Below are 112,304 nucleotides of genomic sequence, written 5' to 3'. Positions count from 1 at the left end.
GAAGGGTGCCGCCGTCCGCTTCGCCCTCGGCGAGGACATCTACGGCAGGGCGTTCCCGGCGGCGCTGCTGACGCCGCCCGCCGAACTGGAGGACCGCCGGGTGGACGCCGGCCGGGCCTGGAGCTACACGGGGGAGTTCACCCTGGCCGCCGACGAGGAGTGGACCCTGCTCGTCCACTACTCCGGCGAGCGGCCGTCCGTACGCCTCGACGGGGAGGAGCTGTTCCCCGTCCGGCTGGGCGTGGCCGAACGCTTCGCGGGCGGGCTCCTCGCCGCCGCCCCCGACGGGCTGAGCGTGCGGCGCCGTACGCTCACGCTCAAGGCGGGCCCACACCGGCTCGCCGTCTTCGCCGAGGGCGGGGACAAGGGCCGGCGCTTCCGGCTGCGGCACACCACCCGCGCGAGCCGGGCCGCCGACGTCGCCGAGGCCGTCAAGGCCGCCAAGGCGGCGACCAGCGTCGTGCTGTTCGCCTACGAGGACGCCACCGAGGGCCGCGACCGCGGCTCGCTGGCGCTCCCCGGCGGGCAGGCGGCGCTGATCGAGGCGGTCGCCGCCGCCAACCCCCGCACCACGGTGGTGCTCAACACCTCCTCCAGTACGACCATGCCCTGGCTCGCCCGTACGGGGGCGGTCCTCCAGATGTACTACCCGGGCCAGGAAGGAGCGGGCGCGACCGCCGACGTCCTCTTCGGCGACGTGGACCCGGGGGGCCGGCTCACCCAGACCTTCCCGGCCGACGAGCGCGCGACCCCGGTCGGCGGGGACCTGCTGCGCTACCCCGGGGTGGGCGGGCGCCAGGAGTACACCGAGGGCGTCCACGTCGGACACCGCTGGTACGACGACCAGCGGGTGACCCCGCTGTTCCCCTTCGGGCACGGGCTCTCGTACACGACGTGGGCCTACGAGCAGCTGAGCGTCCGGCCCGAGCGGGGCGGGCTGCGCGTGGAGTTCACCGTCCGCAACACCGGCCGCCGCAAGGGCACCGACGTCGCGCAGGTCTACGTCGGCCCGTCCCCGGACCTGAAGGCCGACCAGCCCGTGCGGGCGCTGGCCGGCTACCGGCGGCTGACCCTGGCGCCGGGGGAGGCCCGGCGGGTCACCGTGGACATCGACGCGCGGGCACTGTCGTCCTGGGACGCGGAGCGGCGGGCCTGGGTGCCGGGGACCGGCCGCCGGGAGGTGTTCGTCGGCCGGTCCTCACGCGAACTGTCACTGCGGGCGAAGGCTGTCGTGGCGAGCGGATAGGCTGCCCGTTCGCGTGCCACGGAGGCGCGCGGTGACGACTCGGGAGGACGTACCGGTGCACATCCAGGAATGGCTGGAGACGATTCCGGCTGTCGCCGTCTATGTCCTGGTGGGGCTGGTCATCGGGCTGGAAAGCCTGGGCATCCCGCTTCCGGGTGAGATCATCCTGGTCAGCTCGGCCCTGCTGGCCTCGCAGCACGGGGACGTCGACCCGGTGATCCTGGGTCTGTGCGCGATCGCCGGGGCGATCATCGGCGACTCGATCGGGTACGCGATCGGCCGCCGGGGCGGCAAGCCGCTGCTGGAGAAGCTGGGGCGGCGCTTCCCGAAGCACTTCGGGCCGGAGCACGTGGCGCTGGCCGAACGCTCCTTCGAGAAGTGGGGCATGTGGGCCGTCTTCTTCGGGCGGTTCGTGGCACTGCTGCGGATCTTCGCCGGGCCGCTGGCGGGTGTGCTGCACATGCCGTACTGGAAGTTCCTGATCGCCAACGTCTTCGGCGGGATCCTCTGGGCGGGCGGCACCACCGCCGTCATCTACTCGGTCGGGATCGTCGCCGAGCCGTGGCTGAAGCGGTTCTCCTGGCTGGCGCTGGTGCTGGCGGTGCTGATCGGGCTCACGGTGACGCTCGTGCTGCGCGGCCGGATGAAGAAGGCGGCGGCCACTGCCCGCGAGACGGCGCCGGAGTCGGCGCCGGCCCCGGAGCCGGTCCCGGCGGGCGTCGCGGACTGACCTCGGCCGACCTGGCCGGGCCGTCTTCCTGGGACGGCCCGGCGGCCTGTTCTCTCAGGCGTCGGGGGTGACGGCGGCGCGGTGCTGCTTCGCCAGCTCCGTGTACATCGCCGCGTTGACCTTGATCCCCTCGCGCTCCTCGTCGGTGAGCTGCCGCCGCACCTTGGCCGGCACACCCGCGACGAGGGAGCCGGGCGGGACGACCATGCCCTGCGGGACCAGGGCCTGGGCGGCCACCAGCGAACCGGCGCCGATCACGGCGCCGTTCAGCACGGTCGCGCCCATCCCGATGAGGCAGTCGTCCTCCACCGTGCAGCCGTGCACGACGGCGTTGTGGCCGATGGAGACGCGCTCGCCGATGGACACCGGGAAGCCGGGGTCCACGTGGAGGGTGCAGTTGTCCTGGACATTGCTGTCCGCGCCGAGCGTGATCGGGCCGCAGTCGGCGCGCAGCACCGCCGAGTACCAGACGCTCGCGCCGGCGGCCAGGGTCACGTCCCCGACCACCACGGAGGTGGGGGCCGTGAAGGCCGCCGGGTCGACGTCCGGCAGCTTGCCGCCGACGCCCGCGACGAGCGCCCGGGCCTGGCCCTGCGCCGGGGTCCCCTGATACGTCATGGTCACTTCCTCCGTTCCCGGCGTCCGCTCTTTCCGGATGCCGCGCTACCGGCACGGTAGGGCACACGTCACATTGCCCCGGCGATGGGGTGAAGATCACAGGATCGCGGCCCGGACGTCCGGCGCCGGGCGCACTACCGTGGCCGGGTGCCGAAGAACCAGAACACGTTCTCATCCCTGACGGCCCTGCGCCGCCGGGTCGCCGGCCGCGTGGTGCACGCCGGCTGGCGCTGGATGCAGCGGGCGGGGGCGGTCACCGCGCAGACCCCCGGCCGGCTGCGCTTCGGCGCGATCGGCGACGGCACCCGCCTCGCCTTCCCCCAGGGCACCGTCTTCGGCGAGCCCTGGATCCGGCTCGGCGAGCACTGCATCATCGCCGAGCAGGTCACCCTGACCGCCGGGATGATGCCGGGCCTCGACCTCGGCCCCGATCCGGTGCTGGTGCTGGGCAACGGCGTGGTCCTCGGCCGCGGCAGCCACGTCATCGCCGACACCCGGATCACCATCGGGAACGACACCTTCTGCGGACCGGGGGTCTACATCACCTCCACCAACCACAGCTACGACGACCCGCACGAGCCCGTCGGCAAGCAGTGGCCCCGCAGCGCCCCCGTGGAGATCGGCCCGGGCTGCTGGCTGGGCACGGGCGCGGTGATCCTGCCCGGGGCGCGGCTCGGCCGCAACGTGGTGGTGGCCGCGGGGGCCGTCGTACGGGGCGAGGTGCCCGACCACGCGGTGGTGGCGGGGGCACCGGCCCGGATCGTCCGGCGGTGGGAGCCGGAGACCGGCTGGCAGCCGCCCCTGCGTACTCCGGCGCCGGTGCCGATCGCCGAGGGGATCACGCCGGAGCAACTGCGCGGGCTGGCGGAACTGGCGGAACTGGCCGGGGCCGGACCGGCCGACGCCGAGCAGCGCACGCCGTAGGAGGACTGGGCCGGCGACCCGCCAGTGCTGTGACCGGAAAGGTTCACCGGGTCGCGGCCCCCGGCACGGCACCTCGCGGCGTTGTCGGACCGCGCAAGTACGTCCAGTACGAGTCGCGGCCCTCAGCCTTGCGATGCACCACACCGGACGCCGCGACCCGGCAAACCTTTCCGGCCACAGCACTAGAGGAGGGGGATCTCGATCGCCGGGCAGCGGTTCATGACCATGTCCGGCCCCGCCTCACGCGTCCGCGCGAAGGCCTCCTCGTCGATCACCCCGAGCTGGAACCAGACGGCCTTCGCGCCCACGGCCACCGCCTGGTCGGCGATCGGGCCCGCCAGCCGGCTGTTCACGAAGACGTCCACCACGTCCACCGGGAAGGGGATCGCCTCCAGCGAGGGGTAGCCCTGCTCGCCGTCCACCGTCTCGGCCTTCGGGTGTACGGGGATCACGCGCTTGCCGAAGCGCCGGAGCACACGGGCCACGCCGTGGGCCGCCCGTTCCTCGTTGTTGGACAGGCCCACCACGGCCCAGGTGTCGCCGAGTTCGGTGAGGATCTTGCGGATGGTCTCCGGGTCGCCGTACACGGGTGCCGCCTCCTGCTGCTCTGGTGCGCCGCTTGGCCGCTGCGGTCGCCGCTGTGGTCGCCGCTCTGGTCCGAATCAACCGAAAGGACACCTGTCCGATTCCCCGTAGGGTGGAGCGGTGAAGGCAGACCAGTACGTGACGGTGGCCCGCGAGGGCATGCACGAGAGCGAGATCAACCGCTCCCGCTTCCTGTGCTCGCTCGCGCCCGCCGCGACCGAGCGCGAGGCGCAGGATTTCGTCGCGCGCATCCGCAAGGAGCACCCGACCGCCACGCACAACTGCTTCGCGTACGTGATCGGCGCCGACGCCGCCGTCCAGAAGGCCAGCGACGACGGTGAGCCCGGCGGCACCGCCGGGGTCCCCATGCTGCAGATGCTCATGCGGCGCGACATCCGTTACGCGGCCGCCGTGGTCACCCGGTACTACGGCGGTGTGAAGCTTGGCGCCGGCGGCCTGATCCGCGCCTACGGCGGAGTCGTCGGCGAGGCCCTCGACACCCTCGGCACCGTCACCCGACGCCGCTACCGGCTGGCCACCGTCACCGTCGACCACCAGCGGGCCGGCAAGACCCAGAACGACCTGCGTTCCACCGGCCGGACCGTGGTGGACCTGCGGTACGGGGCCGAGGTGGAGATCGAGGTCGCCCTGCCGGAAGCCGACCTCCCCGCCTTCGAGGCCTGGCTCGCCGACAGCACGGCGGGCAGCGCCACCCTCACGCTGGGCGGCGAGACGTACGCGCCCTGAGGGCCCGGGCGACGGGTTAGCGTAGAGGCGGGCACGGAGCCGGAAGACGACCAGGGGGAGACGCTATGCGCGGCGGGGCCGGCGAGTGAAGTTCCTGCACACCTCGGACTGGCACCTCGGCCGGTCCTTCCACCGCGTGAACATGCTCGGCGCACAGGCCGCCTTCATCGACCACCTCGTCGAGGCCGTCCAGGAGCACGAGGTCGACGCCGTCCTCGTCGCCGGGGACGTCTACGACCGGGCCGTGCCCCCGCTGCCCGCCGTCGAGCTGTACGACCAGGCCCTGCACCGGCTGGCCGCGCTCGGCGTGCCGACCGTGATGATCTCCGGCAACCACGACTCCGCCCGCCGGCTCGGGGTGGGAGCCGGGCTGATCGGCCGGGCCGGGATCCACCTCAGGACCGACCCGGCGGGCTGCGCCGACCCCGTGGTGCTGGCCGACGCGGCGGGTGAGGTGGCCCTGTACGGGCTGCCGTACCTCGAACCGGCCCTGGTCAAGGACGAGTTCGCGGCGGGCAAGGTCAGCCACGAGGCAGTGCTGGGCGCCGCCATGGACCGGATCCGGGCCGACCTGGCGGGCCGGGCCCCCGGCACCCGCTCCATCGTGCTCGCCCATGCCTTCGTCACCGGCGGGCAGGCCAGCGACAGCGAACGCGACATCACCGTCGGCGGGGTCGAGGCCGTGCCCGCCTCCGTCTTCGACGGGGTCGACTACGCCGCCCTCGGCCACCTCCACGGCTGCCAGACGATCAACGAACGGGTCCGGTACTCCGGTTCCCCGCTCGCCTACTCCTTCTCCGAAGCCGACCACCGCAAGTCGATGTGGCTGATCGAACTGGCCGCGGACGGTGCCGTCGCCGGCGCCGAGCGGATCGACACCCCCGTGCCCCGCGCACTCGCCCGGGTACGGGGGCGGCTGGAGGAGCTGCTGGACGATCCCGCGCTCGCCGGGTACGAGGACCGCTGGGTCGAGGCGACGCTCACCGACCCGGTCCGGCCCGAGGACCCGATGGCCCGGCTCGCCGCCCGGTTCCCGCACACGCTCAGCCTCGCCTTCGACCCCGAGGGTCGCGAGGAGGACGGCGGAGCCTCGTACGCCCAGCGCCTCAAGGGGCGCAGCGACCAGGAGATCGCCGAGGACTTCGTCGCCCACGTACGCGGCGGCGGCTCGGTCGACGAGGACGAACGGGCCGTGCTGCGGGGCGCCTTCGACGGCGTACGCGTCCAGGAGGGGCGGGAGGAAGGTCTCCGGGCAAACCCGCGGGAAAGCCGTCAGGACAGCCTTCAGAGCAGCCTTCAGGAGAGCGCCCGATGAGGCTGCACCGGCTCAAGGTCACCGCCTTCGGGCCCTTCGCCGAGCCCCAGGAGATCGACTTCGACGCCCTCTCCGGCGCCGGGATCTTCCTGCTGCACGGCCCCACCGGCGCGGGCAAGACCTCCGTCCTCGACGCCGTCTGCTACGCCCTGTACGGGTCCGTGCCCGGTTCCCGGCAGAGCGCCGGAACCAGCCTGCGCAGCGACCACGCCTCGCCGGACACCCCGACCGAGGTCACCCTCGAACTCACCGCGGGCGGACGCCGCCTGGAGATCACCCGGCGCCCCGAACAGGAGCGCCCCAAGAAGCGCGGCTCGGGGACGACCAGGGACAAGGCGCAGAGCTGGCTGCGCGAGCACACCGGTGAGGGATGGGCCGCGCTGAGCCGGTCCCATCAGGAGATCGGCGAGGAGATCAGCCAGCTCCTCGGCATGAGCTGTGATCAGTTCTGCCAGGTGGTGCTGTTGCCGCAGGGGGAGTTCGCCCAGTTCCTGCGCGCGAACGCCGAAACCCGCGGCAAGCTCCTCGGGCGGCTCTTCGACACCCGCCGCTTCGCCGCCGTCGAGACCCTGCTCGCCGAGCGCCGCCGGGCCGCCGAGGCCAAGGTGCGGGCCGGAGACGAGAAGGTGCTCGCCGCCGCCCAGCGGCTCGCCCAGGCCGCCGGTGACAGCGCCGACCTGCGGTCCTGGCCGCTGCCCCGCCACCAGCCGGGCGACCCCGGACTCGCCGAGGCCGTCCGGGCCTGGGCAGCCGTCGCCCGCTGCTCCGCCCGGGAGCGGCTCACCGTCGCCGAGTACGCGCTGGCCGCCGTCGAGGGCCGGCACGCCGCCGCCCGGCGGGCCGCCGAGGACGCGCGGGAGCTCGACCGGCTGCAACGCCGCCACGCCGAAACCGCCCGGCGGGCAGCCCTGCTGGCCGAGGCCGCGCCCGAGCGAGCGCGCGTACGGGACCTCCTGGACCGGGCCCGCCGGGGCGCCCTCGTGGCCCCCGCCCTGGAACTGCGCGGGGCCGCGGCCGCCGCCCACCTGACCGCCGCGCACGCCGAGACGGTCGCCCGCGCCGAACTCCCGCCGCCCCTCGCCGAGGCGGGCACCGAACAGCTGGCCGCCGTCGAGCAGCGGCTGCGCGAGGAACTGGGCGCGGTCGGCGCCGCCCAGCGCGCGGAGCAGCGCAGCGCCGAGATCGGCCGCGAACGCGCCACCCTGGAACGGGAATCCCGCGACGCCGACGAGCAGCATCAGGAATCCGCCGACTGGCTCGCCCGCTGGGAGACCACCCGGGCCGCGCTCCAGGAGAGCGTGGACGCCGCCCAGCAGGCCGTCACCCTGGCCGAGCACATCGCGGGCCGGCTCGAACCGGCCCGGATGCAGCTCACCGCGGCCAGGCGGCGCGACGCGCTGGCCGCCGAGGCCGAGGCCGCCTCGGGCGAACTGCTCTCCGTACGTGAGGAGTCGTCCGCCTCCCGGGAGCGCTGGCTCGAGCTGAAGGAGGCCCGGCTGCTCGGTATCGCCGCCGAACTCGCCGAGGCGCTGACGGCGGGCGAGCCCTGCGCGGTGTGCGGGTCGGCGGAGCACCCCGCCCCGGCCCGCCCGGCCGCCGGGCACGTGGACCGGGCCGCCGAGGACGCCGCCCATGCCCGCTTCGAACAGGCCGAGGAGCGCAGGGCCGCCGTCGAGAGCCGGCTGGCCGCCGTCCGCGAGGCCGAGGGGGAGGCCGCGGCGGCCGCCGGAGAGGCCACCACCGCCGAACTCCTCGCCCTCACCGGCGACCTCAGCTCCCGCCACGCCGCCGCCCACGCGGCCGCCGCCGGACTGCACACCGCCCGCGAGCGCCTCGCCCGCGCCGAGCGCGAACACGCCGCGCGCAGCGCCGACCGGCTCGACGCCGAGCGCCGGGCCGCCGCCCGGGCATCCCGGCGCGAGGCCCTCGACCGTGAACAGGCCTCGCTGGAGGCCGAGCTGGTCCTCGTACGGGGCGACGCGCCCAGTGTCGCGGCCCGCGCCCGCGTCCTGGAGGACCGGATCCGGATGGTCACCGCGGCCGCCACCTCGCTGCGCCGGGCCGAAGTCACCGCCGCCCGGCTGAAGGAGGCCGACGACCAGCTCGCCGACGCCGCCTTCAGGGCCGGCTTCGACACCACCGAGGCCGCCGCCGACGCCGTACTGCCCGAGTACGAACGCACCGCCCTCCAGCGCCAGATGGACTCCTGGCAGGCGGAGGAGGCCATGCTGGCCGACCGGCACGCCGAGCACGACACCGCCGAGGCGGCGGCCCTGCCCCCGGCGGACCCGCGTACGGCCGAGGTCCACGAGGAACGCGCCGCGGCCCGGCTGCGTACCGCGGGCTCGGCCGTCGACGCGGCGCGGGTGCGCTGCGCCGAGCTCGACCGGCTCTCCCGGCAGGCGGAGCAGGAGCTGCGCGCCCTGGGCCCGCTGCGCGCGGCGTACGAGCGCGTGGCCCGGCTGGCGGGACTCACCGCGGGCACGTCCGCGGACAACGAGCGCAAGATGCGGCTGGAGGCGTACGTCCTGGCCGCGCGGCTGGAGCAGGTCGCCGCGGCCGCGACCGTGCGGCTGCTGCGCATGTCCGGGGGCCGCTACACCCTCGTCCACTCCGACGCCCGCGCGAGCGGACGGGGGCGTTCCGGCCTCGGGTTGCACGTGGTGGACGCCTGGACCGGCAGCGAGCGGGACACCGCCACGCTGTCCGGCGGCGAGACCTTCTTCGCCTCGCTCGCGCTGGCCCTGGGGCTGGCCGACGTGGTCACCGACGAGGCGGGCGGCATGCGCCTGGACACCCTCTTCATCGACGAGGGCTTCGGCAGCCTCGACGACCAGGCCCTGGACGAGGTGCTCGACGTACTGGACTCGCTGCGCGAGCGCGACCGCAGCGTCGGCATCGTGAGCCACGTCGGAGATCTGCGGACGCGGGTCCAGGCCCAGTTGGAGATCGTCAAGCAGCGCGGTGGCTCCGTGGTGCGCCACCGCACGGCGGCGCTCACGGACTGACGCTCACCGACTGAGGCTCACCGACTGAGGCTCACGAATGGCGGCTCACGGACTGAGCGGCCGGCGGGGGAGGGGCGAGGAGTAGACGATGCTCGTCGTCACCGAGCCGAGTCCCGAGATGCGGCCGGTGATCTCCTCCAGGTGCCCCATCGTGCGTGCGGTGACCTTGAGCACGAAACAGTCGTCGCCGGTGACGTGATGGGCCTCCAGGATCTCGGGCGTGGCGTCCAGGAATTCATGGAACGGCTTGTAGTTGCCGTGCGGATAGCGCAGCCGGACCAGCGCCAGGATCGACTTGCCGAGCTTCTCCGGGTCCACCACCGCCGTGTAGCCGGTGATGATGCCGACCTCCTCCAAGCGGCGGACCCGCTCGGTGACGGCGCTCGCGGACATCGACACGGAGCGGGCGAGTTCGGTGAAACTGGCGCGCCCGTCCCGCTGGAGGGCTTCGAGGATGCGCCAGTCGGTGGCGTCAGGGGAATAGTCGGTCATGGTGCAGGTCTAGCAGGGGTTTCCCCGGCCGGACAAGAAAAAGGCCGGGGAAACTCACTTCCGGGGAAGGCCGGGGAATCGTAGATTTTTAGCCATGACGACGACACCGAACACCGCGCCCCTCACCGACAACCCCGTGCTCCGGGTGCCGCCCGCCGCTCCGGCCGCGGCCGCCGCCTACTTCGCGGCCAGCCTCGCTTTCCACGCGGACGTGTCCGATGTCGCCACGGCCTTCAAGGCCCACCGCGAGCAGGGCGCCGACCTCGGCTTCCAGGTGATCGACTCCCGCTCCACGCCGTCCTGGGACCAGGCGCACATCCCCGGCGCGATCCACCTGCCCACCGCGCTCATCCCCGAGCAGGCCGAGAAGCTCCTCGACAAGAACGTCCCCGTGGTGACGTACTGCTGGGGCCCCGGCTGCAACGGCGCCACCCGCGCCGCCCTGGCCCTCGCCCAACTCGGCTTCCAGGTCAAGGAGATGCTCGGCGGCATGGAGTACTGGATCCGCGAGGGCTTCGAGGTCGAGACCTGGCAGGGCCTGCGGCAGCGCACCGAGGCCGACCCGCTGACGGCCCCCACCGACTCGGACGACTGCGGCTGCTGAAGCGCCGCGCGTACGGACGGGCCGCCCGCTCCTCACGGGGAGCGGGCGGCCCGTCGTCGTCCATTCGCACTGTCGTGCCGTCAGACCGTCGTACGCGTCAGAGCTTCGACAGCTCGTCCACCAGGTCGTCCAGCCCCAGCGACCCCTGCGAGAGCGCCGCCATGTGCCACGCCTTCAGGTCGAACGAGTCACCGTGCGCGGCGCGGGCGTTGTCCCGGCCCAGCAGCCAGGCGCGCTCGCCCAGCTTGTAGCCGATGGCCTGTCCGGGCATCGACAGGTAGCGGGTCAGCTCGCTCTCGATGAAATCGGCCGGACGGCCGCTGTGCAGGCCGAAGAACTCCTGCGCCAGGTCGACCGTCCAGCGCTCGCCCGGGTGGAACGGCGAGTCCGCCGGGATCCCCAGGCCCAGGTGCATGCCGATGTCCACGATCACGCGCGCGGCGCGCATCATCTGGCAGTCCAGGTAACCGAGGCGCTGCTCGGCGTCCTTGAGGTAGCCCAGCTCGTCCATCAGGCGTTCCGCGTACAGGGCCCAGCCCTCGGCGTTCGCGCTGACCAGGCCGACGCTCGCCTGGTACCGGGAGAGCTGGTCCGCCACGTGCGCCCACTGGGCGAGCTGGAGGTGGTGGCCCGGAACGCCCTCGTGGTACCAGGTGGAGACCAGGTCGTACACGGGGAAACGGGTCTGGCCCATCGTGGGCAGCCAGGTGCGGCCCGGGCGGGAGAAGTCCTCCGAGGGGTTGGTGTAGTACGGCGCCGCCGCCCCACCCGACGGGGCGATCATGGACTCCACCCGCTTGACCCGCTCGGCGAGTTCGAAGTGGGTGCCGTCGAGGTTCTCGATGGCCTCGTCCATCAGGCCCTGCAGCCACGCCTGGACCTCGTCGACGCCCTCGATGTGGGTGCCGTGCTCGTCCAGGTGACGCAGCGCGTCCCACGGGTCGGCGCCGGGCAGGATCTTCGCCGCCTCGGCCTTCATCTCGGCGAGGAGCCGGTGGTACTCCGCCCAGCCGTAGGCGTAGGCCTCGTCCAGGTCCAGGTCGGTCCCGTTGAAATAGCGAGACCAGCGGGCGTAGCGCTCGCGGCCCACCGGGTCCGGCGCACCCGCGACCGCCGGGGCGTACACGTCGCGCATCCAGTCGCGCAGCCCGACCACGGCCGCGGTGGCGGCGGAGGCGGCTTCGTCGAGCTCGCCGCGCAGCGACTCGGGGCCGGCGGCGGCGAACTCGCCGAAGAAGTCCCGGGCGCCGTCGCCGTCCTGGCCGGCCCAGGTGGTGAGCTGCTCGACGAAGGTGGTGGTCGGGCGCGGGCTGCCGTGGAGCCCCCGCTCGAGGCCGAGGGCGAGGCTCTCGCGGTAGCCGGCGAAGCAGGCCGGTACGGCGCGCAGTCGCTCGGCGATCGCCGCCCAGTCCTCGTCGGTGTCGGCCGGGGTGAGGGTGAAGACCTCGCGGACCGCGTGCGCCGGGGAGTGGATGTTGCTGACGGCGCGCAGGTCCTCGTCGGCCTCGTGGACGGCGAGTTCGGCGTTGAGTCGCTCGCGCAGCAGGCGGGCGCAGCGGCGCTCGGCGTCGCTGTCGGCGCCGGGCAGCCGCTCGGCGGCGTCCAGCCGGGCGAGGGTGGTGCGCGACAGCTCGGCGGCGGCCGCGCGGCCGGCGGGCGAATAGTCGGGAAGCCTGCCGGAGCTGGCGGCGACACCGAGGTAGGTGCCCGTGATCGGGTCGATGGCGATGAGATCGTCGACGTACGCGTCGGCGACCTGGCGGGGCAGACGGGCTGCGCTGTCGCTGGGGAGGGTCTCTGACATGCGGCTATCTTCGTATGTGAGACGGCCCCGCGTCATCACCAATTGTGCCCCGGGCTCCTGACGGGGGGACGGTGGGGGGCGACGCGGGTGCGCTGCCCCCCACCGGCGGCCGGGCCCGGCCGCTCAGCGCTGGTGCCGGGGAACCTGCTGCTCGCGCGGGAGTTCGTACGGCAGGCGCGAGGCGACTGGGGTCGCGTCCAGCCGGGCCGTGATCACCAGCGTGCCCTCCTCGATCTGATAGTCGAGCGGGCGGCCCAGGCCGCGCATCGCCGCGACCATGCCGGTGTTGGAGGCCTGGGTGACCGCGTACACGCTGTCGCATCCGGCTTCGACGGCCATCGCGAGCAGGCGCCGCAGCAGCTCCGAGCCGATGCCGCGGCGCTGCCAGTCGTCCTCGATGAGCAGTGCGACCTCGGTCTCGTCGCCGTCCCACAGCAGGTGGCCGAGGGCGACGAGCTTGCCGGAGGCGGTGGTGGCGGCGAGGGTGCGGCCGAAGCGGGGGCTCAGCAGGTGGCCGAGGTAGCGGTCGGCGTCCGCGACCGGGCCGTGGTAGCGCAGGCCGAGCGTGCGCTCGGAGCAGCGGTCGTGCATGGCGCGGGCGGCCGCCAGGTCGGAGCCGTCGGCGCGGCGCACGGTGATCTCGTTGCCCTCGGGCAGCGTCAGCACGTCCTGGCTGCGCGGGACGCGGGGCCCGAGGCGGGCGTCGAGCTCGACCAGGGCCCGGGCGCGGGCGAACTCGGTCGGGGTGAAGGGCAGGTACGGCCGCTCGACGGTGATCGCGCCGCCCGAGGGATCACGCAGCCGCATCACCGTGGACTCCAGTACACCCTCGACGGGGGCGTCGGCGCCGGCGTTGGGGCGGCCGGAGAGGGTGGTGGCCGGGATGGAGTGCATGGTGCAGCGGCCGAGGAGCTGGCGCAGGGCGAGAGGGAGTTCGGCGGCGTCCAGGGCGGTGCGGGTGGCCAGGCCGAGGACCCGCGTGGGGGTGTCGACGAGGTCGTGCGCGTCGGCGCGCTCGATCCAGGTGCTGTGGCCGCCGGCCTGCGCGACGGCCCGGATGAGGGCGGCCGAGGGCACCTCCTGAGGAGCGCGCAGCAGGAACTCGTCGACCGTGCCGCCCTCGGGGAGGGGGTGGGTCTGGAGGGTCAGGATGTCCACGCTGTTACGGGCGAGCGCGGTGCAGAGCGCGGCCAGGCTGCCGGGCTCGTCCCGTACGGTCGTCCGCATCCGCCAGAGCGCCGTGGTGGCGGTGGTGGCGCTCGGGCCCGCGGACGCCGTGTCGGCGGGCGCCGCCGGGCCCGCCGGAGGCGGCGGCGCATGGCTGTGGCGACGTGCCCACCAGGTGTGGAAGGCCGCCGTGACCAGGAGCGCGACGGCCGAGGCGACCAGCAGGATCGGGCCCCTGGGGCCGTGCACGACGAGATTGGCGATGCCGTCGGCGACCGCCACGGCGCAGAAGAGGGCGGCGAGTTCGACGACGTCACGGCGCCAGTGGTGGCGGTGCGGACGCTGGGCGTGGGCCGGGTTACGGTCAGTCATGCACACCACTGTGGCGCAGGGGTGTTGCGTGATCACGAACGCCCTGTGACCGACTGGTTAAGTGTCGATCTGGCCGGTTTCTACCAGTTTTCCCGCTGATTTCCGCTGTCATCGCAGTCGGCGCGTCAGGCGCGTCCGTCCTGTCCGTCCCGCCCGTCCCGCCCGTCACATCTGTCCCACACGGCCGGGCTGGAGGATCTGTGTGAAGAGTACGCCGCCTCCTTGGCGGCGCAGCCGGACGGTGAGTTCACCGCTGCCGCCGTCGATCTCGACCTCGCCGTAGTACGGGGGGTTCTCGGCCGGCGACATGTTGGCGACCGGCGCCGACTGGACGTACGCCCGCCGTGGGCCGAAGGTCGCGTCGAGCGGCCCGGCCGGGAACCCGCCCGCGCCGACGGGACCGGAGACGAACTCCCAGAAGGGCGCGAAGTCCGTGAAGGCCGCGCGCTCGGGAGCGTAGTGGTGGGCGGCGGTGTAGTGGACGTCGGCGGTGAGCCAGAGCGTGCCCGTGACGTGCTGGTGCTTGATGTGCCGCAGTAGTTCCGCGATCTGGAGCTCGCGGCCGAGCGGGGCCCCGGGGTCGCCCTGGGCGACGGCCTCGAAGTTCACGGCGCCGTCGGGGATGACGACGCCCAGCGGCATGTCTGCGGCGATGACCTTCCAAGTGGCGCGGGAGCGGGTGAGTTCCCGCTTCAGCCAGGCCAGTTGTTCGGGGCCGAGGATGCCGACCGGGTCCTCGGTCTGGCGGTCGGGGGAGTTGGCGTTGCGGTAGGTCCGCATGTCGAGGACGAACACGTCGAGCAGCGGGCCGTGCCGCAGCACCCGGTACATCCGCCCCTCGGCGCGGCCGCCCCGCAGGTCGGTGACCGGGAAGTACTCGCCGAAGGCCTGGCGGGCGCGGGCGGCGAGGGTGTCCGCTTCCCTGACGGTGTAGCGCGGATCGTCGATCAGCTGGCCCGGGTACCAGTTGTTGCGCACCTCGTGGTCGTCCCACTGGGCGAGGACGGGGACCTGACCGTAGAAGTCCCTGAGATGGCGATCGAGCAGGTTGTAGCGGAAGTTCCCGCGGAACTCGGCGAGTGTTTCGGCGACCTTCGCCTTCTCCTCGGTGGTGATGTTGCGCCAGACGCGGCCGTCGGGCAGCGGTACGGAGGCCTGGATGGGGCCGTCGGCGTAGATCGTGTCGCCGCTGAAGAGGAAGAAGTCGGGGTCACGCAGCCGCATCTCCTCGAAGACGCGGTAGCCGCCGAGCTCGGGATTGATGCCCCAGCCCTGGCCGGCGAGGTCTCCCGACCACAGGAAGCGGACGTCGTGGCGACGGGAGACAGGGGTCGTACGGAAGGTGCCGCGCACCGGCTCGCCCGTGCGGCGCGGGTCGTCGGGGTCGGCGAGCACGATCCGGTAGTGGATCTGCCGGCCCGGCGGCAGATCGCGCAGCGTGGCGGTGCCGGTGAAGTCGGTGGCGGGGCCGAGGAAGGGACCGCCGTGGCGGCGTACGCCGTAGCGGAACGATTCGCTCGGGGAGGTTTCGACGTGCATCCGCGCGGGACGGTCGGAGCGCGTCCAGACGGTGGCCGAGTGGGCGGTGATCTCGCCGGACTGGGTGCCCCACAGGGCGGCCGGGCGGCCGGAGCGGACGAAGGCCGGGGCGCCTGCGGAGGCTGCTAGGGCGGGCGCGGCGAGGGCGGTGGACAGGGCGAGGCCCAGCGGCACGGCGAGTGAACCGCCGAGCAGGGACCGTCGGGTGTGCGGCATCGGTGCCATCGGTGCGTCTCCAGGGGCCGGCGGGGACGGGCCGGAACAGTGTGCCGCCGCACACCGGCCCGGCCGCGTCGCCCACGCGAACCGTGGATGAACAGCCGTAAGTCGGTTGTCGTCAGGGGTGGTTCGCGGTCGCCGGGGTGGCGGTACGGACGGTGCCGCGCGCCGCGTCCCCCGCCCTGCCGCCTGCCGCGTCGCCCGAGGCGGCGCGCGCCGTGTCGAGGATCACGCGGGCCACCAGGGCCGGATCGTCGTTCATCGGCACGTGGCCGCAGCCCGGGAGCCGGACCAGCCGCGCCCCGGGGACGGCGAGCTTGGCACGCACGCCCTGACGGCGCAGCAGCAACCGGTCGCGGGTGCCCCAGGCGATCGTGACCGGCAGACCGGGCACGTCATGGGTGAACCGTACGGAGCCGCCCGCGGCCAGCGTCTCCTCGAAGCCGGTGGCGTCCCGCAGCGCGAGGGTCTCGGCGACCACGGCCTCGGGGGCGCGGCGGGCGGGGCGGGCGTAGATGGCCCCGGTGAGCGCGGCCCGGCCGGGGCCGCTGCGGGAGAGCCGTTCCAGGGCGGGACGGGGCAGTGCCCGGGCGCCGGCGCGCAACGCGCGGAGCGCGGTGAAGGCGTAGCGGCGCTCGGCCTCGGACCAGAACCCGGCGGGGGAGAGGGCGGTGACCGAGCGGGCGAGGTCGCTCCGCCCCATCTCCAGGGCGAGCAGACCGCCGAGCGAGTTGCCCGCGACGTGCGGGCGCTCGACGCCGAGCGCGGCGCACAGTGCTCCGAGCGCTGGGGTGACGGTGCCCAGGTCGTACGGAACGCCCGCGGGCAGCGGCCCGGAGGAGCCGAAGCCCGGCAGGTCGACGGCGATGACGTCGTGCTCGGCGGCCAGGATGTCGGTCACCGGGTGCCAGGCCTGGAAGTGGTGGCCGATGCCGTGCAGCAGGAGCAGCGGTTCGCCCGCGCCCTGGCGTTCGTAGGCGACGGTGGCGGTGCGGGGTCCGAGCGGCGAATCGATCGTGAACGAGACCGTGGCGGTCATGCTGCTCCTCGTCGGGTGGACGCGTGTGAGACAGGCCGTCAGTAACGACTGTCACCATGATTACCGCCCGGTAGCCCGCCGGACAGCCTCGGAGCGCGAACCGTCCCGGTGAAGAGGGGAGAAGAGCGAGAACATCCTGTGAACGGCTTGTGGCAAATGCCTGATCTGCCCGACAAAGCGGCGAGGATTGGTCTTGACCAAGGGGGTACGCCGTCCTATCGTCGCAGGGATAGTGCAAGAACCTTTAATAAACAAAGGCACGGAACTACGCTTCGGAACCGCGGCGTGGAACTGCCGCTGGGACAAGGCGATTGCGGCGATGGCAGAAGGAGTCAGGGTGGGGACCACGCAGCTCGAATCGGTGCCGGAGCCGAAGTACTGGCACCTCAAGACCGTGCTCAGCGAGGCGCTCGACCAGGACTTCGCCGTGGGCGAGGTCCTGCCGAACGAGCGCGAGCTCGCCGCACGCTTCGGAGTCGCCCGCGCCACCCTGCGCCAAGCCCTGGAACAGCTCGAACTCGAAGGCCGCCTGCAGCGCCGCCGCGGAGTCGGCACCACCGTCGCCCCGCCGCGCGTCGGTGTCGCCGTCGGCGGCAGTGCGCAGCACAGCTGGCCGGGCGAGAGCGCCGAGGGCTGGGAGGCCGTGGACGCCGCCGAAGGCATCCCCGCCGCCGCGGTCGCGAAGCTCCTCGGCACCGCCGCAGACCAGTCGGTGCACACCGTGCGCCGGACCCGTGTCACCCAGGGCCAGGCCGTCGCCGCCGAGCTGCTGTACGTACCCGCCGCGTCCGTGCCCGGGCTCTCCGCCATCGATGCCCCCGCCGGACCTGCCCGGGCGCGCGCCGTCCTGCGGGAGCTCCGGCGGCTCGCGCTCGACGGGCAGGACCGGTCGGTGGAGCTGGGCTCCGCCCGCGCCGACGACGCCAAGGAACTCGACCGGCTGCCCGGCGCTCCTGTGCTCCTGGTGACCACCCGCTACTTCACCACCGAGGGCACGGCCGCGGTCTCGGTGGCCACGTACCGCGCCGACACCTGCCGCCTCACCTTCGGCGACTCGGGCGTCGAAATCACCGAAACCCGCGCGGCGTCCTGACCTGACGGCGCGCCACATATGTACGGGGATGCCCCGGGCCACACAGGTCCGGGGCATCGCTGTACCCACGGCTGCCGATCCGGGCGGGCGCGGGCGGCGCTTCCTGACGCCACACCCCACGGGGCTGCCTGTCGCAGCGCACCGACCGGCGGGGACGACCCAAGCGCGCTCCATTCTGCGGCAGTTGCGGGAACTCAGGCCCGGTGGTCGTGACCGGGTCGGCGAAGCGCCGGCCTGGGCCGATGCCGCCCGGCGGATGCAGGCCCCTCCAGCTTTCCGGCGCGGGGCGGGGTCGGGGCGGGGCACGGGGTGGACCTCGCTCGCCCACCCGCGTGCCCAGCGACCAAGCGTGGCCGCCCTGCGCAGGCACCGCTGCGTCCGCGATTTATCGACCGGAGTGGCCCACCCGCAGCGAACAGGCCCGGCTCAACTGACGGAGTCACCGGCGGACAGGCCCGGCTCGACCGACGGGGTCACCGGTGGACAGGCCCGGCTCGACCGACGGAGTCACCGACGGGCGGCCCACCATCCCCCTCCACCGACGGAGTCACCGACGGGCGGTGACCGTCTTTTCCACCGCGAACAGTTCTTCCTCCACGTGGTCCAGCGCGAGCCGCAACGCCCCGGTGGCCACCGCGGCCTCGCCGAGCAGCGAGAGTGCCACCCTCGGCGGGCGCAGGCAGTACCGCTCCAGCTCGTGGCGCAGTGGGTCGAGGACCCCGTCCAGGCGGGCCGCCCAGCCGCCGACGACCACCAGTTCCGGATCCATCGCCAGCACCAGCGCGGCCACGTCGTGCACCAGCCGCTGGAGGAACCGTTCCACGGCGGCCACCGCACGCTCGTCGCCCCGCTTGGCCATCGCGAACACCTCTGCGACCGCCGGCTCGTCCAACGGGTGCAGCGGTTCGCCCGTCGTCGACAGCAGCCGCTCCGGCGTGACCTCGCGCCCCAGGAGGTGCAGCGCGCCGATCTCGCCTGCCGCACCGCCGAAGCCCCGGTGCAGTCGGCCACCGATCAGTGAACCCGCCCCCGGGCTGAGCCCCGCCATCACGAACACCATGTCATCGGTGTCCCGGGCGGCTCCCTTCCAGTGCTCGGCGACCGCCGCCGCGTTGGCGTCGTTCTCCACCTGGACCGGGCAGCGGAACGAACGCCGCAGCCGCTCCCCGAGCGGCAGCCCCGTCCAGCCGGGCAGCGCCGTCCCGAGGCGGACCGTACCGTCCGCCTCCACGATTCCCGGGCTGCCGACGCCGACCGCCCTCAGGGAGTCGCGGGGTACGCCGGCCCGTCGCAGCAGATCGGCGACCGCCGCCCTGACGCGCTCCAGCCGTTCGTCGGCCGACGCGTTCTCGGCGACGTCCTTGGTTCCGGCTCCGATCACCCGGCCGTCCAGCCCGGACAGCAACACCGCGATCCGGTGCGAGCCGATCTCGATGCCCAGCAGATGTCCCGCCTCGGCCCGGAACCGGAATCTCCTGGCCGGCCGCCCCTGACGCCGCGCCCCTTCCTCCGCATCGGCCTCGACCACGAGCCCGGTGCCGATGAGGCCCTCCACGACGCCCTCGACCGTCGGCCGGGAGAGCCCGGTCAGGCGGGTGAGGTCGGTGAGGGTCGGCGATTCGGCCGCGCGCAGTGCCCGAAGCACCACGGCCGAATTGATGCGCCGGAGCAGAGAGGGATCCCCGCCGGTCAGCTGCCCCAACGTGTGTCCTCCCAGCTAGCGGCCTTGTCACGCGGATCGTACTGCGCACGGGGCACGGCGGCGAGAGCAGCCCCCCTTGCCAGGAATCAGCCCTTCCTCTCAGGCCGGGGCTACGAATCCGGACTCGTACGCGGTGATCACCGCCTGCGTCCGGTCACGCGCCCCCAGCTTTCCCAGAATCGCGCTGACGTGTGACTTGACCGTCTCCGTGCCGACGATCAGCTGTCCGGCGATCTCCACGTTGGTCAGCCCGCGTGCCATCAGACGCAGCACAGCCTCCTCGCGCTCCGTCAGCGCCGCCCGCTCCAGTACCGTGCGCGCCTGCCGGTTCCCGTACTCCGCTGCGAGGGCCCGTACGGCCGCGGGGAACAGGAGCGTCTCACCCTCCGCCACGAGCCGCACCGCGTGCACGATCTCGGAAGGCTTGGCCCGCTTCAACAGGAAGCCGTCCGCCCCCGCGCGCAGCGCCTGATAGACGTACTCGTCGTTCTCGAAGGTGGTGACGACAAGGATCTTCGGCGGGTTGTCCACCGACCGCAGGACCGCCCGGGTCGCCTCGATCCCGTCGAGCAACGGCATCCGCACATCCATCGCCACCACGTCCGGCCGCAACCGGCGCACGAGCGGGATGACGGAGGCCCCGTCGGCGGCCTCCCCCACCACCTCGATGTCGGGCTGGGCGTCCAGGACGGCGCGCAGACCCGCGCGCACCAGGGGCTCGTCGTCGACGAGCAGTACGGTTACCGGCATCCGGTCAGCGTATTCGCTCCAGCGGAAGCCGGGCGCGCACCCGCCAACTGCCCTCGTACGGTCCCGTCTCGGCCTCGCCGCCGAGCAGCGCGGCCCGCTCCCGCATCCCGCGCAGCCCGCTTCCCGTGCCCGTCATGAGCGTGGGCTGTTCCGGCATGGGGTTCGTCACCTCCAGATCCAGTCGGCCCACGGCCATCTCGATCCGCACCCGTACGGGGACCGGACCGCAATGCCGCAGCACATTGGTGAGAGCCTCCTGAAGGATCCGGTACCCCTCCCGGGTGACGGGGCCGGGCAACTTCTCCAGCGGCCCCGTCAGCTGCGCGTCCACCGCCGCACCCGACGCCCGGGCCGACTCCAGCAGTCTGTCGGCCTCCACCAGTGTCGGTCGCTGCGACGGCGGTTGAGCCGATTCACGCAGGACCAGCAGCACCCGCTCCAGATCCTCCAGCGCGGCCCGGCCCGTCTCCTCGATCGCGTTCAGCGCGCGGTCGGTGAACGCCGGGTCGCCGGCCGCCCGCGCGGCTCCCGCCTGGACGACTGCCACGGTCAGCGCGTGCCCGATGGAGTCGTGCAGCTCCCGTGCGATGCGGGTCCGCTCCAAGAGCTGCTCCGTGCGCGCCTCCAGCGCGGTCAGGCGCTCGGCCGCCGACGGCCCGAGCAACTGCCGGGCCATCGCGGTGATCAGCTCGCCGAGCAGGACCACGACGACGAGGAGCACGACCAGCGGTACCGGCGCGAGCAGGGCGGCGACCCAGCGTGACGGGGAGAAGGGCAGGGCCGGGTCGGCGGTGAGGGGATGCCCCAGCGCGGTCGCGATGAGCTCCACCGACATCACCGGGAGCCACACCGTCGCGAACATGGCGCCACCGGCCACGACCAGCCGTATCTCCAGCCACAGCAGCGTCCGCCACCGGTCACTCCAGCGCTGCGAGGCGGCGGCAGTGATGCCGCTGTCCTCGGCGCCCCGGTCCTGCGGGGTCAGCAGGAACTGGGCCTGGAGCCCCTCGGCCAGCCGCACCCACGGTACGAAGCCGAAGGGTATGACGATCAGCAGGGGCACCCACGGGCTCGTGGGCATGATGAACATCCACAGGGCAAGCAGCAGCAGCGGGACGCACAAGTGCAGCCAGCGCGAGTACGTCACCGGCCTGAACGGGGCACGGAGCAGTTGGTACATGCCCTCATCCTGGCAGGGGCCGCCTCGGCGGCGTCTCCCCCATGTGGGGGAGACGCCACCCTCGCATGGGGGAGGAAGGGGGAGGGGCGCGACGGCGAACCTTGAGCCATGAACCGCATCGAGATCCGCGAACTGACCAAGGACCACGGCGCCCAACGGGTCCTGGACCACCTCACCTTCGACGTCCTGCCCGGGAAGGTCACCGGATTCCTGGGACCCAACGGGGCCGGCAAGTCCACCACCCTGCGCCTGCTGCTGGGCCTGGACCGGCCGACCGCGGGCACCGCCACCATCGGCGGACGCAGGTTCACCGACCTGCGGAACCCGCTGTACGAGGTGGGGGCGCTGCTCGACCCCCAGGCGGCCCACGGCGGACGCCGGGCCCGCGACCACCTCCTCGCACTCGCCGCGGCCAACGGCATCCCGGCCTCCCGGGTGGACGCGGTCCTGGAACAGGCCGGTATAGCGGCCGTGGCCCGCCGCAGGGTCGGTGCCTTCTCGCTCGGCATGCGCCAGCGTCTCGGCATAGCCGCCGCGCTGCTCGGTGATCCCGGTGTCCTGTTGCTGGACGAGCCGACCAACGGCCTCGACGCGGAGGGCATCATCTGGATCCGTGAACTGATGCGCGGCCTTGCCGCCGAAGGGCGCACGGTGTTCGTCTCCAGCCACCTGATGGCCGAGTCCGCCTCGTTCGTCGACCACCTCGTCGTACTGGGGCAGGGCAGGCTGCTCGCCGACACGTCGATGGAGGAGTTCATCGGCGCCCGCAGTGCGCCGAAGGTGCGGCTGCGGACTTCGGACCCGGTCCGGCTGCGGGCAGCACTGGCCCACGAGGGCTACGAGATGGCCGCCGCCGGGGAAGGGCGCTGGACCGTCGACGGCATACAGGCCGAGCGGATCGGCGCCCTCGCGGCCCGTGAGGGCATCGCGGTGCTGGAGCTCTCCGACGAGCGGGCCTCACTGGAGCAGGCCTATCTCGACCTCACCGCCGACCGCACCCCCTTCTCCGCCACCGCCTGACAACCCGATGGGAGCCATTGCCATGACCGCCGCCGCCCTTCCCACCGTCCCCGTGCTGTACTCGGAGTGGATCAAGATACGGTCAGCCCGTTCGGTCCTCGGATCGCTGATAGCCGTCTTCGTCGCCACCGCCGGCGTCACGGCGCTCACCGCCGCGGCGATCGGTACGGCGGAGCCGGGTGCCCTGGGGGACGACCGTCTGCTCGGCGCCTTCTACGGTGTCAACTTCGGCCAGATAGCGGCCATCGCCTTCGGCGCCACCGCCTTCGCCGGAGAATTCCGCAACGGAGCCCTGCGGGTCTCGCTCACCGCTGTACCCAACCGGACCCGTCTGTACCTGTCCAAGGCCGCCGTGGTGGCGGGTCTCGCCTTTGTGGTCGGGCAGATCACCGGCCTCGTCACCTTCGTCGCCGGGCAGGCCTTCATGGGGCAGTACGCCCTCGCCCTGGGCGACCCCGGGGTGCCGCGGGCCGTCTTCGGCAGCGGCGTCTACCTGACGCTGATCGCCCTGCTCTCGGCCGGCCTGACCGCGCTGGTGCGCAGTGGCACGCTGGTGATGAGCCTGCTCATACCGTTCGTCCTCATCGTGCCCTTCGTGGTCGGCCAGGTGGCCGGTGGGGCCGGGCAGTTCATGCCTGACCGGGCGGGCCAGATGGTGATGCGCCTGGAGGCACAGGGATCCCTCGGCCCCTGGACCGGGCTCGCGGTGGCCGCGCTGTGGGCGCTCGTGGCCCTGGCCGCCGGCTGGTTCGCGGTGAGGCGCCGGGACGCGTGACGCAGGGCCAGTTGTCAGTGGGCGTCGGGATACTGACGGTATGACCACGGTAGAGCATCTCGACACGATCGACCGGCTCCGCGGGCGGGAGTTCCCGAGCGAGCCGGTCCGGTCCGGCGGGCGGAGCAGCGGTCCGGGTTACCACCTGGTCCAGGTGGGCCGCACGGCGGACTTCTGGGAGGACGACGGTTCCGGGCGGATCGAGGCCACCGATCAGATCAACGCCGAATACGGGGCGCTCACCCAGGCCCTGGCCGACCGGTGGGGGCGGGCGCAGATCTTCAGTGTGAGATCGCTGGGCGAGCGCAGGCTGGAGGGGGAGGAGATACCGGAGCCGTGGCAGGAAGTGGGGGACAGCACCGACCATGTGCACCTGTGGCGGGCCGAGGACCACTGGCTCGTGGCCTACGTGGCCCAGTGGGGCGGCGGTGACCCGTACCTGCTGATGGCAGGGGTCACGGTGATCGACCCGCCCTAGACGCCGCCGGAGGACTCGGCCGCCGCGCGGAGGCGGGCGTACTCCTGGGCCATGGATTCGGCGGTCCAGTGGGCGTTGAGTCCGCTGGGGTTGGGCAGGGCCCAGACGCGGGTGGAGCCGATGGTCCGCTCCTGGGGGCCGATCATGGCCTTCCGTTCGCCAAAAGCCGTGCGGTAGGCGGTCACGCCGACCACGGCCAGCCACTGGGGGCGCAGGCGTTCCACCTTGGCCGTCAGGATACGGCCGCCCTCGCGGAACTCTTCGGCGGACAGTTCGTCCGCGCGGGCGGTGGCCCGGGCGACGACGTTGGTGATGCCCAGGCGGTAGGTCAGCAGCTCGTCCTGCTCGGCGGGGGCAAGCCGGCGCGGGGTGAAGCCCGAAAGGTGCAGCACAGGCCAGAAGCGGTTGCCGGGGCGGGCGAAGTGGTGGCCCGTCGCGGCGGAGAGGAGACCCGGATTGATGCCGCAGAACAGGACACGCAGACCGCCCGCGACCACGTCCGGGAGGACACGGTCACGGGCGGCGTCGAGCTGGTCGGGGGTCAGAGGATCGACCCCGGCGCGTACCCGGCGGCCTCCGGGTGCTGCTTGGCGATGGCCTCGACGCGGGAGACCACGGCCGCGACCTGGTCACCCGCGGCGCCCGTGAAGGACAGCTTGTCGGCCATGAGGGCGTCCAGCTGCGCGCGGTCCAGCGGCATCCGCTCGTCGGCGGCCAGCTTCTCCAGCAGCTCGTTGCGTTCGGCGCCCTGCTCGCGCATGGCGAGCGCGGAGGCCACCGCGTGTTCCTTGATGACCTCGTGGGCGGCCTCGCGGCCCACTCCGGCCCGCACCGCGCCCATCAGGACCTTGGTGGTGGCCAGGAAGGGCAGGTAGCGGTCCAGCTCACGGGCGACGACGGCGGGGAAGGCGCCGAACTCGTCGAGGACCGTCAGGAAGGTCTCCAGCAGGCCGTCGAAGGCGAAGAACGCGTCGGGCAGGGCCACCCGGCGGACGACGGAGCAGGAGACGTCGCCCTCGTTCCACTGGTCGCCGGCCAGCTCGCCGGTCATCGAGGCGTAGCCGCGCAGGATCACCATCAGACCGTTCACGCGCTCGCAGGAGCGGGTGTTCATCTTGTGGGGCATCGCCGAGGAGCCGACCTGGCCGGGCTTGAAGCCCTCGGTGACCAGCTCGTGGCCGGCCATGAGGCGGATCGTCTTGGCGATCGAGGACGGCGCGGCGGCCAGCTGCACCAGGGCGGTGACCACGTCGTAGTCGAGCGATCGCGGGTAGACCTGGCCGACGGAGGTGAAGGCCTGGGCGAAGCCGAGGTGGCCGGCGATCCGCTGCTCCAGGTCCGCGAGCTTGGCGGCGTCGCCGCCCAGCAGGTCGAGCATGTCCTGGGCGGTGCCCACCGGGCCCTTGATCCCGCGCAGCGGGTAGCGCTCCAGCAGGTCCTCGAGGCGGGCGTAGGCGACCAGCAGCTCGTCGGCGGCGGTCGCGAAGCGCTTGCCGAGGGTGGTGGCCTGCGCGGCGACGTTGTGGGAGCGGCCGGCCATGACCAGCTCGGCGTGCTCACCGGCCAGCTTGCCGAGGCGGGCGAGGACGGCGACCGTGCGGTCCCGGGCCAGTTCGAGCGAGAGCCGGATCTGCAGCTGCTCGACGTTCTCGGTGAGGTCGCGGGAGGTCATGCCCTTGTGGACGTGCTCGTGGCCGGCGAGGGCGTTGAACTCCTCGATCCGGGCCTTGACGTCGTGCCGGGTGACCTTCTCGCGCTCGGCGATGGAGGCGAGGTCGACCGTCTCCAGGACGCGCTCGTAGTCGGCGAGGGCGGCGTCCGGGACCTCGATGCCGAGGTCCTTCTGGGCGCGCAGCACGGCGAGCCACAGCCGCCGCTCCAGCGTCACCTTGTACTCGGGGGACCACAGGACGGCGAGCTCCGCGGAGGCGTAGCGGCCGGCCAGGACATTGGGGATGCGGGGCTTGGCTGTCACGTGTAGGGATTCTACTTGCGCCGCGGCTGTGCGTTTACGCAGGTAGGGGACGCGGCGCCGATTGTGTCTTACTACGAGACGTAGGGCAGCAGCTCCGGACGCTTCGCCGGGCGGCCGTCCCCCGACGAGCGGCCCGTCAGGCGGCGGCCGATCCAGGGCAGCAGGTGGCCGCGGGCGAAGCGCAGGTCCTCGACGCGGCGTACCGGCCAGCCGGGGGCGGCGGCGGGCGGCAGTTCGGCCCGCCAGTCGTCCTCGGCCGGGAGGCCCAGACTCTGCCAGACGGCCTCCGCCACCCTGCGGTGGCCCTCGGGCGTCAGGTGCAGCCGGTCGACGTCCCACATGCGCTGATCCGCGAGGACGGGAGCCCCGTAGAGGTCCACCAGCAGGGCGCCGTGCCGTTCGGCGAGCTCCTCCAGGATGCCGAAGAGCTCCTCCATGCGCGGGCGGAAGCGCTCCATCACCGGCCCGTTACGGCCGGGCGAACGCATCAGGACCAGGTGCTTGCAGGAGGGCGCCAGGAGCTCGACGGCCGATTCCAGGTCAGCGCGGACCCGGCCCATGTCGACCTTGGGGCGCAGGGTGTCGTTCAGGCCGCCGACGAGGGTCACCACGTCGGCGCCCATGGCGGCGGCCACCGGCGCCTGGTCAGTGGCGATCTGCCCGATCAGCTTGCCGCGGACCGCGAGGTTGGCGTAGCGGAAGCCCGGCTCACGCGCCGCGAGCCGCGCCGCGAGCAGGTCGGCCCAGCCCCGGTAGGAGCCGTCCGGGAGCAGGTCGGACATGCCCTCGGTGAAGGAGTCGCCGACCGCGACGAAACTGGTGTAAGAGGCATTCATCTCCATGGCGGGGTGAATGTTACCGCGCGGTACGGCGGCCCCGCACGGCTGCTGACCGTACGGGACCGCGACCAGGACCAGGACCGGGCCAGGAGCGGGTCAGGAGCGGGTCAGGCGGAGGGCGACCGGCCGAACAGCTCGCGCAGGACGTCCTCCATCGTGACCAGACCGGTCATGGCGCCGTCCTCCCCGAGGACCGCCGCCAGGTGAGTACGGCTGCGCCGCATGGCGGTCAGGACGTCGTCCAGCGGTGTCTCGGCCCGCACCTGTGCGATCGGGCGCAGCGCCGACACAGGGAACGGCTCATCGCGCTCCGCCACGTCGAGAGCGTCCTTGACGTGCAGATAGCCGAGGATCTTGTGCTGAGCGTCGATCACGGGGAAACGGGAGTACCCCGACCGCGCCGACAGCCGCTCCAGCCCGGCGGGCGTGATGCCCTCCCGGGCCGGAACCACGCGGTCCGCGGGCAGCACCACATCGGTGACCGGCCGCCGGCCCAGTCCCAGCGCGTCGTGCAGCCGCTCGCTCGCCCGGTCGTCGATGAGCCCCGCGTCACTGGAGTCCTTGACCATCCGCGCCAGCTCGTCGTTCGAGAAGGTCGCGGTCACCTCGCCCTTCACCTCCACCCGCAGCAGTCGCAGCAGGGCGTTGGCGAAGGCGTTGATCGCGAAGATCGCCGGCCGCAGCGCCCGGGTCAGCGCCACCAGCGGCGGCCCCAGCAGCAGCGCGGTCCGCACCGGCTCGGCCAGCGCCACGTTCTTCGGCACCATCTCGCCGAACAGCATGTGCAGGTAGGTCGCCAGCGCCAGCGCGACCACGAAGGAGACCCCGTGCGCCAGCCCGGACGGCACCCCGAAGAGGTCGAACACGGGAGTCAGCAGATGCGCGATGGCCGGCTCGGCCACCACGCCCAGCACCAGCGTGCACAGCGTGATGCCCAGCTGCGCGGCCGCCATCAGCGCCGACAGGTGCTCCAGGCCCCACAGCACCGCGCGGCCACGCCGGTCGTCCTGGTCGGCGTACGGCTCGATCTGGCTGCGCCGGACCGAGATCATCGCGAACTCCGCGCCGACGAAGAAAGCGTTGACGACCAGCGTCGCGAAGCCGATCAGCAACTGGATCGCGGTCATCGGGCCTCCTCCGTACCTTCGTCGCCGGCGGCTCCGTCCGGCATGCACAGCAGTACGCGCGCGGCCCGCCGCCCACTGGCGTCCACGACGTCCAAGCGCCATCCGCCCAGTTCCAGACTGTCGCCGACGGCCGGGATCCGGCCCAGCTCGGTCGCTATCAGCCCGGCCAGGGTCTCGTACGGCCCGTCCGGCACCCGCAGTCCGATGTGCCGGAGCTGATCGATGCGCGCGGCGCCGTCGGCGGAGTACAAGGTCCGTCCGCGGTCGTCCGTACCGGCCGGGGCCAGGTCGGAGGTCTCGTGCGGGTCGTGCTCGTCGCGCACCTCGCCGACGACCTCCTCGACGATGTCCTCGAGCGTGGCCACTCCGGCCGTGCCGCCGTACTCGTCGATGACCACGGCCATCGTCTGCTTCCCGGACAGCCGGTCCAGCAGCCGGTCCACGGTCAGCGACTCGGGTACGAGCAGCGGCTCGCGCAGGAGCTGTGAGACCGGGTAGCGGCGGCGTTCCTCGGCGGGCAGCGCCAGTACGTCCTTGATGTGGACCGTGCCGACGACGGTGTCGAGGCTGCCCCGGTAGACCGGGAAGCGTGACAGGCCCGTGGCCCTGGTCGCGTTGGCCACGTCCTCGGCGGTGGTCTGCACGTCGAGGGCGGTGACCTGTACGCGCGGGGTCATGACGTTCTCCGCGGTCAGGTCGGCCAGGTTCAGGGTCCGGACGAACAGCTCGGCGGTGTCCTCCTCCAGCGCGCCCGCCTTCGCGGAGTGCCGGGCCAGCGCCATGAGCTCCTGGGGCGTACGGGCGGAGGCCAGCTCCTCGGCGGGCTCCAGGCCGAGGCGCCGGACCAGGTGGTTCGCTGTGGTGTTCAGGTGGCTGATCAGGGGCTTGAAGGCCCGGCTGAACACCCGCTGCATGGTCGCGACCCGCTTGGCGATGGCCAGCGGGGAGGAGATCGCCCAGTTCTTCGGCACCAGCTCGCCGACGACCATCAGGACGACGGTCGACACCACGGTGCCGAGCGCCAGGGCGGCGGAGGAGGCTGCTGCCGAGGACATGCCCATGGCCCGGAACGGGCCCTGGAGCAGGGCGGCGATCGAGGGCTCGGAGATCATGCCGATGACCAGGCCGGTCACGGTGATGCCGAGCTGCGCACCGGAGAGCTGGAACGTGAGACTGCGGACGGCGGTGAGGGCGCTGTCGGCGCCGCGCTCACCGCGCTCGACGGCGCGTTCGAGCCCGCTGCGCTCGACGGTCGTCAGCGAGAACTCGGCCGCCACGAAGACTCCGCAGGCAACACAGAGCAGTAGCGCCACGGCGAGCAGGAGTACTTCGGTCATCGCTCGTTCACCTCCGTCCCATGATCAGTCAGGAGGAGGGGGACCGCGCGATGTCGCGTACGGGGATGTCGGGGACTGGGAGGCTCGCCCATGGGCGGACGCTCACACCTTTCGTTCAAGAGGAACCGTTGCCCCATGGTAAAGGAAAGGCAAAGGTGCTGGATCATTCTTTCGGCGGAGCGTGCGCGGTGATGGGATCCCGCAATGAACGATCTCCACATCGCTCCCGCCGCGGCGGCCGACCTGACCGCCGTCCTGGAGTTCTGGAAGGAAGCGGCCAAGGGCACGAGTTCAGTGACGACCTGCCCGGCGTCACGCGGCTCCACGACCGGGACCCGCAGGCGCTGCTGCTCGCCCGGCGCGACGGAGAACTCGTCGGCACCGTCATCGCCGGATTCGACGGCTGGCGCTGCCACCTCTACCGGCTGGCCGTCCACCCCGGACACCGCAGGCAGGGCATCGGCTCGGCGCTGCTCGCGGCGGCCGAGGAACGGTTCGCGGCGCTGGGCGGGCGGCGGGCGGACGCGATGGTGCGGGGCGGCAACGCGCGGGCGCACGGGGCGTGGGACGCGGCCGGCTATCAGCCCGAGGACACCTGGACGCGCTGGGTCAAACCGCTCAAGGGTTGAGCCCGCACCCGGCCGGACGGCCCCGGCCCGCGCCGGACACCCCTGGGTCGTGTCGTCAAAGTCCCTCCTGGCCGGTGGGGCCCCCTTCGGGCGGCCGGAGCTACTTTGACGACACTCCCTAGTCGCGGGAGCGGCGGGCCGAGCCGATGACGCAGTACGAGGTGGGCAGGGCCGGGCCGCGCTCAGGCATGCGGAAGGCGCGCTGCGACACGATCCGGAAGCCGGCCGCCTCGATCGAGGCGAGCGGGTCGCGCGCGGTGTGGCAGCCCCCGAACAGGCGTGGCCAGATCGTCCGGTCGAGGGCGCGCTGGACGGCGGCCATGCCGGGGCCGGGCGCGAGGCCGTGTTCGAGGAAACGCAGCTCGGCGTCCGGGCGCAGCACCCGGTGGAGTTCGGCCAGGGCGCGGGGAAGGCTTCGCACGGTGCACAGCACGAGGGAGGCGACGGCGACGTCGAAGGCCTCGCTCTTGACCGGAAGCGCCTCCGCCACACCCGGTACGAGGTCCACCGGGACCTCGGCGCGCAGCGCGGCGGACGACGCCAGCCGGCGCAGGCTCCGCTCCGGTTCGACGGCGACCACTTCGGAGACGGCGCGGGGGTAGTGCGCGAAGTTCAGCCCGTTGCCCGCGCCGATCTCGATGACGCGGCCGGACACGCCGTGCAGCAGCTCGCGGCGCAGCTCGGCCATACCGGCGCGGGTCTCGGCGGCGGTGCTGACGCGGGCGTAGAACCGGGCGAAGAGCGGGTGGTGGACCGTATCGGGGGGAGGTGCGGGCATGGCAGGCCTCCGGGCGGCGGATCGGGGCTGGTTCGAGTGCGGTGCGGGTGCCCTGCCGGGCTGTTCCCCGCCCGTACGCGCCCCGAAACCCGCCCTGCCCGCCCGGCCGCTACGCCGGGACCGCGCCGAGGGGCTCGGGTGCCCAGGCGGTCAGGAACGATTCCGCCGACCAGGTGCCGTGCAGGGCCGGCGACAGCCAGCCTGGGGCGGCCGCGCGGAAGCGGGCCGGGTCCAGGCGGCCGGAGCCCTGCGGCACGGCCCCCAGCAGCGGGATCCCGGAGACCTCGGGGAGGTCGGCCAGGTTGCAGCGGGAGGCCAGGTCCGGCGCGGCCGGCCAGCTGCCGACGACCACACCCAGCGGGGTCAGGGCCCGGGCGCGCAGGGCCTCGGCGGTCAGCGCCGTGGAGTTCAGCGTGCCGAGCCCCGCCGGGGCCACCACCAGGACCGGCGCCGACAGCAGCCGGGCCGCGTCGGCCAGGGTGTGGCCGGCCCCGTCGAAGCGTACGAGCAGCCCGCCCGCGCCTTCGACCAGTACGAGGTCGTGCGAGGCGGCCAGCCGCGCCGCCGCTTCCGCGATGTCGGCGGGAGCGAGCGACGGCAGGCCGGACCGCCGGGCAGCCGTGTCCGGGGCCAGGGGCTCGGGGTAGCGGGCCAGTTCCAGCGCGGTCACTGACGGGCCGGCGAGGCGGACGGCCTCGGCCGCGTCCCCGGGCTCGTCCGGGCCGACTCCGGTCTGCGCGGGCTTGAGGACCGCCACCGACCGGCCGGCGGCGACGGCGGCCGCCGCGATCGCCGAGGTGACCACCGTCTTGCCGATTTCCGTGCCCGTACCGGACACGACGAGTACGGACATCTCAGCCTTCCCGGGCCGCCGCGACCACCGCGCGGCCGATGCGGGCCACGTCGTCGTCGCCGGTGATGAACGGGGGCATCGTGTAGATGAGGTCGCGGAACGGGCGCAGCCAGACGCCTTCGCGCACCGCCGCCCGGGTGGCCGCCGCCACGTCGACCTCGTGGGTCAGCTGGACCACGCCGATGGCGCCCAGGACGCGCACGTCCCGGACACCGGGGAGGCCGGTGGCAGGCGCCAGGCCTTCCCGCAGCCCCGCTTCGATGCGCTTGACCTCGCGCGGCCAGTCCTGGCCGAGCAGCAGGTCGATCGAGGCCAGCGCGACCGCCGTGGCGAGCGGGTTGCCCATGAAGGTCGGCCCGTGCGCGAGCACCGGTACGTCGCCCCGCGAGATCCCGTCGGCCACCCGCGCGGTGCACAGCGTCGCCGCCAGCGTGAGGTAGCCGCCGGTCAGCGACTTGCCCAGGCACATCACGTCCGGGGTGATCCCCGCGTGGTCCGCCGCGAAGAGCGCGCCCGTACGGCCGAAGCCGGTCGCGATCTCGTCCAGGATCAGCAGGACCCCGTACTCGTCGCACAGCTCGCGCAGCACCCGCAGATGGTCCGGGTGGTGGAAGCGCATGCCGCCCGCGCCCTGCACCACGGGCTCGACGATCACGGCGGCCAGCTCGTCCGCGTGCGCGGCGATCAGGGTGCGCAGGTGGTCGGCGTACGCCGGGTCCACGGGCGTGTCGAAGCCGCCGGGCGGCGCGTCCGCGAACACCTGCCGCGGCAGATGGCCCTGCCACAGCTCGTGCATCCCGCCCTGGGGGTCGCAGACGGCCATGGGCTGCCAGGTGTCGCCGTGGTAGCCGCCGCGCCAGGTCAGCAGCCGGGTCTTGCCGGACCGCCCCAGGGAGCGCCAGTACTGCAGGCACATCTTGACGGCGACCTCGACGGAGACCGAGCCCGAGTCGGACAGGAAGACGTGTTCCAGGCCGGCCGGGGTGATCTCGACGAGCTTCGCGGCCAGCCGGACGGCGGGCTCATGGGTGAGCCCGCCGAACATCACGTGCGACATCCGGCCGAGCTGGTCGGTCGCGGCCTCGTTCAGCACCGGGTGGTTGTAGCCGTGGATGGCCGACCACCAGGAGGACATGCCGTCGACCAGCTCCTCCTGGCCCTCGGCGGGCGCGGCGAGCCGCAGCCGGACTCCCGAGGCGGAGGCGACGACCAGCGGCTCCTGCCGGCCGGGCATCGGGCCGTACGGGTGCCAGACGTGCTGCCGGTCCAGCGCGAGCAGTTCGGCGGCCGACAGCACGTCGGGCTGGTGGTGCGGGTGGTACTGGTCAGGCATTGGGCGCGAGCTCCGTACCCGCACCGCGGCGGCGTACCGCCACCAGGTCCGGACGTACTTCGCCGGCCTCGGCCTGAGCGGGGGCCGGAGCGGCGGCGGCCGCCGGCTCCGCGTGCCCCGAGCAGCCGCCGCACGCCGAACCGCAGCCCGCCTCGGCCGCGCCGGAGCCCGATCCGCACGGCCCACCCGCATGGGCCGAGGCTGAGGCCGCGGCCGCGACGTCGGAGCGGTGCGCGGGAAGGGTCGTCGTACCGGCGCCCTCCACCTCGAAACCGGCGTCCGCGATCATGTCGAGGTCGGCCTGGCCGGCCTGTCCCTCGCTCGTGAGGTAGTCGCCCAGGAAGATGGAGTTCACCAGGTGCAGGGCCAGCGGCTGCATGGTGCGCAGGTGCACCTCGCGTCCGCCCGCGAGCCGGACCTCGACGTCGGGGCAGACGAACCGCACCATCGCCAGGATGCGCAGGGCGCGCTGCGGGGTGAGGTTCCACTCCTTGGCCAGGGGCGTGCCCTCGAAGGGGATGAGGAAGTTGACCGGGACCGAGTCCGGGTCGAGATCGCGCAGCGAGTAGACGACGTCGACCAGGTCCTCGTCGCTCTCGCCCATGCCCGCGATCAGGCCCGAGCAGGCCGACAGGCCCGCCGCGTGCGCCTTCTGCACGGTGTCGACCCGGTCCGCGTAGGTGTGGGTCTTGGTGATCTGCCCGTACGTGGCCTCGGAGGTGTTGAGGTTGTGGTTGTAGGCATCCGCACCCGCGTCGCGCAGCCGCTCGGCCTGGCCGTCGGAGAGCAGGCCCAGGCAGGCGCAGACCTCGACGCCCTCGTTCTGTTCCTTGATGGCCGCGATCGTCTTGCCGACGCGGTCGACGTCACGGTCCGTCGGACCGCGTCCGCTCGCCACCAGACAGACTCGCTTGGCGCCGCCCGCGACGCCGGCCGCGGCGGCCTCGGAGGCCTCCTCCGGCTTCAGCCACGTGTACTTGAGGATCTCGGCCTTCGATCCCAGACGCTGTGAGCAGTACGAGCAGTCCTCGGGGCAGAGCCCCGACTTGAGGTTGACCAGGTAGTTCAGCTTGACGCGGCGCCCGAACCACTGGCGGCGCACCTTGCCGGCCGCGGCCACCACGTCGAGCAGTTCGTCGTCAGAGGTCGCCAGCACGGCGAGTGCCTCTTCACGGGTCGGCAGCTCGCGCCGCAGTCCCTTTTCCACCAGGGTGTTCAGCAGGTCCATGGGCCCGATCCTGTCCCACACGACCACTCCCGGCCAAGGAGAGAACGGACAACATGGCCGGAACGGAGTGTGTGGATCGCCACATCTGTCCCTCGAGCCACGGCGGCTAGGGTCGAGCAGATCTGTCGACTGCCGACAAAACGCGAGGACCGCCGATGACCCAGCCCACCCCGGAACCCGAGGACGTCTTCGCCTGGATCGACGGCGCGGAGCAGGCCCGTGAGCAGGCAGGACTGGTACGGACCCTGCGCCCGCGGCCGTCGTCCTCGCCGCTCCTGGACCTGGCCAGCAACGACTATCTGGGCCTCTCCCGGCATCCCGAGACCGTACGCGGGGCGCGCGAGGCGGCCGAGCGGTGGGGTGCCGGGGCCACCGGATCGCGCCTCGTCACGGGCACGACCGAGCTTCATGCCGAACTCGAGCGGGAGCTGGCCGCCTTCTGCGGTTTCGAGGCAGCGCTGGTCCTTTCCTCCGGATATGCCGCGAATCTGGCCGCCGTGACCGCGCTGAGCGACCGGGGCACGCTCGTTGTCTCCGACGCCGGGAACCACGCCTCGATCGTCGACGGCTGCCGGCTCTCGCGCGCCGAGATCGCGGTCACCCCGCACGGCGACCCGGACCCGGCCCGCAAGACGCTCGCCGCCCACGAGGGCCGGGCCCTGTTGGTGAGCGACTCGGTCTTCTCCGTGGACGGGGACGCGGCCCCGCTCGCCGCGTACGCCGCCGCCTGCCGGGCCGAGGGCGCGGCCCTGGTCGTGGACGACGCGCACGGACTCGGGGTGCTGGGCGAGGGAGGCCGGGGTGCCCTGCACGCGGCCGGGCTGGCGGGCGCGCCCGGGGTGGTCGCGACGATGACCCTCTCGAAGTCCCTGGGCAGCCAGGGCGGCGTGGTGCTGGGACCGGCCAAGGTCATCCGGCACCTGATCAACACCGCCCGCACCTTCATCTTCGACACCGGACTGGCCCCGGCCGCCGCGGGCGCGGCGCTGGCGAGCCTGCGCCTGCTCCAGCGCGAACCGGAACGCGCCGCCCGCGCCCGCGAGGTGGCCGCCCAGCTGTACGGGCGGCTCACCGCGTCCGGCCTGACCGCGGCCAGGCCGGACGCGGCCGTGGTGTCGGTACGGGCCCCGTCGGCCACGGCGGCACTGCGCTGGGCCGCCGACTGCCGCGAGGCAGGTCTGTCCGTGGGGTGCTTCCGTCCGCCGTCGGTGCCGGACGGCATCTCCCGGCTCCGCTTGACCGCCCGGGCCGATCTCACGGGGGAGGAGATCGAACGGGCCGTCGAAACGATCCTGTGGACCGCTCCGGCGGGAGCCACGGACCGGTAGGCGGCGCTACGGGAGCACGTCCGCCCGTACGGAGGCGAGGAAGCCGTCCCAGACCGGCCCGGTGAAGAGCACGGCCGGGCCGTCCGTCCGCTTGGAGTCGCGGACGGCCAGCAGACCGCCGGTGAGGGCGGCCGCTTCCACACAGTTGTTCATTCCGGTACTGCGGCTGCTCCGCCGCCACCGCGCGCTGTTCAGAAGTCCGCTGGTGGATAAGGGGGTTGCGGACACGGGGGTGCCTCCTTACGCGTCGTCAGCGATTGAGCTGATGAGATCCGACGAGTCCTGGGGCGGGAGGGCATGCGCCTGGATGGTGCGGAACGCGGCGCCGTAAGCCTCTAGGTCTTCCTTCCGCTCCAGATAGAGGCTACTCGTCAAATGGTCGAGTACCACCACATCCAGATCGGCGATGTCCGGAAATGAGAAGATGACGAACGGTCCGGTGAGGCCGAGATGTCCCCCCACACTGAACGGCAGTATCTGGAGCCGCACTTGGGGCAGCCGCGACACCTCCACCAGATGCCTCAGTTGCTCCTCCATCACCCCCGGCCCGCCGATCTGGCGGCGCAGCACCGCCTCGTCCAGTACGGCGCTCAGCTCCAGCGGCGGATCCGCCCGCAGCACCGACTGCCGTGCCAGCCGCACGTCGACCAGCGCGTCCACCTTCGGCTCCGGCAGCCCGCCCAGCGCGGCCCGGGTCACGGCCCGCGCGTAGTCGGTGGTCTGCAACAGGCCGGGCACCACGGACAGTTCGACGGTCCGGGCCGAGCGGGCCCCGGCCTCCAGGCTGATGAAGTCGCGGTACCCCTGGGGCAGCAGACCCCGGTAGTCGTGCCACCACTGGCGGCCCCGCGCCGTGTCGAGGTCCGTGCCGGGACCGGCCGCCGAGGCCCCCAGGGCCTCCAGGAGAGCCCGCTGCTGGGCGCTCACGACATCCCCGTAGGCATCGAGGAGCAGGCGGATGTCCTCCGCCCTGACGCCGCTGCGGCCCGTCTCGATGCGGCTGATTTTCGACTGGTGCCACCCCACGATCCGGGCCACCTCACCGCTGGTGAGCCCGGTACGGTCGCGGAGGGCACGCAGTTCCTCGCCGAGCTTGCGCCGACGCACCGCGGGACCGTGCTGCATACCCGCTCTCCTTCCACCGGCACAGCTCGCACCAGTCTGCCGTCCAAATACGCTCTTCCGTAGCAGAGTTCACCGCATTGGGGGACAGGCATATGCATATCTTGGGGGAACGGCGGAAACGGCGGCACGATGGGTGACACTCTGGCGCTCAGCGTAGATCCGGGACGGTTCCGCCCCGGTGGGAAAGGGACGTCGCCATGGCAGATCAGCAGGAAGCATCCGTCACTCTGCCGAGCGAGCCGGTCTCGGTCGCCGCCGCCCGCCGGTACGTCGCCCAGGTACTGGGCTCATGGGGATTGTCCGAGGACACCGACACCGCCGACAGCGTCCGGCTGATCGTCTCCGAACTCGCCACCAACTCGGTGCAGCACACGTTCGGCAAGTCGCCCACCTTCACCGTCGACGTCCGGCTGGAACGCGAGGAGTGGCTGCGCATCGGGGTGACCGACAGTCACCCCCGCTGGCCCAGGAGGCTCCCCGCCGCCGTGCAGCAGGACAACGGCCGGGGGATGGTCATCATCCGCTGGCTGGCGGCGGAGGCGGGTGGCCGGCTCTCGGTCAGCCCGACCGAGGACGGCGGCAAGACCGTGTGGATCGCGCTGCCCTGGCCGGCCGGCGCTCCCGCCCAGACCGCCCGGGGCTGCTGACCCGGCGCCCCGGGCCCCGCCGCCGGCCCGTTACGCGATGCCGCGCTCCACCGCGCTGCGCTCGATGCACAGCTCGTTGCCCTCCGGGTCGGCGAGGACGACCCACCCCATCACCCCGTCCTCGGCGCGCCGGTCGTCCACGACCCGCGCCCCCAGCCCGACCAGCCGCTCGACGGTCTCGTCCCGGGTTCCCGCGGGCGGCTGGATGTCCAGGTGGACGCGGTTCTTCACGGTCTTGGCGTCCGGCACGCGGATGAACAGGATCCCGGGCACGCCCGGCTGTCCGGACTCCAGCAGGATCTCGTCGTCGCCCTCCACGTCGTCCGGGTGGATCGGGTAGCCGGTCACGGCCGACCAGAACTCGGCGATCTTGTAGGGGTCGAGAGCGTCGAAGGTGATGTGCTGGACAGGATTGAGAAACATGCGTCTCCTCATGAGGGGCCCGTATGCGGATCCGTATACGGAACCACGCGCGCGGGGCCCCGGAGTCGAACCGAGTGACTCCACGAAACGTGGGTTAACTCAACGGAAAAACACGGGCCCTAGCGTGGCGGCCGTGTTCGTCCGCCAATGATCACCCATGATCCGGTAGAGCGGCCCGGCGCGAAGTTGATCCTGTCCCGGAAGCTTGGTGATACGTGTGCAACTGACTCCGCACGAACAAGAGAGACTCCTGATCCATGTGGCCGCCGACGTGGCCGAGCGGCGACGGGCGCGCGGGCTGCGGCTCAACCACCCCGAGGCCATCGCCCTGATCACCTCGCACCTCCTCGAAGGGGCCCGCGACGGGCGCAGCGTGGCCGAACTGATGGCGTCCGGCCGCGCCGTCCTCGGCCGTGACGAGGTCATGGAGGGCATCCCCGAAATGATCCACGACGTCCAGGTCGAGGCGACCTTCCCGGACGGCACCAAGCTCGTCACCGTCCACGACCCGATCGTCTGAGGGGAGTACCCGCGTGATCCCCGGCGAAATCGCCTACGGGGACGGCCCGGTGCGCCTCAACGAGGGCCGTCCCGTCACCCGCCTGACCGTGCTCAACGCCGCCGACCGGCCCGTCCAGGTCGGCTCCCACTACCACTTCGCCGAGGTCAACCCCGGTCTCGACTTCGACCGCCCGGCCGCGCGCGGGCTCCGGCTCAACATCGCCGCCGGCACCGCCGTCCGCTTCGAGCCGGGCATCCCGGTCGCCGTGGAACTCGTACCGCTGGGCGGGCTGCGCACCGTACCGGGACTGCGCGGGGAGACCGGAGGGCCGCTCGATGGCTGAACTCTCCCGCGAGGTGTACGCCGACCTCTTCGGGCCGACGACCGGTGACCGGATCCGGCTGGCCGACACCGACCTCTTCGTCGAGATCGAGCAGGACCTCGGCGGCGGTCCAGGACGCTCGGGCGACGAGGCCGTTTTCGGCGGCGGCAAGGTCATCCGCGAGTCCATGGGCCAGGCGCGCACCACCCGGGCCGAGGGCGCCCCCGACACGGTGATCACCGGGGTCGTGATCCTGGACCACTGGGGCATCGTCAAGGCCGACGTCGGCATCCGCGACGGCAGGATCAGCGCCATCGGCAAGGCGGGCAACCCCGACACGATGGACGGGGTGGACCCCGCACTCGTCATCGGGCCCGAGACGGAGATCATCGCGGGCAACGGGAAGATCGTCACGGCCGGCGCCGTCGACGCCCATGTGCACTTCATCTCCCCGACGATCATCGACGAGGCCCTGGCCTCCGGAATCACCACCCTCGTCGGAGGCGGCACCGGGCCCGCCGAGGGCACCAAGGCCACCACCGTCACGCCCGGACCCTGGCACCTGGCCCGCATGTTCGCGGCGTTGGAGGCCTACCCCGTCAACATCGGCCTGCTCGGCAAGGGCAACACGATGTCCCGCGAGGCCATGCACTCCCAACTGCGCGGCGGAGCACTCGGCTTCAAGATCCATGAGGACTGGGGTGCCACTCCCGCCGTCATCGACGCCTGCCTGAACGTCTGCGACCGGACCGGCGCGCAGCTCGCCATCCACACCGACACCCTCAACGAGGCCGGATTCGTCGGCGACACCCTCGCCGCCATCGCCGGACGGACCATCCACGCCTACCACACCGAGGGCGCGGGCGGCGGGCACGCACCCGACATCATCACCGTGGTCTCCGAGCCCAACGTCCTGCCCAGCTCCACCAACCCCACCCGCCCGCACACCGTCAACACCGTCGAGGAACACCTCGACATGCTGATGGTCTGCCACCACCTCAACCCGGCCGTCCCCGAGGACCTCGCCTTCGCCGAATCCCGGATCAGGCCCTCCACCATCGCCGCCGAGGACATCCTCCACGACCTCGGAGCCATCTCGATCATCTCCTCCGACTCCCAGGCCATGGGCCGCGTCGGCGAGGTCGTCCTGCGCACCTGGCAGACCGCCCACGTGATGAAGAAGCGGCGCGGCTTCCTGCCCGGCGACGGACCCGCCGACAACCACCGGGCCCGCCGCTACGTCGCCAAGTACACGATCAACCCCGCCGTGGCCCAGGGTCTCGCCCGCGACATCGGCTCCGTCGAGCCCGGCAAGCTCGCCGACCTGGTGCTCTGGAGTCCGGCGTTCTTCGGAGTCAAACCCGCTCTGGTCATCAAGGGCGGCCAGATCGCCTACGCGCAGATGGGCGACGCCAACGCCTCCATCCCCACCCCGCAGCCGGTCCTGCCCCGGCCGATGTTCGGCAGCCACGGGCGCGCGCCCGCCCTGAACTCGCTCAACTTCACCGCGCAGGCCGCGCTCGACGACGGGCTGCCCGAAAGGCTCGGTCTCGGCAAGCGGTTCACGGCCATCGAGAGCACCCGCGAGATCAGCAAGACGGACATGAAGAACAACGACGCCATGCCGAGGGTCGAGGTCGACGCCGACACCTTCACCGTCACGATCGACGGCGAGGCCGTGGAACCGGCGCCCGCGGCGGAACTGCCCATGGCACAGAGATACTTCTTGTTTTGAAAGGGCCTCTTCTGATGGACGCGGCCCGATGAGCCTCGCCGCGCTGCTCGTCCTCGCGGACGGCCGCTTCCCCGCCGGGGGCCATGCCCACTCCGGCGGGGCGGAAGCCGCCTGCAAGGCCGGCCGCGTCCACGACGCCGCCACCCTCGCGGACTTCTGCCGGGGACGGCTGCACACCAGCGGGCTCACCGCCGCCGGGCTCGCCGCGGCCGCCGCCCTCGGGATCGACCCGGCGGAACTCGACACCGCCGCCGACGCCCGCACCGCCTCGCCCGCGCTGCGCGCCGCCGGGCGGCGCCTCGGCCGGCAGCTGCTGCGGGCCGCCCGGGCCACCTGGCCCGCCGCCGAACTCGACGCGCTGGCCGCCGCCTTCCCGCGCGGGGCCCACCAGCCCGTGGTGCTCGGGATCACCGCCAGGGCGGCCGGGCTCGGAGCGCTCGACGCCGCGCACGTGGCGGCGTACGAGAGCGTCAGCGGGCCGGCCACCGCGACGGTGCGGCTGCTGGGCCTGGACCCCTTCGAGGCGAGCGGGGTACTGGCCCGGCTGGCCCCCGAACTCGACGCCGTGGCCGCCGGGGCGGCCGCAGCCGCGCTTCGGGCCCGCGCGGAAGGCCTCGACGCCCTGCCCGCCGCTTCCTCACCCCTGCTGGACATCGCCGCCCAGGCCCATGCCGACTGGCCGGTACGCCTCTTCGCCTCCTGAGCGCCCCCGCCGGCCTCCGAACCACCCAAGGAGAACCCCATGCACCTCGACCCCGGCGTCACCTACCCGCAGCGGCACACGCACAGCGCCGACGCCGTACGCGCCGACGGCACGCGCCGCGCCCTGCGGATCGGGCTCGGCGGACCCGTCGGCTCCGGCAAGACGGCCACCGTCGCCGCCCTGTGCCGGGCCCTGCGCGCCGAACTGTCCATGGCCGTGGTCACCAACGACATCTACACCCGGGAGGACGCCGAGTTCCTGCTCCGCGAGGCCGTCCTGCCTCCCGAGCGGATCACGGCCGTCGAGACCGGCGCCTGCCCGCACACCGCCATCCGCGACGACATCTCCGCCAACCTGGAGGCCGTCGAGGAGCTCGAGGAGGCCTTCCAGCAGAGCAGCCCGCTCGACCTGATCCTCGTCGAGTCCGGCGGCGACAACCTGACCGCCACCTTCTCCAGGGGCCTGGTCGACGCCCAGATCTTCGTCATCGACGTGGCCGGCGGCGACGACATCCCGCGCAAGGGCGGCCCCGGTGTCACCACCTCGGACCTGCTCGTCGTCAACAAGACCGACCTCGCCCCCCACGTCGGCTCCGACCTGGACCGGATGGCCCGCGACGCCGCCGAACAGCGCGGTGTGCTGCCCGTCGCCTTCCAGTCCCTGCGCGGCGCCGAGGGCGTGGCCCCGGTGGCCGCGTGGGTGCGCGAGCGGATCGCCGCCTGGGCCACCCGGTGAGTGCCGCGGTGACCAGCGCGCCTCCCGTCACCCCCTCGGCGGCGGGCCTGCGGGCCACCGCCCGGATCGGGGCCGTCGCCGACGGCCGCGGCGGCACCGCCCTGCCGCTGCTGGCCGGGGACGGGCCGCTCGCGCTGCGCCGCACCCGGGGCGAGGGTTCGGAGGCGGGGGTCATGCTGGTCGGCGCGATGAGCGCCCCCCTCGGCGGCGACCACCTCACGGTCGAGGCGAGCGCGGGACCGGGCGCGCGCTTCGCCCTGCGCTCGGCGGCGGCCACCCTGGCCCTGCCCGGCCGGAGCGGCGAGGCCGCGCGGTACGACGTACGGCTGTCCCTGGCCGAGGACGCGGCGGTGCGGTGGCTGCCGGAGCCGCTGGTCTCCGTACGCGGCAGCGACCTGCGGGTGCGCACCCGCGCCGAACTGGCCCCCACCGCACGGCTGCTGCTGCGCGAGGAGCAGGTGCTGGGCCGCACCGGCGAGGTACCCGGCCTGCTGCGAAGCCGCCTCACCGTCACCCGGGGCGGGCGGGCGCTGCTGGACCAGGAGCTGGCCTGCGGCCCCGGCGCACCCGGAGGCTGGGACGGTCCGGCGGGGCTGGCCGGACACCGGGCGCTCGGTCAACTCCTGATCGTCGACCCGGCGTTCGAGGAGGCTCCGCCCGCGGCCGGGGTGCTGGGGGAGTTCGCCGTGCTCACGCCGCTGGCCGGTCCGGCCGTGCTCGTCACCGCCCTGGCCCCGGACGCCCTGCGGCTGCGCGAACTGCTCGACACGGCCTTGAGCGCCTACGGCTGGTGAGCCCCCTCGGGCAGGGGGACGAAGCGGGTACCGCTGAGCGGTACACATCTTCCCGATTATCGGATTGGCAAAGAACACGACCATGCCCTGTAGCCGTCGCTATTCTGCCGATCGTGAGTCAAGGCACCTTGGTCAAGCGGCAGTTCGGACACCGTGCCCGGCTTGCGCTGTCGCCTGCCCAGGTGTTGAAGACCGATGGCCAGGCGCACGCGGCCCGCACGATGTGGAATCTTCTCCACGCGTGGTGGCGGATGATGCCGAAAGAGAAGCGGACTCTTGCGAACGCGGACGCCGCGATCCGTCAGGCCCGCGAGGACATCGACTTCCTGGCCGTCCTTCCCGCGCAGGCGGCGCAAGCGGTGCTCAAGACGTATTTCCAGGCGTGGAAGAACTGCTGGGACGGCCGCGCCGACGCTCCGAACTTCAAGGGCCGGTTCCGCACGGTGATGTCGGTGGACGTCCCACAGGGCCGCGACTTGAACATCACCCGCGTGCATCGCCGCTGGGGCATGGTCAACATTCCCAAGGTGGGCAGGATCCGCTTCCGGTGGACGAAGGACCTGCCCGTGGGCAGGCATGCCAACGCGGAGAACCGGATCACCGGTGCGCGGCTGATCGAGGATGCACTCGGCTGGCACATCGCCTTCCGTGTCCAGACCTTGGAGGCCGAGCCGGAACCCCACCAGGGCCGGGGGTCGGCATCGACGTGGGTGTCACCGTGCCCATCGCTCTCTCGGACGGCGAGACGTACGGGCACGGGGCGTGGCTGACCGATCGGGAGAAGGCGAAGCTCCTGCGTCTGGAGCAGCGCGCCGCGCAGCGCAAGGCACACCGCAGGCCCGGCGAGCGCACCAGCCGCCGACTGCACCGCACCTACGACCAGATCGCTGGACTCCGCGCGAAAGCCAAGCGCCGGGCCCTGGACTGGCAGCATCAGACGACCACCACGATCGCCCGCACGTACGGCACCGTCGTGGTCGAAGCACTCACCATCACGAACATAGTCACCTCGGCCAGGGGGACCATCGAAGAGCCGGGGAGGAACGTCGCCCAGAAGGCTGGGCTGAACCGCTCCATCAGCGGGGAGGCATGGGGGCGGACGGTCGCCATGCTGACGTACAAGACCGCCCAGCATGGTGGCACCCTGCACAAGGTCCCGGCCCCGAACACTTCCCGGCGGTGCTCCGAGTGCGGCTTCATCACGCCCGGCAGTCGGGAGTCCCAGGCCGTGTTCGTGTGCAAGAACCCGGACTGCGGATGGTCAGGCAACGCCGACCACAACGCGGCCCGCAACGTCTTGCACCTGTACCGGATGGGCCTCGCGCTCATCCCGGCTGCCGGGAGGGCAGTCGTCAGGCGCGCACGCCGCGTCAAGCCCGCTGCCGCAAGGTAAGCAGGAATCTCCCGGCTTCAGCCAGGAGAGCACTTCAAGCGACCCTGTTCCCGACCCACGTGCGCCGCATGGTCGCCGACAGCGTGATCGACCCGGACCAGGACAACCTGGTCCAACGCCTGGATGAACCTGCCCTGCGCGACCTGGAAGTCGAAGCAGAGCAGGCCGATCGAGGTCGGTGCCCAGCGCGGTCTGGCGCCGGTGCTCATCGTCCAGTCCGAGCGGGACGCGGCCACGCCGTACGAGGGGGCGCTCTCACTGCACCGCCGCCTCGCCGGCTCGCGCCTGATCACCGAGAAGAACGCGGGCTCGCACGGGGTCACCGGCGTGGTGAACCCCTGCGTCAACACGCGGGTGGACACCTACCTGCTGACCGGCAAGGTCGACGCCCAGGACGTGACGTGCGCCCCGCACGCCACTCCGGTGCCGCCCGCCCCGGCCACCGCGAAGTCGTCGGCCCAGACCCAGGGCGCCGACGCGGGCGCCGGTCTCCCGGCCGCCGTCTTCCCGGCGCAGGAGGAGCTTCCGACCGTCCGTTAAGGGCACGGAGCACGTGGGGGAGGGGGCTCAGCGCATTCCGCGCCGGGCCCTCTTCCGCTTCTTCTCCTCTTCCTCGGCCTTCACCTCGCCCGCGTACCGGTCGACGTACTCCTGGCCGGAGAGGTTGAGGATCGCGTACATGATCTCGTCGGTGACGGCCCGCAGGACCGCCCGCTCGCCCTCCATGCCGGCGTACCGGGAGAAATCCAGCGGCGCCCCGAAGCGGATCGTGACCCGGCGGATCTTGGGGAGCTTCTGGCCGGGCGGCTGGATCTCGAAGGTGCCGACCATCGCGCAGGGCACGACCGGCACCCCCGCGCCGAGGGCCATCGCCGCGACTCCGACCTTGCCCTTGTAGAGCCGCCCGTCGTGCGAGCGCGTGCCCTCCGGGTAGATGCCGAGCAGCTCGTCCTTGGCCAGTACGGCGAGGCCCTCGCGCAGCGCCGCCTGGCCGGCGTCCTTGCCGGAGCGGTCCACCGGGATCTGCCCGGCGCTGCGGAAGAACGCGGCGGTCAGCCGGCCCTTGAGCCCCGGGCCGGTGAAGTACTCGGCCTTCGCCAGGAAGGTGATCCGCCGCTTCAGGATCGCGGGCATCAGGAAGTGGTCGGAGAAGGACAGATGATTGCCCGCGACGATCGCGGCCCCGTGTGCCGGGATGTTCTCCAGCCCCTCGATCCGCGGCCGGAACAGCAGCCGCAGCAGCGGGCCGAGCAACACGTGCTTGAGCAAGTGGTAGAACACCAGGCCGCTCCCGTCGATGCCCCGTTGTCACCGCCATCCTACGGACAGTGAGACGTCCGACAGGAGGGGCGGGGGCAGGCGAAGCCCGACTCCCCGCCGGGGAGTGGCTCAGAGGCTGCGGGAGGCGGCCAGCCCGACGGTCAGCAGCCCCAGCACCACCCAGCCGAACCACAGCCAGCCGTTGCTGCCGATGGCCACGGAGTACGTGGCTACGGCCACCAGGGCGGCGAAGGTCATGACGGCCATCGCCTTAACGGATCCGGTCATGCCCCATGGTGACGCGCGAAGGCGGTCCCGCGCTACTGGCCACGCGCTTGGAGCGAGGCGAGATAGGCGTTGTACGCCGCGAGCTCCTGGTCGCCGTTGCGGTCCTCGGCCCGGTCGGAGCGCTTCGCCGCCCGCTGCTCCGAGTGGTACCACTGGTAGACCAGCGCGATCAGCACCAGGACCGAGGGGATCTCGCTGAAGGCCCAGGCGATGCCGCCGCCCCACTGCTGGTCGAGCAGCGCGTCGATGCCCAGCGAGGCCGGCGGGTTCGCGTACGTCTTGATCATCGGCTCGCTCGCCATCATCAGCGCGATGCCGAAGAAGGCGTGGAAGGGCATGCCCGCGAACAGTTCCAGCATCCGCATCACATAACCGGGACGGTGCGGGCCCGGGTCCACGCCCATGATCGGCCAGAAGAAGACCAGGCCGACGGCGAGGAAGTGGAGCATCATCGCGATGTGCCCGGTCCGGCTGCCCATCAGGAAGTCGAAGACCGGGGTGAAGTACAGCGCGTAGAGGCTGGCGATGAACATGGGGATCGTGAAGGCCGGGTGGGTGATGATCCGCATGTACCGGCTGTGCAGCAGCATCAGCAGCACCTCGCGCGGGCCCTTGTGGCCGCGGGCGGCGGGCGGCACGGCGCGCAGGACCAGCGTCACCGGCGCCCCGAGGAGCAGAAGGATCGGGGTGATCATGCTGATCACCATGTGCTGCACCATGTGCACGCTGAACATGACCATGCCGTAGTCGTTCAGCTTGGTGCACATCACCAGGATCACGGTCAGCACGCCGAGCGTGAAGGCGACGGTCCGGCCCAGGGGCCAGGAGTCCCCGCGCCGGCGCAGCCGCAGCACGCCCCACCCGTAGAGGGCGAGGGCCAGCAGCGAGCCGAACAGGAAGAAGGAGTCGAAGGAGAACTCCAGCCCGCGCCCGAGAGTGAACGGCGGCAGGTCCATCTCCATGTCCATGCCGTGCCCGCTGTGATCCATCTGTTCACTCCCTTGACCGTGGTGCCCCACCACAGTAGTGCGGCCCCCGGACGCGATCGTGTCCGGGGGCCGCACTCAGAAGGGGGGAAACATCACAGAACGTTCTGCGCCTCGCTGTAGCGCGCGTTCGGAACCGTCTTGAGGGTCGAGGTCGCCTCGGCGAGCGGGACCATCACGATGTCCGTGCCGCGCAGCGCCGTCAGCATGCCGAACTCGCGCCGGTGCGCGGCCTCCACCGCGTGCCAGCCGAAGCGGGTGGCGAGGACCCGGTCGTACGCGGTGGGCGTGCCGCCGCGCTGGACGTGGCCCAGGATGACCGGACGGGCCTCCTTGCCGAGGCGCTGCTCCAGCTCGACGGCGAGCCGGTTGCCGATGCCGGCGAACCGCTCGTGGCCGTACACGTCCGTGCCGCCGTCCTCGAAGGCCATCGAACCCTCGGCCGGCTTGGCGCCCTCGGCGACCACGACGATCGCGAACCGCTTGCCCGCCGAGAACCGCTCGCCGACGATCGCCGTCAGCTCGTCGATGTCGAAGGGGCGTTCCGGCACGACGATCGCGTGCGCGCCGGCCGCCATGCCCGAGTGCAGGGCGATCCACCCGGTGTGGCGGCCCATGACCTCGACGACCATCACGCGCTGGTGCGACTCGGCGGTGGTCTTCAGCCGGTCCAGGGCCTCGGTGGCCACGCCGACGGCCGTGTCGAAACCGAAGGTCACATCGGTCGACGCGATGTCGTTGTCGATGGTCTTCGGCACGCCGACGATCGGCAGCCCGCCCTGCGAGAGCAGGTTGGCGGCCTTCAGGGTGCCCTCGCCGCCGATCGGGATGATCGCGTCCAGACCGAGGTCCGCCACATGTCCGCGCGCCCGCTCCACGCCGTCGCGCAGATGCGCGGGCTGGACGCGGGAGGAACCGAGGATCGTGCCGCCGCGCGCCAGGATGCCGCTCACGTCGTCGAGGTCGAGCTTGCGGTAGTCGCACTCCAGCAGGCCCCGCCAGCCGTCGTGGAAGCCGATGACCTCGTCACCGTGGTCGACGACGGCGCGGTGCACGACGGAGCGGATGACGGCATTGAGGCCGGGGCAGTCGCCTCCGGAAGTGAGCACACCAATGCGCATGGCAGGAAGAACCTTTGCAACGTGGGCCGACGACCGGACCACGTCGTCCGGTTGGAACTGGACGTCAGCCTACAAGCGGATCCGCAGTGGACTGAACCATCCTCCACATGCTGGTCATGTCAATCGTACGAAGACACCTCGACGGCGCCGGCCCGGACTCCCCGAGGGGAATCCGGGCCGGAAGGCCGTGCGGCGCGGCGGGGAAGCGCGCGTTACGCGGGCTGCGTGGCCGCGGCGATGCGCTCCGCGCGCAGCGCCTCGTACCAGCGGTCGTCTATGGCCGGCAGCGCGTTCACGTCGAGGGCCAGCTTGAGCAGCAGGTCCGCGATCAGCGGGTTGCGGGCCATGACCGGGCCGTGCATGTACGTACCGAAGACCGTGTCGTTGTACGCGCCTTCGGTGCCGTCACCGGTGCCGTTGCCGCGGCCGAGCCGGGTGCGGGCGAACGGCTTGGCCGTGGGGCCGAGGTGGGTGACGCCCTGGTGGTTCTCGAAGCCCGTCAGGGGCGGCAGGCCCAGGCGCGGGTCGATGTCGGCCAGTACGTCGCCGACGCACCGCTCGCCCTCACCGCGCACGGTGACGACGTCCAGCAGGCCGAGGCCCTGCTGGCGCTCGCCCACGTCGTTGACGAACTCCTGGCCGAGGATCTGGTAGCCGGCGCAGACGGAGAAGACGATCGCCCCGTTCGAGACGGCCCGCTCCAGACCACCGTCGCGCAGCAGGCGTTCGGCGGCCAGCCGCTGCGGCCGGTCCTCACCGCCACCGATCAGGTAGATGTCGCCGGAGGTGGGGATCGGCTGGTCGCTGCGCACGTCCACGCGCTGCACGTCCAGGCCGCGCTGGCGCGCCCGGCGTTCCACCACGAGGGCGTTGCCCTGGTCTCCGTACGTGCTGAGCAGGTCGGGGTAGACCCACACCAGACGCAGGCTGTTGTCGCTCATGCTCTTGTCCTTTATGGGTACTAGTTGCCGACGCGGCGGCGCACGTCCTGGAAGGCGGTGTAGTTGGCGATCAGCTCGATCTGTCCGGGCGGCGCGAGCTGCACGGCCTCGTCGAGGGTCTCGCACACCCGGAAGTCCAGGCCCGCGACCTCGAGGCGGACCGCGAGGTCCAGCTTGCGGTCACCGATCACGAAGATCGGGTGGCCCGCCAGGCGCGGGTAGTCCACGTCCCACAGCCAGGAGGTGTCGGTGCCGTCGGCACCGCGCGCGTTCACCGAGAGGATCACCGGCGTCGGCGGCGGATCGATCAGGGAAAACGTTTCGAGCCAGCCCGCCGGGTTCTTGGCGAGCAGCAGCCGCAGCTCGCGGCCCTGGAAGCTCACCACGTCGTAGCGGCCGGCGACGGCCTGCACCTGGTACATGCGCTCCAGCGCGACCTGCGGCGGCACGCCGAACACGGCGGCCACGGCGGCCGAGGTGGCGGCGTTCGCCTTGTTGGCGCGGCCCGGCAGCTGGAGGTGGATCGGCCACGCCGAACCGTGCGGGTCCAGCACGTGGTCGCCGGAGAGCACCCAGCTCGGGGCGGGGCGGCGGAAACCGCACTCGCCGCAGAACCAGTCGTCGCCCGGGCGCTGCATGACGCCACCGCAGGAGGGGCACGACCAGGCGTCGTCCTTCCACTCCTGGCCGGCGGCGACCCACACGACGTTCTGCGAGGACGACGCCGACCACACGATCAGCGGGTCGTCGCAGTTCGCGATGATGACGGCCTTTGAGCCCGAGAGGCCCTCGCGCCACTTCTCCGCGAGCATGCGGGTCTCGGCGGCGCGGTCCAGCTGGTCCCGGGAGAGGTTCAGCAGGGCGATCACCTTGGGGGTGACGTCCCGGGCCACTCCGGCCAGGTACTTCTCGTCGACCTCGATGACGCCGTACTTGGCGTCCGAGCCTCCGGCGAGAGCGGAGGTGATGCCCGCGGGCATGTTCGCGCCCAGCGCGTTGGAGACGACCGGACCGCTGGCCCGCAGGGCCTCCGCGATCAGGCGGGTCGTCGTGGTCTTGCCGTTCGTCGCGGAGACGAGGACGACATCGAGATGCTGCGCCAGCGCGCCGAGAAGATCGGGGTCCAGCCTGAGTGCGACCTTGCCACCGATCACCGATCCGCTTCCGCGTCCCGCGGCCCGCGACACCGCCGCCGCGGCCTTGCCCGCCGTCACGGCCAGCTTGGCCCGCGGCGAAAGCGGCTCCGTGTTGCCTGCCATCGTCCCTTGTCCTCCTTGCGTCGGTCGGCCCCAGCCTATCCAGTACCGGCCGGGGCCTTGACCGCGGCGCCCCAGGTCCGCCGCGGATCTCCTCATATGTTCGCCCGTCGTACTCTTACGGCCATGCGACAGCGCCCCATCCCCGGGACCACCGGACTCGTCCGCACCATGAGCCTGTTGGGTGATCCGGTGCTCCACTCGCCCTGCGCGGAGGTCACCGCCTTCGGCCCGGACCTCGACCGGCTCGTCGAGGACATGTTCGCGACGATGTACGCCGCCGAGGGCGTCGGCCTCGCGGCGAACCAGGTCGGCGTCGGGCAGCGGGTCTTCGTCTACGACTGCCCCGACGACGAGGACGTCCGCCACGTCGGGCACATCGTCAACCCGCGTCTGGTGGCGGCCGACGGGGACGAGTTCCGCGGCCCCGAGGGCTGTCTGTCACTGCCCGGCCTGGAGGCGGGCACCGTCCGCTTCGACCGGGCGGTCGTCGAAGGGGTCACCTCCGACGGGGCGCCGGTACGGATCGAGGGCACCGGGTTCTTCGCCCGCTGCCTCCAGCACGAGTGCGACCACCTCGACGGCACGGTCTACGCGGACCGGGTGACGGGGCTGCGCGCGCGCCGGCTGCGGCGGGCGATCCGCCGGGCGCCCTGGAGCGCGTAACCGCGGCTGGCGCGGTGTCAGAAACCGGGCCCGTCCGCCCGGTTGCCCGCGGTGCCCAGCCGGCCCCAGAGCAGATCGGTGAGGCCCGCGACCAGCTCGGCGCGCTCGCACGGACGCTCGCCGAGCCACCAGTCCCCGGCGGCGTGCATCATGCCGACGATGCCGTGTCCCCAGATCCGGGCGAGGCGTTCGCCGCCCGGTCCCAGGTCGACGCGTTCGCCGACCACCTGGGCCAGTTCCTCGCCGAGCCGGCGCAGCAGCGGGGCCGAGTGCAGGCCGACGTCGAAGCCGCGCTCGGTGCTGTGCGAGTCCTCGGCGGGGTGCATGAGGAAGCGGTACACCTGCGGGCGGGCCTCGATGGCGGCCAGGTAGGTGTCGAGGGTGGCCTCCACCCGGCGGCGGCGCTCCGCCGGGGCGTCGAGCGCGGCCCGCAGCGAGTCGAGCAGGGCGTCGGTGTGGCGTACGGCGAGTGCCTGGTAGAGGCCCGCCTTGTCGCCGAAATGGCGGTAGAGGATGGGCTTCGTGATGCCCGCCTCGGCCGCGATGGCGTTCATGGAAGCCTTGGGGCCGTCCCGGAGCACGACGCGGTCGGCCGCCTCGAGCAGTTCCCGCCGGCGGCGTTCGGCCGCTCCCGGCTCGCCGGCCTGCTGAGTGGTCTGCATGACGTGTTTCTCTCCCCGCCCTTGCGATGTGCGTGACGCCCACGCAACGTAACACCCCGCACACCCCCGGGATCGAATCGGCGGAGCTTGACAGTGCTTACCGGCCGGTAACAGACTGTGGCCCTTGTTCATGTTACCGGCAGTAACCGGCACAGTGGTTATTGCCGAGTCGCCACGTGAGACAGCTGGAGGGGACATGGCGGAGTTCACCATGGAGCTCAACGACGACCAGAAGCAGGTGCGCGACTGGATCCACGGCTTCGCCGCCGACGTGATCCGGCCCGCGGCCGCGGAATGGGACGAGCGCGAAGAGACTCCGTGGCCCGTCATCCAGGAGGCCGCGAAGGTCGGCATCTACTCCCTGGACTTCTACGCCCAGCAGTTCTTCGACCCGACCGGCCTCGGCGTCCCCATGGCGATGGAGGAACTCTTCTGGGGCGACGCCGGCATCGGGCTGTCCATCGTCGGCACCGGCCTCGCGGCCATCGGGGTCCTCTCCAACGGCACCGAGGAGCAGATCGGCACCTGGACCCCGCAGATGTACGGCGACCCGACCGACGTCAAGGTCGCCGCCTTCTGCTCCTCCGAGCCGGACGCCGGATCGGACGTCGGCGCGATGCGCACCCGGGCCGTCTACGACCAGGCGAAGGACGAATGGGTCCTCAACGGCACCAAGACCTGGGTGACCAACGGCGGCATCGCCAACGTCCACGTCGTCGTCGCCGTGGTCGACCCGGAGCTCGAAACGAAGGGGCACGCCTCGTTCATCGTGCCGCCGAACACGCCGGGGCTGTCGCAGGGCCAGAAGTTCAAGAAGCACGGCATCCGGGCCTCGCACACCGCCGAGGTGGTCCTGGAGGACTGCCGGATCCCCGGCTCCTGCCTGCTGGGCGGCAAGGAGAAGCTCGACGAGCGGCTCGCGCGGGCCAGGGAGCGGGCCCGCGGCGGCGGTGGCGGCGAGAGGGTCAAGAACGCCGCCATGGCCACCTTCGAGGCGTCGCGGCCGGCCGTCGGCGCGATGGCCGTCGGCACGGCGCGGGCGGCGTACGAGGTGGCCCTCGACTACGCCAAGACCCGGACCCAGTTCGGCCGCCCCATCATCGACAACCAGGGCGTGGCCTTCCAGCTCGCCGACATGCGGACTCAGATCGACGCGGCCCGGCTGCTCGTGTGGCGGGCGTCCTGGATGGCGGTCGCCGGCAGGCCGTTCACCTCGGCGGAGGGGTCGATGTCCAAGCTCTTCGCGAGCGAGACGGCCAAGAAGGTCACCGCCCAGGCGGTGCAGATCCTCGGCGGGAACGGCTTCACGCGGGAGTACCCGGTGGAGCGGATGCACCGGGACAGCGCGATCTACACGATCTTCGAGGGGACGAGCGAGATCCAGCGCTTGGTGATCGCACGCACGCTCTCCGGCATGCCGATCCGCTAGCCGCGGTTTTCCCCGGGCCGGGGCCTGCGCCCCGGCTCCCCGCCGCCCGGCTCCGGGCCTGCGGCCCGTGCGGGACCCGCTCCGGTGTGCGGCCGTCGGGTCGGACGGCTCCGGGCCTGTAGCCCCGTGCCGCACCGGTCCGGGCGTGGGCCGGGATCAGCGGCTCGGGGCCTGCGGCCCGTGCCGGGCCGATTCGGTCTGGGCCTGTCGGCCCGCGCTCCGGGCCGCGGCCCAAGGCGACCCGGTTCGCGGCTGCGGGCTGTGCCCAGGCCTACGGCCCATGGCCCGTCTCGGGCGGCTCCGGGGTGCGGCCCGTGCCGGTCTGGGCCTGTCGGCCCGTGCTCCGCGGCCCAAGGCGACCCGGTTCGCGGCTGCGGGCTGTGGTCTGGGCCTATGGCCCCGGCCCGTGCCGGCCGGGTCGGGCTGGGCCTGGTGGGCCGTTCTCCGGGCCGGGGGCCAAGGCGAGCCGGTTCGGGGCTGTGGTCCGGGTCTACGGCCCCGGGCGTGCTGGGCCGGGTTTGGGTCCGTGGGTCGCGCTTCGGGGGTGGTGCGGTCCGGGACGGGGCGCTTCGGGCCGGGCGGACGCCCCGGGGGCCGTGGCCGCGCCGGGCCCTGCCGTCCCCGGGTCGGGTGGGGTCGGTGTGTTCCTGCTCTCGTTCGGGGTGGGCTTCGTGGGGCCGCGCCCCCGTGGGCCAGGGGCTCTCCGGGGGAGAATGATCCGGATCGCGGGCATGAGCGGATCGTAACCGGGCATACACACGGTGAACTGGACCGCGGATATGGGTTCCGTCCGGGGGTGGCGATCAGCAATACTCACCGCCATCGTGGATCGCGGATTCGACCGGGTGACCACCGGCCCTCCCGCCCCACTCTGCGAGGAGGTGCGCCATGTGCTCTCACCAGCCCCCCTGCCCGACCGCCGACAGCGCCGATCACGACGCCGCCCGCACCGTGGCCTTCCGCCCCGAACAGGGCTGGAGCCTGCTGTGCAACGGGGCCGTGGTCTTCGACGACACCGGTGAACTGCTCCCCGACGGCCGCACGGTGGAACCTCGCCGCCTGGCCCAGGTCTGAGCGAGGAGGCAGCATGCGCCAGCAGCTGATCCGCAAGCCCGTCCCCAAGCCCGCGCCCCGAGACCTGGACCTGCGCACCCCGTCGGGCAGACCACTGCCGTACTGACGGGACGTGCCCCACCGGCCCGGAATCAGCCGGTGGGCGCCGCCGCGCCGCCCAGGAACGCCGTCTCGTACGCCTCGTCCCCGATCGCCGCCCGGGCCTGCCGTTCGCCCCGGTCCCGCAGGGCCGTGAGGGAGGGCGCGCCGCCCATCTGCGGTCTGCCCACCGTGCGCCACCACGCGTGCCCGGCGCCGAGCAGCCGCGCGGCCAGTTCCCCGTCGCCCAGCGCAGCCACCGCCGCCGCGAGCAGGTCCAGGCCGAGCGCGATGCCGAAGCGGTCGCCCAGCAGTCGCTTGCCGGACAGCATGGCCCGTACGTGCCGGGCGGCCTCGCCGTGCTGGCCGAGCCCGAGCGCGGCGACGGCCAGGATGTAGTCCGCGTAGGCCCGCAGCCAGCGCTCGCCCAGTTCCGCGCACGCCTCGCGCAGCCCGCGCGCCTCCTCCGTCGCCTCCTCGAAGCGCCCGAGATCGCACAGCGCGTATCCGCTGGCCAGCCGGCACAGCAGCCAGCCGGCGCCGCTGGTCCGGCCCCCGTGGCCCGCCCGCCCCCGGGGCCCCGCCAGCGCGAGCGCCGCCGTGGCGTTCCCCGGCATCAGGACCGAGACCGCCAGCAGGTAGGCCGCGCGCAGCTCCCCTTCCGGATCGGCGAGGCCGGCCGTGGCCCGCGTGCACCGCTCGCCGAGTTCCCGGGCGGTGTCCATGTCGCCCTGGAGCAGCGCCGTCAGTCCCAGCGCCCACAGGGCCCGGGCGTGGGCGGCCCCGGTGTGCGGGGCCTCGAGCAGGGCCCGCTCGAGGAAGCCCCGTCCCTCGTGGACGTGACCGCACGAGAACCAGAAGAACCACAGCGCCCCGGCCATCTCCAGCGCCGCCGTGGGGTCCGAGCCGAGCAGGTGCTCCAGGGCCGTGCGCACCTGCGGGTGCTCCCCGGTCATCCTGCGGTACCAGTCCACCTGCCCGGGGCCCAGCCAGCCCTGCTCGGCGGCCTCGCAGAGCGCCGCGTACCAGTGCGCGTGCCGGTCCGCGACCGTCGGCGTCTCGCCGAGCTCCGCCAGCCAGTCGTGGCCGAACTCGCGGATCGTGTCCAGCATCACGTAGCGGGCTCCCGCCCCCCGTTCCTCGGAGCGGCGTACGACGGACTTCGCGACCAGGCCCTCGAGCACCCGCTCCACCCGGGAGGCGGGTAGCGGGCCGCCGGAACACACAGCCCGGGCGGCGGCCACGTCGAAGTCCCCGGTGAACACCGACAGCCGGGCCCACAGCAGCCGTTCCACGGGCTCGCACAGCTCGTGGCTCCAGCCGATCGTGGTGCGCATCGTCCGGTGCCGGGGTGGCAGCGCGGCGCGGCTGTCGGACAGGCGGGTGTCGGTCAGGCGGGTGTCGGTCAGTACGGCGAACCGCGCGCTCAGCTTCTGCGCCATCTCTTCCAGCGTCCACAGCCGCATCCGCGCGCCGGCGAGCTCCAGGGCGAGCGGGATGCCGTCCAGGCGGCGGCACACCTCGGCCGCGAGCTCGGCGTGCCCGGGATCCGTGAACGCCTCGGCGGCCTCGGGCTTCGCGGCGAGGGCGCGGGCGCGGAAGAGGACGAGGGCGTCGCTGTCGGGTCCCTCGACGGGCAGTGGGCGGACTTCGAGGACCGTCTCGCCGGGGGAGCCGAGCCGTTCCCGGGAGGTGACCAGTACCGTCAGGCGGGGGGCGGACTGCAGGAGTTCGCCCAGCAGGTGCCGGACCTCGGCGACGAGGTGCTCGCAGGTGTCGAGGACGAGCAGGAGTTCCTTGTCGGCCATCCACGCGCACAGTTCCTCGTCGAGGGGGTGCACGGAGTGATCGGCGAGGCCGACCGCGTGGGCGACGGTCGTGGTGAGCAGTTCCGGATCGCGCAGCGGTGAGAGTTCCACCCACCAGACCCCGTCGGGCCGGGCCTGGCGAGGGTCGGCGGCGGCCCGCAGGGCGAGGCGGGACTTGCCGACACCGCCCACCCCGGTCAGGGTGACCAGCCTGCGTTCCCGCAACAGGTCGTCGAGCGAGGCGAGTTCACTCGCGCGGCCGACGAAGCTCGTGGCGGCGGCCGGCGGTAGGTTTCCGCGCACGGCGCGAGCGTCCGGCGTGGGTTCGCCGCACGCGGAGTCTGTCTGATTGTCGTTGACCGAGTACTCACCGAACACGGATGTATTGTGCGCGATCTTCCTCCGCGACAGTGCCGTTCGGGCAAGTTCGGGCAAGTTCCAGCCAGTTCGGCCGTCGGCCCGCCGCCTCAGCCGGGCAGTACGAGGCGCTGCTCGGCGCAGAACGCGCCCCAGTTGCCGTCCGGCAGCCGGGCACGCAGCTTCAGGGTCCAGGCGGTACCGGCCGGTTCGGTCGCGGTGAGCCGGTACCCGACCCGCCCCCGCGGTACCGCGCCCGCGCCGAACTGGATCACGGTGACCGGCTGTCCATTGACGTAGAGCTGGTACTCGGTGGTCGCGCGGCCGGTGTCCGGGGCGCTCCAGGACAGCTCGACCGCGCCGGGAGAGGCCGTTGCCGTGAACGCGCCGGGCGCGGTCCCCGGGCCCCGGCCGGGGTCGGGCGGGGTGGTCACGACCACCGCCGGGCCGTCGGGGGAGGAGTTGTCGGAACCGTCCCGGGCCCGGACGGTGAAGGTGTAGGCGGTGCCCGGCTGGAGTCCGGTGAGGGTGGTGCCGGTCTCATCGGGACCGGCCGTGTGGATCCGGACGCCGCCCTGGTGGACGTCGTACGCCGTCACGCCCACGTCGTCCGTCGCCGGGGCCCAGCTCAGCCGGACCGCGTGGGGTCCCTCCGCCCGGCCCGTGGTGGCCGGCGGAGCGGCGGGTGCCTGGCGGTCCTCGGCCCGGGCGGCCGGGGTGGTGGCGCGGGCTTCCGCGCTGAGGGGGGAGCGGTTCCCGGCGGCGTCCTCGGCGCGGACGGTGAAGGCGTAGGCCGTCCGCGGGGCGAGGCCGGTGATGTCCACCATCGTCTTGTCGGCCGCCAGGTCCCGGACGAGCTGCCCGTTCTGGAACACCTGGTACCCGGTGACTCCGTCGGCGGTCGCGGCCGCCTCCCACATCACGTGCACGGAACTGGCGCTGCCCGCCCGGGCGGTGAGCCCGGCCGGGGCGTGCGGGGGCTCGGTGTCGGCCGCCGCGCAGGCCGCCAGGGCCGTGAGGGCCAGGCAGAGGGCGAGCACCCTCGGCAGGGGGCGTGGCGGAGCGGTGCGTCGCACGGGCCTTCCCTCCGCCCCCTCGTAAAGCGCGTAAAGGTCTAGACATTTATGGCACGGGCGCCGGAGGCCCGGCAAGGCCCGTGCGGACCGGGTTCGCCGGCTTCCGATCATATCTGGCATTATTGCGACCTCTTTGCAATAACGGATGATCGCGAACAGGGATGTGCAGAGCATGACGGCCCGGACAGCACGGGGAGTGGCCGCTACGACGCTGGCCGCCGCCCTCATCACGGGCGTGGCGGCCTGTTCCCAGCCGGCGGGAGCCGGGGGCGGAGCGGGGGACGCCGGGTACTCGGCGGTCGTCGGCATCGCGACCGAACCGGAAAGCCTGAGCCCGCTCCTGGGCTACGGCAAGGACGGCAACTCCAAGATCTTCGACGGGCTGCTCACCCACGACGCCGACATGCGGCTGCGGCCCGCGCTGGCCGAGGCCCTGCCGGAGGTCTCCGCGGACGGGCGCACGTACACGTACAAGCTGCGCCAGGGCGTGAAGTTCAGCGACGGAGCGCCCTTCTCCGCCAAGGACGTCGTCTTCACGTACGCGACGATCCTCGACGCGAGGACGAACAACGCGTCGAAGACCGAGCTGGACGCGATCGAGAGCGTCGTGGCGCAGGGGGAGGACCGGGTCGTCTTCACGCTGAAGTACCCCTACGCGCCCTTCGCGGAGCGCACCGTGCTGCCGATCGCCCCCGAGCACGTCGCGGGGAAGCAGGACGTCAACAGCGGCGACTTCACGACCCGGCCCGTCGGCACAGGCCCCTACCTGCTCACCGGCTGGTCCAAGGGCGAGAAGCTCAGCTTCAAGGCCAACCCTTCGTACTGGGGCGGCGAGCCCGCGGTGAAGAAGTTCACCATGGCCGTCATCAAGGACGACGACGTGCGCGCCACCCGCCTGCGCTCCGGTGAGCTGGACGCGGCGATCCTGCCCCCGAACCTCGCCAGGGGCTTCAAGGAGGACAAGGCGCGCAGGATCTACGCCGCCAAGACCTTCGACTACCGCACGGTGACTCTGCCGACACATAACAAGGTCACCGGTGACATTGCAGTGCGACAGGCGCTGGACATCGCCGTGAACCGCGGCGCCATGGTCGACCAGCTCCTGGACGGCGCGGGCAAGGCCGCGCACGGCCCGGTCCCCACCGACAGCCCGTGGTTCACGGCCGGCACGGAGCGCCCGTACGACCTCGACAAGGCGAAAAAGATCCTCGACGACGCCGGCTGGAAGGCCGGCGAGGACGGCGTCCGTGCCAAGGACGGGGTCCGTGCCTCCTTCCCGCTCTGGTACACCTCCGGCGACAAGATCCGCCAGGACCACGCGCTGGCCTTCGCCTCCGACGCCAAGAAGGCGGGCATCGAGATCAAGACCGAGGCCGGGACCTGGGAGGTCATCGAGCCGCGGATGAAGACGGACGCCGTCCTCGCGGGCGGCGGCTCCCCCGCCGACCCGGACTTCGACCAGTACCTGCTGCTGACCTCCTCACTCGCGGGCGACGGCTTCAACAACATGGCCTGGTACGACAACCCGGTCGTCGACCGGGCCCTGGCCGACGGCCGCCAGAGCGCCGACCCGGCCGCCCGCAAGGCCGCCTACGACACCGTGCAGCGTGAGCTCGTGAAGAACCCGGGCTACGTCTTCCTCACCCACATCGACCACCTCTACGTCGTGGGAGACCGGTGGGACGGCCCCAGCACCCAGGTCGAGCCGCACGACCACGGCCTCGGCTCCGGCCCGTGGTGGAACGTCGAGAACTGGAAGCCGAAGCAGAAGTGAGCCGGAACCAGTGACCCACCGCTCCGCCCGCCTCCCCTGGGGGTCGATGGCGCGCATGGCCGGACGGCGGACCCTGTTCGCCGCCCCGGTCCTGCTCGTCGTCACCTTCGGGGTCTTCGCCGTCGCCGCACTGTCCCCCTTCGACCCCGTCAAGGCATACGCCGGCGCCGCGGGCCTCACCGCCTCGCAGGCCGAACTCGACCAGCTCCGGGCCAACCTCGCGGTGGACGAGCCGCTGGTGGCGCGCTGGTGGGAGTGGCTCACCTCGGCGCTCACCGGCGACCTCGGGACCTCCTCCGTCATGCGCCAGCCCGTGGCCGACGTCATCGCCGGACGCCTGGGATGGTCGGCGCTGCTCGCGCTCTGCGCCTTCGCGGTGGCCGTACTGCTGGGCACCGGGCTCGGAGTGCTCGCCGCGCGGCGCCAGGGCGGGCCGCTGGACCGGGCCGTGTCCGGCCTCGCGTACACCCTGGAGGCCGCTCCCGCCTTCTGGCTGGGCCTGCTGGCCATCTGGTTCTTCTCCGTCCGCCTGGGCGTACTGCCCTCCGGCGGGCTGACCGACGCCGCCAGCGACACGGTCACCTTCGGCCAGGTCGCCTCCCACCTCGTGCTGCCCGCGCTGGTCCTGGGCGTCTCCCAACTGCCCTGGTTCTTCCTCTACGTGCGACAGGGCGTGGCCGACGCGCTGGAGGAGGACCCCGTACGGGGAGCGCGCGCCCGGGGCGTGGCCGAGCGGAGGGTCCTGCTGGGCCACGCGCTGCGCTCCGGCATGCTCCCGATGCTGACGCTCATCGGCTCCCGGGTGCCGGAGCTGATCACCGGCGCGCTCCTGGTGGAGACCGTGTTCAGCTGGCCGGGCATCGCGGCGGCCACCGTCCAGGCGGCCACCTCGGTGGACTTCCCGCTGCTGGCGGCGCTGACGGTACTGGCCACGGCGGCGGTGCTGGCCGGGAACCTGCTGTCCGACCTGCTCTACGGGCTGGCGGACCCCAGGGTGGGCTTCGATGGCTGACGCCCGTGACTCCCGTGACGCCCTGAGGACGGCGCACACCGCGGTCACCTGGACCTCCCGCGGCCCGGCCCGGCGGCGCTCGACGCGGACCCTGCGCGTACGCACCTGCGCGGCCGTCGTCCTCGTGATCGCCCTGGCGGTCCTCCTCGTGCCCCCGCTGGCCCAGCTCGACCAGCAGGCCGTCGACCTCGCGGCGAAACTCCGGCCGCCCTCCTGGGCCCACCCCTTCGGCACCGACGACGTCGGCCGCGACCTGCTGCTGCGCTGCGTCTACGGGCTGCGCGTCTCGCTGCTGGTCGGCCTGGTGGCGGCCCTGGTGGCCAGCGTCATCGGCACCGTGGTCGGCGCGGCCGCCGGGGCGCTGGGCGGCTGGACCGACCGGCTCGTCATGCGCGCCGTGGACACCCTGTCGTCCATCCCGCACCTGCTGCTGGGCATCTTCATCGTCGCCATGTTCCGGCCCGGCGTCTGGCCGGTCGTGGTGTCGGTCGCGCTGACCCACTGGCTGTCCACGGCCCGGATCGTACGCGCCGAGGTGCTCTCCCTGCGCGGGCGCCCGTACGTGGACGCGGCCGTCTCGGGCGGCGCCTCGCGCCTGCGCGTGACCGTGCGCCACCTGATCCCGGGGGTGCTGCCGCAGGCCGGGCTGGCGGCGGTGCTGATGATCCCGCACGCCATGTGGCACGAGTCGGCCCTGTCCTTCCTGGGCCTCGGGCTGCCCTCCCACCAGGCCAGCCTCGGCAACCTCGTACAGACCGCCCGGGGTTCGCTGCTCGCGGGCGACTGGTGGCCGACCCTCTTCCCCGGCCTGCTGCTGATCGTCCCGACGCTGGCGATCGCCGGGCTCGCCGGTGCCTGGCGCGACCGGCTCAATCCCCGCCGCCGCTCGGAGCTGACCCTGTGACCCCGCCCGTCCCCGTCCCCGTCCCCGCCGCCCCGCCGGCCGCCCTGCCCGTACTCCGCGTGGACGGGCTCTCGGTCCGGTTCCGGATGCGTGCGGGCCGTTACGTCGAGGCCGTCACCGACGCCACCTTCCGGCTCGGCCCCGGCGAGTGCCTCGCCCTCGTCGGCGAGAGCGGCTGCGGCAAGTCCGTCCTCGCCTCCGCCCTGCTCGGCCTGCTCCCGGGCAATGCCGAGACCGCCGGGTCGGCCCGCCTCGCCGACGGCCTCGACCTGCTCGCCGCCGACGAGGCGACCCTCGCCCGTACCGTACGGGGCCGCCGCGTCGGCCTCGTCCCGCAGAGCCCGGCCGCGCACCTCACCCCGGTCCGCACCATCCGGTCCCAGCTGGAGGAGACGGTCCGGGAACTGACCCGCCCCGCCAAGGCGGAACTGCGCAAGGCCGCCGAGGCGGCGGCGGAGCGGGCAGCCTTCCCCGCGGACCACCTCGACCGCTACCCCCACGAGCTCTCCGGCGGCCTCGCCCAGCGCGCCGCCACCGCCCTCGCGCTCGTCGGGGACGCCGGGCTGCTCCTCGCCGACGAGCCGACCACCGGCCTCGACCGGGACCTCGTCCACCGCACCGTCGACGAACTGCGCGCCCACACGCGGGACGTCGGCCGCGCCCTGCTGATGATCACCCACGACCTCGCCGCCGCCCAGCGGATCGCCGACACCGTCGCCGTCATGTACGCCGGGCGGATCGTTGAACTCGCCCCCGCCGCAGCCTTCTTCGGCGCGCCCGGCCCCCGACACCCCTACGCCCGGGGCCTGCTCGACGCCCTGCCCGAACGCGCCTTCACCCCCGTCCCCGGCGCCCCGCCCGAGCTGGGCGCGCTCCCGCCCGGCTGCGCCTTCGCCGCCCGCTGCGCCCTGGCCGACCCGGCCTGCCGGGCGGGGCGGCCGCCGCTCAGTGAAGGAGTGGCCTGCCACCATGCTTGAGCTCAAGGGCATCACCGCCGGTTACGACCACCGCAGCCCCGTCGTACGGGACGCCCACCTCACGCTGCACCCCGGCGAGGCCCTCGGCCTGCTCGGGCCCAGCGGCTGCGGCAAATCCACCCTGGCCCGCGTCGCCGCCCTGCTGCACCGGCCCGAGCGGGGGACCGTGCTCCTCGACGGCCGCGCCGTCACCGGCTTCCGGCACCGGGCCCCGCGCTCCCTGCGTACCGAAGTCGGCGTCGTCTTCCAGCAGCCCCGCCTCGCCGCCGACCCCCGCCTGCGGCTGCACGACCTCGTCGCGGAACCCCTCCGCGCCACGGGGCGGCGCCAGGAAGCGGACGCAGCCGTCGCCGAACTGGCCGAACGGGTCGGTCTCGGCGCGGACCTCCTCGCCCGGCGTCCCCACGAGGTCAGCGACGGCCAGCTGCAACGCGCTTGCCTGGCACGGGCGCTGGTGCTGCGGCCGCGCTGGCTGGTCTGCGACGAGATGACCGCGATGCTGGACGCCTCGACGACGGCTGCCCTGGTCGCGGTGGTCGAGGAGTACCGCGCCGACACCGGCGCCGGGCTCCTCGCGGTGGGCCACGATCCGGTACTGCTCACCCGCTGGTGCGACCGTACGACGCACTGGAACGACATCGCGGGCAGGGGAGCGGCAGCGGCTGTTGCGCCTTCGTGAATCATCCGGCTCGGCCCTGGACTCCTCGGGCCGGCTGACCTAGCGTCCGATGGCGGCGGTGTGCCGGACGTGATGTCCACGGGGCGGACGAGGTGGCCGGATGTTCGCAAGGGCGCTGAACTGTGCCGCCGTACCCGCACTCGCCGCCCTGGCGGTGATCTACGGGACCACCTCGGACACGGCCGGGGAGATTCCGAACACCCCCGGCCACCGCCTGGTCAGCCCGTACGAAGGCAAGCCGGCCGCCGCCCTCCCGCTGCCCGGAGAGGCCCCGCCGCAGCACCCCTTCCTCGCGCCCAACGGCCGCAGCGGCATGCACTCCGACGCGGCCGGCAGCGCCACGTACCCCTGGTCCGGACCGCTCGGCAAGAACCCACAGGTCACCAGCGCGAAGATCGCCGCCCTCGGAGGCGAGTGCGCCACCGCCACCTTCGACGCGGGCGGCCGGCTGGTCACCGTGTGCGGCACGTTCTCCGGCTTCAAGGTCAAGCTCCTGGAGCCCCGTACGCTCGCCACGCTCGCGGAGTACCAGCTCCCGCAGAGGTCTTCGACGGTCGAGGCGATCACCTCGCTCGACTTCACCAAGATCGTCAAGGACACCTCGGGCGGCGCCTACTTCTACCTGGACGACCAGGACAGGGCGGTGCTCGCCGACTCCCGCCAGCACATCCTGCGGCTCGCCCACACGCAAAGCCCGGACGGCAGCTGGAAGTTCACGGTCGAGAACGACTGGGACCTCACCGGCCATGTGCCGCACGACTGCGTCAGCTGGACCAACCTGTGGCCGAGCGGCACCTGTGATCCCGTCACCTCCGTGATGCCCGACTGGAACGGTCGCATCTGGTGGGTCACCCGCCAGGGCCGCGTCGGCACCGTGGACCCGCTGACCGCGCGGATCCGCTCCGTCCGGCTGGAGGGGGAGGAGATCCAGAACTCCTTCTCGGTCGCCGAGGACGGCGTGTCCATCGTCACCGACCACGCCCTCTACAGCTTCCGCGCCGCCGCCGACGGTACCCCCGAGGCGCAGTGGCGCCAGACCTACGACCGCGGTACGGGCACCAAGCCCGGCTCCGTGAACCAGGGTTCGGGCACCACCCCCGACCTTTTCGGCGACGGTTACGTCGCCATCACCGACAACGCCGACGACCGGATGAACGTCCTCGTCTACCGGCGGGGTGTGGACGTCCCCGCGGACCAGCGGCTCGTGTGCGAGGTGCCCGTCTTCGGCGCGGGCGCCTCGACCACCGACAACTCGCTGATCACCTGGGGCAACAGCATCGTCGTCGAGAACAACTACGGCTACGAGAACCCCACGTCGCTGCTGTTCGGCAGATCGGTGGTCGGCGGCGTCAGCCGCATCGACGTCCGCGCCGACGGCAGCGGCTGCGACACCGTGTGGGAGAGCGGCATCCGCTCGCCCTCCACGGTGCCCAAGCTCTCCACCGCGAACGGGCTTCTCTACTTCTACGAGAAGGAGCCCCACTTCTGGGGCGTCGACGCCTGGTACCTCACCGCGGTGGACTTCCGCACCGGTGAGCCCCGCTGGCGCACCCTGACCGGAACGGGGCCGCTGTACGACAACAACTGGGCGCCGGTCACCCTCGGCCCCGACGGCACGGCGTACGTGGGCGTGTTCAACGGCATCGTCGCGGTCCGCGACGGCGGCTGAGGCGGCTTTCCTACGGCGTGCCGCCCCCCGGGCAGGCGTCGCTGCGGCTGCCCGGGGGGAGGAGTCGGCGCTCGGGCTCGGTGAACGTCCGGTCGGCCAGGGCGCAGGCGCGCTCCCGCCATTTCTCCGGATCCAGGGGCAGCACGTCCAGGGACGAGCCCTCGGACCAGGCGAGGCGGGTGCCGTCCGCCGACCAGTCTCCGGTGGCGCCGTATCCCGGTGTGAAGTGGTACTTCTCGGCGCCGCGCGCCACGTCCCAGAAGGTGAAGGTGCCCACCGTGCCCACCGTGCTCAGCGTGTCCGGCGAAGGGAATCCGTTCAGCCACTGGACGCCCTGGTGAGTGAGGGTCCTGTTCCAGCCCTTCCGGTCCATGTCCCAGATGCGGACCTGTCCGGAGCCGGTGAGGACCGCCAGCTGCTGACCCGTCTGGTCGAATGACATCTGGCGGATGGGGCCCAGGTTCTTGGTGGAGATGGTGTGGGCCGCCTCCCCCTTCTCGAAGTCCCACAGGAGTATCTGCTCCCCCACAGCCGCCCGTACGGCGGCCTGTGGGTGGCCGGGGCGGGCCACGCCGAAGGTCGTCGCGGCGGCGTTCGACAGGTCGGCCGGCTCCTGCGCCGGCGGCTGGTAGATCCGGCCGGCCCGTGCACCGGTCCGCAGGTCCCAGCGGGACACATAGGAGACCGCCGAGATCATGGCGTGATCGTTGTCGTCGAACCCCATGTTGACCCAGGCAGGGGTGCGGCCGGTGCGGCTGTCCGGGCCCGCCGGGTCGATACCCGGGGGACTGGGCAGGTCGATCCGGCGGGCTTCGGCGAGTGCGGCGGCTCCGCCCGGCGGTTTCAGGTCCCACACGAGCACCCCGAGGCCGTCCGCCGTGATGGTCAGCAGGCGCTTCCCGTCCGGGCTGAACATCGGGTACAACCGCGCCAGTGGCGCCGACGGCCGCACTGCCGCAAGCTGCCGCCGGGTCTCCAGGTCCCACAGGCGCAGGCCCTGGCCGTCCGCGTCGACGCTGGCGACCAGGCCGTGGTCGACGTCCACGGTCCGGATCAGGCTCGTGAGCATGGCGCTGTCGAACTCGGTCGGCGCGGGCACCCGCGCGACGACGAGCGTGCCGCCCGAGCTGACGGCGACCTTCATCGCGTCCGGGGGACCGGCGAGGCTGACGGCCGGCGGCCGGCTCGCGCCCGCGATGGCTTCGTCCTGCTGCGTGGGGGCGGGCAGGTCGAGGGTGGCGGGCCGCCCCTCCTGGAGGTCCAGCACCAGAAAGCGGAACCGGCCCAGCCGTGCGCCGAACCGCTGCGCGGGATTGATCAGGAAGCGTCCCGTACGGTCGAGCCGGGGCACGTACAGCGGGCACACCAGCGCCAACTGGCTCGTGCTGTACTGCTTCCTGACCTTCGGCTGCCCGGCCAGGTCCCACACCTGGAGGACCCCGTCCGCCGTACAGCGCACGAGGGTGCCGCCGTCACCGCTGACCGTCACCGTGCCGGTCTCCTGGCTGCCCCAGGGTTCCTCGTCGCGGCGGCCGTCGGCCAGCTCCCAGCGCACCAGTCGGCCGTTCGTCCCCACGGCCGCACCCTCCTGGACGATCCGGCCGATCACGGCGGTGCCGCCGGGCCCGAACCAGGCCTGGGCAACGGTCCAGCCGGCGGGCGGGTCGAGGCGGGCGCCGACGCGCTCGCCGCTCGCCGCCTCCCATACCGAGACGCCCTCACCCGGGATCGCGGCGAGCAGGCGCTGTCCGCCGGCGTCGAAGCGGAGGTCGGTGGCCGCACGGGCGTTCTCGCGGGACTGCTCGAAGCCGCGCAGATTGACCGTACGGAAGCTTCCGTCCGCCACACGGACGCCCACGATCAGGCCGCCCATGGTGGAGGCGGTGGCCGCAGTGCGGCCGTCGGGCGAGGCCGTGACCATGCGCGTGGACTCCGTGATGCCCTTGAGTCGCGGTGGCCCAGTGCCCAGGTCGGCGCCGAGGACGTCGCCGTTCGCGAGGCCGATGGTGAGGCGGCTGCCGTCCTCGGACATGACGGCGTCGCGCACGTCGCCCCGTCCCTCCAGCACGATCTGCTCGACGTGGCGCAGCCGCAGGTACTGCTCGAACAGGGCCGTCTCCGCCTCGTTGCCCGGGGCCGTGCGGTAGGCGGCGCTGCTCAGCAGGGCAGAGGTGGCGAGCGAGATGTCGTCGAGCCGGCCCGCCATGGCCGCCAGCTGCGGGGACGCCGCGCGGCGCAGGTCGGCGTCGAGCGCGTCGTTCGCCCGGTACAGCAGCCCGGAGGCGATGACGGCGACGACCATGAGCACACTCAGGGCGGCGATGGCCGCGCCCTTGATCCTGCGATCCCGCTGTCTCTTCGCCGCCTGCGCGGCGCGCTGTTCCAGGCAGGCGTCGAGGAACTCCGTCTCCCGCGCCGAGAGTTCCTCCCGGCGCACGTCCGTCTGCGCGACGGCGGCGTCCAGCGGCTCGCCCCTCAGCAATTGGTCCCGGGCGCATCCCGTGTCGTGCCAGCGTTCCAGGTCCCGGCGGAACCCGGCCCGCCAGGTGAGGAACTCCCGGTTCTCCGCCACCTGCCGGGCGAGGGTGGGCCAGGCGCCGATGAGCGCCTCGTGCGCGAGCTCGACGCTCTGGCCGTGCTCCGGATCCCCGCCGAGGACCAGGATCCGCCGCTCCGCGAGCCATCCGGCGATCCGCCACCGCTCCTCCCCGGCCTCGGCCCGGCTCAGCACGGCGCGCAGTGGAGCCTCGCCTCCCGGCAGGAGCCTGACGAGCGCCGTGAGCAGGCGCAGCGCCTCGTCCCGGTCGGCCTCCGTGACGCAGGCCTGCCAGGCGGCCTCGGCGTGTCGGCCGAGGGCGCCCCGGACCCCGCCGATCTCCTCGTACGAGGTGAACCTGAGCCGTCCCATGGCCTGTTCGTCCCACAGGCGCGCCAGGAGGAAGCCCAGCAGCGGCAGGGCGCCGGGCTCGTCGCCGGCGTCGTCCAGCATCCGGGAGACCAGGCCGGGGTCGTACGACACGGACGCGATGCCCGCGAGGGGGCGCAGGATCACCTCGGACAGCTGTCCGCGGGTCATGGGCAGCAGCGGGCGTACGGCGGCCCGCTCCAGGGCCGGGCCGAGGACGGTATGGGTCAGGGCCGCCTCCAGGAAGTCGGCCCGCAGCGTCACCAGCACCCGCAGCCCCGGCGGATGCGGGGCGGGGAAGAGCAGTTCCGCCGTGTCGTCGTCCGTACGTTCCCGGTCGGCCGGCAGCGCCTCGGCCTGGTCCAGTACGACGAGGAAGCGGCGGGACGGGTCGCCGAGGGCCAGGCGCGCGGCGGCCACCAGGCCGTGGCGCGCCAGCGAGTCCTCAAGGTCGCGCAGCGCCGCGGCCCGTGGTCCGCCGCGCAGGTCCGGATGCGCGAGCCGGGCGAGTTCGGCTGCGAGAGCCGTGCGGATGGGGAGCCCCTCGGCGGCCCGCAGGACGAGCACCTCGTGCCCCCGGGCGCGCAGCCGGGGAGCCACCCCGGCCAGGGCGAGCGAGGATTTGCCGCAGCCCGACGGCCCGACGAGGGCCACGTACGGCCGCGGGCCGCTCTCCAGCAGGGCGGCGACCTCGTCGGCCTCGGCGTCCCGCCCGAAGTAGACGGACGCGTCCGCCTCCTGGAAGGGGACCAGGCCGCGGAAGGGCGAGGCGGGGTTGAGGACGGGTCCGAGCGCCGGTATCTCCGCGATCAGGGTCGCGGTGGGGATCATGAAGCTCTGCTGCGCTCCGGAGAGCTGGGCGGCCACGACCATCCCGACGACGGCCCCGGCCTCCTCGTCCCAGACGGGGCTGCCGCTGAAGCCTTTGTCCACGGGGACGCCCTGCTGGTCGGCGCCCGAGAGCTGCACCCAGTTCTCCGCGGTCCAGCCGCGCAGCCGGCCCGCGTGCCAGACACCGCCCGGGAACCTCAGGGGGAACCCCGCGACGCGCACGGGGTGCTCCCACACGCTTGCCGGCGTGGCCATGGCCAGGGCAGCCGCGCCCGGGACCGGCTCCGGCAGTCGCAGCACGGCGATGTCCCCGGTGCCGTCCGTCCGCAGCGGAACCCAGTGCGCCACCTCGGCCCCGGCCCGCCCGGCGCGGCCGGACAGGGGCCTGTCGAGGGTCAGGGCGGTGCTGGGGGCCAGTACCTGCGTGTGCGGCAGTCGCAGTGCGTCCGCGACGACGTGGGCGCAGGTCACCACGAGGTCCGGGGCGACGAGGAAGCCGACGCCGCCGACCGTGCCGTCCGGGCCGGCGACGCGGACGATGGCGGAGGCCAGCGCGGCGTCCGCGTGCGGGGCGGGGCCTTCGGCGGCGGATGTCATCCCGGCCTCCTAGGAGACGGCCTCGTCGGCGCCCTGCGGGGGCTGGGAGTTCCACGTCAGGGTCACCGAGAAGTTGGCCTGCGTCGCGGTGCTCGCGATGACGATGTCGGCCTCGGCCGACAGGGACACACCGAACTCCAGCGAGATCTCGTCCGGCGGGTGGACGAGACCGCTCAGCCGCCCCACGAAACTGTCCGCGACCGGCCGGATGCTGTCGACCATCTCGCCGAACGACCGCGACGCACGCGCCACGGAACCACTGCCGCGCCCGACGCGCGCCAGTGATTCGTCCACCTCGCGGATCTGCACCCGCAGCACCCCGTCGCCGCCGTCTCCCAGCGGTACCTCGACCGTGCGTACCTCGTTGCCCATGCCCGACCCATCCTCCCCGTAGCCCCCACCGGCTCGGCCGTACGGTCAACTCTTGCATTGGGTAGGGGAGTCAGGGCAAGGGTGGTGGCCGGACGGCGTCAGGGATGGCCGAAACCGACCGGCGCGGCCGCGGCCCGGCGTACGGCTTGCGCTACACGGCCGTCTCCAGTTCCCGTTCCCGCTCCTTTTCGCGACCGTGCCCGGCCGTGAGCTGCGCGCGGGCGAGGCTCGCCTCCAGTTCGTCCAGGGCGAGGCGGGCCGCGACGATCCGCTCCCGGACCTCCCCGGCGGGGTCGGTGGCGTTCTCCGCCCGGTCCCGGGCCCGCGTGTCCTCCTCCTCCATCTCCCGGGCTTCGTCGAGGGAGTTGAGCACCACCCCGATCAGTACGTTGACCAGTACGAACGAGGCGAGCAGCGCGTAGGAGGCGTAGTAGACGATGCTGAGCCGGGAGATCTCCAGCCCGGCCCGGACGGCGTCGGTCAGGCCGTCGAGGGTGGTGAGCAGGAAGAGGGTGAGCGCCGCCCGTCCGATCGAGCCGTAGTGCTGCGGGTCGGACTCGGCGAAGCAGACCCAGCCGACCATGGCGTACACGTACAGCACCAGCGCGCCGACGAACAGGAAGCTGGCGGTGCCGGGCAGGCTGCGGCCGACCGCGAGCAGCAGGATGCGCAGGTGGGGCAGGAAACGGGCGCTGCGCAGCACCCGGGCCAGCCGCAGCAGCCGCAGCACGGTGGTGTTCTCGCGCAGCAGCGGCACGAAGGCCGAACCCACGATCAGCAGGTCGAAGACGTTCCATGGGTCGCGGAAGAATGCTTTCGGCCGATCGGCGTACGCGCCCATGCGGAGCAGGATTTCCAGGGTGAACAGGGTCAGGCAGCACTCGTCGGCGATCCGCAGTGCCTGCTTGTAGTGCTCGGCCAGGCCGCTGTACGTCTCGGCCCCCATCAGCCCCGCGTTGAGCAGGATGACGACGAAGACGGCCAGCCCGAAGGACGGGTCCTCGGTGATCCGCCGGCAACGCTCTGCCAGTCTCCTTCGGCCGCGTCCGGCCTGCTCCCGGTCCGTCATGTCGCTCCTCGTACTCGTATCGGCGTCGGTCGGACCGGCGCGCGCGGGGGCACGCACTCCGGTCCGCCCTTCTAACGCCGTACAGCCGAACGAGTTTCAGATGGATCGACACCCCGGACCGCCCCGCCCGCGACCGGCATCGGGATCTCGAAGTGGACGGTCCCGTAGCCGCCGTGTTCACCCGTCGTGCGGGCGTCGCAGACCTCGGTGGCGAGGCTGCGCCAGAACGCCTCCGCGCCGGGGACGTCCACGTTGGTGTGGAGGTAGATGCTCTCGTAGCCGGGAACGCCGGCGGCGAACTCGCACGCCGTACGGACCATGGCGCGGGCCAGTCCGTGGCGGCGGTGGTCGGGGCGTACGTACACCCGCAGGAGCTGCGCCGTGCGCCCCGAGGGGTAGCGCTCGGCCAGGGCGCGCGGGTGCGGCGGGTGGGCGGGGCCCCGGGAGTGCAGGGCGGTGGTGCCCACCACCTCGTCGCCGAGAACGGCCACCACGAGGGTGTGGCGCGGGTGGGCGAGGTAGGTGGCGTGGATGTCCACCGTGTCGGCGTGCCAGCGGGGCACGTATCCGTAGCCGAACTCCCGGTAGAAGGTGTCGAGCATGACGCTCCGCGCGCCGGGCACGTCCTCGGCCCCGGCATGCCTCACCCGGTACGGGCCGATGTCTAGATCGTCTCGTTTCACGAGCGGCACGGTACCGGAAATTTGTCCTGTTGGAAATGAAAACGATTTCAGATAACGTCTGCTCGGCTCCTGTTCTCCAGGAGTCGTGGACGCGGTCTGAGAGGAAGTTCCGTGGGACATCTGCTGGTTGTCGAGAGCTGGGTGGGGTCGATGAGCAGGCTGCTGCCCCGGGCGATTCGCGAAGGCGGACACGAGTTCACCTTCGTCACGAGGGATCTGCACCACTACCTGCGCGGCGTCGGGCACGCCGAGGGGCCGCACCCGCTGCTCGCGGCGCGAAACATCCTGACCGTCGACACGAACGACATGGACGCGCTGCTGCCCCACCTGGAGCGGCTGCACGCGGTGCTCGCCTTCGACGGGGTCGTCTCCTCCTGCGACTACTACCTGCCGGCGGTCGCCCGTACGGCCGAACGCCTCGGCCTGCCCGGCCCGGCACCCGACGCCGTCGAGGCGGCCTGCCGCAAGGACCTGACCCGGCGCGTGCTGGGCGAGGCCGGGATCCCGGGGCCCCGCTTCGCGGTCTGCGGGGACGCGGCGCAGGCGGTGGCCGCCGCCCGGGAGATCGGCTACCCGCTGGTCGTCAAACCCGTGGACCTGTGCGCCGGGATGCTGGTGCGGGAGGTACGCGACGAGCGGGAACTGGACCTCGCCTGCCGGGCCCTGACGGATTTTCCGGTCAACGCGCGCGGGCAGGACCGTATGCCGGTCTTCCTCCTCGAGGAGTTCCTCACCGGTCCCGAGGTCAGCGTCGAGACCGTCTCCTTCGCCGGCGCCACGCACGTCGTGGGCGTCACCGACAAGAGCATCGGCGGGGCGCCCGCCTTCATCGAGACGGGGCACATGTTCCCGGCGGGCACCTCCGCCGCACAGGCGCAGGCCGCCGCCGACACCGCCGTGGCGGCGATCAAGGCCCTCGGACTGGACCACGTGGTCTGCCACACCGAGATCAAGCTGACGCCCGAGGGCCCCAAGGTGGTCGAGGTCAACCCCCGCCCGGCGGGCAACCGGATCACCGAACTGGTCCGCCACGTCACGGGCGTCGACCTCGCCGCCGCCTGTGTGGACGTCGCCCTCGGCGCCGTACCCGACCTCGCGCCGCGCGCGACCGGAGTGCACAGCGCCGCCATCGCCTTCCTGCTCCCCGAGGCCTCCGGCACCCTGACCGCCATCGAGGGGGCGGACCTGGTCCGCGAACAGCCCGAGGTACTGGAACTGACCCTCGCCGAGCCGGGCCGCACCGTACGCGCCGCGACCAGCAACAACGAATACCTCGGCCACATCATGACCGCCGACACCGAGGGCGGCGGCGCCCGCGAGGCCGCCGAGCGGCTGCTCGCACACCTGCGGGTCCACTGCGAGGACCCCTCGGCGGTGCCCGCATGAGCGCGCCCACCCTCAACGGGCCCACGCTGGACGGCCCCACGTCCGAGGAGCCCGCCGTCCGCAGCGTCGACCAGCTCTTCGAGCACGTCCGCGCCGGAGCCTACGGATCCGACCCCGCCCACGAGCGCATCGCCCTCGCCTTCACCACCACCCAGGCCGTGCGCCACGAAGGCCGCTCCGGCGGCTACCGCAACGAGGTCCTCAGCCTGCGCCTGGCCGCCGCCGTCGGGTCCTGCGCCGTCGAGCCCGGCAGCCTGCCCGCCGCCGCCCTCGACGACTGCGTCGGCGCCACCGTGGCCGACCTCCTCGACCACCCCCTGCTGCCGGTGCGGATCGCCGCACTGGACGCCTACCTGGCACACGTACGCCCGCACACCCCCGCCCACGGAGCGCGCCCCTGCGCGTTGCCCGCAGGCAGCTCCCTGCACCGCTCCCGCGCCCGGGCCCGCGCCGTCGTCGACCTGCTGCCCGACACCGGACCGCGGCGGGTGCTCGTCGTCGGCGTCGTCAACTCCCTGCTGGAACAGCTGCGGGCGCGCGGCGCCGGGTACGTGCCCTGCGACCTCAAGGGCGGCGCCACCGAGTGGGGCGAGCCCGTGCGGACGGACGCCCTCGCGGAGCTGGAGCACTGCGACGCGGTCCTCGCCTCCGGCATGACGCTGGGCAACGGCAGTTTCCAGCCGCTGCTGGACCACGCCGCCACCACCGGCAAGCCCCTCGTGATGTTCGCCCAGACCGGCAGCGCCATCCTGCCGAGATTCCTCGGGTCCGGGGTCGGCGCCGTGTCCGCCGAGCCCTACCCGTTCTTCTGGCTCGACGGCGGCCCCGGAGTCATCCACCGCTACGGAGGCGCCCGATGACCACCGCACCCCTGACCACCGCATCCCTGACCACGGCCGCCCTGACCACCGCACCGTTGGCCTCGGCGCCCCCGCTGCCCCGGCAGTTCGCCGAGGCCGCCGCCAACCCCGACCTGCTGCCGCTCGCCGGCGGCACCCCGATCGCCCGCATCCGCACCGAACTGCCCTACGCCCACCCCGGGTTCTGGGCCAAGCTCGAATGCCTCGGCGCCGGGGGCATGAAGGCCCGCGCCGCCCTGTCCATGCTCCGCGGCGCCCGGCGGCGCGGCGAGCTGCGCCCCGGCGCCCCGGTGGTCGAATCGACCTCCGGCACGCTCGGCATCGGCCTCGCCTTCGCCGGGCAGGCGCTCGGCCACCCCGTCGTCCTCGTCGGCGACGCCGAACTCGAACCGTCCATGCGCCAGTTGCTGCACACCTACGGCGCCCGGCTGGAGCTCGTCGAGCGGCCTGCCGCCGAAGGGGGCTGGCAGGCCGCCCGCATCGCCCGGCTGCGCGAGGTGCTGGGCCGGATGCCCGACGCCTACTGGCCCGACCAGTACAACAACCCCGACAACGCCGCCGGTTACCTGCCGATGGCCGCCGAACTCGCCGCCCAGCTCGACCACCTGGACATCCTGGTGTGCAGCGTCGGCACCGGCGGCCACAGCGCCGGGCTCATCGGCCCGCTGCGCCGCCGCTGGCCGCGCATGAAGGTGATCGGTGTCGACTCCGTCGGCTCCGCCATCTTCGGCCAGCCCGCCCGCCCCCGCCTGATGCGCGGGCTCGGCAGCAGCATCCACCCCCGCAACGTCGCCCACCACGCCTTCGACGAGGTGCACTGGGTGGGCCCCGCCGAGGCGGTCGACGCCTGCCGCAGGCTCGCCCGTACCAGCTTCGTCAGCGGCGGCTGGAGCACCGGCGCCGTCGCCCTCGTCTCCGCCTGGGCGGCCCGGGTGGAAGCCGGGGCCGTCGTGGCGACCGTCTTCCCCGACGGCCCCCACCGCTACCTCGGCACGGTCTACGACGACGACTTCTGCCACACCCACGGCCTCGACCGCGCCGAACTCGCGGTCCGCCCCCTGGAGATCCGCCATCCGCAGGCCGCCGAGGCCGTCGGCTGGGCCCGCTGCCGCACCGTCGTCGACCCGACGCGTGCGACCGCGACCGCCACCGCCGCGACCGTCCGGGGAGGCGCCGCGTGAAGCTCACCTGGCAGACCACGGAACTGGAACTGGCCGAGCCGCTGCGCATCTCCCGCTCCGTCATGGCCCGCCGCGACGCCGTCTGGGTCACCGTCGAACACGGCGGCCTGCGCGGCTGGGGCGAGGCCGTCAGCAGCGACTACCTCGGCCTGCCCACCAGCCGGATCGTCCGGAACCTGGCCGCCGTCCGCCCCGCCGTCGAACGCCTCCCCGACCCGGAGACCGCATGGGAGGACCCCGACGTCGCCGATGCCTGGCCGGAGCTGCCCGCCGGGGTCAACGCCGCGCTCGAAGCCGCCCTCCTCGACCTGGTCGGCAAGCGCGCCGGCCGCTCCGCCCACGAACTGCTGGGCACCGACACCCCGCCGGCCGCCGCGACCACCTGTACGATCGGCATCGTCGAGCCCGTACGGGCCGCCGCCCAGGCGGCCCGGCTGGCGATGAGCGGCTTCACCGTCCTCAAGGTCAAAGCGGGATCCCCCGACCCGGCCGAGGACCTCGCCCGGGTCGAAGCCGTACGCACCGGCGCCCCCGAGGCGGGCCTGCTCCTCGACCCCAACGGCGCCTGGACCGCCCGCCAGGCCCTCGACCTGCTCCCGCGCTTCCACGCCCTCGGTGTCACCGCCGTGGAACAGCCCATCCCGCCGGGCCGCCCCGACGCGCTCGCCCGCGTCGCGAAGGAGTCGCCCGTCCCGGTCATCGCCGACGAGGACGCCGTCTCCTACGAGGACGCCGCCGCCCTCGCCGGACTCGTCCACGGCGTCAACGTCAAGCTCGCCAAGTGCGGCGGCGTACGGGCCGCCCTGCGCATCCACGAAGCCCTGCGCGGCAGCGGCACCGAGCTCATGCTCGGCTGCCTCACCGCCAGTTCGCTCGGCATCGCCCCCGCCGTGCACCTGGCCGACCGGGCCCGCTGGGTCGACCTCGACGGACACCTGCTGCTCGCCGACGACCCCTGGAGCGGCATCGGCGGCGCGGACGGGACCGTACGCCCCTCCGGCCGGGCCGGCCTGGGCGTGAGACGGACCGCCGGGGAGGCCGCCCGGTGAAAACCCTGGCCGCCGTACGGAGCTTCCCGCTCGCCGTACGCCTCCTGCTCGTCAACCAGCTCGGCGTCAACACCGGCTTCTACCTGCTCATCCCCTACCTCGCCACCCACCTCTCCGACGACCTCGGGCTCTCGGCGGCCGCCATCGGCATCGTCCTCGGCCTGCGCAACCTCAGCCAGCAGGGCCTCTTCCTCATCGGCGGCTCGGCCGCCGACCGGCTCGGCGCCCGCGGCGTGATCATCGCCGGCTGCGCCCTGCGCACCGTCGGATTCGGCCTGTTCGCCCTCGGCGACGGGCTGGGTCCGCTGCTCGCCGCGTCCATACTCAGCGGGCTCGCGGGGGCCCTGTTCAACCCCGCCGTGCGGACCTACGTCGCCCAGGAGGCGGGGGAGCGCAAGGCGGAGGCCTTCGCCCTGTTCAACGTCTTCGCCACCACCGGGGCCCTCCTCGGTCCGCTGCTGGGCGGCCTGCTGCTCCTCGTCGACTTCCGGGCCGCCGCCCTCACCGCGGCGGGCGTCTTCGCCGTACTCACCCTCGCCCAGCTGCTGGTGCTGCCCGCCCGCACCGTCGAGACTCCCACGACCGCCGTGCTCGCCGACTGGCGCGAGGTGGCCGGAAACCGCCGGTTCCTGGCCTTCTCCCTCGCCATGGTCGGCATGTACGGCCTGGAGAACCAGCTGTACCTGCTGCTGCCCCACGCGGCGGCCCGCGCCTCCGGCTGGGACGGCTCGATCGGCCTGCTGTTCGTCGCCGGGACCGTCGCCAACCTGCTCTTCCAGCTGCGCATCACCCGCGGCCTGGGCGCCCGGGGCGGCCGTGCCCGCTGGATCGCCGCCGGACTCGCCGTCATGGGCACCGGCTTCGTCCCGCCGATGCTCGTCGCGGACTCGCCCGTACACCCGCTGGCCCTGCTGCCCGTACTCGCCGGCGCACTGCTGCTCCACCTCGGTGTGATGATCGCCCAGCCGTTCGTCATGGAGCTGATACCGGCCTTCGGCCGCCCCGACCTGACCGGCACCTCCTACGGCCTCTTCTACGCGGTGTCCGGCATCGCCGCAGCCGGTGGCAGCGCCGGGATCGGGTGGGCCATGGACACCGCCGGACACACCGGCCTCACCTGGCTCCCCTACGCCTGCTGCCTCGCCCTGGGACTGGCCTCGGCCGCCGCCGTCGCGCGGCTGCACCGCGCCGGCGCCCTGCCCGCCGAATCCGGGCCCCAGCGGGTGGACGCCCGACCGTGAAACGAGACCCGATGAGCAACCTCCTCACCGACCAGCCCGAGCTCTACGAAGAGCGCTTCCCCGATCCGGAGCACCTGGCCGCCCGCTGGGCCGAGGACGTCCTGCTGCGCCACGGCGCGGGCCCCCGCGTCCTCGACGTCGGCTGCGGCACCGGCCGGGACGCGGCCTGGCTGCACCACCGGGCCGGGCGCCAGGTCACCGGCATCGACACCTCGTCGGCCATGCTGGCCCACGCCCGCAGCCGCCACCCCGGCCCCGGCTACCACCACGCCGACATGCGGGACTTCGACCTCGGCGACGCCGTCTTCGACGCGGTCCTGTGCCTGGACAGCGCCCTGCTCTACTGCCACACCAACGAGGACCTCGCCGCCTTCCTGGCCCGCTGCCGCGCCCACCTCGCGCCCGGCGGGCTGCTGGTCGCCGAGATGCGCAACGGAGCCTTCTTCCTCGGCAACACCGAGCTGCTCGACGGCCCGCGCACCGCCTCCTTCGCCCGGCACGGGACCACGTACACCTCCCGCACCACCCTCCACATCGACCACGGCGCGCAACTCCTGCGCCGCCGTCGTATCTGGACCTCCGACGACGGCGCGCCGCCGGCGGAGCAGCACTCCGCCTGGCGCCTGCTCTTCCCGCAGGAGCTGCGGTACTTCCTCACCACCGCCGGTTTCGAGCTGCTCGACCTCTACGACCGCCCCGGCCCCCGTACCGAACCGCCCTGGACGGAGGGAGCGGCCCCGCAGGGCAGCACAAGCTCCGACCGCCTCCACCTCGTCGCCCGCCTCGCACCACCCCACCACCGCAACGGAGACACCACCCCATGAACGAGCAGCCCAGCGGCCTCGCCCGCCGAGGATTCATCATCGCCGGCAGCGCCACCGCGCTGGCCTTCGCCGCCGGATGCGGCAGCGCCGGGGACACCGCGCCCGACGCCGAGAACGCCGCCGCGGGCACCCCCCGGCGCGGCGGCCGGCTGCGCGCGGCCTTCGCCGGTGGGGGAGCGGGCGAGACCCTCGACCCGCACGCCGCCAACCTGTTCGTCGACGCGGCCCGCGCCAAGGCCCTCTTCGACAAGCTCGCCGACTTCGGCGCCGACCTCGCCGCCGTCCCCCGGCTCGCCGAACGCTGGGAGCCGAACGAGACCCTCGACACCTGGCGCATCACCCTGCGCAAGGCCGCCTTCCACGACGGCAGGCCCGTCACGGCCGAGGACGTCCTCGCCAGCTACCGCCGCATCGCCGACCCGAAGGGCACCTTCCGCGCCAAGGCCTCGCTGGAGCCCATCGACCTCGCCGCCAGCCGCGCCGTGGACGCGACCACCGTCGAGTTCCGGCTCAAGCGCCCCTACGCCGAATTCCCCAACGTGCTCGCGGCCTTCGGCGCGTACATCGTCCCCGAGGACGCCACCGCCTTCGACCGGCCCGTCGGATCCGGCCCGTTCAGCTTCGTGTCCTTCACGCCCGGCAGCTCGCTGGTCGTCAAGCGCAACGACGCCTACTGGGAAGGCGCCCCGCACCTCGACGAGCTGGAGTTCGTCATCGCGGCGGAGGAATCTGCCCGCGTCAGCGCCCTGCTCGGCGGCCAGGTCGAGTACGCCCACGAACTGAGCCCCGCCACCGCCCGTACCCACGAGGGCCAGAGCCGCATCCAGGTCGTCCGCCTCCCCGGCAGCGCCATGCAGGGCTTCGTCATGAAGACGGACCGTCCGCCCTTCGACGACAAGCGGGTCCGCCAGGCCTTCTTCCTCATCGCCGACCGCAAGGAACTCGTCGACGGCGCCCTCTCCGGCGCCGGCGAGATCGGCAACGACCTCTTCGGCAAGGGCTACCAGTACTACGCGTCCGCCCTGCCCCAGCGCACCCAGGACCTGGAGCGGGCCCGCGCCCTGCTCAAGGAGGCCGGCGCCGAAGGCCTCAAGGTCAGCCTCGACACCGCGCCCGCCGCCACCGGATTCATCGAGGCCGCCGGGATCTTCAAGGAGCAGGCGGCCAAGGCCGGGGTCACCGTCGAGGTCAAGGTCGGCAACAAGGACACGTACTGGAAGGACATCCTGTCCGCCGGAACCTTCGCCTCCTACCGCTCCGGCGCCATGCCCATCGAGTCCCACCTCTCCCAGCGGCTCCTGACCGGCTCCACCACCAACGCCACCAAATGGCAGCAGAAGGACTTCGACGACCTCTACCAGCAGGCCCAGTCCACTCGCGACGAGGCGCAGCGCTCCGCCCTCTACGAGCGGATGCAGCGCCGCCTGCACGACGAGGGCGGCTTCCTGATCTGGGGCTTCGCCGACTGGATCGTGGCCACCGCGCCCAAGGTGCGCGGGGTCTCCAAGACCGCGCCCGCCAACACCCTCGACTGGGCCCGCTTCGACAAGATCTGGCTGGCGTGAGCGTCCACCTCTCCTGGACGGGCCGCCGTCTGCTCCTCGGCCTGGGGCAGACGGCGGCCGTCGTCCTGTTCATCTTCGTACTCACCGAGGCCCTGCCCGGCGACGCCGCCGTGGTCCTGGCCGGGGACCAGCCCGACCCCGAGCGCATCGAACGCATCCGGGCCGCCATGGGCCTGGACCGCCCGCCCGCCGAACGCTTCCTCGACTGGGTCGGCGGACTGCTCCACGGCGACCTCGGCACCTCCCTCGTCACCGGGCGGCCCGTCACCGGCTACCTGGCCGCCGGGCTCGGCCCCACGCTGCTCCTGGCCACCGCCACCTTCGCGCTGCTCCTCCCCGTCTCGGCCGGTCTCGGCGTGCTGGCCGCCCGCCGCGAGGGCGGACCGCTGGACCGCGCCGTCAGCGCCGCGACCCTCGCCGTCCACGCCGTCCCGGAGTTCGCCCTCGGGGTGCTGCTCGCCACGGTGTTCGGCCTCTGGCTCGGCTGGCTGCCGCCCACCGCCGTCGGCGCGGACCCGTACGTCCAGCCCGCCGTGCTCGTCCTGCCCGTTCTGGTCCTGTTGTCCCGGCCGGTGTGCACCATCAGCCGCCTGGTGCGGGCCGGGATGATCGACGCGATGGCCTCGCCCTACGTCGCCCAGGCCAGGCGCCTCGGCGTGCCCGGCGCCCGCGTCCGCTGGACGCACGCCCTGCCCAACGCCCTCGCCCCGGCCACCCAGCAGCTGGCCCGCACCTGTGACTGGCTGCTGAGCGGGGTGATCGTCGTGGAGGCCCTGTTCGTCATCCCGGGGCTGGGCACCGTGCTCATCGAGGCGGTCTCCGCCCGTGACATCCCCGTCGTCCAGGGCATGGCGGTGGTCTTCGGCGTCGTCACCGTCCTGGTCAACCTCGCGGCCGATCTCGTGGCGCGCCGCTTCGCTCCACGCTCGGAGGTTGCAGCGTGAAATATCACCTGTCACGGTATGCCCTCGCCCTGGCACTGATCGCCGTACCGCTGCTCCTCGCCCTGCTCGGCCCGCTGTTCGCCGGACCCGCCGGGCCGCGGGCCGTCTCCTTCGCCGAGGGGCAAGGCCACTGGCTCGGCACCGACTTCGCCGGCCGCGACGTGTGGCGCCAAGTTCTCCTCGGTGGCCGGTCCGTCGTCCTCGTGGCCCTCGCAGCCACCGCGCTCGCCTACCTCGTCGCGATCCCGCTGGGGCTCGGCGCCGCGCTCACCCGCCGTACCTGGCTGGAGGAAGCGCTGATGCGGCCCCTGGACGTGGTCATCGCCGTGCCCTCCCTGCTCCTGGTGCTGCTCGTCGCGGCCACCCTCACGCCGGGACCCGTCGGACTGACCGTCCTGGTCGGCCTGGCCGCCGTGCCCGACGCGGCCCGCGTCGTGCACGCGGCGGCCGTCGAGATCGCCTCCCGGCCGGCGGTCGAAGCCCTGCGCATGCAAGGCGAATCCTGGTGGCGCACGGCCGTCGGCTACGTGGCCCGCTCCATGCGCCGCACCCTCGCCGCGGACGCCGGAATCCGGCTGACGGGCGCCCTGTACCTGGTGGCCACGGCCGCCTTCCTCGGCGTCGGGGTGCAGCCGGACGCCGCCGACTGGGCCGTGATGGTCGACCGCAACCGCGCCGGCCTCTTCCTGCTGCCCTGGCCCGTGGTGGTGCCCGCCCTGCTCATCGCGGCCCTGTCGATGGGCACCAACCTGCTCTTCGACGCCGCGCAGCAGGACACCACCGCGGTCGCTGAGAACCGTAGGAAAGGAGCGACGCGATGAGCCTCGTCGCCGAAGACCCCGCCGCCGAAGACCCCGCTGCCGAAGGCCCCGTCGCCGAAGTGCGGGGGCTGCGGGTGGAGATCGACGGCCGAGCCGTCGTCGACGGGGTCGGCCTCCAGGCCCACGCGGGCCGGATCACCGCCCTCATCGGCCCCTCCGGCAGCGGCAAGACCACCACGGGCCTCGCCCTCCTCGGCGAGTACCCGCCGGGCGCCCGCGTCGAGGGCACCATCCGCACGGCGGGGAGCGCGGTCGGGTACGTGCCCCAGCACCCCGGAGCCGTCCTCAACCCCGCCCGCCGCGCCGGGGCGCTGCTGCGGGACATCGCCGCCCGCCAGGGCGGCGGCAGGGGCGAGATCCGCCGACGCGTCGAGGAGGCCCTGCTGCTGGCCCGGATCCCGGATCCCGCCGTCGTCCTGCGCCGCTTCCCCCACCAGCTCTCCGGCGGCCAGCAGCAGCGGGTCGTCCTGGCCCAGGCGCTGCTGCTCGGCGCCCGCGTGATCGTCGCCGACGAACCCACCACCGGGCAGGACGCCCTCACCAAACAGGGCATCGTCGCGGAGCTGGCCGCCGTGGCCGCGCAGGGCATCGCCGTGGTCCTGCTGAGCCACGACCTCGACGTCGTACGGGAACTGGCCGACGAGGTCGTCGTCCTGCGCGACGGCCGCGTGGTGGACCGCGGGCCGGTGTCCTCGGTCCTCGGCCGCCCCCCGCAGGACCCGCCGCCCGAGCCGCGCCCGGCCCGCCCGAGGGCCCCCGTACGCCTGGAGGCGCGGGCGCTGACGGCCACGCACCGCACCGCGCGGGGCACCGTCGAGGTGCTGAGCGACGTCTCGGTCTCGGTCGCGGCGGGGGAGTGCCTGGCGCTGATCGGCCGCTCCGGCAGCGGCAAGACCACCCTGGGCCGCTGCCTGGCCGGGCTGCACACCCGCTACGACGGCCGGATCCTGCGCGACGGCAAGCCGCTGCCGCGCAGCCTGCGCCGGCGCGGCCGCATCGAGCTGGCGGCCGTCCAGTACGTGTTCCAGGACGCGAAGGCCGCCTTCGACGAGCACCGGCCCGTGCTCGACCAGGTCGCCCGCAGCGCCGTACGCCTGCGCGGCGCGACCCCGGACGAGGCGCGCCGGGCGGCGCTGCGCACGCTGGCGGAGCTGGGCCTCACCGAGCGGCAGGCCGGACGCCGCCCCGGCGGCCTCTCCGGCGGTGAACTCCAGCGGGCGGCCCTGGCCCGCGCCCTGCTGGCACGGCCGGAGGTGCTGGTCTGCGACGAGATCACCTCGGGCCTGGACCCCGTCAGCCGCCGCGGCCTGCTCGACGTGCTCGCCGCACTGCGCGATCGGACCGAACTCGGCCTGGTCCTGATCACCCACGACCTGGCGGCCGCCGGGGTGCTCGCCGACCGGATCGCGGTCCTGGACGCGGGCCGCGTCGTCGAGGAAGGCCCGGCCCACCGGCTGCTCGCCGAGCCGCGGCACGCCTTCACCCGGGCGCTGCTCGCGGCCGAGCGCGCACACGACTTCGGCCCGGCCCCCGTCAAGGGGCCGGGCCGATGATCCCGAGGCCCTGTCGTCAAAGCAGCGCCGGTAAGGCCCGCGGCACGAGGCGTCGCGGGCCAGGCGGGACTTCGACGACAGGGCCTCGGGGGAGGGAGGTCAGGAACGCTCGTCGCGCTGCTCGGCGCGCTGCGCGTTCTTCTCCTTGATCCGCACGGTCTCCTTGCGGACCTCGGCCTGAGTGGCGCGCTCCTTCCGCAGCCACTCGGGGTTTTCCTGCTTCAGGGCCTCGATCTGCTCCGTGGTGAGGGCCTCGGTGACCCCGCCGCGGGCGAGACCGGCGATGGAGACACCGAGCTTCGCCGCGACGACCGGGCGGGGGTGCGGGCCGTTGCGCCGCAGTTCGACCAGCCACTCGGGCGGGTCGGCCTGGAGGGCGCTCAGCTCGGTGCGCGAGACGACCCCCTCCTGGAACTCGGCGGGGGTGGCTTCGAGGTACACACCCAGCTTCTTCGCCGCGGTCGCGGGCTTCATCGTTTGGGTGCTCTGGTGCGACGTCATGGAGTCAAGAGTATCGAGCGTGTGCGCTACCTCCGACCACGGCCGGTAACCTGGCGGGGTGACAGGCTCGGAAGTAACCCCTTCGTTCCGGCTCGCCTATGTCCCGGGAGTGACGCCCACCAAGTGGGTGCGGATCTGGAACGAGCGGCTGCCCGACGTCCCGCTGACACTCGTCGCAGTGTCGCCCACCGAAGCGTTCGACCTGCTGAGGGGCAGTGGCGCCGACGCGGGCTTCGTGCGGCTGCCCGTCGACCGGGCCGACCTCAGCGCGATCCCGCTCTACACCGAGACGACCGTCGTCGTGATCCCGAAGGACCACCTCGTGGCCTCGGCCGAGGAGGTGTCGACGGAGGATCTCGCCGACGAGATCGTGCTGCACCCCCTTGACGACGTCCTCGGCTGGGAGAGCCTGCCCGGCCGGCCGGCCTTCGAGCGCCCCGCCACCACGGCGGACGCCGTCGAGCTGGTGGCGGCGGGCATCGGCGTACTCGTCGTCCCCCAGTCGCTCGCCCGCCTGCACCACCGCAAGGACCTCACCTACCGGCCGCTCTCCGGTGCGCCCGAGTCACGGATCGCGCTGTCCTGGCCGGAGGAGAAGACCACCGACCTGGTGGAGGAGTTCATCGGAATCGTCCGCGGGCGGACCGTGAACAGCACGCGGGGACGCCCGCCGACCCCGCCGCAGCCCAAGCAGCGCAAGACCGCGGCGGGCACGTCGCAAGCGCGGGCCAAGTCGGGCGGCAAGCCGGCCGGCAAGAACGCACGCGGCGGCTCCGCCACCCCCAAGGCCGCCAAGCGCGGCAAGCCCCGCCGCGGCCGGTAGTCGCACCGTGGCCGGCGCCCGAACGCCGAACGCGCCACGGCGACCGTACTGACCGGGGCGTGAGCACGGGCCGCTCCGCCAAGCGGGAGCGGCCCGGCATCGGACGCGAGGAGCAGATCCGCCCGTACCACCCGCACGAGGGGGAAGGCGGCTGAGGCGGACCGTCGCGTCAGGTCTTGCCCTTGGCCTTCTTCGCCTTGTCGGAAGCCTTCGCCACCATCTCCTCGGTCTTGCCGCCCATCTGCTCCGCGCTGCCCTCCGCCTGCATGCGCTTGTCGTCCATCGCGTCGCCCGCGGTTTCCTTGAGCTTGCCCTTGACCTGCTTGGCCTTCGCCTTTGCCTTGCTCATGACGAGGTCGTTCCTTCCTGGGGGAATGTTGCATGCCCACCATGCGCCGGTACCGGGCACCTCGCAATTCGGGGGGACGGGGGAGAGCCGGAAGAGTGCGGGGGAGGTGTAACGGGCGAATGCGGGGGCAGACGGTGCACCGGAGGTTGATAGTCATGGTTCCCCTTCTTCTCGTTCTCCTGCTGGTGCTCCTCCTCTTCGGCGCGGGTTTCGCGTGGGACGTCCTGTGGTGGATCGCCATCGTCGTACTGGTCCTCTGGCTGATCGGATTCGTCGCCCGTCCGGCAGGCGGCGGCGGGCGCTGGTACCGCTGGTAGTGGAGGAGTTCTTCACGTGGCTGAACACGGATGGAGCTATTCGTCGGCCTCCGGTTATCAGGTCGGCGCCGACCTCACCGGCTATAAGGTCGAGGCGACCGACGGAAGTATCGGCAAGGTCGACAAACATTCCGGCCAGGCGGGTGACGCCTATCTGGTCGTGGACACCGGTGTGTGGATATTCGGCAAGGAAGTCCTCCTGCCCGCGGACACGGTGACCGAGGTCGATCTGGTGGAGGAGAAGGTCCGCGTCCGCCTGACGAAGGAGCAGATCAAGAATGCTCCGGAGTTCCACCGGGACGAGCACCTCACCGACCCCGCGTACCGCGAGGAACTGGGCCTCTATTACGGCATCACCGGCCCGTTCGGCACCAGTCACCGCGCCTGACGCGGGCGCGCGGCGTGCCCCGGCGCTCGCGTTGCGCGGCGCCGGGCCGACGGGCAGGGTCGATGGCGCGGCTCCCTCGCAGGAAGGGCGGGGCCAGGAAGGCGGACCATGACCATCGCCACCGTGAATCCCACGACCGGCCAGACGCTGCGCACCTTCGACGCACTCGACGCCGACGGCATCGAGCGGTGCCTGGCCGAAGCCGCGCGGACGGCGCCCGACTACCGCCGCACCGACTTCTCCGAGCGCTCCGAGCTGCTGAACCGCGCGGCCGCACTCCTGGAGGCCGAAGCGCAGGACATCGCGCGCACCATGACCACCGAGATGGGCAAGCCGCTCGCGGCGGCCCGCGCCGAGGCGGCCAAGTGCGTCAAGGCGATGCGCTGGTACGCCGCACACGCCGAGGGCCTCCTCGCCGACGAGCACCCCCCGGACGCCGACGTGCGCGACTCCGGAGCCTCGGCCGTCCGGGTGCGCTACCGGCCCCTCGGGGTGGTCCTCGCCGTCATGCCGTGGAACTTCCCGCTCTGGCAGGTCGTACGGTTCGCCGCGCCCGCCCTCATGGCGGGCAACGTGGGCCTGCTCAAGCACGCCTCGAACGTCCCGCAGACCGCCCTGTACCTCGGGGACCTCTTCCACCGGGCGGGCTTCCCGCGAGGCTGCTTCCAGACCCTGCTGATCGGTTCCGGCGCCGTGGAAGGCGTCCTGCGCGACCCGCGCGTGGCCGCCGCCACCCTGACGGGCAGCGAGCCCGCCGGGCGCGCGGTCGCCTCCGTCGCCGGGGACGAGGTCAAGAAGACCGTCATGGAACTCGGCGGCAGCGACCCCTACGTCGTGATGCCCTCGGCCGACATCGCCCGGGCCGCCGCCACGGCCGTGACCGCCCGCGTCCAGAACAACGGCCAGTCCTGCATCGCCGCCAAACGGTTCATCGTGCACGGCGACGTCTACGAGGAGTTCGCCCGGCACTTCACGGACGGCATGGCGGCGCTCACCGTGGGCGACCCGATGCGGGACTCCACCGACGTCGGCCCGCTGGCCACCGAGAGCGGCCGCGACGGCCTGGAGGAACTGGTCGAGGACGCCGTACGCCAGGGCGCCACGGTCCTGTGCGGAGGCCGGCGCCCGCCCGGACACCCGGACGGCTGGTTCTACGAGCCGACGGTCCTCGCCGACGTCACCGAGGCCATGCGCGTCGATCAGGAGGAGACCTTCGGGCCCGTCGCCACCCTGTACCGGGTGGGGAGCCTGGAGGAAGCCGTGGAGCGCGCCAACCACACCCCCTTCGGACTCAGCTCCAACGTCTGGACCCGCGACGAGTCCGACCTGGAACGCTTCGTACGCGACCTCGACGCCGGCGGCATCTACGTCAACGGCATGACCGCCTCCCACCCCGCTCTGCCGTTCGGCGGCGTCAAGCGGTCGGGGTACGGGCGCGAGCTGTCCGGGCACGGCATCCGCGAGTTCTGCAACGTCACCACGATCTGGCAGGCAGCGGGCGAGGGCTGAGCCAACCGGCCGGTCCCGCCGAATCTCCGGCACCGCGGTGAGTGCCGGCCGACGCAGAGGGTAGGCGCCGCACATGTCCGTCACCTTGATCGACCGAACCGTCCCCCTGATCGACCGCACCGTCCCCCTGCTGGCCCAGGGCTACGCCTGGCTCCCCGACCTGCGCCGCGGCCACGGCGGTGAGGGCCCGGTCCGGGTCCGGCTCATGGGCAGGAGCGCCATCGCCCTGCACGGTCAGGCGGCGGTGGAGTTCTTCTACGACGAGCGCCACGTGCTGCGCCAGGGGGCGCTGCCGGGGCCCGTACTGGACACGCTGTTCGGCCGGGGCGCGGTGCACACCCTGGACGGCGACGCGCACCGGGCCCGCAAGGACATGCTCGTCTCCCTCCTGATGGCCCCGGACGGCGTCCGGGCGCTCGTCGACCGGGTCGAGAGGTACTGGGGCGAGGCCGTCGAGGAGTGGGAGGGCCGCGAGGTCGTGCTCTTCGAGGAGGTGAGCGCCGTCCTCGCCCGGGCGGTCTGCGACTGGGTCGCGCTGCCCGTCCCCGAGGACGCCGCCCGCGAGATCGCCGAGGACTGCGTGGCCATGGTCGACGGGTTCGCCACCGCCGGTCCGCGCCACTGGAAGGCCCGCCGGGCCCGGTCCCGCCAGGAGGCGGCGCTCGCGCGGAGCGTCGAGGAGGTACGCGCGGGCGTGGCCCACCTCGGCCGCCCCGAGACCGTCCACCGGGTGGACGGGTCCTCCCGCTCGGCCCTGGAGACGGTGGCCCGGCACCGCGGCGCCGACGGCCGACTGCTCGATCCGCACACCGCGGCCGTCGAACTGCTCAACATCATCCGGCCGACGGTGGCCCTGGCCTGGTTCGCCGCCTTCGCCGCGCACGCCCTGCACCGCGACCCCGGGCAGCGGGAGCGGCTGCGCGCGGACGACGGCGCGTACGCCCGGGCGTTCGCGCACGAGGTCCGGCGCTTCTACCCCTTCGCGCCCTTCGTCGGCGGCCTCGCCGCCCGGGACCTGGAGTTCCAGGGAGAGAAGATCCGCGAGGGCACCATGGTGCTGCTCGACGTCTACGGGCACCACCACGACCCCGAACTGTGGCCGGAGCCCTACCACTTCGACCCGCGCCGCTTCCTCGGCCGGGAACCCGACCGCGACGAGCTCATCCCGCAGGGCGGCGGGGACGCCCGCACCGGTCACCGCTGTCCCGGGGAGGACATCGCCGTCAGCGTGCTGACCGCGCTCGCCTCGGCCCTGGCCCGCCTCGACTTCGACGTCCCGGAACAGGACCTCAGGATCCCGCTCCACCGCATCCCCACGCGACCGCGCAGCGGTTTCGTGGTGAAGGCGGTACGCCGGCCGAGCAGTCGGCAGAAAGCACGTCCGAGCTGAAGACGGAGGTAGGGGCACATGAACCGCGCGGCGCTGTTCGACGTCGACGGAACCCTGGCCGACACCAACCACCTGCACGTCATCTGCTGGTGGGAGGCACTGCGGCAGTCCGGCCACCACGTCGCCATGCACGAGATCCACCGAGCCGTCGGCCTGCCCGGCGAGGACCTGGTCGCCCACCTTCTCGGCGACGACCGTGACACGAGCCAGGACGACAAGATCAGCGCCGCACACGACACCCTCTACGGCACGTACTTCGACCGGCTGCCCCCGCTGGACTCGGCCGCCGGGCTGCTGCGCGAACTCCACGGGCGGGGCTGGCGGGTGGTGCTCGTCACCTCGGCCGGCGGCACCGAACTCAGCGCGCTGCGCAAAGCCATCGACGCCGAAGAGGCCATCACCGCCACGGCCAGCTCCGACGACGTCAGCGAGGGCAAACCGCAGCCCGATCCCGTGCACCACGCCCTCGGCCTCGTGGACGCGCCCCCGGACGGCTCGGTGTACGTCGGCGACACCGTCTGGGACATGAAGGCGGCCACTCGGGCCGGTGTCCCGTGCGTCGGGCTGCTCTGCGGCGGCATCCCGCGGCGCGACCTCGAAGAGGCCGGGGCGGACGCCGTCTACCAGCACCCCGGCGATCTGCTCGCCCACCTCGACCGCAGCCCGTTCGCCGCCGCGCCGAGCGGCGCGGACACCGTGTCGTCCCCCGGAAGGGAGCCCGTCCCATGACATCGCACTCAACCGCCGAGCCGGGAGGAGAAGGCCCGCGCGTCGTGGTCGTCGGAGCCACCGGAAACGTCGGGACCAGCGTCGTCGAGGCCTTCACGCGGGACCCCGCCGTGGTCTCCGTCCTGGGCCTGGCCCGGCGCGTCCCCGCGTGGCAGCCGCCCAAGACCCAGTGGGAGGCCGTGGACATCGAGCCGGGCGGCGCCGACCTGGTACCGCTCTTCACCGGCGCGGACGCGGTGATCCACCTCGCCTGGAAGTTCCAGCCCACCCACGACCCCGCGCAGACCTGGCGCACCAACGTCCTCGGCAGCATCCGGGTGTTCGAGGCCGTCGCGGCGGCCGGGGTGCCCGTACTCGTCCACGCCTCCTCGGTCGGCGCCTACTCACCCGGCCCCAAGGACCCCAGGGTCGACGAGACGTGGCCGACGCACGGCTGGCCGCAGGCCGCGTACACGCGGGAGAAGGCCTACCTGGAACGGGTCCTCGACGCCTACGAGTGCGCCCATCCCTCCATCCGCGTGGTGCGGATGCGGCCCGCCTTCCTCTTCAAGCGGGAGGCCGCCTCCGAACAGCGCCGGATCTTCGCCGGTCGGCTGCTGCCCGGCTCGCTCGTCCGGCCCGGCCTGATCCCCGCCGTGCCCGACCTCCCGGGCCTGACGTTCCAGGCGCTGCACACCGACGACGCGGCCGCCGCCTACCGCGAGGCCGTCGCCCGCCCGGTGAGCGGAGCCTTCAACCTCGCCGCCGATCCGCCCCTCGGCGCGGCGGCCCTGGCCGGCATCTTCGACGCCCGGCGCCTGCGGGTGCCGGTCGGCGCGGTACGGACCGCACTCTCGGCCGCGTGGCGGCTGCGCCTGGTGCCCGCTTCCCCCGACCTCTTCGACGCGGTGCTGCGGCTGCCGCTGCTGGACTGCACCAGGGCCCGTGAGGAACTGGAGTGGGAGCCGCGCCGTACGTCCGTGGAGGCCTTCGAGGAGTTCCTCGAGGGCCTGCGCGAGGGCGCGGGCATGCGGACGCCGCCGCTGGCCGCCGGTCACGCCTGACCGGCGGCACGGTCCGGCGCCGCGACAGGGACGGACAGGGACGGCTCACTCGGCGCTGGGGACGTCGAGCGGCGCGTCCGGCGCCCGGTCCTTCGCGGCCGCCATCTGCTCGCCCAGCTCCTTCAGCCGGTTGCGCCCCATCGCCTTGCGCACCTGCGGGAACCAGTCCCGCTCCTCTTCCTTCACGTGATGGCGCACGCTCTCGATGAGCACGCGGACCTTCGCGTCGAAGCGCTCGTCGGCCGGTTCGAGCATGCCGAGCTCGGCACAGATCCACACCGCGACGTGGTGCTCCTCGATGCTCTCCAGCACGTGTTCGGCGGTGTCCGGATCGGCCGCGCGCGCCGCGGGATAGAAGATCTCCTCCTCGATGAAGGTGTGGGTGGTCAGCTCGTCGACGATCCGGTCGACTATTTCCTGTTTCTCCTCCAGGGCGCCCTCGTCCGTCGCCTCGAAGCGCTTGAACAGCTTCTCGACGGTCTTGTGGTCTTCCTTCAACAGCACGATGCCGTCCATGCCCGCCTCTTTCCCGTTCGGCGCGGCGCGCGCCCGTCAGGGCCTGAGCAGCGTCTTGATCATTCCGTCTTCCTTGCTCTGGAACATCGCGTAGGCCCGCGGAGCCTCCTCCAACGGCATCGTGTGCGTGGCGAAGCCCTCCACACCCAGCGGATCCGTGTCGCCGAGCAGCGGCAGGATGTCGTCCACCCACGCCCGTACGTTGGCCTGCCCCATCCGCAGCTGGATCTGCTTGTCGAACATCGTGAGCAGCGGCAGTGGATCTGCGGCGCCGCCGTAGACACCGGACACCGAGACGGTGCCGCCCCTGCGCACCACGTCGATCGCCGTGCGCAGGGCGTGCAGGCTGTCGATTCCGGCGCGCTCCATCAGCGGCCTCGCCAGGGCGTCCGGCAGCCGTACCGTCGCCTTCTGGACCGCGGAGGCCAGCGGCGCGCCGTGCGCCTCCATCCCCACCGCGTCGATGACGCTGTCCGTGCCGCGCCCCCCGGTCAGCTCGCGGACCGTGTCGCCCAGCGCCTTGCCGCGCTCCGTGAGGTCGAGCGTGTGGACCCCGAAGGAACGGGCCCGCTCCAGCCGGGCGGGGACGAGGTCGACGCCCACCACCATCCGCGCGCCCCGGTACAGCGCTATCCGCGCGGCCATCAGCCCGATCGGCCCGAGGCCCAGGACGGTGAGCGAGCCGCCCGGCGGGACGGCGGCGTACTCGACGGCCTGCCAGGCCGTCGGCAGCACGTCCGACAGGTAGACGAAACGCTCGTCCGGCGGTCCCTTGGGCACCTTGACGGGCAGGGTGTCACCGAAGGGCACGCGCACGTACTCCGCCTGCCCGCCGGGGACCTGGCCGTACAGCTTGGTGTATCCGAACAGCGCGCCGCCCTTTCCGTGCTCTCGCACCTGGGTGGTCTCACACTGGGACTGGAGGCCCTGGTCGCACATGAAGCAGCGGCCGCAGGAGATGTTGAACGGGATGACGACGCGGTCGCCCCGGCGCAGCGTCTCGACCTCCGGTCCCACCTCCTCGACATACCCCATGGCCTCGTGTCCCAGGACGTCCCCGGCGTCGAGGAAGGGTCCCAGTACGGCGTACAGATGCAGGTCGGAGCCGCAGATGCCGGTGGACGTCACCTTGACGACGATGTCGGTGGGGTCCTGCACCCGCGGATCCGGCACGTTCTCCACGCGGACGTCCCGCGTGCCCTGCCAGGTCACTGCGCGCATGGTCTCGCCTCCGCGACGGGAGTCGGTGACAGAAACACCCTGCGCCTTCCCGTGGCGTAGCGGACTATGCGGGCGGCGCCCCGCCGGCGCCCGTGTGGCGGGGAAACGGACGGGTAGGCGCCGGACACCGTGTGGGAGGAGGCCCCGATGGACGTACTGACCATGGGTGTGGAGGAGGAGTACCTCCTGGTCGACCGCGACAGCCGGGCGCCGGTGAACCGGGCGCCGCAGGTGATCGGCGCGGCCACCGCCGCGCTGGGCGCCCTGGTCCAGGCCGAGTTCTTCACCGCCCAGGTGGAGGTCTGTACGGAGCCGGCCGTCGACTGCGCCGACCTGCGGGGGCAGCTGCGGCGGCTGCGCGGGACCGTCGCCGAGGCCGCCGGCGCGGCCGACTGCCTGCTGGTGGCCTCGCCCGTCCCCGTGATCGCGCCGCGGGAGCCCCTGACGGTGACCGACAACGAGCGCTACCGCCACATCGCCCGTCGGTACGCCGTGTTCGTCGCCCCGTCCAGCCTCGTCTGCGGCTGCCACGTGCACGTGGGCGCACTGGACCGGGGACGGGCCCTCGCCCTGGGGAACCACGTGCGCCCCTGGCTGCCGGTGCTCCAGTCGCTGAACGCCAACTCGCCGTTCGTCCGCGGCCGCGACACCGGCTACGACAGCTGGCGCTCGGTGGCCTCCTCCTGCTGGCCGACCGTGGGACCGCCCCCGCTGGTCGACGAGCGCCGGTACCTCGCCCATGTCGACGGGCTGGTCAGCGCGGGCGTGCTCCTCGACCGCCGGATGCTGTACTGGTACGCCCGCCCTTCCGAGCACGTGCCGACGCTGGAGGTACGGGTCGCCGACGTCAACGCCGACCTCGACACGGTCGTCCTGACGGCCGCGCTCGTACGGGGGCTCGCGGGCGTGCTCCTCGCCGAGGTGGACGCCGGCGTACCGCCGCCCGACCCGCCCACGGGCCGGCTCGAGGCCGCGCACACCCTCGCGGCGGCGTACGGGATCACCGGGCCGGGCATCGACCCGAGCAGCGGGCGGCGCGAGCCGCACGCGGCCCTGCTCGTCGACCGGATGCTGGAGCGCGCTGCCCCCGGGCTCGCGGCGGCCGGTGACCTGCGCACGGTGGAAACCCTGTGGGACCGGCTGCGCCGACAGGGCAACGGAGCGAGCCGCCAGCGGGCCGTCCACGCCCGTACGGGCAGCCTCGCGGCCGTCGTCGACAGCCTCGCCGCGGCCCCGCGGACCGCTCCGCTCCCCTGCTGAACCCGGCGGCGGGGAGGGGTCGCGACAGGGGCCGGTCCCGCCGGGAAAACGGTGGACCGGCGGAGGGTCCCAGGCGTCCCAGCCGTGCCATGATCGGAGGATGAAGAGCGATTCCGCGCTTCCCGCGGACGGCGCCCCGCCCGAGGTGCTCGCCCTGGCCAAGGTGGTGGCCAGGCTGCGCTCCGAGGTCGCGGACCTGGAAGGAATCGTTTCGACGACGGCCGTCGTGGAGCAGGCCAAGGGCGTGCTGATGGCCCAGGCGGGGGTGTCGGCCGATCTGGCCTACGACATGCTCATGCGGCGCGCCGACCAGCGGCGGCGGACCCTGCTGGAGGAGTGCTGGATCATCCTGGGCCAGGTCCGCGCGCGCCCCGCGTCCCCGTCCCCGCTGGCCCTGTCGCTCCCGCCGGAGTTCCGGCCTCCGGCGCCCGAGCGGGCCCCGGCGTCGGGGCCTCCCGGTTCCGCGGACGAGGAACAGCGTCCGCTCCTGGCCCGTCTGGCCGAGGGTCTGGCCGACGCGCACGGTCCGGACGACGTGGCCGGCCTGCTGCGCGCCGTCCTCGGTGACGCCGAGGACGTCGACGCGGTGATGATCTACACGGTCGGCCCCGCCGGCAGCCTGGACCTGGCGGGCTCGGCCGGCATCGACGACACGCTGGCCGAGCAGTGGCACCACGTCCCGCCCCTCGGCGGTTTCGATGGTGCGGCCCCCCTCGAAGCCGTCGCCGCCCGGCGTCCCCTGTGGCTGGAGGACCCGTCGCGCGACGCCACCCGCTATCTGCTCATCGGTGATCCACCCGAGCGCTGGCCGTCGCGTGCCTGGATCCCCGTGCCCGGTGACGGTCCGGCGACGACCGCGATCGGCTTCTTCCGCACCCGGGACGCTCCCTTCACCCCGGACACCAGGGCCCTGCTGCGACGGGCCGCCCGGCTGTGCGGTGGCCCGCTGCGCGTCTTCGGGCACCCGGCCGGCGCCCACCGGGCGGGCGACGGCGGCCGGGACGGCGTGGACGCCGTCCAGACGGTCATGGACGCGCTCTGCGCGCCGGCGATCCTCCTCACGCCCCTGCGGTCGCGGACCGGCGAGATCGAGGACTACCGGATCGACGCGGCGACGCCCATGTCCGTCGACGCGGCCGGCCGCAGCGGCAAGGAACTCATCGGCAGGCGGATCCTGGAGACCTACCCCACCGTGGCCGGCACCCCCCTCTGGGAGGGATACCTGGACACGCTGACCACCGGAACGCTGTACGAGAGCGAGCCCTTCACCTATCACGAGGTGATCGCCGGAGTCCCGAGCGAATCCTCGTACTCCGTCCGGGTCACCCGGCTCGGGAGCCGCCTGGTCGTGTCCTGGACCCAGCACGACGCGACCGAGCGCGAGGCCCGCAGGCTGGCGGACATGCAGCGGCTGGGCCATCTCGGCTGGGCGGGCTGGAACCTGGCCACCCACGCCATCGCCTGGTCCGAGCACCTCTACGCCATCTTCGACCGCGACCCCGCCGACGGGCCGATGGCGCTGGACGAGCTGCCCCTGCACCCGGTCGCGGAGGACCGGCCGCGGCTGGGAGCGGCCGTGCGGCGGCTCCTGGACGACGGCACGGCCATCGACCAGCCCTTCCGCATCACCACCGCGGACGGCGTCCGCCACCTGCGGATGGTCGCGAAGGCCCGGACGGACGTCGACGGCACACCGGTCGAGGTGCACGGCTTCTTCCAGGACCTCACCGTGCAGCGGGACGCCGAACTGGCCCTGCACCAGAGCGAACGTGCCGTCCTCGTCCAGCGCGGGATGCTCCAGGCCGAACGCAGCCTCGCCGACCGCCTCCAGCAGGCTCTGCTGCCCCTCCCGGCGCAGTCCCTGGAGCGGGCCGGGCTGCGCGTCGACGTCGCCTACGTGCCCTCCGACACCGGGGTGAACGTCGGAGGCGACTGGTACAGCGCCATCGAACTCCCCGACGGGAGCGCCCTCTTCGTCGTCGGGGACGTCGCGGGCCACGGGCTGGACGCCGTCGCGACCATGGCCCAGCTCCGGTTCACCGCCAAGGGCATGATCGTCACCGGCTCGGCGCTGCCCGACGCCATGAGCCGGCTCAACACCCTCCTGCTAAACACGGCTTCGGACACCCACGGAGCCACCGCCACCATGATCATGGCCCACTACCGGCCCTCGGACCGCCGCCTGACCTGGGTACGGGCCGGACACCTGCCGCCCCTGCTGATCCGCGGCGGTCAGGCCGGCTTCCTGCCCCAGCCGGTGGGCGCCCTCCTCGGAGCGACCTCCGACGCGGTGTACGCGCGGGCCACGCTCACCCTGGCACCGGGTGACCACCTCCTGCTCTACACCGACGGGCTCGTCGAGGAACCGGGAGAGGACATCGACACCGGACTCACCCGGCTCGCCGACACCTCCCGCCGGCTCGTCGACGAGGGACGGTCCGAAGCACTCGCCCGGACTCTGGCGGCGCAGCGCCCGGGGCACCGGGACGACATCTGCGTCCTGGACATCCACGTCCCCGCCCCTCCCGCATGAGGAGGCCGGCGCATGAGAGGGTCGGCCACGGGTGCCACGCACACGGAGGAGCGAGATGCGAGAGCCGGACCACGGCAGGCAGGACCACGGCAGGCACGAGACGGCGGAGGAGCGGGCCGACCGGCAGTGGGAGGAGCTGGTCCAGGAGATCCGGGTGGCCCAGACGGGTGTGCAGATCCTCTTCGGCTTCCTGCTGACCGTCGTCTTCACCCAGCACTTCCAGGTACTGTCGCGGACCGACAAGACGATCTACGTCGTCACCATCGTCCTCGGGTCCCTCGCGACCGGCGCGCTCATCGCCCCGGTCGCCTTCCACCGCATCGTGACGGGCCGCCGGATGAAGCCCCAGACCGTCGTGTGGGCCTCCCGGCTCACCTTCGCCGGCATCGTCCTGCTGCTCGCGACGCTCGTGGCGGCCCTCTTCCTCGTCCTGCGGGTGGCCACCCACGACGCCTTCGTCCCCTGGCTGGTGGCCGGCGTCTTGGTGTGGTTCCTGGCGTGCTGGTTCGGCCTGCCCCTGTGGGCGCGCTCCCGCCACACCACCAAGGACTGACCGTACGGATGACGACGGCGGCCGCCGGTCACGCGCCGGTCAGTCGCCGAACACCGTGACGAACTCCTCGACGAACGCCGAGCAGAACGCCTCCAGGTCGCCGGGCTTGCGACTGGTGATCAGCGTGGCGGGCGCCGCGTGGCAGACGTGCGCCTCCTCGTCGACCCACGTGCCGCCCGCGTTGCGGATGTCGGTCGCCAGACTGGGCCAGGAGGTCAGCGTGCGCCCCCGTACGACGTCGGCCTCGACCAGCATCCAGGGGGCGTGGCAGATGGCCGCGACCGGCTTTCCGGCGTCGAAGAAGCTCCGGGTGAAGCCGACGGCCCGCTCGTTCATCCGCAGGGCGTCGGGACTGGCCACCCCGCCGGGCAGGACGAGCGCGTCGAAGTCCCCTGGCGGGTCATCGCCGAGTACGTGGTCGACCGGGTAGCCGCCCGCCTTGTCGAAATGACGGAACGCGCGTACCTGCCCCGGCTTCGTCGACACCAGCTGGGGGTCCCAGCCGGCTTTCAGGGCGGCCTTCCAGGGCTCCGTGAGTTCGATCTCCTCGACGCCCTGGGGCGCCGCCAGAAAGGCGATGCGCATCGTGCTCACATCCTCCGGCCGGGGTCGTCTTGCCTGCCCTCGGCGCCTGCCCGGCCGTACGCCGCTCAAGCGCGGCCCGGCCGCGGCCGATGTGCGGGGGGTACCCGCCCGCTGGACCGACGGATCACGAGGAGCCCGACGTGACGGAGCTGGACGCCTTCACCGGTGTACTCGACGGCCCCATGTACGTGGTCACGGCCGCGGCCGGGGACGCGCGGGCGGGCTGCCTGGTGGGGTTCGCCTCGCAGTGCTCGATCCACCCGCCGCGGTTCGTCGTCTGGCTGTCCACGGCCAACCACACCTACCGGGTCGCCTGTGAGGCGTCCCATGTCACCGTGCACCTGCTCCTGCGTGAGCAGCGGGAACTCGCGGAGCTCTTCGGCGGCGAGACGGGGGACCGCGTGGACAAGTTCGCCCGTACCGGCTGGCAGCCGGGGGAGGCGGGCAGTCCCGTGCTGACGGCGGTCCGCACCTGGTTCACCGGCCGGATCGAGGGGCGGATCGAGGGCGGCGACCACGTGGGCTTCCTGCTGGCGCCCGCGAGGCAGTGCCGTCCCTCCGACGGCCCGCCCCCCGCACTGCTGCGCTACAGCGATGTCCGGGACCTGGAGCCCGGACATCCGGCCTGAGGCCTCAGCTGCTGTAGACGCCGACCTCGTGGAGCGAGTAGCCCCACTGGGTGCCGCGCGCCAGCCCGTGGACGCGTACGTAACGGGCGGGGGTGCCGGTGAACCGCGCCGTGTCCAGGCCGCCGTCACCGGTGGTGGTCGACCATGCGGACCGCCAGTTCGCGCCGTCGGCGGAGAGCTCGACGCGGTACGACTTCCCGAACGCGCGCTCCCAGTCGAGGGTGACCCGCTTGACCAGGGTGGAGGCCCCGAGGTCGATGCTCAGCCACTGGTCGTCGCTCCAGTCGCTGGCCCAGCGCGAGCCCCGGTCCCCGTCCACGGCCCGGCCGGGCGCGTAGCTCGCGAAGGGGTTCCACTCCGTCGAAGAGGCCGAGGAGGGCGCGCCCGCGGCCAGGTTCACCCCGGCCTTGTGCTTCTCGGAGGCGCCCCAGGTGGTGAGGTAGGACTCGGCGCCCTTGAAGAGGTCGTCCACCACGTCCTGGCCGCCGACGAGCCGGATGTCCTCGATCCAGTCCGGGACCAGGCCGTAGTGCGAGGCGCCGTCGGTGTTGAGGTCCCAGGTCCGCTCGCCGGTGGTCTGCCGGTCGATGACCGACCCGCCGTCGGTGCTGCGGAAGGGGTAGCGCACCGGGTTCGGGGTGTCCGCTCCCCGCGGGCCCGGCCAGCCGCCCACGCCGTTCATGTCGGTGCCGTACCCGTAGCCGACGCCGTACTTGTCGCGCAGCGCGTCCGTGCGCTCGGCCTCCGCGCTGAATGCCTCCGCGCCGCCCATGTACTGGGCGACGAAGCCGCCGAGGCGGTAGACGCGCTCGGTCCAGTCGAGGTCCATCCAGCTGTGCGAGGAGATCACGCCGGCGTACGACTCGGATTCCAGGATGTCGAAGGCCCGTCCGGCGGCCTTGACGCTCATGTGGTCGATCTCCAGCATCATCCTGCGTTTCATCATGCCGCGCACGGCGTACTCACCGAGATCGGTCAGGCCGCGGGTGTTGCACTGGGCGTCGGCGGCGTACGAGGGGACGGACACGCCCGCGGGGAGTTCCTTCTGCGCCGCCGGCGCCGCCGCGAGGCCGATGGGGTTGTCGTGCTGCGGGCCGGCGCACCGCTCGGTCTTCCAGAAGGTGCCCGTCGACAGGAACTGGCCCACGTTGATCGCCGTACCGAGGGCGCCCGAGTCGAAGCGGACCCCGCACAGGGCGTTGTCGAACTTGTGGCACAGGAACATGCTGCGCACGCCCAGCCCGTGCAGCTCGTCCAGGCCGCGGTCGATGTCCTCCTGCCCGCACTGCGCGATGTCCAGGATCTGCTTGCAGCCGAACGGCTCGGAGGTCTCGACCCCCAGCACGACGGCCAGCTTGCCCTGCTCGATGACCTCGCGGGCCTGCCCGGAATCGGTGACGATCCTGAACCAGCCCTTGCCCGGTCCGCCGTACATCTTGTCGACGAAGGCCTGCATGTCGTAGGTCTTCCGCGCCTCCAGCCGGATGGCGGCCATCTCGTCGCAGCCGCGGTCCTTGAAGAAGTAGACGGAGCAGATCACGCCGTTGGTGACGAGGTCGTTGACGAGCACCCGCTGACCGCCGCGCCAGGCCCGCTCGACCCAGGCGTAGTAGTTCTGCTGGTGCGTCAGCGAGTCGTGGGCCGGCCAGTCCTCGAAGGTGGGCCAGCCGTCGGGGTCGTGCCTGCCGTCACCGCCGTTGGTGATGAAGTCGAAGATCGCCAACGAGCCGTCGGGGTAGTGCTCGGGGCAGTCCTTGAGCGCGTCGGCGATCCCCAGCTCGGAGAACGGCTTGCCGCAGATGAGCCGGCCGCCGAAGCCCTCGTTGGACATCAGGTGGTCGTGCGCGTCGACGAAGCCCCGCACCTTCCCCTGGGAGTCGGTCCCCTTGAAGGGCTCGCCGACGACGTTGATCCCGGAGTCGGGCGCGGGCCGCGCGACCGGGGTCCACCAGCCCGGCTCCGCCGCGGAGCTGGGGACGGGCCCCAGCACCATGGCCATCACGGCCAGGAGTAACGACAGGACCGCGAGGGGGCTGCGCCCGCGGCGGGGGTGTCGCGTCAAGGTCATCACTCACGTCCTGGTCGGCGGACGGCGCGGTCGGATCCCGGCCTCGGTTGTCATGCCACGTACAAGCGGTGGGATGAGAATCCCGAGTGGCGCGAGCGGAGTCAAGGGTGCGGGAGCGATGACCTGATGGTTCGTCAGGAGCCGCGACGGCGGAGGCCCGGCTCAGCCGTGTGCGGCGCGGTGGGGGAAGAGGCGTGCGGGACGCGGTATGTGCGGCAGGCCGCGCATCAGGCGGGTGACGCCGAGCGCGTAGCCGATGCCGAACAGGAGGGAGGCGAGGAACGCGAGGTACCGGGAGAACCCCTCGATGAGGGGGAAGATCTGCCAGTGGGTCAGGTAGATGTACAGGGAGCTGGTCGCCAGGAGGCCGGCCACCTGGTTGATCCGTTCCCGGCCGGGCAGGGTGGGGACCCATACGAGCAGGGCGAATCCGGCGAGGACGACGACCTCCCGCCCCGGGTCGCCGGGGAAGAACCCGGGCACCGTGGCCAGCGCCGCGACGGTGACGACCAGCCGCCGGCGCGCGGTGACGGCCTTCGCCGCCGCCCAGCCCAGGGCGAACAGCCAGAAGACGGTGACGGCGTCCGGGATCTCGGCGCGGTCCGGGAGGCCGAGCAGGTCGTAGCGGGGCAGCAGGCCCAGGGCCGCGATCGTCAGGGGCAGGCCGTAGGGGAAGCGGCGCTCCAGCCGGTCCACGGCGGGCAGGCCGAGGAGGGCGACGGCGGCGATCAGGATGTAGAGCAGCGCTTCGACGAACCAGAACTGCATGCCTGTCTTGCTGTCCGGCGGCCCGAGGACGCTGTCGAGCAGCGCGAGGTTGGCCAGGGTGTAGTCGTCGTTGAGCAGCAGGACGAAGCCTATCCAGGCCATGCTCGGCAGCGCGATCCGGGCGATGCTGGTCCAGACCCGGCGGACGCGCTCGCCGCGCTCGCAGGAGGTCAGGTGGAAGCGGGCGAAGTTGTAGCCCGCGAGGGCGAGCAGCAGATGCGCCCCGCCCTTGATGCCGAAGACGTGGATGTGCGAGCCCACGATGCAGAAGATCGCCATGGCGCGCAGCGCGACCCCGCTCTCCAGCGCGCGCCCACGTGAGGGGAGCTTCCGCCCGGACGGCACGAGTTCCCCGACCGGTGTGGTGTGCCAGTCGGCCGGCAGGTGGCCGAGCCGCTCTTCGAGGTGGAGCGACATCTCGACGTACGAGAGGGAGTCGCCGCCCAGGCCGACGAAGGTGCTGTCCCGGGTCACCTCGGGCCGGGGCCGGTCGAGGACCAGCGCGTAGAGCGCGCACAGGTCCTCGGGGGCGGCGCCGCGGGCGGGGGGCGGTGCGTCGGCCTCGGCGGCCCGGCGGCCCAGTGCGCGCACGGCCTGGTAGTCGGGCTTGCCCGTGGCCAGGCGCGGCAGATCGGCCAGTACGTGCACCCGTACCGCGTGCGCCGGGAGCGCGCAGGCCGCCGTCACCAGCCGGCGGATCCGCCGGGCGTCGGATGCGCGAGGACCGGTGACGGCGACGGCGAGGACTTCGTCGTCGCCGGCGCACAGGGCGGTGACGCCGTGCCGGGCGAGCACCGCCTCGATCTGGCCGGGGTCGATCCGCAGGCCGAGGATCTTCACGAACCGGCTGCGGCGGCCGACGATCGCGTAGAGCCCCTCGGGGGTGAGCCGCGCGATGTCGCCGGTGTGCAGCTCCTCGACGGTCCGGCCGAGGCCCAGGTCACGCGGGGTGTCGGCGTAGCCCAACATGACGTTGGGTCCCGCGTAGACCAGCTCGCCGGTGTCCGCTCCGGGCCGGTCCGGCAGCGGCTGGAGCCTGAAGGAGCCGCCCGGCACGGGGACTCCGATCGCCTCGGGGTGGGTCTCGGCGAGCGCCGGGGGAAGGTAGGCCATCCGGGCCGTCGCCTCCGTCTGGCCGTACATCACGAACAGCTCCCAGCCGGCCTCGCGCCCCAGGGCGGCGTAGCGCCGCACCCGGTCGGGCGCCAGCCGTCCGCCGGCCTGGGTCACGTACCGCAGATGGGGCAGGTCCATGGAGGCGAATCCGACCCGGTCCAGCAGGTCGAAGGTGTACGGCACGCCCGCGAACGTCGTACCGCGCCCGGCCCGGAACAGCTCCCAGAAGCAGCTGTCGGCGACCGACAGGTCGGTGAGGATCAGCCCGGCGCCGCGCAGCAGGTGGCTGTGGACGACGGAGAGTCCGTAGCAGTAGTGCAGGGGCAGCGTCGTGGCGGCGCGGTCGGTGTCCCGCACGCCCAGGTAGGCGGCGATCGACTCGGCGTTGGACTGGACGTTCTCGTGGGAGAGCCGGACGAGCTTCGGTGAGCCGGTCGAGCCGGAGGTGCTCAGCAGCAGCGCCAGGTCGGGGTGGAGGGTGTGCGCCGAGACGGCGCGGCGCTCCTCGAGCACCCACCGGCCGTCCTCCGCGTACGCCACGACGTCCGGGTCGTACGCGTCGATCAGCGACCGCACCGCTTCGGGGTGGTCGCCGGGGACCAGCAGGACGGGGTGCCCGGCGGCGAGGGCGGCGAGATGGACGACGAGCGCGTCGAGGGTGTTGGCCCCGGACAGCAGGATCAGGCGGCGTTCGCGCCCCAGGCGCCGCGCGGTCGCGTCCACGCGCGCGGCCAGCTCGCGGTACGTCACCGGTCCGTCGGCGGTGAGGACCGCGGTGCGGTCGCCGTGAGCGGCGAGGGTCGCGGCGAACGGGACGGTACGGGTACCTGGGAGTGGGGCGGAAGGGGCTGTCACGAGCGCATCTTAGGAATGCCTTACCTCAAGGGATAGTCACAGGAAAGTCACAGCTGATCCATTGAAGATCCACAGGAATTTCACCTGTAGGGTCGGCTCCGCCGTCCGGTGGTCGCTGCCGAAACGTTGCGTGCGTCACTCTTGCCTTTAGGTTAGCTTTACCTTACTTATAAGGCGTTAAAAGTTCCTCGCTGCACGTGCAGGAAGGCTTCACATGCGACGCCCCTTGGCCCGTACTCTGACCGCGCTCGCCGCGGCGGCGTTCCTCCTCCCCGCTGTCGCCGGCTGTGGCGCCGACGAGGACGACGCGGGGCTCGTGATCTACTCCGGCCGCAACGAGAAGCTCGTGGGGCCGCTCCTGGACGAGCTGGAGAAGGCGGTGGGCACCACCGTCGCCGTCCGCTACGGCGAGAGCGCCGAACTGGCCGCCCAGATCCAGGAAGAGGGCGACAGGACCAAGGCCGGTCTCTTCTTCTCCCAGGACGCCGGCGCCCTCGGCGCCCTCTCCGGCAGGGGGCTGCTGGAGAAGCTGCCCCAGGAGTCGCTCGACAAGGTCGACCCCGCCTTCCGCGGTGGCGAGGGCGACTGGGTCGGCACCTCCGGACGCGTCCGCGTCCTCGCGTACCACCCCGGCCAGGTCTCCAAGGTGCCCGACAGCGTGCACGAGCTGGTCAAGCCGGAGTGGAAGGGCAGGATCGGCTACGCGCCGACCAACGCCTCCTTCCAGGCCTTCGTCACCGGCATGCGCGTCCTGGAAGGCGACGACGCCACCCGCACCTGGCTCAAGGGCCTCAAGGCGAACGAGCCGAAGGCGTACGACAACAACCTCAAGGTGCTCGAGGCCGTGGGCAAGGGCGAGGTGTCGCTCGGCCTCGTCAACCACTACTACTGGTACGAACAGGTCGCGGAAAAGGGCGCGGACAAAGTCCGCTCCAAGATCCATTTCCTGCCGGGCGGTGACCCGGGCGCCCTCGTGAACACGGCCGGGGTCGGCATCGTCAAGGCCGGCGGCCAGGCACCGGTGGCACAAAAGGCCGTCGATTTCCTGCTCTCGGAAAAGGCCCAGAAGTATTTCGCCGACGAGACCAAGGAATACCCCCTGGCCGGAGGCGTGACCAGCTCCGTCAAGGACCTGCCCCCGCTGACATCCCTCGACGCCCCCAAGATCGACCTGGGCAAGCTCGAATCCCTTCAGGAGACCCTGAAGATGCTCCAGGACGCCGGGATGGTCTGACCCCCATGCACCCCACGGATCCCGTCGTGCGCACGGATCCCGCCCTCCGCCCGACCGGCGCCACCGCGCCGGCCGGGCGGTCGCGTGCCGGGCGCCGCCCGCCCGCCGTCCTGCTGATCCCCGCCGCCGTCGCCGCCCTCTTCGCAGCTCTGCCCCTCGGCTACCTCGCCGTCCGCTCCCTGGAACGCGGTCCCGCCTTCGCCTGGGAGATCGTCGCCGACGCGCGCACGGCCGAGCTGCTCGGCCGCAGCCTGATGCTCGCGGCCGTCGTCGTCGCCGCCTGTCTGGTGCTCGGCATATCCCTGGCCTGGCTCACCGTACGGACCGAACTGCCCGGCGCCCGCGCCTGGTCGGTCCTGGTGACCCTGCCGCTCGCCGTGCCCAGCTACGTCGCCGCGTTCGCCTGGCTGTCCGCCTTCCCCGGCCTCACCGGCTTCACCGGCGCGGCCCTCGCCCTCACCCTGGTGAGCTTCCCCTACGTCTACCTGCCCGTCACCGCCGCGCTGCGCGGCACCGATCCGGCCCACGAGGAGGTCGCCCGCTCGCTCGGACACGGCCCGCTGCGGACCTTCCTGCGCGTCACCCTGCCCCAGCTGCGCCCCGCCGCCGCCGGGGGAGCCGTACTCGTCGCGCTGTACGTGTTCTCCGACTTCGGCGCCGTCTCCCTGATGCGCTACGACACCTTCACCCGCGGCATCTACACCTCCTACCGGGCCAGCTTCGACCGCACGCCGGCCGCCGCGCTGAGCGTCGTCCTGGTCGTGATCACGATCCTGCTCGTGGCCGCCGAGGCCCGCACCCGCGGCCGCGCGGGCCACGCCAGGACCGGCGCCGGCAGCGCCCGCCCGGCCCTCCCCGTACCGCTCGGCCGCTGGAAGGCACCGGCACTGGCCTGGTGCGCGGCGGTCACGGCCGGCGCCGTCCTCACCCCGCTGGGCACCCTCGGGTACTGGCTCGCCGTCGGCAACTCGGCGACCTGGGAGCCCTCCACCCTCCTCGATGTCGCCGCAACCACCCTCGCGGTCGCCGCCGCCGGCGCCGCGCTCACCACCCTCCTCGCCCTGCCGGTCGGCGTCATCGCCGCCCGCCACCGGGGCCGCACCGCGCGGCTGCTGGAACAGTCCGCCTACGCCGGACACGCCCTCCCCGGCATCACCGTCGCGCTGTCCCTCGTCTTCTTCGCCGTCCGCTACGCCGAACCGCTCTACCAGGAACTCCCGCTGCTGGTCTGCGCGTACGCCGTGCTCTTCCTGCCCGTGGCGGTCGCCGCCACCCGCGCCGCCGTACTGCAGTCCCCGCCGGTGCTGGAGGAGGTGGCGCGCTCGCTCGGCCGCAGCCCCCTGCGCGTCCTGCGCGAGATCACCGTGCCGCTGGCCGCGCCCGGCGTCGCCACCGGAGCCGCACTGACCTTCGTCGTGTGCATGAAGGAACTGCCCGCCACCCTCCTGCTGCGCCCCACCGGCATGGACACCCTCGCCACCCGTCTGTGGACCGAGACCGGAACCGGATCCTTCGCCGCGGCGGCGCCCTACGCCGCCGCCCTGATCCTGCTGGCCGCGATCCCGTCCTACCTGCTCGGAAGGCACCGCACATGACCGACCTCCGGATCGAGGGACTGACCAAGGCGTACGGTGCCGGTGCCCCCGTGCTCGACGGACTCGACCTCACCGTCCCCGGCGGCACCCTGATGGCCGTCCTCGGGCCCTCGGGCTGCGGCAAGACCACCCTGCTGCGCGTCATCGCCGGCTTCCTGCGCGCCGACGCCGGCACGCTCACCCTCGGCGGACGCACCCTCGCCGGCCCCGGCGCGCACCTGGCGCCCGAACGCCGCCGCATCGGCATCGTCCCCCAGGAAGGCGCCCTCTTCCCGCACCTCGGCGTGGCCCGCAACATCGCCTTCGGACTGACCGGACAGAGCGGCTCCGACCGCCGACGGCGCGTCGAGGAGATGCTGGAACTCGTCGGCCTCGCCGGCTACGGCGACCGGATGCCGCACGAACTCTCCGGCGGCCAGCAGCAGCGCGTCGCCCTCGCCCGCGCCCTGGCACCGCGGCCGCAACTGGTCCTGCTCGACGAGCCGTTCAACGCCCTCGACAGCGCCCTGCGCACCGGCGTGCGAGGCGACGTACGCGCCGCCCTCCAGGCCACGGGAGCCACCGCCCTGCTGGTCACCCACGACCAGCAGGAGGCCCTCTCCAGCGCCGACCTCGTCGCCGTCGTGCGTCAGGGCGCCGTCGCCCAGTGCGCCACGCCGCAGGAGGTCTACCGCCGCCCCAGCGACCCCTGGGTGGCGGCGTTCGTCGGTGACGCGGTACTCGTCAGGGGAACCGCCGAGAAGGGCACCGCGACCACCGCGCTCGGCCGCATCCCGCTGGCCGATCAGCCGGCCGGGCTGCGCGAGGGCCTGGTCCTGCTCCGCCCCGAGCAGCTGCGGCTGACCGACACCGCCTCGGGGCAGGCCCAGGGCACGGTGACCCGCGTGCGCTACTACGGCCACGACGCCATGGTCACCGTCGACCTCGACGGAGTGGACGAACCGGTCGACGTCAGGGTCGCGGGCCCGGCCCCGGCGAGCCCCGGCGAGCGCACCGGCATCACGGTGACCGGAGAGGCCACCCTGCACCCCGTCAACGCCTGACCGGCCCACCGCCCGGCGCGGCTCAGCGCGTGTCGCGCTCCGGCAGGTCCCGCTCGGCGGGAGCCGGGGTGAGCGCGAAACCGCGCCGGGCGGACGGCGCGGTTTCGCCCTCGCAGAACGCCGCTTCGAGCGTCCCGCCGAGGGCCGTGTTCGCCGCGCCCCTGTTCGAGGTGTTCGCCATGGCGGCCAGGCTGCGGCGGCCGTCCCGGGTGGCGAAGGCGTAGGTGTAGAAGCCCTGCACCGTGCCCGTGTGCCCGTAGACGGAGGCGCCGCAGGAGAGGTCGTAGCGGCGCAGGCCGAGGCCGTAGAACCGGGTCTTCGTGGCGTCGGTCGGGCTCATGGCCACCATCGCGTCCAGCATCCGTGACGACAGCAGCCGGCCGCCGAGCAGCGCGGACATGAAGGTGTTCAGGTCGGCCGGGTTCGAGATGACCGCACCGGCCGACTGGGCCCAGGACGCCGTCTGCTCGGTGGAGTCGACCAGGGCGGCGCCGGGCTGGTCGGGGTGCAGGTAGCCGCGCGCGTGCAGCCCCTTCACCGTGGTGCCCGGGTGGACGTAGGCGGTGTTGCGCAGCCCCAGCGGCCTGATGACGCGGCGCTCGTACTCCGTGGCCACCCGGTTTCCGGTGGCCTTCTCGATGAGCATGCCGAGGACGACGAAGTTGGTGTTCGAGTACCGGTACGCCGCGCCGGGCCGGGTCGTCCGGGGTTCGCGCAGGGAGAGGTTCACCAGCTCCCGGTAGCTGAACACCCTGTGGCGCACGGCCTCGAAGCCGGGCACGGTCCGCTGGAACATGGTGGCCGTGTAGTCCGCCAGGCCGCTGCGGTGGTTCAGCAGGTGACGCACCGTGATCCGGTCGTCGGGCAGCAGGCCGGGCAGGTAGCGGTTGACGGAGGTGTCCAGGCCGATCTGCCGTTCGGCCACCAGTTGCAGCACGACGACGGCGGAGAAGGTCTTGGTGACGCTGCCGATCCGGAAGCGGGCCTCGGGATTCATCGCCGAGCGGGTGGTCCGGTCGCGCACGCCCACCGCCTTGGTGCGGACGCCGTCGGGGCCCGTGAAGCGGGCCACGGCGCCCGGCGCTCCGGCGCGGGTGGCATGGCGCAGCGCCCGGGTCAGGGCGTCGGGTTCGGGGGTCGTCGGGGCGGTGCGCGCGCGCTCGGTGGGGCGTACGGGGGCGGCGTGGGCGGTGGCCACGGGTGCCACGGCGGCCATCACGGCCAGCAGCGCGACAGGGAGGGCGAGGTGTCGGTTCATGCTGCGCAGAGGCTAGGCGGACAAAAGGGGACGAGAGCGGAAGAATCATTTCGCCGCGCTGGGGTTCCACTCGTTCGGGGTCGCGCGGGCGGTAGTATCTGACAATGGTTTCCATTATCAAGTGGAATTCGTTTCCAGAGAGAGGCAGGTAGACCTGTGTCCGCCCACTGTCAACTGACCGGAGCCCAGCCCGGTTTCGGCAACAGCATCTCCCACTCGCACCGCCGCACCTCCCGCCGCTTCGACCCCAACGTGCAGCGCAAGCGGTACTGGCTGGCGGGCGAGGGGCGCCACGTGCGCCTCACGCTGAGCGCGAAGGCGATCAAGACCATCGACACCATCGGCATCGAGGCCGCCGTGGCGCGGATCCGCGCGCGGGGGGTGAAGGTCTGATGGCCAAGAAGAGCAAGATCGCCCAGAACGAGAAGCGCAAGGCGATCGTCGAGCGGTACGCGGCCCGGCGCGCCGAGTTGAAGGAGCTCGTGCGGCGGCCGTCCTCGACGGATGCCGAACGCCGCGCCGCACTGGCCGAGTTGCGCAGGCAGCCGCGCGACGCCAGCGCCACCCGGGTGCGCAATCGCGACAGCGTGGACGGCCGCCCTCGCGGGCACCTGCGGAGGTTCGGCCTGTCCCGGGTGCGCATGCGTGAACAGGCGCACGCCGGATTCCTGCCCGGAGTCACCAAGTCGTCCTGGTAGGAGGCGTGTGCGCGGGCCCGCATGCCCGGCGGGATGCGGGCCCGCGCGTCGCTACCGGGCGGCCGTGGAAGGTGCCGGTTCGGCGCCGACGGCGTCGTGGAGCCCCAGGCGCAGGTGCTCCACGTGGAAGAGGGCCTGGTCGAGGAGTTCCGCGACGTGGTGGTCGTACAGCGAGTACACGATCGAGCGGCCCTGCCGCTCGCCGGCGACCAGGCCGAGATTGCGGAGCAGGCGCAACTGGTGCGAGCAGGCGGACGGTTCCATCCCGACCGCCTCGGCGAGATCGCCGACCGCGCACGGACCTTCCTGGAGGCGGGCGAGGATGTACAGCCGCGAAGGGGTCGCCAGGGCCTGAAGGGTCGCCGCGACGTCGGCGGTCCCCACGGCGTCCAGGCGTTCGCGCGTGGTGGTGGTGTTCTTGCCGTCGGCTGCGTGACCCATGGAGACCATCCTACTGACGACATCTGAAGACCTCTTCAGATGTTCCTGTAAGGTGGTGCCGTCGCCGTCCGCCGCCCGTGAAGGGTCGATCCGTCATGTCTTCCGTCCTGCTCCAGCGTCCGGAACGGGCAGCGCGGCCCGGCTCGGCCACGGCGCCACCGCGCCGCACCAGGGTCTTCGCGCTGGCGGAGGCACGCTGGGCCGCGGCGGCCCTCGCGCTGTTCCTGATCGCGCTGCCGCTCCAGCTCACCGGAGCCCCGGCCTGGTCCTGGGGACCGCTGTACGCCCTCGCCTACGCGACCGGCGGCTGGGAGCCGGCCCGGGCCGGGCTCATGGCGCTGCGGGACAAGACCCTCGACGTGGACCTGCTGATGATCGTCGCCGCGATCGGCGCCGCCTCGATCGGGCAGGTGATGGACGGGGCGCTGCTCATCGTCATCTTCGCCACCTCCGGCGCCCTGGAGGCGCTGGCCACGGCCCGCACCCAGGACGCCGTACGCGGCCTGCTCGACCTGGCGCCCGCCACCGCCAACCGGCTGACCTCCGACGGCCGTGAGGAGAGCGTCAGCACCGAGGACCTCGTGGTCGGCGACATCGTTCTCGTACGGCCCGGCGAGCGGATCGGCGCCGACGGACGGGTCCTGGACGGAGCCGGCGAAGTCGACCAGGCCACCATCACCGGCGAACCGCTGCCGGTGGCGAAGCGGCGGGGTGACGAGGTCTTCGCGGGCACCCTCAACGGCACCGGCTCGCTGCGCGTCACCGTCGAACGCGACGCCTGCGACTCGGTGATCGCCCGGATCGTGGCCATGGTGGAAGAGGCCTCCCGGACCAAGGCCCCCACCCAGCTGTTCATCGAGAAGGTCGAACAGCGGTACTCGCTCGGCATGGTCGTGGCCACCCTGGCCGTCTTCCTCGTCCCGCTCGCCTTCGGCGCGGACCTGACGGGATCGCTGCTGCGCGCGATGACCTTCATGATCGTCGCCTCGCCGTGCGCGGTGGTGCTGGCCACGATGCCGCCCCTGCTGTCCGCCATCGCCAACGCCGGACGCCACGGCGTCCTCGTGAAGTCCGCCGTCGTCATGGAACGCCTCGGCCAGGTCGACGCGGTCGCCCTGGACAAGACCGGAACGCTGACCGAGGGCACCCCCCGGGTCACCGCGATCCGGCCGCTCCCCGGCAGCGGCCTCGACGAGGACGGCCTGCTCGCCCTCGCCGCCGGCGCCGAGCACCCCAGCGAACACCCCCTGGCGCGCGCCGTCGTGGACGCCGCCCACGCGCGGGGCCTGCGCCTGCCCGCCGCCGAGGACTTCGCCTCCGCTCCCGGGATCGGCGTCACGGCCACCGTGGGCGGCCACGCCGTCGCGGCAGGAGCCCCGGCCCGGCTGCTGGCGGGCGCCAGTGACCCCGTCCGCGCCCACGCCCTGGTGGTGGTGGGCGAACTGGAGGCCGGCGGCAGCACCGCCGTCCTCGTACTGCGCGACGGGGTCCCGGCCGGAGTACTGGGCATCGCCGACCGGCTGCGCCCCGACGCGGCGGCCACCGTCAAGGCCCTGCACGCGCTGACCGGCACCCCGCCGATGCTGCTGACCGGCGACAACCGGCCCGCCGCCGCCCGGCTGGCCGCCGAGGCCGGCCTCACCGACGTCCGCGCCGGACTGCTGCCCGAGGACAAGGTCGCCGCCGTCCGCGAGCGGGAGGCGGCCGGGCGCAAGGTGCTGGTCATCGGCGACGGGGTCAACGACGCCCCGGCGCTGGCCGCCGCCCACACCGGCATCGCCATGGGCCGCGTCGGCTCCGACCTCGCCCTGGAGACGGCGGACGCGGTCGTCGTCCGCGACGAACTCGCCACCGTGCCCGCCGTGATCGCCCTCTCCCGCGCCGCCCGCTGCCTGGTGGTGCAGAACCTGGTCATCGCCGGGGCGTTCATCTCGGTCCTGGTCGTCTGGGACCTGGCCGGACACCTGCCGCTGCCGCTCGGCGTCCTCGGGCACGAGGGCTCCACCGTCATCGTCGGCCTCAACGGCCTGCGCCTGCTGCGCGACGCCGCCTGGAACAGGGCGGCCGCCGGCTAAGGGCTGTCCCGTAATCCCCGGTGGATCAGCGCACGGCGTCAGATGCGGTGCATCTCCCCCAGCTACCGCTGGGAGGTGCCCCCGAGCGGAGGGGCGTCCTCATACTGGGCGTATTCGGGATACTGGGCGTATTCGGGCGCTCCGACAACGCGGCGAGGTGCCGTAGCTGTCGTCGTGCGCCCGCCGGGGATTACGGGACAGCCCTTAGGACCTGGTGCTGTGAACCTTGCCGGTCACAGCACTGGCGAGCGCCCGCGAGAAGTCGTACCGGGCTGGACAGTGCCGTGGCTGCGACCACTGCCCAGCCCGGAGTCTCATGCCCGCGCGGCCACCGGTCGCGGGTGCTCGTGCTCGCAGGCGTCGTCGATCCCGAAGGTCTCCCACTCCGGGAACGGGTCGTCCGTCGGCAGGCTCTCGCCCTCCGCCATCAGGCAGCAGGACAGGGCGGCTCGCAGCGCCTCGGCACGCAACCCGGTGCCGATGAAGACCAGTTCCTGGCCCTGCGCGGTGTCCGCGTCGCGGGCTCCGGAGGGCTCGAAGCGGGCCACGGCTCCCGCCTGCGACCACAGGCCCGTCACCTTCGGCCGGCTCGACAGCCAGAAGAAGCCCTTCGAGCGCAGGATCTGCCCGTAGGTCCCGCTGTCCAGGCCCTTCGTCACGAAGGTCCACAAGCGGCCCGGGTGGAAGGGCAGTTCGGAGCGGAAGACGGTGGAGGAGATGCCGTACTCCTCGGTCTCGGGAACGTGGTCGCCGTTGAGCTCCATGACCCAGCCGGGGGCCTGCTGGGCCCGCTCCAGGTCGAACAGTCCCGTACCCAGCACCTCGCCGAGCTCGACCCGCCCGCGCGTGGCGGGCACGATCCTGGCGACGGGGTTGAGGCGGGTGAGGGCGGCCCGGAGCCGGGCGGCGCCGTGCGCGTCGACGAGGTCGAGCTTGTTGAGCACGATGACGTCGGCGAACTCGATCTGGTCCATCAGCAGGTCGCTGACGGTGCGTTCGTCGTCCTCGTACGGGGCCAGCCCGCGCGCGGCGAGTTCGTCGCCGCTGCCGAGTTCGGGCAGGAAGTTCGCCGCGTCGACGACCGTGACCATGGTGTCGAGGCGGGCGAGGTCGCCGAGGGTGGCGCCGTCGTCCCGGGGGAAGGAGAAGGTGGCGGCGACCGGCATGGGCTCGGAGATGCCGCTGGACTCGATGAGGAGATGGTCGAAGCGGCCCTCCTGGGCGAGGCGGGCCACCTCTTCCAGCAGATCGTCGCGCAGGGTGCAGCAGATGCACCCGTTGGTCATCTCGACGAGCCGTTCCTCGGTCCGGGACAGCGCCGCACCGCCGCCCCGCACGAGCGCGGCGTCGATGTTGATCTCGCTCATGTCGTTGACGATGACCGCGACGCGCAGGCCCTCGCGGTTGGCGAGGACGTGGTTGAGCAGCGTGGTCTTGCCGGCGCCGAGGAACCCCGACAGGACGGTGACGGGCAGCCGGTCGTGCGTCACGGGCGTCAGCCCTCGGGGTGCAGGAGGCCGCGCTCGTACGCCTTCACCAGGCGCTGCGGGACCTGGTACACCGAGCCGTCGACCGTGACGGGCACCAGCTGCGGGGTGGTGGCCTTCCACTGGGCGCGGCGGTGACGGGTGTTGCTGCGGGACATCTTCCGCTTGGGGACAGCCATGGCGAACCTCCTGGGGCCGGTCGGGTGGGTGAGGGCGACGCTATATGAAAATGGATCCCATTGCCAATCTTCCCGTGTGGCGCCCTGAGACCGTCGGCTCGACTCCCCGGGACGGGCAGGTACACACTTGACGAAGAGGCCCGTTATCCCGTCATGTCCGGTCCGCACCTCGCCGGACCGGCGGCGACGGAAGGAGTTCTCCATGCACCCCCTCGCCCTCGCGGGCGCCGCGGCCGGCCGGATGGCCCACTATGCGGTCTCCGGTGTGGTTGGCGGCCTCATCATCAAGTACCTGCCCGACGCCAGGCCCGCGGCCCGCAAGGCGGTCGTCGGAGGCCTTGCGGGCGGGATCGTCGCGGGGCGCTGGCTCTCCTCGGCGGCCGAGGAGGCCCGGCTCAAGGCCGGTGACATGCTGGCGGAGGCCCGCGGCACGCTCGGCGAGGAAGTCCCGCCGCCCTCCGCGGTCGCCACCAACCACGATCACGGACACGAGCACTGACATGTCGACCGTGCTGGTGCGCTCCGTGGCCGCGGGCCGCGCCAGGCTGACCGTCCCCTGGCTGCGCGCCCGCCCCGGCTGCGCCGGACTGGTCGACGACCGGCTGACCGGCCTCGGCGGCTTCCGCGCCCTGCGGATCTTCCCCCGTACGGGAAGCGTCGTCATCTGGATGGCGCCGCAGGACCTGGACGTCGACGCCCTGGTCGCCGCCCTGGAGGAGGCCCCGTCCGAATCCGCGCCCGTCAAGGCCACCCGGTCGCTGCCCGACTCCTCCACCGGCGAGGTCGCCCGGCTGGTCGTCGGCGGCGCCGTCCTCGCCCTCGTGGCGCTGCGCCGGCTGCTGGGTCGGCCCAGGATCACCGTCGGCTCCTCCGGCTTCCTCGGCGCGGTCACCGTCTTCACGGGCCTGCCCTTCTTCCGTGGCGCCCTGCGCACCCTGCGCGGACGCCGCAGCCCCGGTACGGACACGCTCGTCACGGCGGCGACCGTCATCTCCCTGGTGCTGCGCGAGAACGTGGTCGCCCTCACCGTCCTGTGGCTGCTGAACATCGGCGAGTTCCTCCAGACCCTCACCCTGCGGCGGACCCGGCGCGCCATCGAGGACCTCCTCACCATCGGCGAGGAGCGCGTGTGGCGCGTCCACGAGGCCGGCGTGGAGGTGGAGGTGGCGCTGGAGGACGTACGGCCCGGCGATGTCGTCGCCGTGTACGAGCACCACCGCATCCCCGTCGACGGATACGTGGTCCACGGCGAAGCCCTGGTGGACCAGGCCGCCGTCACCGGCGAGGCCCTCCCCGTCTACACCCACGACGGCGCCCACGTGTACGCGGGCACCATCGTCACCTCCGGATCGCTCACCGTCCGCGCCGACGCGGTCGGCCGCGACACCACCGTGGGGCGCATCATCAGCCGGGTCGAGGAGGCCCAGGCCGACCGGGCGCCGATCCAGACCGTGGCCACGCGCTTCACCCAGCGGTTCGTCCCCGTCTCCTTCGCCCTCGCCGCCCTGACCTACGTGGTCACCCGCGACGCGCGGCGCGCCATGACCATGCTGCTCATCGCCTGCCCCTGCGCGGCGGGCCTCGCCACCCCGACCGCCATCAGCGCCGCCATCGGCAACGGAGCGCGCCGCGGCACCTTGATCAAGGGCGGCACCCATCTGGAGGGCGTGGGCCGCGTCACCGCCGTCGTCTTCGACAAGACGGGCACTCTCACCTTCGGCAAGCCCCTGGTCACCAGTGTGGTCAGCCTCAGCGACGCGTTCACCGCCGACCAGGTACTCAGCCTGGCCGCCTCGGGCGAGCTGCACGCCCGCCATCCGCTCGCGCAGGCCATCGTCGCCCGTACCGAGGAACAGCACCTGCACGTCCCCATCCACCAGGCCTGCGAGGTCGTGCTCGGCATGGGCATGCGCGCCGAACTCGACGGCACCCGCCTGCTGGTCGGCAGCCCGGCCCTGCTGCGCCGACACGGGGTGGAGCTCACCGTCGAAGCCCAGGGCTGGACCGAACGGTTGCGGCGCGGCGGCGAG

Annotated in this window: 102 protein-coding genes and 4 pseudogenes (2 of these 106 cut by a window edge); 60 read left to right on the top strand and 46 right to left on the bottom strand. The window is 72.9% G+C overall.

Annotated elements, in window-relative coordinates:
* Positions 1-1,246, top strand: the 3' end of a protein-coding gene (locus tag ACWDYJ_RS04075; protein ID WP_451563886.1) for a beta-glucosidase. It extends 1,277 nt beyond the left edge of the window; only the last 1,246 of its 2,523 coding nucleotides appear in the window; its start codon lies off the left edge, out of view; its stop codon occupies positions 1,244-1,246.
* 55 nt (positions 1,247-1,301) lie between these two features.
* Complete coding sequence (locus ACWDYJ_RS04070; RefSeq protein WP_451563901.1) at positions 1,302-1,976, top strand: DedA family protein; 675 nt, start codon at positions 1,302-1,304, stop codon at positions 1,974-1,976.
* Between the two features lie 54 nt (positions 1,977-2,030).
* Here ACWDYJ_RS04070 and ACWDYJ_RS04065 read toward each other — a convergent pair whose 3' ends face one another.
* Positions 2,031-2,594: a gamma carbonic anhydrase family protein gene (locus ACWDYJ_RS04065; RefSeq protein WP_451563885.1), complete on the bottom strand. Its 564-nt coding sequence runs from the start codon at positions 2,592-2,594 to the stop codon at positions 2,031-2,033.
* 147 nt (positions 2,595-2,741) lie between these two features.
* Here ACWDYJ_RS04065 and ACWDYJ_RS04060 point away from each other — a divergent pair, with 147 nt between their 5' ends.
* Positions 2,742-3,518 (top strand): acyltransferase, encoded by a 777-nt coding sequence (locus ACWDYJ_RS04060; protein ID WP_451563884.1) that lies wholly within the window; start codon positions 2,742-2,744, stop codon positions 3,516-3,518.
* Positions 3,519-3,700: 182 nt separating this feature from the next.
* Here the strand turns inward: ACWDYJ_RS04060 and ACWDYJ_RS04055 are convergent, their stop codons facing one another.
* On the bottom strand, positions 3,701-4,105 hold the full coding sequence (locus ACWDYJ_RS04055) for a CoA-binding protein (protein WP_451563883.1): 405 nt from the start codon (positions 4,103-4,105) through the stop codon (positions 3,701-3,703).
* 118 nt (positions 4,106-4,223) lie between these two features.
* Here ACWDYJ_RS04055 and ACWDYJ_RS04050 point away from each other — a divergent pair, with 118 nt between their 5' ends.
* From ACWDYJ_RS04050 to ACWDYJ_RS04040, 3 genes and pseudogenes are all read left to right on the top strand, one after another.
* Complete coding sequence (locus ACWDYJ_RS04050; protein WP_451563882.1) at positions 4,224-4,850, top strand: YigZ family protein; 627 nt, start codon at positions 4,224-4,226, stop codon at positions 4,848-4,850.
* An 85-nt stretch (positions 4,851-4,935) separates the two neighbouring features.
* Positions 4,936-6,102 (top strand): annotated as a pseudogene (locus ACWDYJ_RS04045) (exonuclease SbcCD subunit D); the annotation flags it as partial.
* Between the two features lie 59 nt (positions 6,103-6,161).
* Positions 6,162-9,173: an AAA family ATPase gene (locus tag ACWDYJ_RS04040; RefSeq protein WP_451563881.1), complete on the top strand. Its 3,012-nt coding sequence runs from the start codon at positions 6,162-6,164 to the stop codon at positions 9,171-9,173.
* 45 nt (positions 9,174-9,218) lie between these two features.
* Here the strand turns inward: ACWDYJ_RS04040 and ACWDYJ_RS04035 are convergent, their stop codons facing one another.
* Positions 9,219-9,665 carry an Lrp/AsnC family transcriptional regulator gene (locus ACWDYJ_RS04035; RefSeq protein ID WP_451563880.1) on the bottom strand — a complete coding sequence of 149 codons (447 nt, stop codon included), beginning with the start codon at positions 9,663-9,665 and terminating at the stop codon, positions 9,219-9,221.
* 94 nt (positions 9,666-9,759) lie between these two features.
* On the opposite strand from ACWDYJ_RS04035, the gene ACWDYJ_RS04030 reads away from it, so the two are divergent.
* Positions 9,760-10,269: a rhodanese-like domain-containing protein gene (locus ACWDYJ_RS04030; RefSeq protein WP_451563879.1), complete on the top strand. Its 510-nt coding sequence runs from the start codon at positions 9,760-9,762 to the stop codon at positions 10,267-10,269.
* Between the two features lie 97 nt (positions 10,270-10,366).
* On the opposite strand, the gene ACWDYJ_RS04025 is transcribed toward ACWDYJ_RS04030, so the two are convergent.
* The 4 genes from ACWDYJ_RS04025 to ACWDYJ_RS04010 form a co-directional block, all read right to left on the bottom strand.
* On the bottom strand, positions 10,367-12,073 hold the full coding sequence (locus ACWDYJ_RS04025; RefSeq protein WP_451563878.1) for a DUF885 domain-containing protein: 1,707 nt from the start codon (positions 12,071-12,073) through the stop codon (positions 10,367-10,369).
* Positions 12,074-12,196: 123 nt separating this feature from the next.
* Positions 12,197-13,612: a GNAT family N-acetyltransferase gene (locus ACWDYJ_RS04020; protein WP_451563877.1), complete on the bottom strand. Its 1,416-nt coding sequence runs from the start codon at positions 13,610-13,612 to the stop codon at positions 12,197-12,199.
* Between the two features lie 165 nt (positions 13,613-13,777).
* A complete protein-coding gene (locus tag ACWDYJ_RS04015) occupies positions 13,778-15,367 on the bottom strand; it encodes an alkaline phosphatase D family protein (protein ID WP_451563900.1) in 1,590 nt (529 codons plus the stop codon).
* Positions 15,368-15,488: 121 nt separating this feature from the next.
* Positions 15,489-16,409 (bottom strand): alpha/beta fold hydrolase, encoded by a 921-nt coding sequence (locus ACWDYJ_RS04010; protein ID WP_451563876.1) that lies wholly within the window; start codon positions 16,407-16,409, stop codon positions 15,489-15,491.
* Positions 16,410-16,746: 337 nt separating this feature from the next.
* Between ACWDYJ_RS04010 and ACWDYJ_RS04005 the strand changes: the two genes are divergently transcribed.
* Positions 16,747-17,502: a GntR family transcriptional regulator gene (locus ACWDYJ_RS04005; protein WP_451563875.1), complete on the top strand. Its 756-nt coding sequence runs from the start codon at positions 16,747-16,749 to the stop codon at positions 17,500-17,502.
* Between the two features lie 547 nt (positions 17,503-18,049).
* Here the strand turns inward: ACWDYJ_RS04005 and ACWDYJ_RS04000 are convergent.
* From ACWDYJ_RS04000 to ACWDYJ_RS03990, 3 genes are all read right to left on the bottom strand, one after another.
* Complete coding sequence (locus tag ACWDYJ_RS04000; protein ID WP_451563874.1) at positions 18,050-19,204, bottom strand: ROK family transcriptional regulator; 1,155 nt, start codon at positions 19,202-19,204, stop codon at positions 18,050-18,052.
* Between the two features lie 99 nt (positions 19,205-19,303).
* Positions 19,304-19,954, bottom strand: coding sequence for a response regulator transcription factor (locus ACWDYJ_RS03995; protein WP_451563873.1), 651 nt, complete (start codon positions 19,952-19,954; stop codon positions 19,304-19,306).
* A 4-nt stretch (positions 19,955-19,958) separates the two neighbouring features.
* The gene (locus ACWDYJ_RS03990) at positions 19,959-21,134 is read right to left on the bottom strand and encodes a sensor histidine kinase (RefSeq protein WP_451563872.1); all 1,176 of its coding nucleotides are present in this window, start codon (positions 21,132-21,134) and stop codon (positions 19,959-19,961) included.
* Positions 21,135-21,242: 108 nt separating this feature from the next.
* Between ACWDYJ_RS03990 and ACWDYJ_RS03985 the strand changes: the two genes are divergently transcribed.
* The 3 genes from ACWDYJ_RS03985 to ACWDYJ_RS03975 are packed head-to-tail and all read left to right on the top strand — an operon-like array spanning position 21,243 to position 23,407.
* On the top strand, positions 21,243-22,154 hold the full coding sequence (locus ACWDYJ_RS03985) for an ATP-binding cassette domain-containing protein (protein ID WP_451563871.1): 912 nt from the start codon (positions 21,243-21,245) through the stop codon (positions 22,152-22,154).
* A 22-nt stretch (positions 22,155-22,176) separates the two neighbouring features.
* Complete coding sequence (locus ACWDYJ_RS03980) at positions 22,177-22,929, top strand: ABC transporter permease (protein WP_451563870.1); 753 nt, start codon at positions 22,177-22,179, stop codon at positions 22,927-22,929.
* Positions 22,930-22,969: 40 nt separating this feature from the next.
* On the top strand, positions 22,970-23,407 hold the full coding sequence (locus ACWDYJ_RS03975; RefSeq protein WP_451563869.1) for a hypothetical protein: 438 nt from the start codon (positions 22,970-22,972) through the stop codon (positions 23,405-23,407).
* Here ACWDYJ_RS03975 and mug read toward each other — a convergent pair.
* The 5 genes from mug to ACWDYJ_RS03950 form a co-directional block, all read right to left on the bottom strand.
* Positions 23,404-23,952 carry a G/U mismatch-specific DNA glycosylase gene (gene mug / locus ACWDYJ_RS03970; protein WP_451563899.1) on the bottom strand — a complete coding sequence of 183 codons (549 nt, stop codon included), beginning with the start codon at positions 23,950-23,952 and terminating at the stop codon, positions 23,404-23,406. The two genes, ACWDYJ_RS03975 and mug, sit on opposite strands and share 4 nt — an antisense overlap.
* Positions 23,949-25,382 carry an adenylosuccinate lyase gene (purB, locus tag ACWDYJ_RS03965; protein WP_451563868.1) on the bottom strand — a complete coding sequence of 478 codons (1,434 nt, stop codon included), beginning with the start codon at positions 25,380-25,382 and terminating at the stop codon, positions 23,949-23,951. Before purB ends, mug begins: the two co-directional genes overlap by 4 nt.
* Before the next feature lie 71 nt (positions 25,383-25,453).
* Positions 25,454-26,224 carry an SGNH/GDSL hydrolase family protein gene (locus ACWDYJ_RS03960; RefSeq protein ID WP_451563867.1) on the bottom strand — a complete coding sequence of 257 codons (771 nt, stop codon included), beginning with the start codon at positions 26,222-26,224 and terminating at the stop codon, positions 25,454-25,456.
* Between the two features lie 104 nt (positions 26,225-26,328).
* Positions 26,329-27,348, bottom strand: coding sequence for a hemolysin family protein (locus ACWDYJ_RS03955; protein ID WP_451563866.1), 1,020 nt, complete (start codon positions 27,346-27,348; stop codon positions 26,329-26,331).
* On the bottom strand, positions 27,345-28,685 hold the full coding sequence (locus ACWDYJ_RS03950; protein ID WP_451563865.1) for a hemolysin family protein: 1,341 nt from the start codon (positions 28,683-28,685) through the stop codon (positions 27,345-27,347). Before ACWDYJ_RS03950 ends, ACWDYJ_RS03955 begins: the two co-directional genes overlap by 4 nt.
* Positions 28,686-28,889: 204 nt before the next feature.
* Between ACWDYJ_RS03950 and ACWDYJ_RS03945 the strand changes: the two are divergent.
* Positions 28,890-29,314 (top strand): annotated as a pseudogene (locus ACWDYJ_RS03945) (GNAT family N-acetyltransferase).
* A gap of 118 nt (positions 29,315-29,432) precedes the next feature.
* On the opposite strand, the gene ACWDYJ_RS03940 reads toward ACWDYJ_RS03945, so the two are convergent.
* The 4 genes from ACWDYJ_RS03940 to bioB all read right to left on the bottom strand — a co-directional run bounded on the left by ACWDYJ_RS03940 (position 29,433) and on the right by bioB (position 33,506).
* A complete protein-coding gene (locus ACWDYJ_RS03940; RefSeq protein ID WP_451563864.1) occupies positions 29,433-30,092 on the bottom strand; it encodes a class I SAM-dependent methyltransferase in 660 nt (219 codons plus the stop codon).
* Positions 30,093-30,201: 109 nt separating this feature from the next.
* Positions 30,202-30,945: a dethiobiotin synthase gene (gene bioD / locus ACWDYJ_RS03935; RefSeq protein WP_451563863.1), complete on the bottom strand. Its 744-nt coding sequence runs from the start codon at positions 30,943-30,945 to the stop codon at positions 30,202-30,204.
* Position 30,946: 1 nt separating this feature from the next.
* The gene (locus ACWDYJ_RS03930; protein ID WP_451563862.1) at positions 30,947-32,278 is read right to left on the bottom strand and encodes an adenosylmethionine--8-amino-7-oxononanoate transaminase; all 1,332 of its coding nucleotides are present in this window, start codon (positions 32,276-32,278) and stop codon (positions 30,947-30,949) included.
* Positions 32,271-33,506: a biotin synthase BioB gene (gene bioB / locus ACWDYJ_RS03925; RefSeq protein WP_451563861.1), complete on the bottom strand. Its 1,236-nt coding sequence runs from the start codon at positions 33,504-33,506 to the stop codon at positions 32,271-32,273. The genes ACWDYJ_RS03930 and bioB overlap by 8 nt, the downstream gene beginning before the upstream one ends.
* A 155-nt stretch (positions 33,507-33,661) precedes the next feature.
* On the opposite strand from bioB, the gene ACWDYJ_RS03920 reads away from it, so the two are divergent.
* Positions 33,662-34,834: an 8-amino-7-oxononanoate synthase gene (locus tag ACWDYJ_RS03920; protein WP_451563860.1), complete on the top strand. Its 1,173-nt coding sequence runs from the start codon at positions 33,662-33,664 to the stop codon at positions 34,832-34,834.
* A gap of 6 nt (positions 34,835-34,840) precedes the next feature.
* On the opposite strand, the gene ACWDYJ_RS03915 is transcribed toward ACWDYJ_RS03920, so the two are convergent.
* Positions 34,841-35,062 (bottom strand): DUF397 domain-containing protein, encoded by a 222-nt coding sequence (locus ACWDYJ_RS03915; RefSeq protein ID WP_451563859.1) that lies wholly within the window; start codon positions 35,060-35,062, stop codon positions 34,841-34,843.
* Between the two features lie 12 nt (positions 35,063-35,074).
* On the bottom strand, positions 35,075-35,959 hold the full coding sequence (locus tag ACWDYJ_RS03910) for a helix-turn-helix domain-containing protein (RefSeq protein WP_451563858.1): 885 nt from the start codon (positions 35,957-35,959) through the stop codon (positions 35,075-35,077).
* Positions 35,960-36,156: 197 nt separating this feature from the next.
* On the opposite strand from ACWDYJ_RS03910, the gene ACWDYJ_RS03905 reads away from it, so the two are divergent.
* Positions 36,157-36,606 carry an ATP-binding protein gene (locus tag ACWDYJ_RS03905; protein ID WP_451563857.1) on the top strand — a complete coding sequence of 150 codons (450 nt, stop codon included), beginning with the start codon at positions 36,157-36,159 and terminating at the stop codon, positions 36,604-36,606.
* Between the two features lie 30 nt (positions 36,607-36,636).
* Here the strand turns inward: ACWDYJ_RS03905 and ACWDYJ_RS03900 are convergent, their stop codons facing one another.
* Complete coding sequence (locus tag ACWDYJ_RS03900) at positions 36,637-37,029, bottom strand: VOC family protein (RefSeq protein WP_451563856.1); 393 nt, start codon at positions 37,027-37,029, stop codon at positions 36,637-36,639.
* 217 nt (positions 37,030-37,246) lie between these two features.
* Here ACWDYJ_RS03900 and ACWDYJ_RS03895 point away from each other — a divergent pair, with 217 nt between their 5' ends.
* The 8 genes and pseudogenes from ACWDYJ_RS03895 to ACWDYJ_RS03860 all read left to right on the top strand — a co-directional run.
* The gene (locus tag ACWDYJ_RS03895) at positions 37,247-37,549 is read left to right on the top strand and encodes an urease subunit gamma (protein WP_451563855.1); all 303 of its coding nucleotides are present in this window, start codon (positions 37,247-37,249) and stop codon (positions 37,547-37,549) included.
* Between the two features lie 13 nt (positions 37,550-37,562).
* A complete protein-coding gene (locus ACWDYJ_RS03890) occupies positions 37,563-37,874 on the top strand; it encodes an urease subunit beta (protein WP_451563854.1) in 312 nt (103 codons plus the stop codon).
* Positions 37,867-39,588, top strand: a complete 1,722-nt coding sequence (locus ACWDYJ_RS03885; protein WP_451563853.1) for an urease subunit alpha — start codon at positions 37,867-37,869, stop codon at positions 39,586-39,588. The genes ACWDYJ_RS03890 and ACWDYJ_RS03885 overlap by 8 nt, the downstream gene beginning before the upstream one ends.
* 28 nt (positions 39,589-39,616) lie before the next feature.
* On the top strand, positions 39,617-40,291 hold the full coding sequence (locus ACWDYJ_RS03880) for an urease accessory protein UreF (RefSeq protein ID WP_451563852.1): 675 nt from the start codon (positions 39,617-39,619) through the stop codon (positions 40,289-40,291).
* Positions 40,292-40,330: 39 nt separating this feature from the next.
* Complete coding sequence (gene ureG, locus ACWDYJ_RS03875; protein WP_451563851.1) at positions 40,331-41,026, top strand: urease accessory protein UreG; 696 nt, start codon at positions 40,331-40,333, stop codon at positions 41,024-41,026.
* Between the two features lie 8 nt (positions 41,027-41,034).
* Positions 41,035-41,820 carry an urease accessory protein UreD gene (locus ACWDYJ_RS03870; RefSeq protein WP_451563850.1) on the top strand — a complete coding sequence of 262 codons (786 nt, stop codon included), beginning with the start codon at positions 41,035-41,037 and terminating at the stop codon, positions 41,818-41,820.
* A 113-nt stretch (positions 41,821-41,933) separates the two neighbouring features.
* Positions 41,934-43,213: pseudogene (locus ACWDYJ_RS03865) on the top strand (RNA-guided endonuclease InsQ/TnpB family protein).
* A 105-nt stretch (positions 43,214-43,318) separates the two neighbouring features.
* Positions 43,319-43,753, top strand: a pseudogene (locus ACWDYJ_RS03860) (alpha/beta hydrolase); the annotation flags it as partial.
* A 27-nt stretch (positions 43,754-43,780) separates the two neighbouring features.
* Here ACWDYJ_RS03860 and ACWDYJ_RS03855 read toward each other — a convergent pair.
* From ACWDYJ_RS03855 to ACWDYJ_RS03830, 6 genes are all read right to left on the bottom strand, one after another.
* Positions 43,781-44,494 carry a lysophospholipid acyltransferase family protein gene (locus ACWDYJ_RS03855; RefSeq protein WP_451563849.1) on the bottom strand — a complete coding sequence of 238 codons (714 nt, stop codon included), beginning with the start codon at positions 44,492-44,494 and terminating at the stop codon, positions 43,781-43,783.
* Between the two features lie 108 nt (positions 44,495-44,602).
* Entirely contained in the window at positions 44,603-44,761 is a 159-nt protein-coding gene (locus tag ACWDYJ_RS03850; protein WP_451563848.1) for a hypothetical protein, read from the bottom strand.
* A gap of 32 nt (positions 44,762-44,793) precedes the next feature.
* Positions 44,794-45,750 carry a cytochrome c oxidase assembly protein gene (locus ACWDYJ_RS03845; protein ID WP_451563847.1) on the bottom strand — a complete coding sequence of 319 codons (957 nt, stop codon included), beginning with the start codon at positions 45,748-45,750 and terminating at the stop codon, positions 44,794-44,796.
* Between the two features lie 92 nt (positions 45,751-45,842).
* A complete protein-coding gene (locus ACWDYJ_RS03840; RefSeq protein WP_451563846.1) occupies positions 45,843-46,868 on the bottom strand; it encodes a 6-phosphofructokinase in 1,026 nt (341 codons plus the stop codon).
* A 212-nt stretch (positions 46,869-47,080) separates the two neighbouring features.
* A complete protein-coding gene (locus ACWDYJ_RS03835; RefSeq protein ID WP_451563845.1) occupies positions 47,081-47,809 on the bottom strand; it encodes a type 1 glutamine amidotransferase in 729 nt (242 codons plus the stop codon).
* A 20-nt stretch (positions 47,810-47,829) separates the two neighbouring features.
* Positions 47,830-49,068: a MurT ligase domain-containing protein gene (locus tag ACWDYJ_RS03830; protein WP_451563844.1), complete on the bottom strand. Its 1,239-nt coding sequence runs from the start codon at positions 49,066-49,068 to the stop codon at positions 47,830-47,832.
* Positions 49,069-49,191: 123 nt separating this feature from the next.
* Between ACWDYJ_RS03830 and def the strand changes: the two genes are divergently transcribed.
* On the top strand, positions 49,192-49,731 hold the full coding sequence (gene def / locus ACWDYJ_RS03825; protein ID WP_451563843.1) for a peptide deformylase: 540 nt from the start codon (positions 49,192-49,194) through the stop codon (positions 49,729-49,731).
* A gap of 17 nt (positions 49,732-49,748) precedes the next feature.
* Here def and ACWDYJ_RS03820 read toward each other — a convergent pair whose 3' ends face one another.
* Positions 49,749-50,393: a TetR family transcriptional regulator gene (locus ACWDYJ_RS03820; protein WP_451563842.1), complete on the bottom strand. Its 645-nt coding sequence runs from the start codon at positions 50,391-50,393 to the stop codon at positions 49,749-49,751.
* A 196-nt stretch (positions 50,394-50,589) separates the two neighbouring features.
* Between ACWDYJ_RS03820 and ACWDYJ_RS03815 the strand changes: the two genes are divergently transcribed.
* The gene (locus ACWDYJ_RS03815) at positions 50,590-51,822 is read left to right on the top strand and encodes an acyl-CoA dehydrogenase family protein (RefSeq protein WP_451563841.1); all 1,233 of its coding nucleotides are present in this window, start codon (positions 50,590-50,592) and stop codon (positions 51,820-51,822) included.
* A gap of 888 nt (positions 51,823-52,710) precedes the next feature.
* Positions 52,711-52,896 carry a DUF5999 family protein gene (locus ACWDYJ_RS03810; protein WP_451563840.1) on the top strand — a complete coding sequence of 62 codons (186 nt, stop codon included), beginning with the start codon at positions 52,711-52,713 and terminating at the stop codon, positions 52,894-52,896.
* A gap of 131 nt (positions 52,897-53,027) precedes the next feature.
* On the opposite strand, the gene ACWDYJ_RS03805 is transcribed toward ACWDYJ_RS03810, so the two are convergent.
* Together ACWDYJ_RS03805 and ACWDYJ_RS03800 are read right to left on the bottom strand one after the other, a co-directional pair.
* Entirely contained in the window at positions 53,028-55,085 is a 2,058-nt protein-coding gene (locus ACWDYJ_RS03805) for an ATP-binding protein (protein WP_451563839.1), read from the bottom strand.
* Positions 55,086-55,249: 164 nt separating this feature from the next.
* Positions 55,250-56,215 (bottom strand): fibronectin type III domain-containing protein, encoded by a 966-nt coding sequence (locus ACWDYJ_RS03800; protein WP_451563838.1) that lies wholly within the window; start codon positions 56,213-56,215, stop codon positions 55,250-55,252.
* A gap of 172 nt (positions 56,216-56,387) precedes the next feature.
* Between ACWDYJ_RS03800 and ACWDYJ_RS03795 the strand changes: the two genes are divergently transcribed.
* From ACWDYJ_RS03795 to ACWDYJ_RS03770, 6 genes are all read left to right on the top strand, one after another.
* Positions 56,388-57,989 carry an ABC transporter substrate-binding protein gene (locus ACWDYJ_RS03795; RefSeq protein ID WP_451563837.1) on the top strand — a complete coding sequence of 534 codons (1,602 nt, stop codon included), beginning with the start codon at positions 56,388-56,390 and terminating at the stop codon, positions 57,987-57,989.
* A 46-nt stretch (positions 57,990-58,035) separates the two neighbouring features.
* Positions 58,036-59,001 carry an ABC transporter permease gene (locus ACWDYJ_RS03790; protein ID WP_451563898.1) on the top strand — a complete coding sequence of 322 codons (966 nt, stop codon included), beginning with the start codon at positions 58,036-58,038 and terminating at the stop codon, positions 58,999-59,001.
* Positions 58,994-59,905 (top strand): ABC transporter permease, encoded by a 912-nt coding sequence (locus tag ACWDYJ_RS03785; RefSeq protein WP_451563836.1) that lies wholly within the window; start codon positions 58,994-58,996, stop codon positions 59,903-59,905. The genes ACWDYJ_RS03790 and ACWDYJ_RS03785 overlap by 8 nt, the downstream gene beginning before the upstream one ends.
* An 86-nt stretch (positions 59,906-59,991) precedes the next feature.
* On the top strand, positions 59,992-60,882 hold the full coding sequence (locus tag ACWDYJ_RS03780; RefSeq protein ID WP_451563897.1) for an ABC transporter ATP-binding protein: 891 nt from the start codon (positions 59,992-59,994) through the stop codon (positions 60,880-60,882).
* Entirely contained in the window at positions 60,875-61,561 is a 687-nt protein-coding gene (locus ACWDYJ_RS03775; RefSeq protein WP_451563835.1) for an ABC transporter ATP-binding protein, read from the top strand. The genes ACWDYJ_RS03780 and ACWDYJ_RS03775 overlap by 8 nt, the downstream gene beginning before the upstream one ends.
* A 100-nt stretch (positions 61,562-61,661) precedes the next feature.
* The gene (locus ACWDYJ_RS03770; RefSeq protein ID WP_451563834.1) at positions 61,662-63,230 is read left to right on the top strand and encodes a hypothetical protein; all 1,569 of its coding nucleotides are present in this window, start codon (positions 61,662-61,664) and stop codon (positions 63,228-63,230) included.
* Positions 63,231-63,240: 10 nt separating this feature from the next.
* Here the strand turns inward: ACWDYJ_RS03770 and ACWDYJ_RS03765 are convergent, their stop codons facing one another.
* From ACWDYJ_RS03765 to ACWDYJ_RS03750, 4 genes are all read right to left on the bottom strand, one after another.
* The gene (locus ACWDYJ_RS03765) at positions 63,241-67,563 is read right to left on the bottom strand and encodes an nSTAND1 domain-containing NTPase (protein ID WP_451563833.1); all 4,323 of its coding nucleotides are present in this window, start codon (positions 67,561-67,563) and stop codon (positions 63,241-63,243) included.
* 9 nt (positions 67,564-67,572) lie between these two features.
* Positions 67,573-67,935, bottom strand: a complete 363-nt coding sequence (locus ACWDYJ_RS03760) for a CU044_2847 family protein (RefSeq protein WP_451563832.1) — start codon at positions 67,933-67,935, stop codon at positions 67,573-67,575.
* 151 nt (positions 67,936-68,086) lie between these two features.
* Positions 68,087-69,004 (bottom strand): ion transporter, encoded by a 918-nt coding sequence (locus tag ACWDYJ_RS03755; RefSeq protein ID WP_451563831.1) that lies wholly within the window; start codon positions 69,002-69,004, stop codon positions 68,087-68,089.
* Between the two features lie 71 nt (positions 69,005-69,075).
* Positions 69,076-69,687 (bottom strand): GNAT family N-acetyltransferase, encoded by a 612-nt coding sequence (locus ACWDYJ_RS03750; RefSeq protein WP_451563830.1) that lies wholly within the window; start codon positions 69,685-69,687, stop codon positions 69,076-69,078.
* Between the two features lie 111 nt (positions 69,688-69,798).
* Here ACWDYJ_RS03750 and ACWDYJ_RS03745 point away from each other — a divergent pair, with 111 nt between their 5' ends.
* The 10 genes from ACWDYJ_RS03745 to ACWDYJ_RS03700 are packed head-to-tail and all read left to right on the top strand — an operon-like array spanning position 69,799 to position 81,111.
* Positions 69,799-71,073: an ATP-grasp domain-containing protein gene (locus ACWDYJ_RS03745; RefSeq protein ID WP_451563829.1), complete on the top strand. Its 1,275-nt coding sequence runs from the start codon at positions 69,799-69,801 to the stop codon at positions 71,071-71,073.
* Entirely contained in the window at positions 71,070-71,933 is an 864-nt protein-coding gene (locus tag ACWDYJ_RS03740) for a Rossmann-like domain-containing protein (protein WP_451563828.1), read from the top strand. Before ACWDYJ_RS03745 ends, ACWDYJ_RS03740 begins: the two co-directional genes overlap by 4 nt.
* Complete coding sequence (locus tag ACWDYJ_RS03735; protein WP_451563827.1) at positions 71,930-73,114, top strand: PLP-dependent cysteine synthase family protein; 1,185 nt, start codon at positions 71,930-71,932, stop codon at positions 73,112-73,114. The genes ACWDYJ_RS03740 and ACWDYJ_RS03735 overlap by 4 nt, the downstream gene beginning before the upstream one ends.
* Positions 73,111-74,163 carry an enolase C-terminal domain-like protein gene (locus ACWDYJ_RS03730; protein WP_451563826.1) on the top strand — a complete coding sequence of 351 codons (1,053 nt, stop codon included), beginning with the start codon at positions 73,111-73,113 and terminating at the stop codon, positions 74,161-74,163. The genes ACWDYJ_RS03735 and ACWDYJ_RS03730 overlap by 4 nt, the downstream gene beginning before the upstream one ends.
* Positions 74,160-75,404 (top strand): MFS transporter, encoded by a 1,245-nt coding sequence (locus tag ACWDYJ_RS03725; RefSeq protein WP_451563825.1) that lies wholly within the window; start codon positions 74,160-74,162, stop codon positions 75,402-75,404. Before ACWDYJ_RS03730 ends, ACWDYJ_RS03725 begins: the two co-directional genes overlap by 4 nt.
* Before the next feature lie 11 nt (positions 75,405-75,415).
* Entirely contained in the window at positions 75,416-76,228 is an 813-nt protein-coding gene (locus ACWDYJ_RS03720) for a class I SAM-dependent methyltransferase (RefSeq protein WP_451563824.1), read from the top strand.
* Entirely contained in the window at positions 76,225-77,793 is a 1,569-nt protein-coding gene (locus tag ACWDYJ_RS03715) for an ABC transporter substrate-binding protein (protein ID WP_451563823.1), read from the top strand. The genes ACWDYJ_RS03720 and ACWDYJ_RS03715 overlap by 4 nt, the downstream gene beginning before the upstream one ends.
* Positions 77,781-78,737, top strand: coding sequence for an ABC transporter permease (locus ACWDYJ_RS03710; protein WP_451563896.1), 957 nt, complete (start codon positions 77,781-77,783; stop codon positions 78,735-78,737). Before ACWDYJ_RS03715 ends, ACWDYJ_RS03710 begins: the two co-directional genes overlap by 13 nt.
* Complete coding sequence (locus tag ACWDYJ_RS03705; protein ID WP_451563822.1) at positions 78,734-79,558, top strand: ABC transporter permease subunit; 825 nt, start codon at positions 78,734-78,736, stop codon at positions 79,556-79,558. The genes ACWDYJ_RS03710 and ACWDYJ_RS03705 overlap by 4 nt, the downstream gene beginning before the upstream one ends.
* The gene (locus tag ACWDYJ_RS03700) at positions 79,555-81,111 is read left to right on the top strand and encodes an ABC transporter ATP-binding protein (RefSeq protein WP_451563821.1); all 1,557 of its coding nucleotides are present in this window, start codon (positions 79,555-79,557) and stop codon (positions 81,109-81,111) included. Before ACWDYJ_RS03705 ends, ACWDYJ_RS03700 begins: the two co-directional genes overlap by 4 nt.
* Positions 81,112-81,210: 99 nt before the next feature.
* Here the strand turns inward: ACWDYJ_RS03700 and ACWDYJ_RS03695 are convergent, their stop codons facing one another.
* Positions 81,211-81,612, bottom strand: a complete 402-nt coding sequence (locus ACWDYJ_RS03695; protein WP_451563820.1) for a DUF5997 family protein — start codon at positions 81,610-81,612, stop codon at positions 81,211-81,213.
* A gap of 58 nt (positions 81,613-81,670) precedes the next feature.
* Here ACWDYJ_RS03695 and ACWDYJ_RS03690 point away from each other — a divergent pair, with 58 nt between their 5' ends.
* Positions 81,671-82,435: a LysR family substrate-binding domain-containing protein gene (locus tag ACWDYJ_RS03690; protein ID WP_451563819.1), complete on the top strand. Its 765-nt coding sequence runs from the start codon at positions 81,671-81,673 to the stop codon at positions 82,433-82,435.
* Between the two features lie 169 nt (positions 82,436-82,604).
* On the opposite strand, the gene ACWDYJ_RS03685 is transcribed toward ACWDYJ_RS03690, so the two are convergent.
* Positions 82,605-82,784, bottom strand: a complete 180-nt coding sequence (locus ACWDYJ_RS03685; protein ID WP_451563818.1) for a CsbD family protein — start codon at positions 82,782-82,784, stop codon at positions 82,605-82,607.
* Between the two features lie 155 nt (positions 82,785-82,939).
* Here ACWDYJ_RS03685 and ACWDYJ_RS03680 point away from each other — a divergent pair, with 155 nt between their 5' ends.
* The 6 genes from ACWDYJ_RS03680 (at position 82,940) to ACWDYJ_RS03655 (ending at position 88,160) form a co-directional block, all read left to right on the top strand.
* On the top strand, positions 82,940-83,101 hold the full coding sequence (locus ACWDYJ_RS03680; RefSeq protein WP_451563817.1) for a hydrophobic protein: 162 nt from the start codon (positions 82,940-82,942) through the stop codon (positions 83,099-83,101).
* Positions 83,102-83,117: 16 nt separating this feature from the next.
* Positions 83,118-83,489, top strand: coding sequence for a PRC-barrel domain-containing protein (locus ACWDYJ_RS03675; RefSeq protein WP_451563816.1), 372 nt, complete (start codon positions 83,118-83,120; stop codon positions 83,487-83,489).
* A 108-nt stretch (positions 83,490-83,597) separates the two neighbouring features.
* Positions 83,598-84,998: an NADP-dependent succinic semialdehyde dehydrogenase gene (locus tag ACWDYJ_RS03670; RefSeq protein WP_451563815.1), complete on the top strand. Its 1,401-nt coding sequence runs from the start codon at positions 83,598-83,600 to the stop codon at positions 84,996-84,998.
* Between the two features lie 73 nt (positions 84,999-85,071).
* Entirely contained in the window at positions 85,072-86,388 is a 1,317-nt protein-coding gene (locus ACWDYJ_RS03665; protein ID WP_451563814.1) for a cytochrome P450, read from the top strand.
* A gap of 18 nt (positions 86,389-86,406) precedes the next feature.
* Positions 86,407-87,117: an HAD family hydrolase gene (locus ACWDYJ_RS03660; RefSeq protein ID WP_451563813.1), complete on the top strand. Its 711-nt coding sequence runs from the start codon at positions 86,407-86,409 to the stop codon at positions 87,115-87,117.
* Positions 87,114-88,160 (top strand): NAD-dependent epimerase/dehydratase family protein, encoded by a 1,047-nt coding sequence (locus ACWDYJ_RS03655; protein ID WP_451563812.1) that lies wholly within the window; start codon positions 87,114-87,116, stop codon positions 88,158-88,160. Before ACWDYJ_RS03660 ends, ACWDYJ_RS03655 begins: the two co-directional genes overlap by 4 nt.
* A gap of 45 nt (positions 88,161-88,205) precedes the next feature.
* Here the strand turns inward: ACWDYJ_RS03655 and ACWDYJ_RS03650 are convergent, their stop codons facing one another.
* Both ACWDYJ_RS03650 and ACWDYJ_RS03645 read right to left on the bottom strand, forming a co-directional pair.
* On the bottom strand, positions 88,206-88,676 hold the full coding sequence (locus ACWDYJ_RS03650) for a hemerythrin domain-containing protein (RefSeq protein WP_451563811.1): 471 nt from the start codon (positions 88,674-88,676) through the stop codon (positions 88,206-88,208).
* 36 nt (positions 88,677-88,712) lie between these two features.
* Complete coding sequence (locus ACWDYJ_RS03645) at positions 88,713-89,897, bottom strand: zinc-dependent alcohol dehydrogenase (protein ID WP_451563810.1); 1,185 nt, start codon at positions 89,895-89,897, stop codon at positions 88,713-88,715.
* Between the two features lie 147 nt (positions 89,898-90,044).
* Here ACWDYJ_RS03645 and ACWDYJ_RS03640 point away from each other — a divergent pair, with 147 nt between their 5' ends.
* The 3 genes from ACWDYJ_RS03640 to ACWDYJ_RS03630 all read left to right on the top strand — a co-directional run bounded on the left by ACWDYJ_RS03640 (position 90,045) and on the right by ACWDYJ_RS03630 (position 94,243).
* Positions 90,045-91,157 carry a carboxylate-amine ligase gene (locus ACWDYJ_RS03640; RefSeq protein WP_451563809.1) on the top strand — a complete coding sequence of 371 codons (1,113 nt, stop codon included), beginning with the start codon at positions 90,045-90,047 and terminating at the stop codon, positions 91,155-91,157.
* A gap of 100 nt (positions 91,158-91,257) precedes the next feature.
* On the top strand, positions 91,258-93,690 hold the full coding sequence (locus tag ACWDYJ_RS03635; RefSeq protein ID WP_451563808.1) for a SpoIIE family protein phosphatase: 2,433 nt from the start codon (positions 91,258-91,260) through the stop codon (positions 93,688-93,690).
* A 55-nt stretch (positions 93,691-93,745) separates the two neighbouring features.
* On the top strand, positions 93,746-94,243 hold the full coding sequence (locus tag ACWDYJ_RS03630; protein WP_451563807.1) for a DUF6328 family protein: 498 nt from the start codon (positions 93,746-93,748) through the stop codon (positions 94,241-94,243).
* A 39-nt stretch (positions 94,244-94,282) separates the two neighbouring features.
* Here ACWDYJ_RS03630 and ACWDYJ_RS03625 read toward each other — a convergent pair whose 3' ends face one another.
* A complete protein-coding gene (locus ACWDYJ_RS03625) occupies positions 94,283-94,828 on the bottom strand; it encodes a type 1 glutamine amidotransferase domain-containing protein (RefSeq protein ID WP_451563806.1) in 546 nt (181 codons plus the stop codon).
* A gap of 140 nt (positions 94,829-94,968) precedes the next feature.
* On the opposite strand from ACWDYJ_RS03625, the gene ACWDYJ_RS03620 reads away from it, so the two are divergent.
* The gene (locus ACWDYJ_RS03620) at positions 94,969-95,457 is read left to right on the top strand and encodes a flavin reductase family protein (protein WP_451563805.1); all 489 of its coding nucleotides are present in this window, start codon (positions 94,969-94,971) and stop codon (positions 95,455-95,457) included.
* A 4-nt stretch (positions 95,458-95,461) separates the two neighbouring features.
* On the opposite strand, the gene ACWDYJ_RS03615 is transcribed toward ACWDYJ_RS03620, so the two are convergent.
* A complete protein-coding gene (locus ACWDYJ_RS03615; RefSeq protein WP_451563804.1) occupies positions 95,462-97,525 on the bottom strand; it encodes a galactose-binding domain-containing protein in 2,064 nt (687 codons plus the stop codon).
* A gap of 162 nt (positions 97,526-97,687) precedes the next feature.
* On the bottom strand, positions 97,688-100,264 hold the full coding sequence (locus tag ACWDYJ_RS03610) for an AMP-binding protein (protein WP_451563803.1): 2,577 nt from the start codon (positions 100,262-100,264) through the stop codon (positions 97,688-97,690).
* Positions 100,265-100,478: 214 nt separating this feature from the next.
* Here ACWDYJ_RS03610 and ACWDYJ_RS03605 point away from each other — a divergent pair, with 214 nt between their 5' ends.
* From ACWDYJ_RS03605 to ACWDYJ_RS03595, 3 genes are read left to right on the top strand one after another with little or no spacing between them, the layout of a single operon-like run.
* Positions 100,479-101,498 (top strand): iron ABC transporter substrate-binding protein, encoded by a 1,020-nt coding sequence (locus ACWDYJ_RS03605; RefSeq protein WP_451563802.1) that lies wholly within the window; start codon positions 100,479-100,481, stop codon positions 101,496-101,498.
* A gap of 5 nt (positions 101,499-101,503) precedes the next feature.
* Positions 101,504-103,093 (top strand): ABC transporter permease, encoded by a 1,590-nt coding sequence (locus tag ACWDYJ_RS03600; protein WP_451563801.1) that lies wholly within the window; start codon positions 101,504-101,506, stop codon positions 103,091-103,093.
* Positions 103,090-104,136, top strand: a complete 1,047-nt coding sequence (locus tag ACWDYJ_RS03595) for an ABC transporter ATP-binding protein (RefSeq protein WP_451563800.1) — start codon at positions 103,090-103,092, stop codon at positions 104,134-104,136. Before ACWDYJ_RS03600 ends, ACWDYJ_RS03595 begins: the two co-directional genes overlap by 4 nt.
* Positions 104,137-104,158: 22 nt before the next feature.
* On the opposite strand, the gene ACWDYJ_RS03590 is transcribed toward ACWDYJ_RS03595, so the two are convergent.
* A complete protein-coding gene (locus ACWDYJ_RS03590) occupies positions 104,159-105,394 on the bottom strand; it encodes a serine hydrolase domain-containing protein (RefSeq protein ID WP_451563799.1) in 1,236 nt (411 codons plus the stop codon).
* Positions 105,395-105,550: 156 nt separating this feature from the next.
* On the opposite strand from ACWDYJ_RS03590, the gene rpmB reads away from it, so the two are divergent.
* Both rpmB and rpsN read left to right on the top strand, forming a co-directional pair.
* Positions 105,551-105,787 (top strand): 50S ribosomal protein L28, encoded by a 237-nt coding sequence (rpmB, locus tag ACWDYJ_RS03585; protein ID WP_451563798.1) that lies wholly within the window; start codon positions 105,551-105,553, stop codon positions 105,785-105,787.
* A complete protein-coding gene (gene rpsN, locus ACWDYJ_RS03580; protein ID WP_451563797.1) occupies positions 105,787-106,092 on the top strand; it encodes a 30S ribosomal protein S14 in 306 nt (101 codons plus the stop codon). Before rpmB ends, rpsN begins: the two co-directional genes overlap by 1 nt.
* Before the next feature lie 51 nt (positions 106,093-106,143).
* On the opposite strand, the gene ACWDYJ_RS03575 is transcribed toward rpsN, so the two are convergent.
* Positions 106,144-106,533, bottom strand: a complete 390-nt coding sequence (locus ACWDYJ_RS03575; protein ID WP_451563796.1) for an ArsR/SmtB family transcription factor — start codon at positions 106,531-106,533, stop codon at positions 106,144-106,146.
* A 95-nt stretch (positions 106,534-106,628) separates the two neighbouring features.
* Here ACWDYJ_RS03575 and ACWDYJ_RS03570 point away from each other — a divergent pair, with 95 nt between their 5' ends.
* Positions 106,629-108,608: a heavy metal translocating P-type ATPase gene (locus ACWDYJ_RS03570; RefSeq protein ID WP_451563795.1), complete on the top strand. Its 1,980-nt coding sequence runs from the start codon at positions 106,629-106,631 to the stop codon at positions 108,606-108,608.
* Positions 108,609-108,922: 314 nt separating this feature from the next.
* Here the strand turns inward: ACWDYJ_RS03570 and ACWDYJ_RS03565 are convergent, their stop codons facing one another.
* Positions 108,923-110,098, bottom strand: a complete 1,176-nt coding sequence (locus ACWDYJ_RS03565; protein ID WP_451563794.1) for a GTP-binding protein — start codon at positions 110,096-110,098, stop codon at positions 108,923-108,925.
* 5 nt (positions 110,099-110,103) lie between these two features.
* Positions 110,104-110,274, bottom strand: coding sequence for a 50S ribosomal protein L32 (rpmF, locus tag ACWDYJ_RS03560; RefSeq protein ID WP_384493893.1), 171 nt, complete (start codon positions 110,272-110,274; stop codon positions 110,104-110,106).
* 202 nt (positions 110,275-110,476) lie between these two features.
* Between rpmF and ACWDYJ_RS03555 the strand changes: the two genes are divergently transcribed.
* Together ACWDYJ_RS03555 and ACWDYJ_RS03550 are read left to right on the top strand one after the other, a co-directional pair.
* Positions 110,477-110,773 (top strand): DUF1490 family protein, encoded by a 297-nt coding sequence (locus ACWDYJ_RS03555; protein WP_451563793.1) that lies wholly within the window; start codon positions 110,477-110,479, stop codon positions 110,771-110,773.
* A 1-nt stretch (position 110,774) separates the two neighbouring features.
* Positions 110,775-112,304 carry the 5' portion of a heavy metal translocating P-type ATPase gene (locus ACWDYJ_RS03550; protein WP_451563792.1) on the top strand. Its footprint extends 657 nt past the window's final position, so 1,530 of the gene's 2,187 nt are visible here — the first part of the coding sequence; the start codon lies at positions 110,775-110,777; the stop codon falls past the right edge of the window.

Source organism: Streptomyces sp. NPDC003042, assembly GCF_053591315.1.
Note: the sequence above shows the minus strand (reverse complement) of the source record. Positions and strands in the feature narration are given on the sequence as shown.

Bases quoted from the DNA above. Each gene is read 5' to 3' on its own strand.
- ACWDYJ_RS04065 (WP_451563885.1), bottom strand. From the start codon at position 2,594: ATGACGTATCAGGGGACCCCGGCGCAGGGCCAGGCCCGGGCGCTCGTC.
- ACWDYJ_RS04040 (WP_451563881.1), top strand. From the start codon at position 6,162: ATGAGGCTGCACCGGCTCAAGGTCACCGCCTTCGGGCCCTTCGCCGAG.
- ACWDYJ_RS04035 (WP_451563880.1), bottom strand. From the start codon at position 9,665: ATGACCGACTATTCCCCTGACGCCACCGACTGGCGCATCCTCGAAGCC.
- ACWDYJ_RS04030 (WP_451563879.1), top strand. From the start codon at position 9,760: ATGACGACGACACCGAACACCGCGCCCCTCACCGACAACCCCGTGCTC.
- ACWDYJ_RS04025 (WP_451563878.1), bottom strand. From the start codon at position 12,073: ATGTCAGAGACCCTCCCCAGCGACAGCGCAGCCCGTCTGCCCCGCCAG.
- ACWDYJ_RS04020 (WP_451563877.1), bottom strand. From the start codon at position 13,612: ATGACTGACCGTAACCCGGCCCACGCCCAGCGTCCGCACCGCCACCAC.
- ACWDYJ_RS04015 (WP_451563900.1), bottom strand. From the start codon at position 15,367: ATGCCGCACACCCGACGGTCCCTGCTCGGCGGTTCACTCGCCGTGCCG.
- ACWDYJ_RS04010 (WP_451563876.1), bottom strand. From the start codon at position 16,409: ATGACCGCCACGGTCTCGTTCACGATCGATTCGCCGCTCGGACCCCGC.
- ACWDYJ_RS03995 (WP_451563873.1), bottom strand. From the start codon at position 19,954: ATGCCGGTAACCGTACTGCTCGTCGACGACGAGCCCCTGGTGCGCGCG.
- ACWDYJ_RS03990 (WP_451563872.1), bottom strand. From the start codon at position 21,134: ATGTACCAACTGCTCCGTGCCCCGTTCAGGCCGGTGACGTACTCGCGC.
- ACWDYJ_RS03985 (WP_451563871.1), top strand. From the start codon at position 21,243: ATGAACCGCATCGAGATCCGCGAACTGACCAAGGACCACGGCGCCCAA.
- ACWDYJ_RS03980 (WP_451563870.1), top strand. From the start codon at position 22,177: ATGACCGCCGCCGCCCTTCCCACCGTCCCCGTGCTGTACTCGGAGTGG.
- ACWDYJ_RS03975 (WP_451563869.1), top strand. From the start codon at position 22,970: ATGACCACGGTAGAGCATCTCGACACGATCGACCGGCTCCGCGGGCGG.
- ACWDYJ_RS03960 (WP_451563867.1), bottom strand. From the start codon at position 26,224: ATGGAGATGAATGCCTCTTACACCAGTTTCGTCGCGGTCGGCGACTCC.
- ACWDYJ_RS03955 (WP_451563866.1), bottom strand. From the start codon at position 27,348: ATGACCGCGATCCAGTTGCTGATCGGCTTCGCGACGCTGGTCGTCAAC.
- ACWDYJ_RS03950 (WP_451563865.1), bottom strand. From the start codon at position 28,685: ATGACCGAAGTACTCCTGCTCGCCGTGGCGCTACTGCTCTGTGTTGCC.
- ACWDYJ_RS03940 (WP_451563864.1), bottom strand. From the start codon at position 30,092: ATGCCCGCACCTCCCCCCGATACGGTCCACCACCCGCTCTTCGCCCGG.
- bioD (WP_451563863.1), bottom strand. From the start codon at position 30,945: ATGTCCGTACTCGTCGTGTCCGGTACGGGCACGGAAATCGGCAAGACG.
- ACWDYJ_RS03930 (WP_451563862.1), bottom strand. From the start codon at position 32,278: ATGCCTGACCAGTACCACCCGCACCACCAGCCCGACGTGCTGTCGGCC.
- bioB (WP_451563861.1), bottom strand. From the start codon at position 33,506: ATGGACCTGCTGAACACCCTGGTGGAAAAGGGACTGCGGCGCGAGCTG.
- ACWDYJ_RS03920 (WP_451563860.1), top strand. From the start codon at position 33,662: ATGACCCAGCCCACCCCGGAACCCGAGGACGTCTTCGCCTGGATCGAC.
- ACWDYJ_RS03910 (WP_451563858.1), bottom strand. From the start codon at position 35,959: ATGCAGCACGGTCCCGCGGTGCGTCGGCGCAAGCTCGGCGAGGAACTG.
- ACWDYJ_RS03905 (WP_451563857.1), top strand. From the start codon at position 36,157: ATGGCAGATCAGCAGGAAGCATCCGTCACTCTGCCGAGCGAGCCGGTC.
- ACWDYJ_RS03900 (WP_451563856.1), bottom strand. From the start codon at position 37,029: ATGTTTCTCAATCCTGTCCAGCACATCACCTTCGACGCTCTCGACCCC.
- ACWDYJ_RS03885 (WP_451563853.1), top strand. From the start codon at position 37,867: ATGGCTGAACTCTCCCGCGAGGTGTACGCCGACCTCTTCGGGCCGACG.
- ACWDYJ_RS03880 (WP_451563852.1), top strand. From the start codon at position 39,617: ATGAGCCTCGCCGCGCTGCTCGTCCTCGCGGACGGCCGCTTCCCCGCC.
- ureG (WP_451563851.1), top strand. From the start codon at position 40,331: ATGCACCTCGACCCCGGCGTCACCTACCCGCAGCGGCACACGCACAGC.
- ACWDYJ_RS03850 (WP_451563848.1), bottom strand. From the start codon at position 44,761: ATGACCGGATCCGTTAAGGCGATGGCCGTCATGACCTTCGCCGCCCTG.
- ACWDYJ_RS03845 (WP_451563847.1), bottom strand. From the start codon at position 45,750: ATGGATCACAGCGGGCACGGCATGGACATGGAGATGGACCTGCCGCCG.
- ACWDYJ_RS03840 (WP_451563846.1), bottom strand. From the start codon at position 46,868: ATGCGCATTGGTGTGCTCACTTCCGGAGGCGACTGCCCCGGCCTCAAT.
- ACWDYJ_RS03835 (WP_451563845.1), bottom strand. From the start codon at position 47,809: ATGAGCGACAACAGCCTGCGTCTGGTGTGGGTCTACCCCGACCTGCTC.
- ACWDYJ_RS03830 (WP_451563844.1), bottom strand. From the start codon at position 49,068: ATGGCAGGCAACACGGAGCCGCTTTCGCCGCGGGCCAAGCTGGCCGTG.
- def (WP_451563843.1), top strand. From the start codon at position 49,192: ATGCGACAGCGCCCCATCCCCGGGACCACCGGACTCGTCCGCACCATG.
- ACWDYJ_RS03820 (WP_451563842.1), bottom strand. From the start codon at position 50,393: ATGCAGACCACTCAGCAGGCCGGCGAGCCGGGAGCGGCCGAACGCCGC.
- ACWDYJ_RS03815 (WP_451563841.1), top strand. From the start codon at position 50,590: ATGGCGGAGTTCACCATGGAGCTCAACGACGACCAGAAGCAGGTGCGC.
- ACWDYJ_RS03810 (WP_451563840.1), top strand. From the start codon at position 52,711: ATGTGCTCTCACCAGCCCCCCTGCCCGACCGCCGACAGCGCCGATCAC.
- ACWDYJ_RS03795 (WP_451563837.1), top strand. From the start codon at position 56,388: ATGACGGCCCGGACAGCACGGGGAGTGGCCGCTACGACGCTGGCCGCC.
- ACWDYJ_RS03790 (WP_451563898.1), top strand. From the start codon at position 58,036: ATGGCGCGCATGGCCGGACGGCGGACCCTGTTCGCCGCCCCGGTCCTG.
- ACWDYJ_RS03785 (WP_451563836.1), top strand. From the start codon at position 58,994: ATGGCTGACGCCCGTGACTCCCGTGACGCCCTGAGGACGGCGCACACC.
- ACWDYJ_RS03780 (WP_451563897.1), top strand. From the start codon at position 59,992: ATGCGTGCGGGCCGTTACGTCGAGGCCGTCACCGACGCCACCTTCCGG.
- ACWDYJ_RS03775 (WP_451563835.1), top strand. From the start codon at position 60,875: ATGCTTGAGCTCAAGGGCATCACCGCCGGTTACGACCACCGCAGCCCC.
- ACWDYJ_RS03770 (WP_451563834.1), top strand. From the start codon at position 61,662: ATGTTCGCAAGGGCGCTGAACTGTGCCGCCGTACCCGCACTCGCCGCC.
- ACWDYJ_RS03765 (WP_451563833.1), bottom strand. From the start codon at position 67,563: ATGACATCCGCCGCCGAAGGCCCCGCCCCGCACGCGGACGCCGCGCTG.
- ACWDYJ_RS03760 (WP_451563832.1), bottom strand. From the start codon at position 67,935: ATGGGCAACGAGGTACGCACGGTCGAGGTACCGCTGGGAGACGGCGGC.
- ACWDYJ_RS03755 (WP_451563831.1), bottom strand. From the start codon at position 69,004: ATGACGGACCGGGAGCAGGCCGGACGCGGCCGAAGGAGACTGGCAGAG.
- ACWDYJ_RS03740 (WP_451563828.1), top strand. From the start codon at position 71,070: ATGAGCGCGCCCACCCTCAACGGGCCCACGCTGGACGGCCCCACGTCC.
- ACWDYJ_RS03735 (WP_451563827.1), top strand. From the start codon at position 71,930: ATGACCACCGCACCCCTGACCACCGCATCCCTGACCACGGCCGCCCTG.
- ACWDYJ_RS03720 (WP_451563824.1), top strand. From the start codon at position 75,416: ATGAGCAACCTCCTCACCGACCAGCCCGAGCTCTACGAAGAGCGCTTC.
- ACWDYJ_RS03715 (WP_451563823.1), top strand. From the start codon at position 76,225: ATGAACGAGCAGCCCAGCGGCCTCGCCCGCCGAGGATTCATCATCGCC.
- ACWDYJ_RS03700 (WP_451563821.1), top strand. From the start codon at position 79,555: ATGAGCCTCGTCGCCGAAGACCCCGCCGCCGAAGACCCCGCTGCCGAA.
- ACWDYJ_RS03695 (WP_451563820.1), bottom strand. From the start codon at position 81,612: ATGACGTCGCACCAGAGCACCCAAACGATGAAGCCCGCGACCGCGGCG.
- ACWDYJ_RS03685 (WP_451563818.1), bottom strand. From the start codon at position 82,784: ATGAGCAAGGCAAAGGCGAAGGCCAAGCAGGTCAAGGGCAAGCTCAAG.
- ACWDYJ_RS03680 (WP_451563817.1), top strand. From the start codon at position 82,940: ATGGTTCCCCTTCTTCTCGTTCTCCTGCTGGTGCTCCTCCTCTTCGGC.
- ACWDYJ_RS03670 (WP_451563815.1), top strand. From the start codon at position 83,598: ATGACCATCGCCACCGTGAATCCCACGACCGGCCAGACGCTGCGCACC.
- ACWDYJ_RS03665 (WP_451563814.1), top strand. From the start codon at position 85,072: ATGTCCGTCACCTTGATCGACCGAACCGTCCCCCTGATCGACCGCACC.
- ACWDYJ_RS03660 (WP_451563813.1), top strand. From the start codon at position 86,407: ATGAACCGCGCGGCGCTGTTCGACGTCGACGGAACCCTGGCCGACACC.
- ACWDYJ_RS03655 (WP_451563812.1), top strand. From the start codon at position 87,114: ATGACATCGCACTCAACCGCCGAGCCGGGAGGAGAAGGCCCGCGCGTC.
- ACWDYJ_RS03650 (WP_451563811.1), bottom strand. From the start codon at position 88,676: ATGGACGGCATCGTGCTGTTGAAGGAAGACCACAAGACCGTCGAGAAG.
- ACWDYJ_RS03645 (WP_451563810.1), bottom strand. From the start codon at position 89,897: ATGCGCGCAGTGACCTGGCAGGGCACGCGGGACGTCCGCGTGGAGAAC.
- ACWDYJ_RS03640 (WP_451563809.1), top strand. From the start codon at position 90,045: ATGGACGTACTGACCATGGGTGTGGAGGAGGAGTACCTCCTGGTCGAC.
- ACWDYJ_RS03635 (WP_451563808.1), top strand. From the start codon at position 91,258: ATGAAGAGCGATTCCGCGCTTCCCGCGGACGGCGCCCCGCCCGAGGTG.
- ACWDYJ_RS03630 (WP_451563807.1), top strand. From the start codon at position 93,746: ATGCGAGAGCCGGACCACGGCAGGCAGGACCACGGCAGGCACGAGACG.
- ACWDYJ_RS03625 (WP_451563806.1), bottom strand. From the start codon at position 94,828: ATGCGCATCGCCTTTCTGGCGGCGCCCCAGGGCGTCGAGGAGATCGAA.
- ACWDYJ_RS03615 (WP_451563804.1), bottom strand. From the start codon at position 97,525: ATGACCTTGACGCGACACCCCCGCCGCGGGCGCAGCCCCCTCGCGGTC.
- ACWDYJ_RS03605 (WP_451563802.1), top strand. From the start codon at position 100,479: ATGCGACGCCCCTTGGCCCGTACTCTGACCGCGCTCGCCGCGGCGGCG.
- ACWDYJ_RS03600 (WP_451563801.1), top strand. From the start codon at position 101,504: ATGCACCCCACGGATCCCGTCGTGCGCACGGATCCCGCCCTCCGCCCG.
- ACWDYJ_RS03595 (WP_451563800.1), top strand. From the start codon at position 103,090: ATGACCGACCTCCGGATCGAGGGACTGACCAAGGCGTACGGTGCCGGT.
- ACWDYJ_RS03590 (WP_451563799.1), bottom strand. From the start codon at position 105,394: ATGAACCGACACCTCGCCCTCCCTGTCGCGCTGCTGGCCGTGATGGCC.
- rpsN (WP_451563797.1), top strand. From the start codon at position 105,787: ATGGCCAAGAAGAGCAAGATCGCCCAGAACGAGAAGCGCAAGGCGATC.
- ACWDYJ_RS03575 (WP_451563796.1), bottom strand. From the start codon at position 106,533: ATGGGTCACGCAGCCGACGGCAAGAACACCACCACCACGCGCGAACGC.
- ACWDYJ_RS03570 (WP_451563795.1), top strand. From the start codon at position 106,629: ATGTCTTCCGTCCTGCTCCAGCGTCCGGAACGGGCAGCGCGGCCCGGC.
- rpmF (WP_384493893.1), bottom strand. From the start codon at position 110,274: ATGGCTGTCCCCAAGCGGAAGATGTCCCGCAGCAACACCCGTCACCGC.
- ACWDYJ_RS03555 (WP_451563793.1), top strand. From the start codon at position 110,477: ATGCACCCCCTCGCCCTCGCGGGCGCCGCGGCCGGCCGGATGGCCCAC.